95 protein-coding genes, 3 tRNA genes and 1 pseudogene are annotated in these 99,814 nt (G+C 67.9%); 47 read left to right on the top strand and 52 right to left on the bottom strand.

All coding sequences use genetic code 11. The features are described 5' to 3' along the window. Nucleotides 1-69: 69 nt before the first annotated feature. From M3B11_RS02910 to M3B11_RS02925, 4 genes are all read left to right on the top strand, one after another. Nucleotides 70-861 (top strand): amino acid ABC transporter permease, encoded by a 792-nt coding sequence (locus M3B11_RS02910; protein WP_259875295.1) that lies wholly within the window; start codon nucleotides 70-72, stop codon nucleotides 859-861. A gap of 120 nt (nucleotides 862-981) precedes the next feature. Beyond that, nucleotides 982-1,725, top strand: coding sequence for an amino acid ABC transporter ATP-binding protein (locus M3B11_RS02915; protein WP_191725528.1), 744 nt, complete (start codon nucleotides 982-984; stop codon nucleotides 1,723-1,725). A gap of 58 nt (nucleotides 1,726-1,783) precedes the next feature. Beyond that, on the top strand, nucleotides 1,784-2,608 hold the full coding sequence (locus M3B11_RS02920) for an ABC transporter substrate-binding protein (RefSeq protein WP_259875296.1): 825 nt from the start codon (nucleotides 1,784-1,786) through the stop codon (nucleotides 2,606-2,608). Nucleotides 2,609-2,821: 213 nt separating this feature from the next. Continuing rightward, nucleotides 2,822-3,553, top strand: a complete 732-nt coding sequence (locus M3B11_RS02925; RefSeq protein ID WP_259875297.1) for a class I SAM-dependent methyltransferase — start codon at nucleotides 2,822-2,824, stop codon at nucleotides 3,551-3,553. A 176-nt stretch (nucleotides 3,554-3,729) separates the two neighbouring features. Here M3B11_RS02925 and M3B11_RS02930 read toward each other — a convergent pair whose 3' ends face one another. Then, on the bottom strand, nucleotides 3,730-4,902 hold the full coding sequence (locus M3B11_RS02930; RefSeq protein ID WP_259875298.1) for a DUF819 domain-containing protein: 1,173 nt from the start codon (nucleotides 4,900-4,902) through the stop codon (nucleotides 3,730-3,732). 219 nt (nucleotides 4,903-5,121) lie between these two features. On the opposite strand from M3B11_RS02930, the gene M3B11_RS02935 reads away from it, so the two are divergent. The 3 genes from M3B11_RS02935 (at nucleotide 5,122) to M3B11_RS02940 (ending at nucleotide 7,452) form a co-directional block, all read left to right on the top strand. Next, a complete protein-coding gene (locus tag M3B11_RS02935) occupies nucleotides 5,122-5,592 on the top strand; it encodes a nucleotidyltransferase family protein (RefSeq protein WP_259875299.1) in 471 nt (156 codons plus the stop codon). 198 nt (nucleotides 5,593-5,790) lie between these two features. Then, nucleotides 5,791-5,907: a HepT-like ribonuclease domain-containing protein gene (locus M3B11_RS13370; protein ID WP_396121520.1), complete on the top strand. Its 117-nt coding sequence runs from the start codon at nucleotides 5,791-5,793 to the stop codon at nucleotides 5,905-5,907. Between the two features lie 210 nt (nucleotides 5,908-6,117). Further along, nucleotides 6,118-7,452: an MFS transporter gene (locus M3B11_RS02940; protein ID WP_259875300.1), complete on the top strand. Its 1,335-nt coding sequence runs from the start codon at nucleotides 6,118-6,120 to the stop codon at nucleotides 7,450-7,452. Between the two features lie 72 nt (nucleotides 7,453-7,524). Here the strand turns inward: M3B11_RS02940 and M3B11_RS02945 are convergent, their stop codons facing one another. Next, complete coding sequence (locus tag M3B11_RS02945; RefSeq protein WP_170274523.1) at nucleotides 7,525-8,775, bottom strand: ATP-binding protein; 1,251 nt, start codon at nucleotides 8,773-8,775, stop codon at nucleotides 7,525-7,527. 281 nt (nucleotides 8,776-9,056) lie between these two features. Between M3B11_RS02945 and M3B11_RS02950 the strand changes: the two genes are divergently transcribed. The 3 genes from M3B11_RS02950 to M3B11_RS02960 are packed head-to-tail and all read left to right on the top strand — an operon-like array spanning nucleotide 9,057 to nucleotide 13,167. Further along, nucleotides 9,057-10,793 carry a thiamine pyrophosphate-dependent enzyme gene (locus M3B11_RS02950; RefSeq protein ID WP_259875301.1) on the top strand — a complete coding sequence of 579 codons (1,737 nt, stop codon included), beginning with the start codon at nucleotides 9,057-9,059 and terminating at the stop codon, nucleotides 10,791-10,793. 31 nt (nucleotides 10,794-10,824) lie between these two features. Further along, a complete protein-coding gene (locus M3B11_RS02955) occupies nucleotides 10,825-12,492 on the top strand; it encodes an amidohydrolase (protein ID WP_259875302.1) in 1,668 nt (555 codons plus the stop codon). A gap of 60 nt (nucleotides 12,493-12,552) precedes the next feature. Next, nucleotides 12,553-13,167, top strand: coding sequence for a YigZ family protein (locus tag M3B11_RS02960; RefSeq protein WP_259875303.1), 615 nt, complete (start codon nucleotides 12,553-12,555; stop codon nucleotides 13,165-13,167). 122 nt (nucleotides 13,168-13,289) lie between these two features. Here M3B11_RS02960 and ybaK read toward each other — a convergent pair whose 3' ends face one another. Together ybaK and M3B11_RS02970 are read right to left on the bottom strand one after the other, a co-directional pair. Continuing rightward, complete coding sequence (ybaK, locus tag M3B11_RS02965; protein ID WP_102162084.1) at nucleotides 13,290-13,790, bottom strand: Cys-tRNA(Pro) deacylase; 501 nt, start codon at nucleotides 13,788-13,790, stop codon at nucleotides 13,290-13,292. Between the two features lie 186 nt (nucleotides 13,791-13,976). After that, nucleotides 13,977-14,396, bottom strand: a complete 420-nt coding sequence (locus tag M3B11_RS02970) for a metallopeptidase family protein (protein ID WP_102162085.1) — start codon at nucleotides 14,394-14,396, stop codon at nucleotides 13,977-13,979. 217 nt (nucleotides 14,397-14,613) lie between these two features. Here M3B11_RS02970 and M3B11_RS02975 point away from each other — a divergent pair. From M3B11_RS02975 to M3B11_RS02995, 4 genes are all read left to right on the top strand, one after another. Then, nucleotides 14,614-14,686, top strand: a tRNA-Glu gene (locus tag M3B11_RS02975). A 43-nt stretch (nucleotides 14,687-14,729) separates the two neighbouring features. Then, nucleotides 14,730-14,803 (top strand) — tRNA-Asp (locus tag M3B11_RS02980). Nucleotides 14,804-14,884: 81 nt separating this feature from the next. Then, a tRNA-Phe gene (locus M3B11_RS02985) sits at nucleotides 14,885-14,957 on the top strand. A 269-nt stretch (nucleotides 14,958-15,226) separates the two neighbouring features. Next, a complete protein-coding gene (locus M3B11_RS02995) occupies nucleotides 15,227-15,463 on the top strand; it encodes a hypothetical protein (RefSeq protein ID WP_259875304.1) in 237 nt (78 codons plus the stop codon). On the opposite strand, the gene M3B11_RS03000 is transcribed toward M3B11_RS02995, so the two are convergent. The 4 genes from M3B11_RS03000 to M3B11_RS03015 form a co-directional block, all read right to left on the bottom strand. Beyond that, on the bottom strand, nucleotides 15,452-16,726 hold the full coding sequence (locus M3B11_RS03000) for a M20 family metallo-hydrolase (protein WP_259875305.1): 1,275 nt from the start codon (nucleotides 16,724-16,726) through the stop codon (nucleotides 15,452-15,454). The genes M3B11_RS02995 and M3B11_RS03000 overlap by 12 nt on opposite strands. 280 nt (nucleotides 16,727-17,006) lie before the next feature. Continuing rightward, nucleotides 17,007-17,537, bottom strand: a complete 531-nt coding sequence (locus M3B11_RS03005) for a TetR/AcrR family transcriptional regulator (protein WP_259875306.1) — start codon at nucleotides 17,535-17,537, stop codon at nucleotides 17,007-17,009. Then, nucleotides 17,530-18,063 (bottom strand): SRPBCC domain-containing protein, encoded by a 534-nt coding sequence (locus M3B11_RS03010; protein ID WP_259875307.1) that lies wholly within the window; start codon nucleotides 18,061-18,063, stop codon nucleotides 17,530-17,532. Before M3B11_RS03010 ends, M3B11_RS03005 begins: the two co-directional genes overlap by 8 nt. Before the next feature lie 53 nt (nucleotides 18,064-18,116). Then, on the bottom strand, nucleotides 18,117-18,632 hold the full coding sequence (locus tag M3B11_RS03015; RefSeq protein ID WP_259875308.1) for a DUF2306 domain-containing protein: 516 nt from the start codon (nucleotides 18,630-18,632) through the stop codon (nucleotides 18,117-18,119). 86 nt (nucleotides 18,633-18,718) lie between these two features. Between M3B11_RS03015 and M3B11_RS03020 the strand changes: the two genes are divergently transcribed. The 11 genes from M3B11_RS03020 to M3B11_RS03070 all read left to right on the top strand — a co-directional run bounded on the left by M3B11_RS03020 (nucleotide 18,719) and on the right by M3B11_RS03070 (nucleotide 27,533). Continuing rightward, nucleotides 18,719-19,363, top strand: coding sequence for a MerR family transcriptional regulator (locus M3B11_RS03020; protein WP_259875309.1), 645 nt, complete (start codon nucleotides 18,719-18,721; stop codon nucleotides 19,361-19,363). A gap of 70 nt (nucleotides 19,364-19,433) precedes the next feature. Next, on the top strand, nucleotides 19,434-21,242 hold the full coding sequence (locus M3B11_RS03025; RefSeq protein WP_259875310.1) for an OmpA family protein: 1,809 nt from the start codon (nucleotides 19,434-19,436) through the stop codon (nucleotides 21,240-21,242). A gap of 12 nt (nucleotides 21,243-21,254) precedes the next feature. Further along, nucleotides 21,255-21,626 carry a DUF192 domain-containing protein gene (locus M3B11_RS03030; RefSeq protein WP_259875311.1) on the top strand — a complete coding sequence of 124 codons (372 nt, stop codon included), beginning with the start codon at nucleotides 21,255-21,257 and terminating at the stop codon, nucleotides 21,624-21,626. Next, complete coding sequence (locus M3B11_RS03035; RefSeq protein WP_259875312.1) at nucleotides 21,623-23,011, top strand: hypothetical protein; 1,389 nt, start codon at nucleotides 21,623-21,625, stop codon at nucleotides 23,009-23,011. The genes M3B11_RS03030 and M3B11_RS03035 overlap by 4 nt, the downstream gene beginning before the upstream one ends. Then, complete coding sequence (locus M3B11_RS03040) at nucleotides 23,008-23,481, top strand: hypothetical protein (protein WP_259875313.1); 474 nt, start codon at nucleotides 23,008-23,010, stop codon at nucleotides 23,479-23,481. The genes M3B11_RS03035 and M3B11_RS03040 overlap by 4 nt, the downstream gene beginning before the upstream one ends. 39 nt (nucleotides 23,482-23,520) lie before the next feature. Continuing rightward, nucleotides 23,521-24,951, top strand: a complete 1,431-nt coding sequence (locus M3B11_RS03045; RefSeq protein ID WP_259875314.1) for a hypothetical protein — start codon at nucleotides 23,521-23,523, stop codon at nucleotides 24,949-24,951. Nucleotides 24,952-25,006: 55 nt separating this feature from the next. Further along, nucleotides 25,007-25,540 carry a hypothetical protein gene (locus M3B11_RS03050; protein WP_259875315.1) on the top strand — a complete coding sequence of 178 codons (534 nt, stop codon included), beginning with the start codon at nucleotides 25,007-25,009 and terminating at the stop codon, nucleotides 25,538-25,540. A gap of 22 nt (nucleotides 25,541-25,562) precedes the next feature. Further along, on the top strand, nucleotides 25,563-26,012 hold the full coding sequence (locus M3B11_RS03055; protein WP_259875316.1) for a hypothetical protein: 450 nt from the start codon (nucleotides 25,563-25,565) through the stop codon (nucleotides 26,010-26,012). Continuing rightward, nucleotides 26,009-26,626 (top strand): A24 family peptidase, encoded by a 618-nt coding sequence (locus M3B11_RS03060; RefSeq protein WP_259875317.1) that lies wholly within the window; start codon nucleotides 26,009-26,011, stop codon nucleotides 26,624-26,626. Before M3B11_RS03055 ends, M3B11_RS03060 begins: the two co-directional genes overlap by 4 nt. Then, the gene (locus M3B11_RS03065) at nucleotides 26,623-27,078 is read left to right on the top strand and encodes a hypothetical protein (protein ID WP_259875318.1); all 456 of its coding nucleotides are present in this window, start codon (nucleotides 26,623-26,625) and stop codon (nucleotides 27,076-27,078) included. The genes M3B11_RS03060 and M3B11_RS03065 overlap by 4 nt, the downstream gene beginning before the upstream one ends. Continuing rightward, nucleotides 27,075-27,533, top strand: coding sequence for a hypothetical protein (locus tag M3B11_RS03070; protein ID WP_259875319.1), 459 nt, complete (start codon nucleotides 27,075-27,077; stop codon nucleotides 27,531-27,533). The genes M3B11_RS03065 and M3B11_RS03070 overlap by 4 nt, the downstream gene beginning before the upstream one ends. Before the next feature lie 7 nt (nucleotides 27,534-27,540). Here M3B11_RS03070 and M3B11_RS03075 read toward each other — a convergent pair whose 3' ends face one another. From M3B11_RS03075 to M3B11_RS03130, 12 genes are all read right to left on the bottom strand, one after another. Continuing rightward, entirely contained in the window at nucleotides 27,541-28,176 is a 636-nt protein-coding gene (locus tag M3B11_RS03075) for a pilus assembly protein TadG-related protein (RefSeq protein ID WP_259875320.1), read from the bottom strand. A gap of 22 nt (nucleotides 28,177-28,198) precedes the next feature. Beyond that, complete coding sequence (locus tag M3B11_RS03080) at nucleotides 28,199-28,444, bottom strand: hypothetical protein (protein WP_259875322.1); 246 nt, start codon at nucleotides 28,442-28,444, stop codon at nucleotides 28,199-28,201. 102 nt (nucleotides 28,445-28,546) lie between these two features. Further along, nucleotides 28,547-29,269 carry a response regulator transcription factor gene (locus tag M3B11_RS03085; RefSeq protein ID WP_259875323.1) on the bottom strand — a complete coding sequence of 241 codons (723 nt, stop codon included), beginning with the start codon at nucleotides 29,267-29,269 and terminating at the stop codon, nucleotides 28,547-28,549. Then, nucleotides 29,266-30,555, bottom strand: a complete 1,290-nt coding sequence (locus M3B11_RS03090) for a sensor histidine kinase (RefSeq protein WP_259875324.1) — start codon at nucleotides 30,553-30,555, stop codon at nucleotides 29,266-29,268. Before M3B11_RS03090 ends, M3B11_RS03085 begins: the two co-directional genes overlap by 4 nt. 6 nt (nucleotides 30,556-30,561) lie before the next feature. Continuing rightward, nucleotides 30,562-31,458 carry a type II secretion system F family protein gene (locus M3B11_RS03095; RefSeq protein WP_259875325.1) on the bottom strand — a complete coding sequence of 299 codons (897 nt, stop codon included), beginning with the start codon at nucleotides 31,456-31,458 and terminating at the stop codon, nucleotides 30,562-30,564. After that, nucleotides 31,458-32,384, bottom strand: coding sequence for a type II secretion system F family protein (locus tag M3B11_RS03100; RefSeq protein ID WP_259875374.1), 927 nt, complete (start codon nucleotides 32,382-32,384; stop codon nucleotides 31,458-31,460). The genes M3B11_RS03095 and M3B11_RS03100 overlap by 1 nt, the downstream gene beginning before the upstream one ends. 1 nt (nucleotide 32,385) lies before the next feature. Then, nucleotides 32,386-33,747 (bottom strand): CpaF family protein, encoded by a 1,362-nt coding sequence (locus M3B11_RS03105; RefSeq protein ID WP_259875326.1) that lies wholly within the window; start codon nucleotides 33,745-33,747, stop codon nucleotides 32,386-32,388. Nucleotides 33,748-33,749: 2 nt separating this feature from the next. Further along, the gene (locus tag M3B11_RS03110; RefSeq protein ID WP_259875327.1) at nucleotides 33,750-34,154 is read right to left on the bottom strand and encodes a hypothetical protein; all 405 of its coding nucleotides are present in this window, start codon (nucleotides 34,152-34,154) and stop codon (nucleotides 33,750-33,752) included. Continuing rightward, nucleotides 34,151-35,722: an AAA family ATPase gene (locus tag M3B11_RS03115; RefSeq protein WP_259875328.1), complete on the bottom strand. Its 1,572-nt coding sequence runs from the start codon at nucleotides 35,720-35,722 to the stop codon at nucleotides 34,151-34,153. The genes M3B11_RS03110 and M3B11_RS03115 overlap by 4 nt, the downstream gene beginning before the upstream one ends. Beyond that, a complete protein-coding gene (cpaB, locus tag M3B11_RS03120) occupies nucleotides 35,719-36,573 on the bottom strand; it encodes a Flp pilus assembly protein CpaB (protein ID WP_259875329.1) in 855 nt (284 codons plus the stop codon). Before cpaB ends, M3B11_RS03115 begins: the two co-directional genes overlap by 4 nt. Continuing rightward, nucleotides 36,570-37,349 carry a hypothetical protein gene (locus M3B11_RS03125; protein ID WP_259875330.1) on the bottom strand — a complete coding sequence of 260 codons (780 nt, stop codon included), beginning with the start codon at nucleotides 37,347-37,349 and terminating at the stop codon, nucleotides 36,570-36,572. Before M3B11_RS03125 ends, cpaB begins: the two co-directional genes overlap by 4 nt. A 189-nt stretch (nucleotides 37,350-37,538) precedes the next feature. After that, entirely contained in the window at nucleotides 37,539-38,357 is an 819-nt protein-coding gene (locus M3B11_RS03130) for a hypothetical protein (RefSeq protein ID WP_259875331.1), read from the bottom strand. Between the two features lie 233 nt (nucleotides 38,358-38,590). On the opposite strand from M3B11_RS03130, the gene M3B11_RS03135 reads away from it, so the two are divergent. Then, nucleotides 38,591-38,806, top strand: coding sequence for a DUF3073 domain-containing protein (locus M3B11_RS03135; RefSeq protein WP_165883742.1), 216 nt, complete (start codon nucleotides 38,591-38,593; stop codon nucleotides 38,804-38,806). A gap of 66 nt (nucleotides 38,807-38,872) precedes the next feature. Here the strand turns inward: M3B11_RS03135 and purM are convergent, their stop codons facing one another. The 5 genes from purM to M3B11_RS03160 all read right to left on the bottom strand — a co-directional run bounded on the left by purM (nucleotide 38,873) and on the right by M3B11_RS03160 (nucleotide 44,123). Further along, nucleotides 38,873-39,976: a phosphoribosylformylglycinamidine cyclo-ligase gene (gene purM / locus M3B11_RS03140; protein WP_259875332.1), complete on the bottom strand. Its 1,104-nt coding sequence runs from the start codon at nucleotides 39,974-39,976 to the stop codon at nucleotides 38,873-38,875. Beyond that, a complete protein-coding gene (gene purF / locus M3B11_RS03145) occupies nucleotides 39,976-41,460 on the bottom strand; it encodes an amidophosphoribosyltransferase (protein WP_259875333.1) in 1,485 nt (494 codons plus the stop codon). Before purF ends, purM begins: the two co-directional genes overlap by 1 nt. A gap of 4 nt (nucleotides 41,461-41,464) precedes the next feature. Continuing rightward, nucleotides 41,465-41,863, bottom strand: a complete 399-nt coding sequence (locus tag M3B11_RS03150; protein WP_259875334.1) for a hypothetical protein — start codon at nucleotides 41,861-41,863, stop codon at nucleotides 41,465-41,467. A 251-nt stretch (nucleotides 41,864-42,114) separates the two neighbouring features. Then, the gene (locus M3B11_RS03155) at nucleotides 42,115-43,575 is read right to left on the bottom strand and encodes an aldehyde dehydrogenase family protein (RefSeq protein ID WP_259875335.1); all 1,461 of its coding nucleotides are present in this window, start codon (nucleotides 43,573-43,575) and stop codon (nucleotides 42,115-42,117) included. Nucleotides 43,576-43,643: 68 nt separating this feature from the next. Continuing rightward, the gene (locus tag M3B11_RS03160) at nucleotides 43,644-44,123 is read right to left on the bottom strand and encodes an Lrp/AsnC family transcriptional regulator (RefSeq protein WP_217006175.1); all 480 of its coding nucleotides are present in this window, start codon (nucleotides 44,121-44,123) and stop codon (nucleotides 43,644-43,646) included. A gap of 146 nt (nucleotides 44,124-44,269) precedes the next feature. Here M3B11_RS03160 and M3B11_RS03165 point away from each other — a divergent pair, with 146 nt between their 5' ends. After that, a complete protein-coding gene (locus M3B11_RS03165) occupies nucleotides 44,270-45,466 on the top strand; it encodes a PLP-dependent aspartate aminotransferase family protein (RefSeq protein ID WP_259875336.1) in 1,197 nt (398 codons plus the stop codon). A gap of 151 nt (nucleotides 45,467-45,617) precedes the next feature. Here the strand turns inward: M3B11_RS03165 and M3B11_RS03170 are convergent, their stop codons facing one another. Genes M3B11_RS03170 through M3B11_RS03180 form a run of 3 tightly spaced genes read right to left on the bottom strand, consistent with a single transcriptional unit; the run spans nucleotide 45,618 to nucleotide 48,575 of the window. Continuing rightward, complete coding sequence (locus M3B11_RS03170; protein WP_259875337.1) at nucleotides 45,618-47,138, bottom strand: NAD(P)/FAD-dependent oxidoreductase; 1,521 nt, start codon at nucleotides 47,136-47,138, stop codon at nucleotides 45,618-45,620. A 4-nt stretch (nucleotides 47,139-47,142) separates the two neighbouring features. Next, the gene (locus M3B11_RS03175) at nucleotides 47,143-47,541 is read right to left on the bottom strand and encodes a sterol carrier family protein (RefSeq protein ID WP_102162098.1); all 399 of its coding nucleotides are present in this window, start codon (nucleotides 47,539-47,541) and stop codon (nucleotides 47,143-47,145) included. Further along, on the bottom strand, nucleotides 47,538-48,575 hold the full coding sequence (locus M3B11_RS03180; RefSeq protein WP_259875338.1) for an asparaginase: 1,038 nt from the start codon (nucleotides 48,573-48,575) through the stop codon (nucleotides 47,538-47,540). Before M3B11_RS03180 ends, M3B11_RS03175 begins: the two co-directional genes overlap by 4 nt. Before the next feature lie 65 nt (nucleotides 48,576-48,640). On the opposite strand from M3B11_RS03180, the gene purD reads away from it, so the two are divergent. Together purD and M3B11_RS03190 are read left to right on the top strand one after the other, a co-directional pair. Beyond that, nucleotides 48,641-49,930: a phosphoribosylamine--glycine ligase gene (purD, locus tag M3B11_RS03185; RefSeq protein ID WP_259875339.1), complete on the top strand. Its 1,290-nt coding sequence runs from the start codon at nucleotides 48,641-48,643 to the stop codon at nucleotides 49,928-49,930. Nucleotides 49,931-49,954: 24 nt separating this feature from the next. Continuing rightward, nucleotides 49,955-50,860 carry a phosphoribosylaminoimidazolesuccinocarboxamide synthase gene (locus tag M3B11_RS03190; protein WP_259875340.1) on the top strand — a complete coding sequence of 302 codons (906 nt, stop codon included), beginning with the start codon at nucleotides 49,955-49,957 and terminating at the stop codon, nucleotides 50,858-50,860. Nucleotides 50,861-50,921: 61 nt separating this feature from the next. On the opposite strand, the gene M3B11_RS03195 is transcribed toward M3B11_RS03190, so the two are convergent. After that, complete coding sequence (locus tag M3B11_RS03195) at nucleotides 50,922-51,977, bottom strand: hypothetical protein (RefSeq protein WP_259875341.1); 1,056 nt, start codon at nucleotides 51,975-51,977, stop codon at nucleotides 50,922-50,924. 182 nt (nucleotides 51,978-52,159) lie between these two features. Here M3B11_RS03195 and purS point away from each other — a divergent pair, with 182 nt between their 5' ends. From purS to M3B11_RS03225, 6 genes are all read left to right on the top strand, one after another. Then, nucleotides 52,160-52,435, top strand: coding sequence for a phosphoribosylformylglycinamidine synthase subunit PurS (gene purS / locus M3B11_RS03200; protein ID WP_259875375.1), 276 nt, complete (start codon nucleotides 52,160-52,162; stop codon nucleotides 52,433-52,435). A gap of 35 nt (nucleotides 52,436-52,470) precedes the next feature. Continuing rightward, complete coding sequence (gene purQ, locus M3B11_RS03205; RefSeq protein WP_259875376.1) at nucleotides 52,471-53,211, top strand: phosphoribosylformylglycinamidine synthase subunit PurQ; 741 nt, start codon at nucleotides 52,471-52,473, stop codon at nucleotides 53,209-53,211. Nucleotides 53,212-53,268: 57 nt separating this feature from the next. After that, the gene (locus tag M3B11_RS03210) at nucleotides 53,269-54,255 is read left to right on the top strand and encodes a DUF6882 domain-containing protein (RefSeq protein ID WP_259875342.1); all 987 of its coding nucleotides are present in this window, start codon (nucleotides 53,269-53,271) and stop codon (nucleotides 54,253-54,255) included. Nucleotides 54,256-54,373: 118 nt separating this feature from the next. Then, nucleotides 54,374-54,541 carry a hypothetical protein gene (locus tag M3B11_RS03215; RefSeq protein WP_259875343.1) on the top strand — a complete coding sequence of 56 codons (168 nt, stop codon included), beginning with the start codon at nucleotides 54,374-54,376 and terminating at the stop codon, nucleotides 54,539-54,541. Next, on the top strand, nucleotides 54,538-54,807 hold the full coding sequence (locus M3B11_RS03220; RefSeq protein ID WP_259875344.1) for a hypothetical protein: 270 nt from the start codon (nucleotides 54,538-54,540) through the stop codon (nucleotides 54,805-54,807). The genes M3B11_RS03215 and M3B11_RS03220 overlap by 4 nt, the downstream gene beginning before the upstream one ends. 40 nt (nucleotides 54,808-54,847) lie before the next feature. Next, nucleotides 54,848-55,750 (top strand): HNH/ENDO VII family nuclease, encoded by a 903-nt coding sequence (locus M3B11_RS03225; protein WP_259875345.1) that lies wholly within the window; start codon nucleotides 54,848-54,850, stop codon nucleotides 55,748-55,750. A 6-nt stretch (nucleotides 55,751-55,756) separates the two neighbouring features. Here M3B11_RS03225 and M3B11_RS03230 read toward each other — a convergent pair whose 3' ends face one another. Next, entirely contained in the window at nucleotides 55,757-56,272 is a 516-nt protein-coding gene (locus M3B11_RS03230) for a hypothetical protein (RefSeq protein ID WP_259875346.1), read from the bottom strand. A gap of 117 nt (nucleotides 56,273-56,389) precedes the next feature. Here M3B11_RS03230 and M3B11_RS03235 point away from each other — a divergent pair, with 117 nt between their 5' ends. Next, on the top strand, nucleotides 56,390-56,719 hold the full coding sequence (locus M3B11_RS03235) for a DUF2185 domain-containing protein (protein ID WP_259875347.1): 330 nt from the start codon (nucleotides 56,390-56,392) through the stop codon (nucleotides 56,717-56,719). Nucleotides 56,720-56,746: 27 nt separating this feature from the next. On the opposite strand, the gene M3B11_RS03240 is transcribed toward M3B11_RS03235, so the two are convergent. The 3 genes from M3B11_RS03240 to M3B11_RS03250 all read right to left on the bottom strand — a co-directional run bounded on the left by M3B11_RS03240 (nucleotide 56,747) and on the right by M3B11_RS03250 (nucleotide 59,437). Continuing rightward, on the bottom strand, nucleotides 56,747-57,211 hold the full coding sequence (locus tag M3B11_RS03240; protein WP_311197711.1) for a VIT1/CCC1 transporter family protein: 465 nt from the start codon (nucleotides 57,209-57,211) through the stop codon (nucleotides 56,747-56,749). A 75-nt stretch (nucleotides 57,212-57,286) separates the two neighbouring features. Then, entirely contained in the window at nucleotides 57,287-58,201 is a 915-nt protein-coding gene (locus tag M3B11_RS03245; protein WP_259875348.1) for a rhodanese-related sulfurtransferase, read from the bottom strand. Between the two features lie 21 nt (nucleotides 58,202-58,222). Then, complete coding sequence (locus M3B11_RS03250) at nucleotides 58,223-59,437, bottom strand: Fic family protein (RefSeq protein WP_259875349.1); 1,215 nt, start codon at nucleotides 59,435-59,437, stop codon at nucleotides 58,223-58,225. A gap of 291 nt (nucleotides 59,438-59,728) precedes the next feature. Here M3B11_RS03250 and purL point away from each other — a divergent pair, with 291 nt between their 5' ends. Beyond that, the gene (gene purL / locus M3B11_RS03255; RefSeq protein WP_259875350.1) at nucleotides 59,729-62,032 is read left to right on the top strand and encodes a phosphoribosylformylglycinamidine synthase subunit PurL; all 2,304 of its coding nucleotides are present in this window, start codon (nucleotides 59,729-59,731) and stop codon (nucleotides 62,030-62,032) included. 333 nt (nucleotides 62,033-62,365) lie between these two features. Here purL and M3B11_RS03260 read toward each other — a convergent pair whose 3' ends face one another. From M3B11_RS03260 to M3B11_RS03275, 4 genes are all read right to left on the bottom strand, one after another. After that, nucleotides 62,366-64,180, bottom strand: coding sequence for a BCCT family transporter (locus M3B11_RS03260; RefSeq protein ID WP_259875351.1), 1,815 nt, complete (start codon nucleotides 64,178-64,180; stop codon nucleotides 62,366-62,368). An 84-nt stretch (nucleotides 64,181-64,264) separates the two neighbouring features. Continuing rightward, nucleotides 64,265-66,400 carry a S9 family peptidase gene (locus M3B11_RS03265; protein ID WP_259875352.1) on the bottom strand — a complete coding sequence of 712 codons (2,136 nt, stop codon included), beginning with the start codon at nucleotides 66,398-66,400 and terminating at the stop codon, nucleotides 64,265-64,267. Further along, nucleotides 66,397-66,750, bottom strand: coding sequence for a hypothetical protein (locus M3B11_RS03270; protein ID WP_259875353.1), 354 nt, complete (start codon nucleotides 66,748-66,750; stop codon nucleotides 66,397-66,399). The genes M3B11_RS03265 and M3B11_RS03270 overlap by 4 nt, the downstream gene beginning before the upstream one ends. Before the next feature lie 44 nt (nucleotides 66,751-66,794). Beyond that, the gene (locus M3B11_RS03275; RefSeq protein ID WP_259875354.1) at nucleotides 66,795-67,478 is read right to left on the bottom strand and encodes a hypothetical protein; all 684 of its coding nucleotides are present in this window, start codon (nucleotides 67,476-67,478) and stop codon (nucleotides 66,795-66,797) included. Nucleotides 67,479-67,710: 232 nt separating this feature from the next. On the opposite strand from M3B11_RS03275, the gene M3B11_RS03280 reads away from it, so the two are divergent. Next, nucleotides 67,711-69,897: an MMPL family transporter gene (locus tag M3B11_RS03280; protein ID WP_259875355.1), complete on the top strand. Its 2,187-nt coding sequence runs from the start codon at nucleotides 67,711-67,713 to the stop codon at nucleotides 69,895-69,897. Continuing rightward, nucleotides 69,897-70,322, top strand: a complete 426-nt coding sequence (locus tag M3B11_RS03285) for a pyrimidine dimer DNA glycosylase/endonuclease V (protein WP_259875377.1) — start codon at nucleotides 69,897-69,899, stop codon at nucleotides 70,320-70,322. Before M3B11_RS03280 ends, M3B11_RS03285 begins: the two co-directional genes overlap by 1 nt. Nucleotide 70,323: 1 nt before the next feature. On the opposite strand, the gene M3B11_RS03290 is transcribed toward M3B11_RS03285, so the two are convergent. The 3 genes from M3B11_RS03290 to M3B11_RS03300 form a co-directional block, all read right to left on the bottom strand. Next, nucleotides 70,324-71,115 (bottom strand): ABC transporter ATP-binding protein, encoded by a 792-nt coding sequence (locus tag M3B11_RS03290; protein ID WP_102162115.1) that lies wholly within the window; start codon nucleotides 71,113-71,115, stop codon nucleotides 70,324-70,326. 2 nt (nucleotides 71,116-71,117) lie between these two features. Then, the gene (locus tag M3B11_RS03295; RefSeq protein WP_259875356.1) at nucleotides 71,118-72,071 is read right to left on the bottom strand and encodes an ABC transporter permease; all 954 of its coding nucleotides are present in this window, start codon (nucleotides 72,069-72,071) and stop codon (nucleotides 71,118-71,120) included. 120 nt (nucleotides 72,072-72,191) lie between these two features. Next, the gene (locus tag M3B11_RS03300) at nucleotides 72,192-73,193 is read right to left on the bottom strand and encodes an ABC transporter substrate-binding protein (protein WP_259875357.1); all 1,002 of its coding nucleotides are present in this window, start codon (nucleotides 73,191-73,193) and stop codon (nucleotides 72,192-72,194) included. Nucleotides 73,194-73,473: 280 nt separating this feature from the next. Between M3B11_RS03300 and M3B11_RS03305 the strand changes: the two genes are divergently transcribed. Further along, nucleotides 73,474-74,670, top strand: a complete 1,197-nt coding sequence (locus tag M3B11_RS03305; protein WP_259875358.1) for a cobalamin-independent methionine synthase II family protein — start codon at nucleotides 73,474-73,476, stop codon at nucleotides 74,668-74,670. On the opposite strand, the gene M3B11_RS03310 is transcribed toward M3B11_RS03305, so the two are convergent. The 11 genes and pseudogenes from M3B11_RS03310 to M3B11_RS03360 form a co-directional block, all read right to left on the bottom strand. After that, on the bottom strand, nucleotides 74,671-75,957 hold the full coding sequence (locus M3B11_RS03310) for an adenylosuccinate synthase (RefSeq protein WP_259875359.1): 1,287 nt from the start codon (nucleotides 75,955-75,957) through the stop codon (nucleotides 74,671-74,673). 82 nt (nucleotides 75,958-76,039) lie between these two features. After that, nucleotides 76,040-76,507 carry a DUF3151 domain-containing protein gene (locus M3B11_RS03315; RefSeq protein WP_102162120.1) on the bottom strand — a complete coding sequence of 156 codons (468 nt, stop codon included), beginning with the start codon at nucleotides 76,505-76,507 and terminating at the stop codon, nucleotides 76,040-76,042. A 22-nt stretch (nucleotides 76,508-76,529) separates the two neighbouring features. Beyond that, nucleotides 76,530-77,363, bottom strand: a complete 834-nt coding sequence (locus tag M3B11_RS03320) for a hypothetical protein (RefSeq protein WP_259875360.1) — start codon at nucleotides 77,361-77,363, stop codon at nucleotides 76,530-76,532. Beyond that, nucleotides 77,360-78,367, bottom strand: coding sequence for a glycosyltransferase family 2 protein (locus M3B11_RS03325; protein WP_396121522.1), 1,008 nt, complete (start codon nucleotides 78,365-78,367; stop codon nucleotides 77,360-77,362). The genes M3B11_RS03320 and M3B11_RS03325 overlap by 4 nt, the downstream gene beginning before the upstream one ends. A gap of 62 nt (nucleotides 78,368-78,429) precedes the next feature. After that, complete coding sequence (locus M3B11_RS03330; protein WP_259875362.1) at nucleotides 78,430-79,209, bottom strand: ABC transporter ATP-binding protein; 780 nt, start codon at nucleotides 79,207-79,209, stop codon at nucleotides 78,430-78,432. Continuing rightward, nucleotides 79,193-80,041, bottom strand: coding sequence for an ABC transporter permease (locus M3B11_RS03335; RefSeq protein ID WP_259875363.1), 849 nt, complete (start codon nucleotides 80,039-80,041; stop codon nucleotides 79,193-79,195). The genes M3B11_RS03330 and M3B11_RS03335 overlap by 17 nt, the downstream gene beginning before the upstream one ends. 93 nt (nucleotides 80,042-80,134) lie before the next feature. Beyond that, on the bottom strand, nucleotides 80,135-81,325 hold the full coding sequence (locus M3B11_RS03340; protein ID WP_259875364.1) for an FAD-dependent oxidoreductase: 1,191 nt from the start codon (nucleotides 81,323-81,325) through the stop codon (nucleotides 80,135-80,137). 5 nt (nucleotides 81,326-81,330) lie between these two features. Continuing rightward, nucleotides 81,331-82,752, bottom strand: coding sequence for a glutamate synthase subunit beta (locus M3B11_RS03345; protein WP_170273621.1), 1,422 nt, complete (start codon nucleotides 82,750-82,752; stop codon nucleotides 81,331-81,333). After that, complete coding sequence (gltB, locus tag M3B11_RS03350) at nucleotides 82,745-87,352, bottom strand: glutamate synthase large subunit (protein WP_259875365.1); 4,608 nt, start codon at nucleotides 87,350-87,352, stop codon at nucleotides 82,745-82,747. The genes M3B11_RS03345 and gltB overlap by 8 nt, the downstream gene beginning before the upstream one ends. Before the next feature lie 364 nt (nucleotides 87,353-87,716). After that, nucleotides 87,717-89,297, bottom strand: a complete 1,581-nt coding sequence (locus M3B11_RS03355; protein WP_259875366.1) for an HNH endonuclease signature motif containing protein — start codon at nucleotides 89,295-89,297, stop codon at nucleotides 87,717-87,719. A 544-nt stretch (nucleotides 89,298-89,841) separates the two neighbouring features. Continuing rightward, nucleotides 89,842-90,621: pseudogene (locus M3B11_RS03360) on the bottom strand (ABC transporter ATP-binding protein); the annotation flags it as partial. A 268-nt stretch (nucleotides 90,622-90,889) separates the two neighbouring features. Between M3B11_RS03360 and M3B11_RS03365 the strand changes: the two are divergent. From M3B11_RS03365 to M3B11_RS03395, 7 genes are all read left to right on the top strand, one after another. Continuing rightward, the gene (locus M3B11_RS03365; RefSeq protein WP_259875367.1) at nucleotides 90,890-92,452 is read left to right on the top strand and encodes a sodium:alanine symporter family protein; all 1,563 of its coding nucleotides are present in this window, start codon (nucleotides 90,890-90,892) and stop codon (nucleotides 92,450-92,452) included. Between the two features lie 228 nt (nucleotides 92,453-92,680). Next, a complete protein-coding gene (locus tag M3B11_RS03370; protein WP_259875368.1) occupies nucleotides 92,681-93,691 on the top strand; it encodes a nitrilase-related carbon-nitrogen hydrolase in 1,011 nt (336 codons plus the stop codon). Next, entirely contained in the window at nucleotides 93,688-95,268 is a 1,581-nt protein-coding gene (locus tag M3B11_RS03375; RefSeq protein WP_259875369.1) for an amidohydrolase family protein, read from the top strand. Before M3B11_RS03370 ends, M3B11_RS03375 begins: the two co-directional genes overlap by 4 nt. After that, entirely contained in the window at nucleotides 95,265-96,332 is a 1,068-nt protein-coding gene (locus tag M3B11_RS03380) for an alanine racemase (protein ID WP_259875370.1), read from the top strand. The genes M3B11_RS03375 and M3B11_RS03380 overlap by 4 nt, the downstream gene beginning before the upstream one ends. A gap of 17 nt (nucleotides 96,333-96,349) precedes the next feature. Next, a complete protein-coding gene (locus tag M3B11_RS03385; protein WP_259875371.1) occupies nucleotides 96,350-96,688 on the top strand; it encodes a YhdT family protein in 339 nt (112 codons plus the stop codon). After that, nucleotides 96,685-98,190 carry a sodium/pantothenate symporter gene (panF, locus tag M3B11_RS03390; RefSeq protein WP_259875372.1) on the top strand — a complete coding sequence of 502 codons (1,506 nt, stop codon included), beginning with the start codon at nucleotides 96,685-96,687 and terminating at the stop codon, nucleotides 98,188-98,190. The genes M3B11_RS03385 and panF overlap by 4 nt, the downstream gene beginning before the upstream one ends. Before the next feature lie 82 nt (nucleotides 98,191-98,272). Then, nucleotides 98,273-99,289: a LacI family DNA-binding transcriptional regulator gene (locus tag M3B11_RS03395; protein ID WP_217006109.1), complete on the top strand. Its 1,017-nt coding sequence runs from the start codon at nucleotides 98,273-98,275 to the stop codon at nucleotides 99,287-99,289. 9 nt (nucleotides 99,290-99,298) lie between these two features. Here the strand turns inward: M3B11_RS03395 and M3B11_RS03400 are convergent, their stop codons facing one another. After that, nucleotides 99,299-99,685 carry a hypothetical protein gene (locus M3B11_RS03400; RefSeq protein WP_259875373.1) on the bottom strand — a complete coding sequence of 129 codons (387 nt, stop codon included), beginning with the start codon at nucleotides 99,683-99,685 and terminating at the stop codon, nucleotides 99,299-99,301. Nucleotides 99,686-99,814 lie beyond the last annotated feature (129 nt).

Here is a 99,814-nt window from a genome sequence, read left to right on the forward strand (position 1 = left end):
CCAGCCGGCGGCGCGAACCGCAGCCGGGGGCGGCAGCACGACTCCACCCACCCCACAAGGAGCTAAACGGTGGCAATGACCATGCGCCAGCGGGCCCGCATGTCCCGCGGCATCCAGTACGCGATCCTCATCCTCGCGATGCTCATCGCGGCCTTCTTCGCCGACTGGGGCACGATCTTCGGGAAGTTCTTCAACCCGCAGGTCATGGCCGACCAGTTCCCCGGCATCATCACGATCGCGCTGAAGAACACCCTCATCTACACCGCTCTGGGCTTCGTGCTCGGGCTGGCGCTCGGCGTGCTGCTCGCGCTCATGAAGATCTCCTCGGTCGGGCCCTACCGGTGGATCTCGACTCTGTACATCGAGTTCTTCCGCGGGGTGCCGGCCCTGCTCGTGTTCATCGCGCTCGGCTACGGCATCCCGTACGCCTTCGGCATGCGGATGGACACCTACCTCACCGTCATGCTGGCGCTGGGCATCGTGTCGTCAGCCTACATCGCCGAGACCCTGCGCGCCGGCCTGCAGGCCGTGCCCAAGGGCCAGTACGAGGCGGCCCGCTCACTGGGCATGACGCACTCGCGGGCGATGATCACGATCGTCATCCCGCAGGCGTTCCGCATCATCCTGCCGCCGCTGACGAATGAGATCATCCTCATGACGAAGGACTCCTCGCTCATCTACCTGCTCGGCCTTGCCGCCAGCCAGTACGAGCTGACGAAGTTCGGACGCGAGGCGATCACCGCTCCCGATGCAGGCCTGACTCCGCTGGTGGTCGCCGGTGCCTGCTACCTCGTCATCACCGTGCCGCTGGGCATCCTGGCCCGGAGGTTCGAGTCCCGTACCGCCAAGATCAAGAAGTAGGTGCCACCTGTGTTCAACAACGAAGCGAATGCCGCGGCAGGCGGCACCGGATCCCACTCCGCCTCCAAGGCCCGGGCAGCCGCCGCTGCCGCCACCGCCGAGCAGGCCGCCCGCTCGGGCGTGACGATCAGCGACCTGCACAAGTCCTACGGCGATGTCGAGGTGCTCAAGGGCATCAGCCTCACCGTCGCCCCTGGAGAGGTCGTCTGCCTCGTGGGCCCGAGCGGTTCGGGCAAGTCGACGCTGCTGCGCTGCATCAACGTGCTGGAGACCGCGAACTCCGGGCTCATCGACGTCGGCGGGTTCATCGCCACCGACCCGGACATCGACCTCGACGTCATGCGCCGGCACGTGGGCATGGTTTTCCAGGCGTTCAACCTGTTCCCGCACATGACCGCCATCGAGAACTGCTCGATCGCTCAGCGCAAGGTCCTGGGACGCTCGCAGTCGGCAGCCGATGAGGTGTCACGGGCGAGCCTGGAGAAGGTCGGCCTCGGCCACCTGGCCGACCGCTATCCCGACCAGCTCTCCGGTGGTCAGCAGCAGCGCGTGGCGATCGCGCGTGCCCTGTCGATGGAGCCCTCGCTCATGCTCTTCGATGAACCGACCTCCGCGCTCGACCCCGAGACGGTCGGTGACGTCCTCGACGTCATGCGCAACCTCGCCGATGAGGGCATGACGATGATCGTCGTGACCCACGAGATGCACTTCGCCCGCGAGGTCGCCGACAAGGTCGTCTTCATGGACGGCGGGGTCGTCGTCGAGGAGGGACCCGCCGCCGAGGTGATCGGCAACCCCCAGCACGAGCGCACCAAGTCCTTCCTCGCCCGCGTCCTGCACCCCGGCGGACTCGACGAGCACTAGGCAACCACCGCCTCGGGAACGGGCCCGGGGCACAGAGTCCACCAGCACAGGAGACGACATGACACGCACACGGCACCTCACCTCCCTGACCGCACTGGCTGCCGCCGGTGCCCTGCTGCTCTCTGCCTGCGGCGGGGACGGGTCCGGCGAGGCCGACGGTGGCAACGAGTACCAGCTGGCCCAGGAGGGCAAGCTCATCATGTGCTCGACGCTGCCGTACGAGCCCTTCGAGTTCACCCGCGACGGGGAATCGGTCGGCTTCGACATCGACCTGGCGAAGAAGCTCGCCGAGCGGCTCGACCTGGAGTACGAGCTCGTCGACACCGGGTTCGAGGCGATCGAGTCGGCTTCGGTGCTCGATACGCAGCAGTGCGATATCTCGCTGGCGGGCATGACGATCACCGATGACCGGGCGACGAAGATGGATTTCACCGACGCCTACCTGCTCGACAACCTCGCGCTCATGGTGCGCAAGGACTCCGGCATCAAGTCGATCTCCGAGCTCAAGGGCAAGGAGGTCGGCGTCAAGCAGGCGACGACCGGTGAGAAGTACGCCCAGGAGCAGGGCGCTGAGACCGTGCAGTTCGAGGACAACACGATCATGATCCAGGCGATCAGCTCCGGGCAGGTCAACGCGATGGTCTCGAACGTGTCGATGATCTACTCCGCGGTGCAGACCGATGACAACCTGGAGCTCGTCGAAAGCTACGACACCAACGAGCAGCTTGGTGCTGCGGTCGTCAAGGGCAACGACAAACTGGCCGGGGAGTTCAACGCGATGCTCGGCGAGATGTATGAGGATGGGTGGTATGACGAGCTCGTCGACGAGTGGTTCGGCGAGGTCGCCGATGCCGCGCGCATCCCGGAGGACAAGCGGGGCTGAGGGCGCGTGGCTGCTGGGCCGTGGGTGCTGGGCCGAGGGTGGCTGGAGCTGCCGATGGCCCTGAAACTGGCCGCGGCTCAGTGCCGTGAGAAAAGTTAGTAAAGCCATTGATGGTTTCTGCGCGGAAAACCATCAATGGCTTTACTAACTTTCTCTGGTGATGGCCGGGGCGGCTTCTGACAGGACACGTTCGATGCAACTGTGGAGGAACCAATGACCGATAACGCTTACGCACATCCGCGATTGGCGAAGCTCTACGACGGCTTCGAAGGTGACCGCTCCGATCTCGACTGCTACGTCGAGGTGCTCAGCGAGGCGGGCGTGCGCTCGGTACTCGACGTTGGATGCGGCACCGGAGTGTTCGGACTGCGGCTCTCCGATCTGGGCTTGGAGGTCACCGGGGTCGATCCCGGCGCCGGCGTGATTGATGTCGCGCGTGCCAAGCCTGGCGCGGATGCGGTGAGGTGGATCGTCGGTGAAGCCGCAGACGCCCTGCCGATTCAAGTCGATGCGGTCACGATGACGGCCAATGTCGCGATGGTCTTCACCTCCGACGATCACTGGGAAGCGACGTTACAGGCCATTCATGCCGCGCTGCGGCCTGGCGGGCTCCTCGCGTTCGAGTCGCGCAACCCCGCCGATCGCGGTTGGGACCGGTGGGGCCACCCTTATATGGAGATGGACGTAGCAGACGAGAGGATCGTGACATCGCATGAGGTCACCTCCGTCAACCTGCCGCTCGTGACGTTCGTCGACACCAACCGGTTCCTCAGCGACGGAGAAGTGCTGACGTCCACGTCGACGCTGCGGTTCCGGGAGGAGGCGGAGATTCGCACGTCCCTGAAGGAGTGCGGATTCACCGAGATCGACGTTCGCGATCTGCCCTATGCCCCGGGCCGCGGCTGGCTCGTCGTCTGCCGGAAGCCTGCGGGAGAAAGTTTGTAGAGCTATTCATCTGATCCGGCCCTCAGAATATGAACAGCTCTACAAACTTTGCGCGGACAGGGTTCGTTCCGGGGATTCGCTGGTCAGACTTTGGCCCTGCTGAGTGCTTCAGAGGGTCAAAGTGTGACCAGTCTTCAGAGAGCCCCAAGCAGGCCTGAACCAGCCGAGTTCAGCGATCAGGCAAACGCGGCGAGCACCTGACCGACGGCCAGACCGAGGAAGGTGCCGGCAAAGGCGCCGATGAGAGCGAAGAGCACACCGACCGGGACGAGCTGCCGGTTGAAGGCGCTCGCGACGACCGGTGCTGAGGCCACTCCCCCGATGTTGGCCGTCGACGCCACGGCGATGCTGAACAGCTCGGTCTTCGTCGCCTTGGCGTACAGCACCATGAGCACGAGGTGGATGAGCACCACCATGACGCCGGCGAGCAGGTACAGCGGCGCCTCGACGAGCGAGGTGAAGTCGGAGTCGGCGGCGATGACGCCGATGATGATGTAGAGCATGATCTGGGCGACCTCCGAGGACCCGGGCATCTTGCCCCAGCGGGTCGAGCCGATGATGAGGCCGAGGACGGAGACGATGAGAATCGTCCACGTCGTCGAGGTCACGACGACGCCGATCTCCGGCAGCAGTCCGCCGACCCACGTCGCCGCAGCTGAGGCGAACAGGCCTAGAGCGAACACCCGGAACAGAGAGACGAGGTCGAGAGTCTCCCCCGCCTCGGCGCCGGTGGCGGCGGGCGCTGTGGCGGAGGAGTGGACGTCGAGGTAGGAGGTATCGGCCTTGGTCCAGGCGTTGAAACGAGCGGAGACGGTGACCGAGGAGAACATCGCGAGCAGCCACACGGAGTAGATGATCGTGTCGACGATGAGCACGTGACCGAAGACGTTCTCCGGGGCATCGAGGATCCCCTGAACGGCGACCATGTTGGCCGATCCGCCGGTCCACGAGGCGGCGAGCGCGGACAGGCCCTTCCACGCCTCGGGGTCGAGCAGGCCGCGGAAGACGAGGAACGTCAGCACGAAGCCGAGCAGGATCGACAGGGCCGAGGCCGCGTAGGTCAGAAGCAGCTTGGGGCCGAGCTTGATGATCTGGCGGATGTCGCACTGGAAGAGCAGCAGCATGATCATCGCCGGCAGGAGCGCGTCCTTGACCCCGCCGCCGACGTCGGTGATCGAGTCGGATTCGCCGAAGACGCCGAGGGTGTTGAGCAGCGCGGCGATGAGGTAGAGGAACACGAAGCCGGGCACGAATCTGAAGACGCGCACCCCGCGGCGCTTCTCCAGGTAGACGAGGACGGCCGAGATGGCGATGAGCAGGCTGAGGAAGAGGAATCCGTCGGTGATCATGAGGGGCTCCGGTGGGGATGTGAGGGGCGTGTGCTGGGCGGTGGTGGGGTGTCACCGGCGGCGATGCCGGCGATTGTGCCACGCTAACAGCTCGGCGCGGTTTGTGCAGTGGATCACGCTCTCGGTCCGTAGCTGAGCGGTAAGTCCCTCACGAACGCATCGAGGCATTCACGACTTCCGGACTCGACAGGATAGATATAGGTCAGCCTATAATTGAGCATGAGCACTGAACTGGCAGCTACAGCTGAACGCGTTGATAAGGAGATCGCGGATCGACGTCAGGAACTGGTTCGTGCCGTCAGGCTCGCATATTCACGCGGCCAGACACAGGCTGAGATCTCAGAGCAGATCGGTCGGAGCCAGCCAGAGGTCTCGCGGTTGATCCACTTTCACGGTACGTCCACCCTTGCTCGCCGGTTGCGACGGAATGCCCCTGCGATCAAGCGGGCCATCCGCCAGGCAGGGGGCAGCAACGTGCGCGTTTTCGGTTCGCTTGCCACGGGCAAAGACACGCTTACGTCAGATATCGACCTCCTCTTCACAATGGGGAGGCCACTCGGTCTCATGGAGCTCAGCCGACTCGAACGTGAAGTTGAGGAGATCGTCCAGGCACCGGTGGATCTGGTGCCCGAATCATCCCTGAGGCGGGACTTCCGCGACCGCGTTCTGGCCGAAGCGGTTCCGCTATGAGCCGCACGACGCCCGAGATCCTCGCGGATGCCCTCACCCACCTTCAGAAGACCACCGAGTATCTCCAGCACGGAGAGGATCAACTCGTCGTTGACGCAATCTGTATGCGTCTGTCAGCGGGAATCGAGGCGCTCTCAGGGTTGCCGAAAGAAGAAAGAGATCGACTCTTCAGCGGTATGTGGCCTGATATGCGGGGGGATGCGCAATCGCATCGCATACGGCTACCTGGATGTAGACCCGCAGGTCGTGCAGAGGACTGTCGCCAATGAAGTCCCAGCTCTCATTCGCGTCATCAACCGCGAGCTTGGTCGATAGCCAGCGTCGATTCGTGGCACACGTGGATCCGCACGACCGCTCCCACCCCGCCCCACCGCACACCCCCGGCGCAGATTTCTCGTGCCCCACCTCACATCTATGACCTTTTCCGGAGTACAGTGGCCGGGCACCACCAACCGCCAGCGCTGTGACACCGCCCGGCACACCGCGTGCCTGACCGTCGCCGCCTGAGACCATCCAGGAGTTCCCATGTCCGAGCCCGGCGCCTCGCCTGCCGCCCCATCGCCCGCACCGCACATCGAGGTCGATGAGACCACCGCGCGCAAGGCCGCGACCGCCGCGCTCGTCGGCACGGCGATGGAGTGGTACGACTTCTTCCTCTTCACCACTGCGGCGGCCATCGTCTTCAACGTCCAGTACTTCCACTCCGAGGACCCGGCGATGGCCACCATCCAGTCCTTCGCCACGATGGGTGTCGGCTTCGTCGCCCGCCCGATCGGCGCTTTCGTCTTCGGCCACCTCGGCGACCGGATCGGCCGCAAGGCCGTCCTCATGATCACGATCATCGGCATCGGCGTGGCCACCGGCCTCATCGGCCTGCTGCCGACGTACTTCCAGATCGGCATCTGGGCGCCGATCGCGCTCGTCGCCCTGCGCATCGTCCAAGGTCTGGCGGTCGGCGGCGAATGGGGTGGCGCGGTTACCGTCGCCGTCGAGAACGCCCCGCCGGCCAAGCGCGCCCGCTACGCCGTGTTCCCGCAGGTCGGCTCCCCGATCGGCACGCTCATGTCCTCCGGCGGCTTCTTCCTCATGGCCGTCATCGTCCCGGCTGACGCCTTCGACTCGTGGGGCTGGCGGATCCCGTTCCTCGCCGCGATCCCGCTGCTGCTCGTCGCCGTCTACATCCGCAAGCAGCTGGAGGAATCCCCGATCTTCCGCGAGCTCGAAGAGGCCGGTGAGAAGGAGTCCGCCCCGGTCCTCGAACTGTTCCGCAAGTCGTTCCCGCAGGTGCTCGTCGGGATGGGCGCGAACTTCCTCGGCGTCGGCGGGTTCTTCCTCGTCACCACCTTCGTCGTCTCCTACGGCACCGGCGTGCTCGGCATGACCAAGCCGCTCATGCTCGGCGCAACCCTGGCCGCCGCTGCCATCGAGATCGTCGTGCTCATCTACTTCGGTCGCCTGGCCGAGCGCCTCGGCGTCTCCCGCGTGGCGGTCATCGGCAGTGTCGCGACGATTGTCATCGCCTTCCCGATCTTCCTCATGATCGAATCGACCGTCCCCGTGCTCGTGATCCTCGGCGTCACCATCGGCGTGGCCTGCCTGTCGATCCCTTACGCCGTCAACGGTGCGCTGACCACCGCACTGTTCCCGCCCTCGCACCGCCTGTCCGGTGTGGCGATCTCAGCGAACCTCTCAGCGATGGTCTCAGGCTTCGTGCCGATGCTCGCGACGGTGTTCCTCGCCGCGACCGACAACGCCTGGTGGCCGGCCCCGGCGATGCTTGCCGTCATCGCCGCGATCACCGGCATCTGCTCGCTCATCGCCCCGCGGGTCTCCGAGGACATCCCCGGCTACCTGCGCTGAGTCGATTGGCTCCGGCGGCCCGGGGGCTGCCGTTCCCGAGGCGGTGGCCGACGGCCGACGCTGCGCCCGGCGTCACGGCCCCAGCAGCGCAAGCGGCACAACGGCGATCCCATCGGGACGGCGGTATGCCGTCGTCCCTGTGGTGACGACCACGAGGTCTGCAATCCGGTCTGGAATCTGGTCGCGCAGCCACAGTAGATGTCTGACGTCTGCAGGGGAGACACTGGGCGTGAGTTTGACCTCGCAGCCGACGACCTGCCCATCGACGCCTTCGACGATGAGATCGACTTCGCGATCTCCGCCATACATCCGCAGATGTCTCACGCGGGCTTCCGCGGCTTGAGCAGCGACTTTTACGCTCAATGTGACAAGCGATTCGAAGAGGGGACCCAGCATATGCGAACCCGTTCTCCCTACCAGGGAACCAGCAGACAGGCCCAGCAGTCGTGCCGCCAGCGCAGGGTCGGCGAGATGGTGCTTGGGTGCTTCCTGGAGTCTGCGCAGATCATTGTGTGCTGGCAGCCAACCAGGAACCGGGTCGAGCAGCCACAGCCGGGTGAGGTGCTCCCGATACGCCATTGTGGTCGTCTTCGCCGGCTGTGAACCGTCGCCTCCGGTGGTGGCATCGAGTATTTTCGAGTAGGCCGTCGTCGTGGACACAGCCGCCGCATAGGCGGCAAGCCACCGGCGCAGCACCTCTGGACGACGCACACGAAAACCCGAATCCGGAAGCTCACGGTCGATGATTCTGTCGATGTAGGAGTCGAGCATTGCTCGTCTGACTCGCGGCGCGGCCGTCATGACGCCCGGGAATCCACCAGCGGCGATGGACTCTGCATAGTCGGCGACGGTGAACTGGGACTCCCCTTCGATCGCGCGCTGCTCCCCGCTCAGCAACGCAGCCAACGACACGGTGGGTGTCACGGCGCCTCGCTCATGCAGCGCCATCGGCCGCATCCGGAGCGAGAGGATCCGTCCTGCTCCGCTATGCGTACCAGCGGCATCCGTTGGAGTCGCCGACCCTGTCAGGAGAAACCGGCCGGGTTCAGCTCCGGCATCGACCCGCCGGCGGACTGCATCCCATACCTGCGGGAGCTTCTGCCATTCATCGATGAGCAGCGTGCCTTGTGGCACTGCTGAAAAGGTGAAGTCGGCGGCGGCGATCTCTCGCTGCCCAGGGTCATCGAGCATCCACTCTGTGGAAGCCCGCCGAGAAGCGGTATCGGTCTTGCCGACGCCCTTGGGGCCGTCGATGGCGATAGCCGGCGCCATCGACATGAGATCGTCCAGCTCCGTATCAATCGTTCGACGCTGATAATCCATGCACTGCCCTTTCCGCACTCTGCGCGATCACCCGCACTCGTTGCCCGAGTGCCAACGGCAGCCCGTTGACACTACCATCTACGACACTCGAACACTCCCATACACGACACTTATACACTACCATCCACGATACCTGAACACTACCATTCACGATCGCACGTGAAGCGGTTCCGACCTGAACCCAGAACAACCCGGATTCTCCATCCAGACGACGGCGGGCGCGCTGCGCGCCGGACGGCACGGCCCTGCACGCGGGCTGGAATCTGTGATTGAGTGTGGGTATGACGCGCATCACCTCCACTGCTGACTCCTCCCCTGCCGCCTCCGCCCAGGACTCCGCCGCCGGCCCCGATGCCCCCGCCTCCCGTTCGGCTGGGCACCTCATCGTCGCCCAGCTCGAAGCCGAGGGCGTCGAGCGCATCTACTGCGTGCCCGGCGAGTCCTACCTCAATGTGCTCGACGGCCTGCACGATTCGACCATCCGCACCATCACCTGCCGGCAGGAGGCCGGCGCCGGGTTCATGGCACTGGCCGAGGGCCGGATGACCGGCCGGCCGGGCATTGCGATGGTCACCCGCGGGCCGGGTGCGGCCAATGTCATGATCGCCGTGCACACCGCCTACCAGGACGCCACGCCTCTCGTCATCTTCGCCGGCCTCATCCCCACCGACCACCGCGGCCGCGAGGCCTTCCAGGAGTTCGATCTGGCTGGCTGGTTCGGCACGACGGTGAAGAAGACCCTCATCCTCGACCACCCCGATGAGGCCGCAGCCCTCGTCGCCGATGCGATGCACACCGCCGCCTCCGGCCGGCCCGGCCCGGTCATCGTCGGTCTCCCCGAGGACCCGCAGCTCATCACCACCCAGGCGGACACCGTCACCCCGCGCCCCGTTCCCGAGGTGGTGCCCACCGCCGCACAGATCGCCTCAGTCGCCGAGGCGGTCGCCAGAGCCCGCCGCCCGGTGCTCATCGTCGGCGGCGAGCGCTGGGATGAGCAGTCCTCCCGCACGGTCGCTGACTGGGCGGCCGGGCTCGGGATGGGCATCATCGCCGACTTCCGCGCCTACGACGGCATCGACCATGATGAGCCGCACTACCTCGGTGCGCTCGGCTTCGGCTCGGCACCCCTGACCCGCAAGGCCTTCGACGAGGCCGACCTGCACGTCTACCTCGGCTGCCAGCGCACCGATGTCTCAACGAACTCGTACTCGATCGGCTGCAGCCCGGACCACACGATCGTCATCAGCCCTGATCCTGACCTGCATGCACACTTCGGGCCGGTCGATGAGCAGATCATCGCCACCACCCGTGGCTTCGCCCAAGCACTCACCAGCACTGACGCAACGACCGGCACCGAGGCGACCACCGCCTCGGGCTCGGGCGCGCACCTGCCCGACTGGGTCACCGAGACCCGCCAGCGGTTCCAGCAGTGGCGCGAGATCCCGGCACCGACCGGCGATGAGGACCCCGCGTATGTCGATATGGACACCGCCTTCGGCGAGGTGCGCCGGCTGCTGCCCGATGACGCGATCATCACGTATGGGGCCGGCAACTACTCCGGCTGGGCCTCGCGCTACCTGCCGGTGCACAGCTTCCCGTCGGTTCTCGGCCCGCGCAACGGGGCGATGGGCTTCGGCATGCCAGCGGCGGTCGCGGCCGCGCTCGTGTGCCCGGACCGCCCGGTGCTCGCCGTGGCCGGTGACGGCTGCTTCCTCATGAACGGCCAGGAGTTCGCCACCGCGGTCGCGAACGATCTCAACATCACCGTCATCATCAACGACAACAGCGTCTACGGCACGATCGTCGGCCACCAGGAGCGCGACTACCCCGGCCGGCCGGAGGGCACCGGGCTGAAGAACCCGGACTTCGCCGCCTACGCCACCGCCTTCGGCGGGGCCGGGTTCAGCGTCACCCGCACCGAGGACTTCGCTGCCGCCTTCGAGGCAGCGCTCAACCATCCCGGCCCGGCGCTCGTGCATGTGCGCACCGATCCGGCGATCCGTTTCACCCGCAGCTGAGCGGCCGGCAGCCAGACGAAGGGGGTCTGAGATGCGACTCGACACGATCATCCGCAATGCCCGCATCCACACGATGGAGGACAAGGATGCGCCCGCGCCCGAGGCGGTAGGAATCGCCGGCGGCCGGATCGTCGCCTTCGATGACGAGCTGGAGGGCTCGTACGCCTCGGCCGGTGAGGTCGTCGATGCCGCCGAGCTGACCGGTGGTGTTGGTGTGCCGACGGTGGTGCCCGGATTCATCGACGCGCACTGCCACACGACCTGGTTCGGGTTGACACTCGCCAGTGTCGATGTCGAGAACTGTCCCGGCGGGCTCGATGAGGTCTACGACCGGCTCAAGGCTGCTGCCGAGAAACTGCCTGATGGTGAGTGGGTGCAGGCCACCGGGTACTCCCATCACGACTACGAAGGCAGCTATCCGGACATTGCGGTCCTCGACCAGATCACCGGCGACCGGCCGCTGTTCATGCGGCAGGTGAGCGGTCATTCGGCGATCGTCAACACTGCAGCCCTGACAGCCGCCGGGATGCTCGAACCCGGTTATACCGACCCGCCCGGCGGCAAGGTCGTCCGCGACGCCGAAGGGCATCCGACCGGTTTGGTCGAGGAGACCGCGCAGACGCAGGTGCAGGATCTCATCCGCCCGTACTCGGTTGAGACGGTCGTCCACGCCCTCGACCTGGCCACCGCCTACTACGCCAAGGAGGGGATCACGAGTTTCGGTGAGGCCGGGATCGCCGCAGGCTGGATCGGGCATTCGCCGCTGGAGGTCTACGCCTACCAGCAGGCCCGCCAGGCCGGGCTGCTGCGGGCGCGTGCCCAGCTCATGCCCGTCATCGACGCCCTCCACCCAATCCACGGCCACGCCGCCGACACCCCGGAACTCGGGCTCGACCTCGGCATGGTCACCGGGTTCGGGGATGACGAGATCCGCATCGGCCCGGTCAAGATCTTCATGGACGGCGCGCTGTCGGGCCGAACCGCGGCACTGCACGAGCCCTATGTCGGCCAGTCCGATGCCGGGTACCTGCAGGACGACCCCGAAGTGCTGCGCGCCCAGACCCTGGCCGCCTACCGGTCCGGCTGGTCACTGGCCGTCCACGCGATCGGCGACCGGGCTGTCGATGAGGCGATTCACAACATCACCGCAGCCGTCGATGAGTGCGGGCCACGGGCGTTTCCCAACCGGATCGAACACGCCGGGATGATCCGCACCGATCAGCTGCCTGTCCTTGCCGAGTACGGCATCGCGGTGACCCCGCAGGCGGCGTTCTTCGACAACATCGGCGACGGCATGCTCGACGCGATCGGTGAGGAGCGCGCCCACCTGCTCTACCGCGGCCACTCCTTCCTCGAGGCCGGCGTGACGCTGGCCGGCAGCTCGGATCGGCCGTGCGCGGAGGGCAATGTGCTGCGCGGCATGCAGCTGTTCATGACCCGCCTGACCCGCTCCGGCCGCGTCTCAGGACCCAGCCACGAACGCCTGTCCGCGCACGAGGCGCTGGCAGCCTACACCTCGGGCGCGGCTGCCGCGATGGGCATGACCGGCAGACATGCCGGCCAGGCCGGACGGCTGGTCCGCGGGGCGCTGGCCGATATCGTCATCCTCACCGGCGACCCGCTCGCCACCGCGCCCGAGGCGGTCACCGAGCTGGACGTGCAGGCGACGATGCGCGGCGGGCAGTGGACGCACCGGTGAACCGGCCGGCACTCCAGCGTCTTCCCAGCGCGTGAGTCGCTGGCGACTACAGTGGCATCCATGGGCTATCAGACTCTGCGCCGTGAGGCGCATGCCGAGATCGAGATCAAGCGCTCGCGCTTCATCGCCCGCGTCGTTCCAGTCGAGACCGAGGAGGCCGCCCGTGCGGTCATCGAGGAGCAGCGGGCTGCGCATTCGAAGGCCCGCCACCACTGCACCGCCTTCATCCTCGATGCCGATGGGCGCACACAGCGCTTCAACGACGACGGCGAGCCGGCCGGTACGGCCGGTGCCCCGATCCTGGAGGTGCTCACCGGCCATGAGCTGACGTATGTGGTGGCGGTGGTGACCCGGTACTTCGGCGGCACGCTGCTGGGCGCCGGCGGGCTCGTGCGCGCCTACGGCGGGGCGGTCTCCGCGGCACTCGAGGACGCGCAGGTGGTGACCCGTACGCTGCTGACCCCGGTGACGGTTGAGTTGAACTATGCCACGGCGGCTGCCGCCCAGCGGCAGGCCCAGCAGGCCGGATGGGAGGTCATCGACAGCGACTACAGTGCCAGCGTGCGGCATGTCTTCGCGGTGCCAGCTGACGAGGTGGAAGCGTGTGCAGCGATGCTCGCTGACGTCTCGGCAGGACTCGCCGCTCCCGAGGTGGGGGATCCGGTCTATCGCTAGGCCGGCTGCAGTGCCGGATCGGTTGGTGTCACTGCGCCGGCTGGTCGGTGCTCGGCTGGGAGCAATGCCGGTGGGGATCAGTGCCCGTCTGGGACCGGTGTTCGGCTGGGATCGGTGCGTCGTCAGTCGAGGCTGGCGATGCGGGCGACCTGTGCATTGGTGAGCATGACGAGGTCATCGGGACGCAGTTCGATCTCCAAGCCGCGGCGGCCGGCTGAGACGTAGACGGTGGAGAAGTCCTGAGCGGAAAGATCCATGACCACCGGCGAGGAGTTGCGCTGGCCGAAGGGGCTGACGCCGCCGATCATGTAGCCGGTGCGGCGCTCGGTTTCGGCGATGCCGGTCAGCTGAGCTTTCTTGCCGCCGCACACGCCGGCGATCGCCTTGAGATCAAGCTGTCCGGAGACGGGCACAAGTGCGACGACTGGTTCCTGATCGACGTGGATCATGAGCGTTTTGAGGATTCTGCCGGATTCGACGCCGAGCTTCTCTGAGGCTTCGGTGCCGTAGCGGCGGCGGGCCGGATCGTGGTCGAACTCATGAACCGAGTAATCGATGCCGGCGAGGTTGAGCACGCGCAGGGCGGGGGTAGCCGCGGCGTGTGATCGAGCTGCAATCGACATGGGTGTTCGCTGCCTCCTGCCTGCCGGGTCAGTCGGGGACCTGACGGTTCGGCGGGCCGGTGTGTAGGTGCTGATCGGACGGGTGGACGACTGCTACTTTAAATGACCGATCAGTCCGATGACCAATTTTTTGTCCGTGCTCGACAATCCGGCAGGAGATGACGGGCGGATCCAGAAGCGTTTTTGTCAGCCCCAGCCGAGTTCGTGGAGGCGTTGGTCATCAATGCCGTGATGGTGGGCGATCTCGTGGACGATCGTGGTGAGGATCTCCTCCCGCAGCCGTTCGGCTGTGCGGGAGAACTCGATGAGGTTGATGCGGTAGAGGAAGATGACGTCAGGGGGCACAAAGGCCCACGGGTCGCCGCGCTCGGTCAGCGGGATGCCGTCGTAGACACCGAGGATGTCCGGCTCCTCCGGCGGGGGCTCGTCCTCGGCGAAGAGGACGACATTGTCCATGTAGTCGAGCACACCTTCCGGCAGCTCGACCATCACCTCGTCGACGAGGTCGTCGAAGATCGCGTACAGCGCCTCGAAGGTCGCATCGTCGATCGGCTCGAGCGGCTCGTGCTCGCCGGGACCCGCATGATCAGGGTGACCGCATGTCATGGCCTCAGTCTACTGAGGCGCCTCAGTAGACTGAGGTGAGCCGACCGGCAGGCGGAGTGAGCACGGGGGCGCGGACCGCCTCGGGTACGGTGAGCGACGTCACAGGAAAAGCCCGCCGACCCGTTTTGCAAATCCACCGAGCGGTGCGCTAAGCTATCGGAGGTTCATGCGCCGGGCTACCGGAGCTGACAGCCTCATCGGGAGACTGATGCGGGAGGCCCCCATCGTCTAGTGGCCTAGGACACCGCCCTTTCACGGCGGCGACACGGGTTCGAATCCCGTTGGGGGTACGTGTAGGATGGAGTTCGTCTCATCCGGCACACAAATGAATAAGGCCCTGTGGCGCAGTTGGTTAGCGCGCCGCCCTGTCACGGCGGAGGTCGCGGGTTCGAGTCCCGTCAGGGTCGCGGAGCAATCGGCTCTTCTGTTTCAGAAGAGCCTTTGTTCTATCAGCAGGCAGATGAGCTGCGCTCGCTGCCAGCGAACCTGGCTCTGTAGCTCAGTTGGTAGAGCGTTCGACTGAAAATCGAAAGGTCACCGGATCGACGCCGGTCGGAGCCACAGCTTGAAGGCCCTCGCATGTCATGCGGGGCCTTCGTGCATCCCCTACACAGCCCGTCCGACTGTGCGCCCAGAAATCACCGAGAACCCAGGTCCGCGGAAAGGTGAGGAGCAAAAGACGTGGAGGCCGGCTCAGCAGGAGCAACTGTGGTTCCACGGTGGAAACCTGCATCAGCCCCGGCACTACTCGCTGTACCTAGGGCTGCAGCTCAAGGCCCGTTACGACGGCACCGAGACGCCCGCCTATCGGCTGCAGGAGGTGCACCACCGTGGCTAGGCCATCAGCGAAGGATCGCCGCCTCACCGTCGATGGCGAGCAGTTCCGCATCCGGCAGACAGGTCGCACAGAGTACTACTACGACTGGCTCACCGGACCCAACCCGGACTACGGCTTCGCAGGCGGCACCTACCCGCCCAGCAAGCTGACCGACGACGACCACATCGAGGCGATCCGTGATTTCCTCGCTGACATCGACCCGGAGACCGGTTATCTCTCAGACGGTTGAGGTCCCGGCCACCACCGTAGGGTCAGTCACGATCCGGCGCAGCACCTCGGTGAGGTGGTCAACACCGGCGAGCAGATCCTCGTCCTTGGTGAACTCGTTGAGATTGTGCGAGATCCCCTCGACGCTCGGAACAAACAGCATCACTGTCGGCACGAGGTCCTTCATGTTCGTCGAGTCGTGACCGGCCACGGTAAGCACCTCGCCATGGGGCAGCCCCAGCGTCTCGGCGACAGAGCGTGCGAGTTCGGTGCCTTCCGGCTGGTACGGGTTCTGGTCCCAGGCGTGCTCGTGGACGATGTCGATCTCGACACCGACGCTCTCCTCCACCTCGACCATGGTCGCCTGCAGCTTCTTCGCCGCACTGTCGATGACCTCCATGCTCGGTGAGCGCAGGTCGAGGAGGATGCGGGCCTCGCTGGCGACAACGACCGGGGAGTTCGGGTAGACGGTGATCTCGCCGACGGCGGTGTGCAGCGCACCCTCGTCGTAGTCGTCGACGAGCTCGCGTGCGGCGACGATGAGCTTGGCCGCCCCGAGCAGCGCGTCACGCCGATCGGCCATGAGCGCCGAGCCGGAGTGCGCCTGCTCTCCGCGGATGCGCAGCTCGTACTTGTGGGCGGCCCAGGTGGCGGAGACAAGACCGATCGTCACGCCGTCCTCGTCCATGCTGCGGCCCTGCTCGACATGGATCTCTGCATAGGCGGCCAGGTCGAGTTCAACTGGTCCATCGCCGCGCTCGCCGATCGCATCGAGAGCCTCGCGGACAGTCACGCCCTGTTTGTCGCGGGTCTCGAGTGCCTCCTCGAGTCCGAGCTTGCCCGTGAACACGCCCGAACCCATCATCGAGGGCTTGAAGCGACTGCCCTCCTCGTTGAACCAGTTGACGACGGCGATGTTGCAGGCCGCCTCCCCGGGATTAGCGGCGAAGTGCTCGGCGAGCCGGAAGGCCGCGTGCGCGGAGGCCATGACGCCGTAGGCGCCGTCGAAGCGGCCGGCGGTCGGTTGCGAGTCCATGTGCGATCCGGTGAGCACATAGGGTGCACCCGGAACGAGTTCGAGCAGCCCGAACTGGTTGCCGATCTCATCGCGGGCGACCCTCATGCCGTGACGCTGCAGAAGCTCTGCGAACCAGCGGCGCTGCTCGCCATCGGGTTCGGTGGCCGCCTGCCGGTCGACTCCGTGGGTGCCGGGCACCGCACCGAAGGCGCAATGGACGTTCCAGTCGGCGAGGAAGGCGTCGTCGCGCGTGGTGTCCTGACTCATATGTGGTCTCCGTTCTGCTGTGCGGCGTACTCGTCGGTTCCCGAGGCGCGGTTCGCGTCCGGCATCTGGCCTGAGGGCCCGCACAGGGCCGGGCCGGCGATGCCGCAGCCAGAGCGAGAAGTCCAGGCGGGCCAGGCGGCTGCGGAATGGCCGCTGCGGATATGCCGCTCCTCGGGTTCCACGATAGTCGCGAAAGGCCCGCTGTCGTCACCGAGTCCGCAGCGTGGCCTGCCGAGTGCGCGGCTGAGGTACGCCTACGGCACGCACGCGTCCGATCCGCTCAGTCAAACGCCTCGGCGAGCTCCCCCCACGCGGCCTCGACATCACTGCCAGGCGGCAGCCGCCCGTCGAGTTCGAGGATCGTGAGCCCGTGGGCGGCCGCCCACAGCGCCTGCGCAATCACCGGATTGCCGACGACGGTGAAGAACGGCTGACCCGACCATTCCTCCAAACCGTCGGGCAGCGCGGCCCGGTCAAGCGGCCCGCTCGTCGCCAATCGGTAGAGCTCCGGCGACTCAGCAGCAGTGGCGCGGTAGGCCCGCAGCAGCGCGGGAACCGAGGCCTCCGCCTCGATCACCTGCCAGCACGCCTGCCCCATCTGGACGAAGGCATCGATGAGCAGCTGGGTGCGCACCGCATCCTTGTTCGGCAGGTGCTTGTACAGCGACGGGGCGCGGATCCCGAGGTCGGCTGCCAGCGCGCGCATGCTCAGCGCCTCCCAGCCCTCGGCTTCGACGCGGCGGCGTGCGGCGGCGAGGATCTCGGCCTGGCGCGAGCTGCGGGCCGGCAGCTCGATCGGGATGTCAGTCATGGGCACCAGTCTGCCGCAGATCGGCGGCCCGCTGCCCGATTGCGTCGTTGACCTCGGCGAAATCGGCTTCGAGGTCGGCGCGCATCGACGTCATGAACGGCACGACGACACCGGTGAAGGTCTCCTGCTGGGTCAGCCGGGTGGCGCCACCGGGCAGCGCTTCGAGCCGGAAGGAGTGCTCGCCGTCGGCCAGTCCCGGGACCCACATCCGCCCGATCCAGGTCAGTTCGCGGCCGGGTTCGGCGGTCAGGATCGTGGGTGTGAAGGTCATCGTGCCCTCGCCGAAGATGACGGTGTTGTGCAGCTTCTCACCGGCGGCGACGGTGCCGGAGCTGTCGATGATCGAGGGATTCCATTCACTGTAGCGCTCAGTGTCGGCCAGCACCGCCCACACCTCGTCGGGTGAGGCGTCGAGTTCGGTGACGGCGACGATCAAGACCGGGTTGAGGCGGCTGTAGGCGAAAAGGCCGACGGCCAGGATGACGGGGATGGACAGGCAGACGGCGATGATGCGGGCGGCGGTCATGGCGGGGACTCCGTTCGGTGCGGTGAAGCGTCAGCCACCACGGGCTAACACTGTTAGCCTATCGGGTGGCGCGATCCCTCCGCAATGCCCTTCCGCGTGCTTTTCCCTCCACCGCTGCCGAGGCGGGCCTTGAGAACGGCGAACCACGCACCTGCGATGAGCGCAAGCGCACCGGCGAAGGCGGCGAGCGCGACCGGGTTGGTCACCGCTGTCGTCCAGATGAGGCGGGTGGGCACGAAGGCCGCGAAGCCGAAGGCGATGAGGGTGCCGATGTAGGAGCCGACCATGTTGCCGATGTGCCCGCGCTTATTGCCGCGCGCGATCATCCAGACCCCGAGCGTGACGCTGACGGTGGTGAACACCGAGAGGCCGTGGAGGAAGGTGAAGCCATCATCGAGGCCGAAGAAGAAGCTGGAGGCACACGTGAGGTACATGAGCCCCACCCAGGTGCGCCCGAGTACCCGGTGCACGGCGTCGCGGCGGGGCCGGAAGATGTTGACAGGTCCGATGATGAGGACGAGGAACGCAGCGCTGGCGTGGATGACAACGGCGAGCGGGATGGTCTCCATACTCGGTAAGATAGTGACGCTGTCCAAGCAAGTGCAACGTGGATAGCCACGCCTCGATTCAGTATCCGACCGTTCAGGAGAGCTAAGTGAAGCTCAGCGCGCTGGCAGAGGCCACCGGCACCTCGACCGCCACGATCAAGTACTACCTGCGCGTAGGCCTCCTGCCGCCTGGGGTCAAGCGGAATCAGACGACCGCCGTCTACGACGACTCCCACGTCGAGCGCTTGGAGCTCATCGCCGCGCTCCGCCAGGTCGTCGGCCTGTCGATCGAGCAGATCGGCACGCTCACCGCCGTCATCGACGACCCACAGGCGAGCATGCTCGATGTCATGCAGACCGCCCAGATGCTCGGCGGCGGGCTCCCGCCGCTCACCGCCGAGCCTCCGGCTGCCCAGGATGCGCGTACGGCCGCCGCCGAGGCGCGGGTCGCCGGGGTGATGGAAGCCCAGGGCTGGCCGGACGCGCCGAGTGCCGCCCGGGCCGCAGCCACCTCGGTGGTGGCGGAGATGACCGAGCTGGGACTGGAGGTCAGCGACGAGTACCTGCAGCTCATCGGGGCGGCCGTCGACATGATCTCCGGCTCGGATCTCGACGTCTCCGGATCCCGGGACCGAATGGCGATGCATGTGGCCGTCGGCACGCACCGGTACTCACGCCTCGTGCTCGCGCTCCTGCAGCTGGGCCAGACCTCGCACAGCATCGCCCGGGCCGGTGAGCACACGGACCGGTGAAACAGAATTCATGAGCTCGTGAACGGACTGTCGCCGCAGATCAGTGTTGTTCACGCTACACTCCCATGCCATGATCCCCACCACCCACTCCCCCGAGCCCGCACCACGCTCCGCCCGCCCCACCGCAGGCCGCCGCCTGATCGCGGCTGTGTTCGTCACCGGTCTTGCGCTCACCGGCTGCTCATCCGGCAACGACGCCCCGGAGAAATCCCCGCAGTCCCAGGCCGCTGAGACCTCAGCTGCGGCGCCGGCGATCGTCGAAGACGACGGCTTCTACCGCGCCAACACCCTGCCCGAGCCGATCGCCGAGCAGGTCGTCGAGGTGCCGAGCGCTGAGGGCATGTCCCGGGCCCGCCTCGAAGTGCTGTCGCTGGACTCCGACGGCACCAACGCCCGCATGGTGCTTGCCTGGCTGCCGCCGACCGACGGCCCGGTTGCCCAGCCCGACCAGCTTGTCGCCGAAGCCCAGGCGAACAACGGCCGCCCGTGGGTGCGGCTGGCCGATATGGATAAGCGCACCCTGACCGAACCGCTCCAGGTTGACTCCCCCGGCGGCAGCTTCGAGGGAACCGAACCGGTCTCCGGCCAGCTGGCTGAGGCCGAAGCCGATCCCCAGCGCAAGGGCGCTGCCGTGTCCTCCTACGCCGGCGGAACGACACTGGAGGCCGGCCAGCCTGAGCACACCGACCTCATCTACGTCGACTTCCCCGCCCCCGACTCCCAGAAGGTCACCGTGCTCGCCGGCGATAGTCTCGCCCCGCTCGCCGATGTGCCGGTGAGCTCGAATGAGCGCTTCGACGCCGCCGGGGAGCTCGCGCAGTTCCGGTATGTCACCACCCGCGACGGCACGGAGGCCCCAGGAGACTACGGGGCCGGCGCCACCCGCACCCGCACGGTGCCATTGGAGCTGCGCACCGAATCGGTCACCGGCGCCTCGATCGAGGACAAGGGCGAGGCGACCTCGCTGACGGTCAAGGCCGATGTGCTCTTCGCCCTCGACGCCGACACCCTCGATGCGAAGGCCGATAACGTCATCTCATCGGCTGCCGATGAACTCAAGCGCTCCGCCCAGGGCCAGACGGTCACCGTCGAAGGCCACACCGATGATCAGGGCGAGGACGCCTACAACCAGTCGCTGTCCGAACGCCGCGCCGAGGCTGTCAAGCAGGCGCTCGAACCGAAGCTCGACGGCACCGGCATCACTCTCGCGACGAAGGGCTACGGCGAGACCCAGCCGAGCGTGCCCAACGCCGGCGCCGACGGGCAGCCGATCGAGAAGAATCGCGCCCTCAACCGCCGGGTGTCCTTCACCTACACCCCGGCCGCTGAGGTGAATCCGAACGTCGACACCGGCGAGAAGCTCCCGGACATCCCGGAGATGAAACCCGCCGACGGTGCTGTCGGCAGCACCGGCGACGCTTCCGGAGGGCAGGCGCCGATCGCCTCGGGCATCCTCGCCCCACCAGAGGGCAACCCGGGCCCCGAGCTGCGCATCGACGTCGACTCACTCACCGAAACCGGTGACTTCTACGCACTCGTCTACAGCTTCCGCACCGCTGACGGCTCAGCCGATGAGCAGGCCCTGGCCGGTGACCCCGTGAATCCCGAGGCGCTGCACTTCGGGCAGAACGCAGAGACGACCCTGCGCTCATATGCCACGAGTGCGAACCTCGCGCTGCACGATGAGCAGGCGAACCTGCTCGCCCGGCCGGTGACCGCCGGCGGCGCTGATTGCCTGTGCGCGCAGAACGGCGTCAACGCGGCGGCCTTCGCCGAGCCGATCCGGCAGTACGCGTACTTCCCCAAGCAGGGGCTCGAATCCGAGAGCCTGTCGCTGCGGATCGCCGACTCCGGCCGCCTCACCGTGCCTGTGAAGTGACCTGTCCCCGTCATGAGCACCGTCGCACTCACCTCCCTGCGGGGCCGTCATCACGCCGCTGAGCTGACCGTGCATCCCCAGGGCCTCACGATCCGCGCCCGCGTAGCAGCCTCGGCTGCGCGCCGGCTGCGCGGCATGCTCGGCCGCGACGATGAGGCGCTGCTCATCGTCCCGTGTGCCTCCGTGCACGGCATCGGCATGCGCCGCACACTGACCGTCGCCTACCTCGACCGCACCGGGAAAGTGCTGGCAGTCAAGCCGCTGCGCCCGGGTGGTGTGCACTGGCCGGTGCGCGGCGCCCACGCCGTGCTGGAGGTCTCTGCGGAGGCCGCACAACGCTGGGTGCTGGACTCCGCTGAGCACATCGAGGTGAGCCTGCCGTGAGCGTCGGCGAGAGGGTGCGTGCGCGGCTGGCCCGCCGTCGGGGTGCTGCCGGCGTCATCGACATCACCTCAGGCCGGGTGCGGGTGCTGTGGGCGCTCATGCTCATCGCAGCACTCCTCGCCCTGCCAGTCGGCCGGGCTGCCGGGTACCGCCTGGCCGATGCGCTGTGCACCGGCTACGGCTGCGCTCAGGCGACCGGGGCGGTGCCGCAGTGCTCGAGCTTCGGCCGTGATCGCGCGGTGGCCGCTGAGACGATGTCCTATGCCCGCAGCGCGATCGACAGGCCGGACCTGCACCTGCGCGGCAGCGGAGACGGGGCCGTGGAGATCACCGCTTCTCCCGAGGCGTCCACCGCAACCGTGCCCGGTGGCCGGAGCCTGCCGGAGGATGCCCGGCTGACCTACCGCTTCACCGACATCGACGAAGCCCGCCACTGGCTGCTCGACCACACCGAGAGCACCGGGCGCGCCGTCGACGCCTCGACCGGCCCGGCGAGCACCGGCGCCTATGCCGGTTATCTGCGGGCGTTGTCCGCCACCGGGCTGCTGAAGGCTCCCGGCCGTACCCCGCAGGCGGTCTCGACACCGGTGACGCTACCGGCCTTCGAGGCGCAGCCGGCGGTGCTGTCCGAGGAGCTCGGCTCCGGGCTGCGCACCCAGACGATCGTGCCGGACTTCCCGCTGCCCGACACTCCCAGTCTCACGCATGCCGCCCACCGGCTGGGGATCTCCGATGCCCTCGTCGTCGAGATCGTCAGCACCGCTGCCGGTGAGCCGCAGCGGCTACGGTTCTCAGGCTGGGGCACAGAGGGCTGGAGCCTCGATGCTCTGCGCGCACCGGATTCGGCAGACATCGACTTCTCCGACCAGGTCGACACCTCTTCGACTCAGCTCGTGTGGCGCTCCTACAGCCTCGACCTCAGGCGGGCGTCGAACCGCACAGTCTTCGACGACCTCACCGGGGATCACCGGGCCGCCGGCGGGCCGGTCGTCAAGCTGGAGACTGGGCAGTTCGGGGTGCGGCCGGGCACCGGGCAGCTCAACCGCAACCCGTATGCGGCACTCGTCGACCGGCTGCGCCAGGACGCCGTGTTCGTTGAAGCGCAGGTCAGCGTCCCTGGCCTCACCCGTGGGGAAGCCCTGACGCCCGATCAGCTGCGCCCGACGCACCTGCGTGATGTCCGCGGCCACGCTCTGACGGTCAACACCGTCGATGTCCGGTCTGCTGACCTGTCACTGGCCGGTGCGACGCTGGACGATGTGTTCAGCTGCGAGACCCCCGGAGAGCCGGCACCCGACGATGATGCACCGGATGAGGAGGCCCCGGCCGACGGTGAAGAGCGGAGCCCGGACGACGGGTCGGCGATCCCGCAGGTGGGCCCATGATCTACCGCCCCGCTTGGACGTCGATGCTGCTGGGCAGCATCGCTATCGGTGCCGCCGCCTTCGCCGCCGCGCTGATCCTCGGTCCTGCGCTCGTGCAGATCGCCGGGGAGACTGCCGCACGCATCGGCATCATCGTCGCACTGCTGCTGGCCCGCTTCGCCTGGGCGCGCGCCGTCAGTGCGTGGATGTGGCAGCGTCGGGCCGCCCACCGCCGGATCGCCGCCAACGTCGTCTCCGCCGCCGCACTCGGCTGGATCATCACAGCCGCCCCGCTGCTGGCGATCTCCTCAACAGGTGCCTCCAGCCTCTCTGCCGGTCTCGGCATCCCGCTGCTCGCAGCCGCTGTCGACTTACTGCTGTGCCTGTCCGCCAGCTGGGCCGGAATCCTCGCCAGCCGCCCGGCCACCGCCTCGGCTCTGGTCACTGAAGCGAAGCAGCCGGGCATTTTGGGCCCGAGGTTGGGTCCCTAAGCCCATCCGGAAACCGTCGGGCCCTCGTACTGTTGGCTCATGCACTCCCCCATCCCCCCGGGCGCAGATCCCCACTCCCTGCGCCGGCGCTTCGGCGTCCTGCGCGAACGCGGCGCCTCGGTCGTCGAGTACATCGGCCTCATCGTCGTCACGACGGTCGTCATCGCCGGTCTGGCAGCGACCCCGTGGATGCCGCGCACCACGCACGGCATCCACGAGGTCATCTGCTCGATCTTCTCGAAGGCGCCCGGCGGTGCGCCCGGCTCATGCGCCGGGGTCATCGACCCGCCGCCGACCGAGGAGGAGCTGCAGCCCGAATGCCTCATGACCGATGACACGATGACCCGCGGGTCTGAGGTCAAGATCGCCTTCGTGACCCTCGGCGGCAATATGCGCGCCCAGGTCAAGACCTTCTCCGACGGCCGCACCCAGGTGACCCTGCTCGATGAGCACTCCGCGGGTGCGCGCGGCGACCTGGGCAAGCTCAAGCTCGGCAAGAAGTTTCAGATCTCCGCCGGCATCAACGGCAAGCTCATCTACGGCAACGGCGACACCTGGGAGTTCTCCTCACCAGAGGAAGCCGAACGGTTCGTCCAGCAGGCTGAGAACTACGTCGACTCCAACTGGAACTATGTGCCGCTGCTCGGCCCACTCATGAACGAGAAGCCGGCCGACCCGCGGATCACCTACAACCAGTTCCGCACCGAAGGCGGCGTCGACGCCAACCTGGGCTTCCAGAAGCTGCTCGGCACCGATGCTGAGGGCAACGATCCGAAGTTCAACATCGACAAGGGGCCGAAGGCGAAGAAGGGCCTTGACGTCGGCGCTGAGATGAAGTTCGGCCGCGATGTCATCGTCATGAATGACCGCGGCGACAACCCCGACAGCTCCGAGGACGACACCACGACCTACGTCACCACTGCCGAGCTGGGAGCCGGCGCCCGCGGGGGCGGTGGCGGCAACGGGATTGGTGGGAATGCGGCGAGCAAGGGCGAGATGCGGGTGAAGGTGAACTCGAAGGGCGAGATCATCAACATCACCTTCGTCAACACCCGCAATGCCGATGTCGGGGCCGGTGACGACTACGACGACGCGAACCCCGAGGTGCTCACCACCAGCCTCGACGTCGAGACACCTGAGCAGCGTGACATCGTGCGCAACTGGCTCATGAACCCCACCAACCTCGACCCGCAGTGGCAGATGTTCGGGCCGCCGCAGCCGAACGAGGCCGGTGAGACCGACCCGTTCCAGCGGCTGCTGTACGAACAGGCGCAGATGTCGAAGCAGCGCTATGAAGGCGACTTCGTCAACAACGACTCCGGCCTCGGCATCACCCTGTTCGGACTCGGCCTCGGCTATGACCGGAAGAACCAGGATCGGTCGCTGCGGCTGCTCGACTCGACGTACTACGGCAAGCCGGATCCTGACGGCGTCAGGCGAGAGAAGCCGAATCCGAAATGCCCGGCGTGACCGGCATCGCACCTGCTAACCTGACCCCGACAGCGAATCGAGCATACACATCAACATGAGAACTCCCCGCATCCCCCTCCTGCGCTGCCTCGCCGGCATGCTGGCCCTGAGCTTGGCCGGCTGCACCGGCGGCTCCGGCGAGCGGGTGACATCCGGCAGCACGAGTGTCGAGGTGCCTGAGGGCTTCGTCGAGATCACGGACGGCCCGCTGACCTCCGGCGGCTGGGAGCACGTCTACGCCGACTCCGAAGACGACCCGACCACCCTGTTGCGAATGAGCCAGGACCTCGGACGCGCCCCGGCAGCCGATACGACGTTCTCCACCCTGCAGGGCGAGGCGCTGTTCCAGAACTCCTACGGACCGGACTTCTCCGTCATCAAGCGCACCGACATCGATGTCAAGAACGCCGACCGGGCACTCGAGGTCGAGTTCAGCTACGCGACAGATGCCGGCGATTCGATGACCGGCTGCTGGTGGCTGTTCTCCTCCACCTCCACCGGCGCGACCGCCGCGGTCGAGATCTCCGGTGAGGATCTGAGCGCTGAAGACACCGAGGCGGTCAAGAAGTCGATTCGGTACAAGCCGTGAGTGCCGGGAACGGAGAGGGCTGATGGATCTCATCCGGGCATGGCTGTTCGCAGCTGGTGCACTCGTCGTCGTCAACCTGGCACTCGGGTTCACGGTCGGCAGCGGCATACCGCTGCTGTACCTGCTGCCGACCTTCCTCGCCGGGCTCGTCGCCTCGGCGTATCACGCGCAGCTGGGCCGCGGTGGCTGGGGCCGGCACCTGGTGGCGGTGGCGGCGGCGCCAGTGGCCATCAGCGTCTACTGGCTTGTGCTGCGCTATGTGCAGCACGATTTCTTCCACCCGCTCACCACCCTCGGCGTGCTCGCGAGCTCCGCCGTCTCCGCTCTGGCTGGCATGGCCGTCGTCATGGGTGTGCGCTGGCTGCTCGCCGAGCGCTCAGATCGCCTAGACAGCGACAGCAGCAGCCCCCGCCGCCAAGGCCAGCACGCAGCCGGGCAGCACGCATCACGACTGCCGAAGACACGAGCGTGAACGAGCCCCGACCAGAGGCTGCCGATGACCATGCAGCAGCCCCGCATCGTTGGGTGGTGTTCGGAGCGACCCAGCCCTCGCGCCTGGCCTGGGCCGGGCTGCTGGCTGCCGGGCTCGCGCTGGCCGGTCTCGTGGTGCTGCTGCGGGCCGGCTCGCCGGCTCTCGGCGCCTTCTGCCTCTTCGCAGCCGTCACCCCGCTGCTCATCACCGTCGATCTGGCCGAGCACCGCCTGCCCGATGTCATCACCCTGCCGCTGGCCGGCATGTGCCTCATCGCCGTCACGGCCGGAGCTGTGTTCAGCGGTGACTGGTCGATGCTGGTGCGAGCGATCATGAGCTCTGCTGGCCTCACGGCGGTCTTCGGTCTCCTGTTCTTCTTGGGTGCCGGCAGCGGGTTCGGGTTCGGCGATGTCAAGCTCGCCCTCTCGATGGGCCTGTGCCTCGGGGCGATCGCTCCGCCGGCGGTGCTCATCGGGCCGTTCCTCGGGTTCCTGCTCGCTGCTGTCGTCGGGCTCGTGCTCATGCTCACCGGCCGGGCGACCCGGTCGTCTGCGATCGCGCTCGGCCCGTACCTGCTGGCCGGCACCCTCATCGTCATCACCACCACCGGATGAGCATGGGCCCCGAGATCCTCGTCTTCGCAGCGCTCATCGCCCTCACGGCCCTCGGGGCTGCGATCGTGCGCGCCCGCTCCCGCCGCGGCCGCAGTGCCGTGTCCACCGGCCGCATCACCGCTGCCGTCATCCGCCTGCAGGCTGGGGCGCGGCTGAGCGGAACCGGTGAGGCGCTGTCCGTCGGCCCGCTCATCACGACCGGTGACGGTGAGCAGTTGCAGGGACGGTTCGTGCGGGCACCCGAGGTGCCGCTGCCGGTGCGCCGGCAGCTGTTCGGCAACCCGCACATCATCAATGAGTACGCTCCCGCACTGGCACTCGGCAGTGCGGCAGCGCAGTCCGCTGCCTGCGAGCAGGCGCGGAAAGAGGGCTTCACGATGCACCTGGACGAGCCCGTCGCCGTGGACTACGCGCGACTTCCCGACGGCACGATCGAATGGAGGATGCCATGATCTTCGGCCGCCCCACCCGTTCCGGTTCCCGCAAGCCCGGCCGGTCGCTGCTGGGCGGGCCGCAGCGCCAGCAGCCGGTGTCTGATGTCCCGGAGCCCACACCCGCCACCGTGCTCCCGCCGAAGCCGGCCGCACCACCGCAGCCGGCCGCACCACCGCAGCCTGCAGCCGGACGAACAGACTCTCAGCCGCCGCGCCTGTCCGCGGCAGATCTCAGCCCAGGCCCGGCCTGGTATGCCACGGCAGCGCACGACGCTCAGCCGGCCACCGCCTCGGACACGGCAGACCTGACCGGGGCTGAGGGGGAAGCTGTGAAACCACCTGCCCGGCAGCGCCGGAAGCGACGCGCACTGCGGCAGCCGGGTATGCGAACGGCCAGCAGCCGCACCCTGGGGATGCTGCTGCTGGCCGGAACCCTGGCAGGTGCTGTCGCCGTAGTCCTCGGCACCGCCTGAGACCTGGTCAGTCGACCAGCCGGATGTCGAAGAGTCTGCGCCACGAGTCCCTGTCGAGTGCGACCGGCATCGTGAGCAGCGGTGCCACATAGTGCGCGTGAGCCGTGCGGCCCTTGCGGGTGCACTTCATGCTCCACTCGACGATGACGCCTTTGACGATGACAACATTGACGACGGTGCAGAACATGCCGCTCTTATCGAGCTCCGCAGTCGCCGTCGCCGGTGAGGACAGTGACGTGCGCACCTTCTTGCCCACCGGGGATTCGACCGGTGTCTCGTTCGAGGCCGTGTCGACGGTGATCCGGTAGCCGGCGGGCACATACGAGGTCACCGAACTGGCGTTGCGTGAGGCGTAGTCGCTGGCCCCGGCGCGGCCGCTCTGGTTGGCCACCAGGATGTGGGTCTCCCACGGCGTCAGGATCGGACGCGGCGGCGTGGGCACATGCCCGCGGGTGTACATCTCGATGAGGGTGTCGCGGGTGTCGCGCGCGGCAGCCAGGGCAGCCGCATCGGCGGATTTCTGTGCTCGCGACCGGGCGTCGGCGGCTTCACCGAAGACGAAGGCGCCGATTCCTGCCGCGAGGATGATGAGAGACAGCAAGATGACGGACAGGGAGACCTGTCCGTCATCTCGCTTCAGCATCCGGCAGAGCACGACGCGCCGGTTACTGCTTCTTGCTGAAGATCGAGTCGATGACGTCCGTGATGCCCTCGGAGATCGCGGTCTTTCCTTCGCCGTTGAAGAAGAAGACGAGGCCGGCGATGATGACCGAGATGACGACGATGATGCCGATGTATTCGATGGTGCCCTGACCCTTTTCGCGCTTGGCGGCGAGGGCTTCCTGGGCGGCCGAGGCGAAGGTACGGGCGTTGACGTCGACCTTGTGTGCCATGAGCTGGAGCTTGTGCATTGTTCTGACCTTTCGGTGGGGATCGGGACGCGGGGTAGGGGTGCGTCGCAGTGACATCTTCAGTATTCGTCACCGGCGACCGGGTGGGGAGGGCATAGCGGCCTAGTTCCGGGCCCAAACCTGCATTGGGACCGAAGGCCCAGTGCCGGCATCGGCTGCGTGCGCGCGCCTGAGCCAGATGCTCACAGCTTCGGCGCGGGTGGCGGCATCGAGCTTGGTGAAGATGCGGTTGACGTGGTTCTTCACGGTCTTCTCCGACAGGAAGAAGGTCTGTGCGATCGCCCGGTTGTTCAGGCCCTCGGCCATGAGGTCCATGACCTCGACCTCACGGCGGCTGAGCCCGAGCGTGTCACCGGATTCGCTGCGGCCCTGGTTGGCCAGTTCGACGGCTGGGGCAGCAGGGGCCGAGGCGGCGCGCGCCATGAGCGCGGTCGAGGCGGTGGCCGAGACGAGCATCCCGCCGCCGATGACGGACATAAGCGACTGGTGGAGATAGTCGACGTCGATCTCGTGGTAGATCATGTAGCCGTGCGCACCGGCGTCGATTGCGGCGGTGACGTTCTCGGAGTCTTCGCTGTGCGTGAGCATCACGACCTTGTGCTCGTCTGAGAGCCTGCGTGCGGCTTCGATGCCGTTCATCACCGGCATCCGGACGTCGAGCAGGCAGATGTCGGGCTGACAGGCCTGCGCCATTTCGACGGCCTCAGCGCCGTCGGCCGCTGCGCCGACGAGTTCGACGCCGGAGATCGAGTGGAGCAGCTGTTCAAGGCCGAGGCGCACGACGTGGTTGTCATCAGCGACGAGAACGCGGATCGGGTGTTTCATCTGGGATCTGCTTTCTGCGGGGGATCTGTCTGCTGCGGCGAGTCAGGGGTACCGGCCTGGCGCGGGATCGACAGGGTCACGGTGGTGCCGCCGGTGGGCGGGGATTCGATGCGCAGTGTGCAGCCGTGGTTGCCGGCGCGTTCGCGCATCCCGGCCAGCCCGTAGTGCCCGAGGCGACTGGCCTGCCGGTCAGCAGGGATGCCGATGCCGTCGTCGCTGATGCGCAGGTCGATCGATGCGCTGCCTTGTTCCAGGCGCACGACGATCTGCTCAGCACCGGAGTGCCGGGCGGCGTTGCTCATCGCCTCTTCGGCGATCTTGCGTGCGGTGTAGCGGATGGGCAGGGGCAGCTCGTCGTGGTCGCCGAGTTCGAGGCGGAAGCGCACCCCGTAGAGGGTCTCGTATTCTGCGGCGAGCGCTTCGAGCGATGATTCCAGCGGCGGCAGCGTCGTCAGCTGCAGGTTCGCCAGGATCCGCCGCGAATCGGTCACCGCCCCGGCTGCGGCATCGCTGATGAGGCGCGCATTCGAGTCGGCGGTCTCCGGTGAGCGGTGGATCGCCCGGGCGAGCATGTCGATGCCGACCAGCGACTTGACCGTTGAGTCGTGCAGCTCCTGGGCGATGCGCGAGCGCTCCTCACCGAGCGCGGCCTCACTCGCGTTGCGCCGAGTGAGATCGATGGCTGAGTCGACGCGGCTCTGCAGGCGCCTGAGCGTGCTGCCGAGGTAGACGAGCACGCCCAGCAGCGCGAACCCGCCGGCGACGGAGACAACAGCGGAGGCCACCTCGGCTGTCGTGGCGGCCGACATCATGAGCGCCCGGGTCAGGGCGGCGCCGCCGTAGGAGAGGAAGACGAGGATGGTGAGCAGAGTGCGGCTGGCTGAGATGTAGATGAGGCCGATGAGCACCGCGGTAGCGCACAGGTAGAGGAAGAACGGCGAGTCCGCCCCGGTGAAGGCGAGCACGGTGACAGCCAACAGGATGTCGATACTGAGGATGAGGGGGTGGCGCTGGATGAAGCCGGCGGTCCGGTTCCAGCGCAGCAGCACGATGAGCGATTCAGCGGCCAGCAGCACGGTGACGGCCAGTTCGACGACACCGGGGCCGGTCGTGACCCAGGAGATGACGACCGGGTAGATGAAGAACACCCGGACGATGACAACAGCTTTGACAAGGTCGGCGACGATGCCGCCGGTGGGATCCGGCCGCGCCGGCGAGGCCGCCTCGGGCGCTGCCGCCGGCGCGGTTTCGGTGCTGGTGGTGCTGGGAGCGATGCGCGGTGTCATGGTGCCCTATCCGAACAGCGAGCCTTCGTCGAGGCCGGCGACGAAGTAGATGACGACGAGCATGAGCGCCATCGTGCCCGGCACCATGATGAGAGTGACGACGCTGGCGATCTTGGGCGAGGCCTTCGCAGCCTTCTGCCGGGCGCGCTGGGCGGTGGTGCGCCGCATGTCGACGGCGATCTGCTGCAGCGCATCGGCCAGCGGCGCGCCGAGCTCCTCGGACTGCAGCAGGGCGTTGACGAAGGTATTGAGGGAGTCGGAATCGGTGCGGTCGCGCAGCGCGCTGAAGGCGGCGTACATCGGCTCGCCGACGTCCATCTGCCGCAGCGTCGTCTGCACCTCCTCGGCCAAAGGCCCCTCGGTCCGTTCGGTGACCTTGCGCAGCGCTGACCGAAAGGACAAGCCGGCTGACACCGTGACGGACAGGACGTCGAGAAAGTCGGGCAGATCGTCTTCGATGCGCTCCTGGCGGGAACGCCCGTTGAGGTGCAACAGCAGGTCCGGGACGAAGAAGCCGGCGACCAGCGCGATGACCGCGAAGGCCCCACTGGAGGTCATGAGGGCCAGCGCAAGACCGGCGCCGCCGGCGATGACGAGGATCGCCGCCTTCGAGGCCATGAAAGTGGTGTAGTCCGGGTACTTCTGCCGGTCGGCCAGCAGCAGTCGGCGTTCGATGAAGCTGCGGTAGGGGCTGCCGAGCAGCTCAGCCAGCGGCGGGCCCAAACGCAGGCCGAGCGAGCCGAAGAAACCGCGCGGCCGGGTGCGCCCGGCCCGCGGGTCGCGGATGAGCACCCGGTCGTCAGCCGACAGGGCCGCGAGCGGGTCGGAGCGCAGTCCGCGGTAGCCGATGACGGCGGTGGCGAAGACGGCGGTGCCGAGGACGGCGAACAGCAGTGCCCACATCAGATCTTCACCCGCACCATACGGTTGATGAGGTAGAGGCCGAACAGGTAGCTGCCGGCGGCGATGAACAGGCCGATCTGGCCGACGATGGTGCTCGTGAGCTTGTACAGCACGCCGGGGCTCATCGCGTTCATCAGCAGCACGAAGCCGATGCCGACGGCCACGACCATATACCCGGTGTAGCTGGCCTGGGTCACGAGCGTCTTGACCTCGCGTTTGGTCTCCTTGCGGTCTTCCAGGGTCTCGGACATGCCGCGCAGCGCTGAGATGAGCGAGCCGCCGGCGCGCTGTGAGATCGCCAGGGTGGAGACGAGGACATGGAGGTCGCGGCCCGGGATGCGCTCAGCCATCCGCTCGAGGCCGACTTCGAGCGGCGTGCCGATCGAGAGCTCGCGTTCGAGTGCGGTCAGCTCGCGGCCGGCCGGGTCGGGCATCTCATTGGCGGCCACCCGCAGCGCGGTCTGGATCGACAGGCCGGCGCCGGTGGAGTTCGCCATGATCCGGGCGAACTCCGGCAGCTGCTGCAGGAACCGCTCACGCTGCCGTTCCCTGAGGTAACCGAGCAGTGCCCACAGCAGCCAGCCGAGGCCGCCGGCGAGGACGACGGCGTAGAACGTCGCGATCGACCGGTTGAGGATGAGGAAGGCAACGAGCACGATGAGCACGGCAAGGGCGACGTACTCGACGGCGTAGAGGCGACGGACGTTGGCGTGGATGAGCGCGGTGGCGATGCGGGTGCCTGTCCGGGTGGCGAGGAAGGCATTGTTGATCGGGCGGATCACCCGGGACCGGAAGCCGGTGCTGTTCGCGCCACGCTCGGCGCGCACGATGTCATGCTGCTCGCCGGTGCCGAGTCCGTAGACGACGACGCCGCAGGCGCCGAGCAGGGCGACGCCCAAAGCCGCGAGCAGGATCCAGGTCGGCATCTCAGGCACGGCTCCTGCACGCAGCCCCGGGGGCGACCGGGATCGAATCGGGCAGCGGATGCCCGGCGATCCACAGCCGGTCGGCCAGTGCCGCCGGGATCGTCTGCATCACGTGGTGGCCGCGCACCATCCGGTCCGACGCCAGGGGCGCGGATTCGAAGCGCATGAGCGGGGTGAGCTCGAACTCCTGCCGGCTCTGAGACGTCACCGCGGCGATCTCGGTGACCCGGCGGGAGCCGTCGGCACCGCGGGTGAGCTGGACGATGAGGTCGACAGCGCTGTTGATCTGGTCGCGCAGCGCCTCAAAGGGCACCTTCACCTCGCTCATGCTCGCCAGCGTCTCCAGCCGGGAGACCGCGTCAAGGGTGTTGTTGGCGTGCACGGTGACAAGCGAACCGTCATGGCCGGTGTTCATGGCCTGCAGCATGTCCAGCGTCTCACCGCCGCGGACCTCACCGACGATGATGCGGTCCGGGCGCATGCGCAGACTGTTGCGCACGAGGTCACGGATCGTGACCTGCCCCTGCCCTTCGACGTTGGCCGGCCGGGACTCAAGGCGGATGACGTGCGGCTGCTGGAGCTGGAGCTCGGCGGAGTCCTCGATGGTGACGATGCGGTCTCCGTCGGGGATGAGACCGGACAAGGCGTTGAGCATCGTCGTCTTGCCGGTGCCGGTGCCGCCGGAGACGACGATGTTGAGCCTGGCCCGCACACAGGCGGTCAGCAGTGCCGCCGCCTGCGCGTCGAAGCTGCCTTTGCTCTGCAGGTCGGAAAGCGAGAAGGGGGTGGGGAATCGGCGGATCGTCAGTGTCGGCCCGTCGAGGGCCAGCGGCGGGACGATGACGTTGACGCGCTCGCCGGAGGGCAGGCGCGCGTCGACCATCGGGGATGATTCATCGACACGGCGGTTGACCCCGGCGACGATCCGGTCGATGACCTGCATAAGTTGGTCGGAGTCGGAGAACTCCATGTCGAGTCGCTCGAGACGGCCGGCACGCTCGACGAAGATGTCGTGCGGACCGTTGACCATGATCTCGGTGACGGACTCATCGGCCAACAGCGGTTCGAGGATGCCGAGTCCCAGCGCCTCGTCGACGACGCGCTGGATGACGCGGCGCCGGTCGCGGGCTGACATGACCGGGCCCTTCTGCGACAGCAGGTGGCTCATGACCCGTTCGAGGCGGACCCGGCGCTGGCCGAGTTCGAGCGTGGAGAGCTCTTCGAGGTCGATTTCCTCCAGCAGCATCCGGCGGTACTGGCGGACCTGTTCGTTGAAGGTGTTCTCAGCCCGGGTCTGCGCGCGACGGCTGTGCGGGCTGCCCTGCAGCTGGCGCTGCTCTTCGGCACGGCGGAGCAGGGACATGCTCACCTCACCTCCGTCATCGGCTGGACGGCCTGGCGGGTGACGACCAGCGGCGGCACCCACTGCGGCACCCAGTGCGGGCCAAGCATCGGCACGGTGATCGAGACCCGGCAGGTGACCGATCCGCGGCTGCCGCCGGTCGTTGAGCAGCTGCTCTGCACTCCGGAGCGCTTGAGCGGATCAGCCACGGCGCTGCGCCCGGCGGCCTGCCCGGATCCTGCGCTGATGACCTCGGAACGGGCGGCGTTGCGGGCGGCGGAGTTGGCCTGTGCGAGGGCGAACATCGCCAGCAGGATCTGCAGGGTCACGAGCACGATCACCAGCCACATGAACAGGGTGCCGACGAACTCCAGGCTCGCCTGTCCGGATTCTGCTTTGCAGCGGCGGCGGTCCAGCACAGCACTCATGGTTCCCTCACCACCCCGGCGCTGGCGGGGATGGTGAACCGGAAGTCGTCGCTGATGTTCACCAGCAGCGGGGTGTCAAGGGTGACGGTCACCTCTCCTCCGCCCTGGCGGACGCTCATCCCGTCCTGCCATGCCGCCGGGGTGTGCGAGCGCGCGGCCCGCTCGGCCGACTGGCTCACCGCCGCTGCGCGGGCTCCCTCGTTGGCGGCGTTGGCGGCAAAGGTCCACGTCATTCCGACGAGGACGAGCTGGAAGCCGATGGCGGCGATGAGCCCGATGAGTGTGATGATGCCGAGGAACTCCAGGCTGCCCTGACCGGCTTCGCTGCGGGCCAGCTCCTGCTGGGCGTCAGCGGTGCGGCGGCGCTTGCGCCTGCCGCGGCGGGTCTCGACGACGTCGAGGCCGGCAGCCGGCACGACACCGAGCGCAACACCGAGTTCGGAGATCTTCTGTGCCCAGGCCGGTCCGGCCAGTCCCGGGTCACGGCGGTTGACGGCCAGTTCGAGCATCCGCCGGGTCTCCGGCACATGCGGTGAGATGACCGGCAGGCCGACGATCTTCTTCGCCGCCTCCGGCTGGATGTCGGAGCGCTTGTCGGTGCGGTTGAGGATGACCTTTGCCGCATCGGCTGGGACGAGCCCGAGGCGGGTCCACAGCTGGTTGATGCGCCGAGCCCCGCGCAGGCTGAGAACGTCGCAGGTGGAGACGATGCACACTTCGTCGGCCATCTCGACAGCCGAGGCATTCGCCTCGCCCAGCACCGAGCCGATGTCGACGATGACGATGTCGAAATGGGAGCGCAGGGTGCCGAGGATCGTGCGCACCGCCTGGGCGCTCAGCAGCTCGGACTCCTCGCCGTGCACGGGCCCGAAGAGCACCGCATAGCCCTCGTCCGAGGTGTAGAGAACGTCGTCGAGCTGGCGCGAGGTCAGCTCGTCGACCACAGGGAGCAGGTCGGTGATCGTGCGGTGCTGCGGGACGTTGAGCAGGATTGAGAAATCCGGTTTCTGGTGGTCGAGGTCGACGACGACGACCCGGCGGTTCGGTGCAGCTGCCTGGGCGGCGCGGGCGAGGTGGACGGTCAGGGTCGAGGAGCCGGCCCCGCCCTTGGCCGAGCACAGAGTGAGCATCCGGCCGCCGGTGCCCTCCGCCTCGGCGTCGGAGAGCTGGCGGGTGACCGCGCTGCGCACGGTCTGCGCCCAGCCGAGCGCCGAGGTGACCTTCTGGGAGACGTCGTCGTAGCCGAGCGGGTAGCGCAGGATGCCGCGCACGCCTGCGTCCATCGCGCGGACGTAGTCGTCATGGACCGGGTTGTCGACGACGGTGAGCACTGCGACCGATGGCATGACGCCAGCGACGTGGCGGGCGATGTCCCACACCGGCATCGGCTCGACGACGCTGTCGATGACGACGAGGTCGATCTCATCGACCGGTAGGCTCGCCAGTGCGCTCAGCAGCGTCGAGCTGGAGGAGTACTGGCGTTCGATCGCGACATCCACGTCGGCCAGCGAGGTGCGGATCTCCCACGCTCGGGAGTCATCGGAGCTGCACAGTATCGCCTTGGTCATGGCTGTTCCCCATTCTCTCGACCGGACCGGCTCGCACCGGGTTCCGTCGTCTCCTCGCTGTCGTCTTGCTGCCCGTCGCTGCGGCTCGAGCCGAGGACGCCTTCGAGATCGGGGTCGTCGAAGTACAGGTCCTCATCGTCGATCTGGGAGCCGGTCTCGTTGTTGCCCGAGCGCATGAGCCGCATCGACACTGCGAACGCCTCGCCGTAGGCGAGCCGGCTGGCCTCGTCGACGGACACGGCGAAGGTCACCGGCACCTGGGAGACCTCAGCACCGGTCTGGTCGGCGGCGCCGACCTCGGCGTTCGGGTCGGTCGGCTGGCCGACGGAGACGACGCGGGCGTTGCGCACGAGCACCCCGGCGACGTTGTAGGGGATGTCGGCGCGCTTGTAGTTCTCTGGGCCCTGGTCGTTGTCCAGCCGCTTAGCGAAGGCGGCGATGACATCGACGGTGTCGCCAGGGGCGACGCGGCCGTTGATGCCGAGAGCGGCGTCGAAGTTCACCGAGATCTCCCGCTGCCCGTCTTCGAGCGAGGAGGCAGCTTCGAGCATGTCGGTCTGCAGGGTCGAACCCTGCTGGATCGCCGTCGAGGCCTTCTGGCCGGCCAGCTGCTCCTTCGTCGTCACCATCTGCGGGGTGATGAACTTGTCGGGAACCTCCTGGGTCTCGACGTGATCGAGGGAGATCGGCTGGAAGCGGGCGATGTCTTCTTTGGCGACGTAGACCGTCGACTTCGGGCCGACGTCGGCGCTGACCGACTGCACATAGGTCACCACGCCCAGGAAGACGGCGATAGCGCCGAGCCCGGCGACGATCATGAGGATGAGCCCTCGGCGCTGCTTGGGATTCATACATCTGCTCCTGAACGGGTACGCGGCTGGCACATCTGGCAGCCGCCGGGAGTGCACGGCACCTGGCACCAGCGGCATTCGACGGCCAGCTCGGTGACGCGCTGCAGGTAGGGGGTGAGATCGGCCGGTGCGATGCACAGGTCGACGATCTCCTTCTTGCCCCACCAGTCGCCGGGGCCAACATCGAGGCTGACGATCGGCGGCTGCCCGAGGCGGTCGGCCAGTTCGGCCACGGCTCCGTCTGCCTCGGCACCGACGCCTCGGCCGCGGGCGATGACGACGGCTTCGGACGGCATCCGCAGCACGCCGCTGTCGCGCAGCTGGCCGGGACGCAGCCGCTCGACTCCGGCGTCGAGCTGGATGAGGAAGCGAGACGACGGCAGCCAGCTGACGATGTGCTGCCACAGCGAGGGGGTCGGTTGGCGCAGCCGGGTCACCGAGCGGGCGACCGCCAGGCAGCGGATCGAGAGCTCCAGTTCGGCGATGACGGCCAGCAGCTGGCCAGCAGCAAGCCGGGAGGCCAGCGAGCGGGCCATGTCGGTGAGCACCGCTCGTCCGAGCGGGCTCAGGCCGGTGCGAGCCAAGAGCACGACATTGTGCAGGCTGGCGGCCCGCGCCCGGGAGATCACCGCTTGGCAGGCATCGAACTCACCGTCGGGGACGATGAAGATGCAGGGGGTCCCGGTGGTAGCGCCCTCCAGGACGGCGACGGCTTCGTCGAGGCTGAGAGGCGCGAGATGGATGGAGGCACGGGAGACGGGTCTTGCTGGGGGCATGGCGCTCACGAGGGGGTCGGTGGAGTGGTGCGGGGCAGGAGAGATTACTGAGGATGTGCGAAATGAATGCTGAGAGTCAGCTGACTTCTCAACGAATGCCACACTAGCACCGCGATCGGCGGTTTCAAGTGAATGGACCGCAAACGACAGGAGACCTGCGGCTGAGAGACCAGCCCCGCAGGCTGCGCCTCAGCTGCTGCGGGCGTAGAGGCCGATCATCTCCCACTGGCGGGTGTAGCGGTTGAAAGCGCGGATGGCGCCCTCGGTGTCGTCGGTGTCGAGGCAGTCGATCCAGTCGGTGACGTGTGCAGCGCCGGTGTCCGGCCACAGCACCTCGCTCATACCGCCGAGGTCGAGTTCGAGCATCGCGTTCATATCGAAGTCGTCGAGCCAGTCGCCGAATGCCTCAGTCGATTCGACGACGGCGCGCAGCCGGGACTTCTCGTCCATCACGTCGTGGGCCCATTCGACGCGGGCGGCGGCGGTGACGATCGGGGTGCGGATGCGGATCCGGAAGCTGCCGTCGTCGGTGTCGGTGCTGATGACGCGGTCGTTACCCGGATCGATCGCCAGCCACCACACCGGCGAGACGTCCCACGCCGAGGTGCGCGTGAACACGCGGGTGTCCGGGTCGTCCTGCATCCATTCGACCCGGTGGCTGGCTGCCCGGCGGCGGGCGGCCTTGGGCACGAACATGTCGAGCTCGGTGCGCGGATGGGCTTCCATGAGCGCATCGAGGGCGTGCCAGGAGCGGATGTCGTCCTGGACGGGGCAGACGCGGTCGAAGCTGTCGCCGGTCTCCGCGCCGGTGAGGAACAGCGGGGTGCCGCGGTAGGAGTCGGCGACGGGGTCCGGGGGCAGGCTGATGAGCCGATCGTCGGCGTCCTCGGCGACGAGTCGCTCGATGGTCTCCCGGTTCGCGCTGACGGGGTAGTCGGCGAATTCCTCGTGCACGACCAGCGGCTCGAATACCCGCAGGGAGATGACATAGCTGCGCTCGTAACCCATGTGCTCACTCTATCGTTCACTCCCGGTTCGCCTCCGCCTCGGGCGCGGGCTTTTCTGGACTCATTCGCCTTTTGCCCGGGACTGTCTCATACTGGTGTCCAGTATTCCCGCGCTCGCCTGAGGCGACATGACACCTCTGTGGCGGCGGGGTAGGATTCGAAGCACAGACAACCGGAGAATCCCGGGGCCGACAGCCAGCAGCCCTGGGTCTGACCAGGAGGGGGTCGACGCCTGTGGGTCGCGGCCGCGCAAAGGCGAAGCAGATCAAGGTTGCCCGTAAGCTGAAGTACTACAGCCCGGAGACGGACCTGAGTGCGCTCCAGCGAGAGCTCGGGGGTGCGTCGACGTCTGATGACTCCGATGACTACGCGGACTACGATGATCCGGATTACTCCGATTATGCCGATAAGTACGCTGACGATGAGGACAGCGACGACCGCTCCCGCTGAGCGCTGATTGCGTCAGGGCCCTGCCGACAGGCGGGGCCCTTCGCCGTTCCCGAGGCGGTGGCCTCCTCAGTCGAGCAGGATCGCCGCACCCCCGTCGACACCCTTGGCACCCTGCACGTAGTACGGGTCAGAGGCATGGGTGCCGTCGTCGTCGCTGACGTCGCCGAGCAGCCAGGAGCCGGGCAGCGCGGCGAGCACCGCCTCGGCGGCGGCCGGGTCGACGGCGAGCACCATTCCGACACCGAGGTTCCAGGTGCGTTCGCGGTCGGCCTGCGGGACCTGGCCGAGGTCGCCGAGGACGTCGAAGACGGCCGGAATCTCCCAGCTGGACCGGTGCATGCGCGCCAGCGTGCCGGGTGGGATGACGCGGGCGACGTTGGCGGACAGACCGCCGCCGGTGATGTGCGACATCGCGTGGACGGTGCCGGGCCGGGCGTCGAGGATCGCTGCGAGGTCACCGGAGTACACGCGGGTGGGCGTGAGGATCTCCTCGCCGAGGGTGCGGGAGAACTCGGGCACCTCACGGTCGAGGGCCCAGCCGGCGTCGGCGATGATGCGGCGCACGAGCGAGTAGCCGTTGGAGTGCAGGCCGGAGGCCGGCAGCCCGATGAGCACATCGCCGGTGTTGACGCGCTCGGGCCCCAGCAGGTCATCGGCTTCCACAGCGCCGGTGGCAGCACCGGCGACATCGTATTCGTCGACGCCGAGCAGGCCGGGGTGCTCGGCGGTCTCGCCGCCGACGAGCGCGACGCCGGCTGCCGAGCAGGCCTCGGCGATGCCGCGGACGATGTCGGCGATGCGTTCGGGCACGACCCTGCCGCAGGCGATGTAGTCGGTCATGAACAGCGGGCGGGCACCGCAGACGATGATGTCGTCGACGACCATGCCGACGAGGTCGTAGCCGATGGTGTCGTGGATGTCGAGGGCCTGGGCGATCGCGACCTTGGTGCCGACGCCGTCGGTGGAGGTGGCGAGGTAGGGCCGGCGGTAGTCCTTGAGCCAGGTGACGTCGAACAGGCCGGCGAAGCCGCCGAAGCCGCCGACGACCCGGTCGTTGTGGGTGGCGGCGACTGCGGACTTCATCAGCTCAACGGCCCGATCACCGGCCTCGACGTCGACGCCGGCGGAGGCGTAGGTGGTGGCTTCGGGGCTCTGGTGGTCCTGAGTCATCAGCATCCTCTTTCAGCTGCCGCAGTGACGGGCACGGTAATGGGGTAGTCGCCGGAGAAGCAGGCGGTGCACAGTTCGGCTTCGCGCTGCTGAGTGGCGGCGATCATGCCGTCGAGGGAGATGTAGCCCAGCGAGTCGGCGCCGAGGGACTGGCAGATCTCGTCGGTGTTGAGGCCGTTGGCGATGAGCTCGGCGCGGGTGGCGAAGTCGATGCCGTAGAAGCACGGCCATTTGACCGGCGGGGAGGAGATCCGGATGTGGATCTCCTTCGCCCCTGCCTCGCGCAGCATCCGCACAAGGGCCCGCTGAGTGTTGCCGCGCACGATCGAGTCGTCGACGACGACGAGCCGGCGGCCGGCGATGTTCTCCTTGAGCGGGTTGAGCTTGAGCCGGATGCCGAGCTGGCGCAGCGTCTGGGATGGTTGGATGAAGGTACGGCCGACGTAGGCGTTCTTCATCAGCCCCTGCCCGAAGGGGATGCCGGATTCCTCGGCGTAGCCGACGGCGGCCGGGGTGCCCGATTCGGGTGTGGCGATGACGAGGTCTGCGTCGACGGGGTATTCGCGGGCGAGCCGGCGGCCCATCTCGGTGCGGGCGGCGTGCACGGTCTTGCCGTTGAGCACGCTGTCGGGCCGGGCGAGATAGACGTATTCGAAGACGCAGCGGGCCTGTTCGGGTTCGGCCCACCGGTAGGAGCGCAGGCCGTCCTCGTCGATGGCGATGAGCTCGCCGGGTTCGATCTCGCGGACGAAGGAGGCGCCGACGATGTCGAGGGCTGCGGTCTCGCTGGCGACGACCCAGCCGCGCTCGAGGCGGCCGAGAGCCAGCGGGCGCACGCCGTGGCGGTCGCGGGCGGCATACAGGGTGTGCTCGTCCATGAAGACGAGGGAGAAGGCGCCGTCGAGTCTGGGCATGAGCTCCCGGGCGGCGGCGGTGAGGTTCTCGGCCGCCGACGAGGCGAGCAGCTCGGTGACAAGCGACGTGTCGTTCGAGGAGTCGCGCCCGGACCGGGTGCGGGCCGGTTTCTGGGTGGCGGCCTTGACCGTCTCGTCACGGGCGGCGGCCTTCTCATCGGCCATTTCCTGCAGGTCGGCGAAGTTCGTCAGGTTGCCGTTGTGAGCCAGTGCGACGGTGCCGAACGGGGTGGGCCCGAGAGTGGGCTGGGCGTTCTCCCAGGACGAGACCCCGGTGGTGGAGTAGCGGGTGTGGCCGACGGCGATGTGGCCGGGCAGGGTGTCGAGGTCGCTTTCGTCGAAGACCTGGGAGACCAGTCCCATATCGCGGTAGATGAGGATCTGCTTGCCGTTGCTGGCGGCGATGCCGGCCGATTCCTGGCCGCGGTGTTGGAGGGCGTAGAGGCCGAAGTAGGTGAGCTTGGCGACCTCCTCGCCGGGGGCCCAGACGCCGAAGACACCGCATTCGTCCTGCGGGCCCTGGTCGGCGAGGTCGAAATCGTCGCTGGAGGCTGCGTTCACGCGTGTCACGCCGCTATTCTCTCACATCCGTCTCCCCCGCCCGGCCGGGTTCGGAGGGCTGTTCGGCAGCGGTCTCGACCTCGGGCGCCTCGACCTCGACCGCCTCGGTGTCGGCTGCCTCGGGTGCGGGGTCATGTGCGCCGGGCACAGTGTAGGTGCGGGCACGGCGCAGGCTGATGCGGTCGAGGATGAGGGCGGCGACGGCGCCGAGGAAGCCGCCGATGGTGCCGACGAAGACCATGAGCATCCACGTCGCCGAGGCCTGGGTCACCTCGATCTCGACGCCGGCCGTGTCGACGGGCAGGAAGGACAGGATGCCGCCTGCGATCATGCCGAGGATGACGCCGAGGATGATGAACGCCGAGTACTTGGGGCTGCGGCGGACCGAGACGTCGATCGTGTCGTCGTTCATGGGCTCCCTTGGTTGCCGTGGTGGCAGGCGGCGGCCTGCTGGTGTGCGCCCAACAGTCTAGTTCACCGGTCCCGCGTGCCGCGATTGCCGGTCGTGCCCGCGCGATGAGCCCGATGCCGATGCCGCGTTCGTCGAAGAGCCGGCGGGCCAGCGGGCTGAGCACGAGGATATAGACCAGCGGGCTGAGCACGGCGACGACGACGCGCTTGTCGCTGACGGCCACCGCCGGCAGATCGGCCGGTCGGTGAAGGTCAGATCTTCATGACGACGGTCTTCGTCTGCGTGTACTCATCGAAGGCCTCGATCGACTTCTCGCGCCCGTACCCGGACTTCTTGAAACCGCCGAAAGGCAGTTCGACGCCGCCGCCGGCGCCGTAGGTGTTGACGAACACCTGGCCGGCTTCGATCTCCGCGGCCATCCGGTGAGCGCGTGAGAGGTTCTGCGTCCACACGGCTGAGACGAGGCCGTAGTCGGTGCCGTTGGCCTCGGCGATCGCCTGCTCGTCGGAGTCGAAGCTGCGGGAGACGACGACGGGCCCGAACACCTCCTCCTGCCAGATCTCGGAGTCGGCCTCGACATCGGCGACGATCGTCGGGGCGAAGAAGGCGCCCTCCGTGCCGGAAGAGCCTTCCGTACCCGAGGTGCTGATCGCCTCGGCTGCGGCGCCGCCGGTGAAGATCTCACCGGAGTCGAGACGCTCGAGGAACCCGGTCACCCGCTCGAACTGCTTGCGGGAGACGAGCGGGCCGAGCATCGGGTCGTCGAGTCCGGGCCCGATCGTCACCTCGCGCATCGCAGCGCTCATCTTCTCCAGCACCTCGTCGCGCACGTCGGTGTGGACGAGCAGCCGGGAACCGGCCGAGCAGGTCTGGCCGGCGTTCTGGATGATCGAGCGGACCAGGGAGGGCACGGCTGCGTCGATGTCGGCATCGGCGAAGACGATGTTGGCCGACTTCCCGCCGAGCTCGAGGACGGTCGGGATGACCCGGTCGGCTGCCGCCCGGGCGATGATCGAGCCGGTGCCGGTCGAGCCGACGAAGCCGAGGTGGGCGACCTCGGGGTGCTGGGCGAGTGCCGCACCGGCCTCCCGGCCGAGTCCGGTGACGACGTTGAAGGCGCCGGTGGGGAAGCCAGCCTGGTCGAGGATCTCGGCTAAGCGCACGGTGGTGCGCGGGGTTTCGTCTGCCGGTTTGGCCACCGCGCAGTTGCCGGTGGCCAGCGAGGTGGCTGCCGCCCGGCCGACGAGCTGGAGGGGGTAGTTCCAGGCGACGATGTGGCCGGTGACGCCGTAGGGTTCGCGGCGGGTGTAGACGTGCATGTCCTCGCCGAGCGGGATGGTGTGGCCGTAGTAGGCCTCGATGGTGTGGCCGTAGAACTCGAAGTAGCGGGCGCACACATCGACGTCAGCATAGGCCTGGGACAGCGGTTTGCCGGTGTCTTCGCTTTCGAGCCGGGCGAGGTTCTCACGGTCTGCGCGGATGAGTTCGGCTGCTGCCACGAGCAGGCGGGCGCGCTCCTGGGGTGCGGTGCGACCCCAGGACTGCTGGGCTCTGCCGGCGGCGATGACGGCCTGGTCGACTTCGTCGAAGCCGCCCCGGGCGATCTGCCCGATCGTCTGGTTCGTCGCCGGGTCAATGTTGTCGTAGGTTGTCAGCGAGGGCACGTGACGGCCGCCGATGAAGGACGTGATCTGCGCAGGAGTTGAGGCCATGTCCTGAGCCTAAGCCCCCGCACCCGAGGTGTCAGCCCGCCGGCCGCATCCCGGACGCCCGGCCTTCCTCAGTCGACATCGAAGGCGGTGGCCCAGCCGGTGCCCGGCAGGTTTTCGAACACGAGGTTCGTCTGGGTGCGCGTGATGGCCGGGTGGCTGGCGAGGTTGTCGACGACGAAGTCGCGCAGGGCATCGGCATCAGTGGCGACGACGTGGATGATGAAGTCGTCGCTGCCGGCCATGTGGAAGACCGAGAGCACCCCCGGCCAGGTGGGGGCATCGCGGCGCAGCGCGGCGATCGCAGAGCGGTCGAGGTGGCCGATCTGGCAGGAGACCATCGCCTCCAGCGGCAGGCCGATGCGATCCTTGTCGACGGTGATGCCGAATTTCGCGATCACCCCGGCGGACACGAGCCGGCGGATGCGCAGCGCCACTGTCGATTCGGCCACGCGCAGACGACGGGCCAGCGCTCGCCCGGAGGCGCGCGCGTCGGCATCGAGCAGGCGCAGCAGCTGCCGGTCGATGGCATCGAGTTCGATATCGGCCATGTCCACCCCTTCCCACATCGCAGTGTCTGCGGCAGACTGCGATACAGTGCCCATTGTGCCGCAGTTCCTGCAGAATCGTCCGCCCATCCTGCAATTATCTGCGGCGGATGGGCAGCTTGATGCCGAAGAGGAGTTGAATGCAGGCTATGAGTGACACCACGCCCGGCGACTCCGCCGCCCACGACGCCCACCCTGACACCCTGGCCGTGCACAGTATGGCCGCCCGTGCCATCAGCGAGGGCACGCACGTTCCGACGATCGACTTGTCGACGACCTACCCGCTGCCCGAGGTGGAATCCGGCGGGGATTCCTATGAGCTGCTCACCGGCGGCGGCCGAGCCAAGGATGGGGCGACCTCGCTGGTCTATCAGCGGCTGTGGTCGCCGAACGCCTCGGACTTCGAAGAGGGCCTGGCCGCCCTCGAAGGCGCGGACTCCGCTGTCGGTTTCGCCACCGGGATGGCTGCGATCTGCGCGGTGCTTCAGCAGCGGGTGGCTGCCGGCAAGCCGCACATCGTGGCGATCCGCCCGCTCTACGGCGGCACCGACCATGTGCTGGCCACCGGGTTCCTCGGCACCCGCGTCACCTGGGCGACCCCCGACACTGTGACGGAGTCGATCGAGTCCGACACCGGTCTCGTCGTCATGGAGACCCCGGCGAACCCGACGCTCGAACTCGTCGACATCGCAGCGGTTGTCGCGGCCGCCGGTGACGTGCCGGTCATGGTCGACAACACGTTCGCCACCCCGGTCCTCCAGCAGCCGCTGACACACGGGGCTGCGTATTCGGTGCATTCGGCTACGAAGTACCTCGGCGGCCACGGGGATGCGATGGGCGGCATCGTCGCCAGCTCTGAGGAGCGCGCCCGCGAGCTGCGCGCCGTCCGCTCGCTCACCGGCGGGCTGCTGCACCCGATGGGTGCCTATATGCTCGCCCGCGGTCTGCGCACCCTGCCGATCCGCATCCGCCAGCAGCAGGACAACGCCCAGACTGTCGCTGAGGCGCTCGACGGCCATGAGGCGGTCGCCCGGGTGTTCTTCCCCGGCCTCGACGGTCAGGATCCGGCCGGACTCATCGGCTCGCAGATGTCGGGCCCCGGTGCGATGCTCGCCCTCGACATGGCTGGCGGCTACCAGGCCGCGGCGGCATTCGCCGAGCGCACCCGCCTGGCTGTGCACGCCGTCTCACTCGGCGGTGTCGACACGCTCATCCAGCACCCGGCCTCGCTGACCCACCGCCCGGTCGCCCCCGACGCCCGCCCGGCCGCCGGTGTCGTGCGCGTCTCGATCGGCCTGGAGGACCCGCGCGACATCATCGCCGACTTCACCCAGGCTCTCAGCTGAGGGACAGCTCCCGGCAGCACCTCAGCGGCCGCGCCTTTTCGGTGCGGCCGCTGCGCATATCCGCGACAGAGTCGCCAGTCATGGCGACCGGCTCTCACCTCGGTCCCCCGGTGTCCCGCGCCCGAGGTGGAGGTCGCCTCAGTCTGAGAGCTCACCGGCCGGGTGCGAGACTCGGTGCCGGCAGCCCGAACACCTGCTTCAGCGCCCGCTGGGCGGCGAACCAGCCGTTCATGCCGTGCACGCCGGGCCCCGGCGGGGTGGCTGCCGAGCACAGGTAGACGCCGGGGATGCCGAGGGAGTACGGGTCCCAGGTCAGCCTGGGCCGGGCGACCATCCGGTACAGGGACATTGCGCCTGCAGAGATGTCACCACCGGCGTAGTTCTCGTTGTGGGCGTGCATCTGGGCTGCCGGCACGCAGGCGGAGTCGACGATGACATCGCGGAAGCCGGGGGCAAAGCGCTCGATCTGGGCGGTGATGTGCTCGGTGACGTCGGCCGGGCAGCCGGCCGGCACATGCGCGTACGTCCACAGCGGCCGCAGCCCGGCGACCTCCCGGGACGGATCAGCGACCGTCGGGTCGGAGACGAGCACGACGGGACGCCGGGGCAGTCGGCCGGCGGCGACCTCCGCCTCGGCGGCGGCCATCTGCTCCCGGGTCCCGCCCAGGTGCAGGGTGCCTGCCTGGGCGAGCTCCCGGTCGCGCCACGGGACCGGCCCGGAGAGCACGAAGTCGATTTTCGCAGCGGCATCCCCATGCCCGAATCGCGTGAGTCCGCCTCTGACGCGGGCCGGCAGGCTGGCGTCCCAGATGCGGGCGGCAGTCCCGGCGGAAGTGTCGAGCAGGCAGGCGCGGGCAGGCGGCAGGTCGGCGGCGGTCTCGATGTGCACGCCCGTGCGGATCTGCCCACCGTGGGCTTTCAGGTCGGCGGCGAGCGCGGCGGTGATCGCCTGAGAGCCACCGACCGGGATCGGCCAGCCGGCCCCATGCGCCAGTGTCGCCAGCAGCATCGCCGCCGCTGCGGTCGCCGGGGAGGGCAGGGAGCCGATCGCATGGGAGGCAACACCTGCGAACAGGGCGCGGGCGGCGTCAGTGCGCAGCGGCAGATTCCAGGCAGGACTCCCCTGCTGGAACAGCCGGGCCACGAACCCGGCTGAGCGGGCGAGCGCGGCTGGGCTGCGAAGGGCGGCCGGCAGGGAGCGCTTGTCACCAAGCGAGAGCCACACGATCTCCTCACGGTGCTCAGCGAACGGGGTGAAGAACCGCTTCCAGACCGGCCCGTCGGCACCGAGGCCTGCAGCGGTCCGGTCGAGGTCGCGCCAGGCGAGTGCTGCCGGCTGGTCGTCGAGCGGCTGGGCGTAGGAGATCTCCGGCACGGCGAGCTCAACCCCGCGGGCGGCGAGGTCGAAGTCGAGCAGGAACGGGCTGGCAAGCGCCATCGGGTGCACGGCGGAGCACACGTCATGCCGCAGCGCCGAGGCCCCGGCCCGGTCGGCGGCGAGCCCGAGGTTGTGGGTGCGTGCTCCCCCGCCGATGCTCGGCTGAGCCTCAAGAACTTCGACGGTCAGGCCGGCGCGGGCGAGCGTGACGGCAGCGGCCAGGCCGTTGGGTCCGGAGCCGACGATGACGGCATCGAGTACCGGGCTGCGGCGGATGGCCGGCGGCTGGTGCATCCGCTCAGCTGCCGGCGAGTTCAGCAGCGGTGAACAGCGGCAGCTGCTGACTCAGATCGGCTCGCGTGCCCGAGGCGATCGCCGGGTCGGCGGCGCGCGCCTCTGCGAAGCTCAGTTCGCCGATCGCCAGCCGCAGCCACGTGTCCGGGTCGGTTTCGATGACATTGGGTGGGGTGCCGCGGGTGTGCTTGGGACCTGCGATGCACTGGGTGACGCCGAAAGGCGGGATGCGCACTTCGACCGTGCCGCCTGCGTGGCGGGCGGCGAGCTCTTCGAGCGTGTAGCGCACGGCCATCGCCAGGGTGGCCCGTTCGACTTCCTCTGCGCTTGTGCGGCGGGCCTGTTCCCAGCGCGCGAGTGCGGCCTTGCCTTCGGTCTGGTCGATTCTGCGGCGAATGCTCATGTCTGGTCTCCTCCGTGCATCGCATCGTACAGCCCGGCCCCGGCACGCACCTGACCGACGGCGGCTGGGGCACCGTATTCGTCGATGCCGCCGGTGATCTGCGGGGCGAGATCGCTGATGACCGGCAGCGCGGCCTCCGCGTCGACCGCCCCAGCGTGGGCGAGGAGCTCGAGTGCGACCATCGAGGTGATCCGGTTCGACCCGTCGAGGCACTTGACCGCAACCGCCCAGCCGTCGCGGGTGCCCATCACCATGACGCCTTCGGCACCGAACTTCGCGAGCACGTGGAGCCGTTCGATCGCCACCGCGTTGGGCCGGCCGTGCCCGTCGATCGCCCACGGATGCTCGACGACCGCCTCGGTCAGCAGCCGGGCCGGTTCGCTCACACCGGAAGCGATCTGCCCGATGCCCCGGGCCAGGCGGGTGAGCGGCATCGCGTGCACCGGTGCCCCGCAGCCGTCGACGCCGACGTGATCCGACGGCGCCCCGCAGTAGCGTTCGACGGCGGCGGCGACCGCCTGCTGGACGGGGCTGTCGGGAGCGAGGTAGGTCTCGGTGTCCCAGCCGTTGTGGGCGCAGGCGGCCAGGAAGGCTGCGTGCTTGCCGGAGCAGTTGTAGAACAGCCGGGAGGTCTGCTGGCCGGCCGCCCGGGTGAGGTAGCGGTAGTCCGGGTCTGCCGGGGCGACCGCCGGGCACTTGAGCGCGGTCTCATCGAGACCGGCATCGGCGAGCATCGCCTCGACGATCCTCACATGTCCCTCTTCGGACCGGTGGGAGGCGGTGGCGAGCACAGCGGCCTCTCCGGCCAGCGCGACCCCGGACTCCATGACGGCGACGGCCTGCAGCGGTTTGAGGCACGAGCGGGTGAGCACCGGCGCTTCGGGCGCACCGGCCTGCACATACACTCGGCCGTCGGGATCGACGACGACAGCGGAGCCGATGTGGCGGGATTCGATGAATCCGCTGCGCTCGATGACGGCGAGCTCAGCGGACTGGGCGGCGGTGCCGGTGGCAGGGTCAGCGGAAGCACTCATGTCCCCACTCTAAAGCCTGTCCGTCTGCGACCCGGCATGCTGACGGGCATACTAAGCTGAGGGGCATGAAGGTTCTCGTGCTGGGCTCAGGCGCCCGCGAACATGCCATCGTCGCCGGTCTGATCCGCGATCCGCAGGTCGATGCCGTCATCGCCGCCCCCGGCAATCCGGGCATCGCACTCATGTGCGACACCCGCCCGGTCGAGGCCACCGACCCGGCCGCCGTCACCGCGCTCGCCCGCGACCTCGACGCCGATCTCGTCGTCATCGGTCCCGAGGCTCCGCTCGTGGCCGGGGTCGCTGATGCGCTGCGCGAAGCCTCGCTGCCCGTCTTCGGCCCCAGCGGCGCAGCCGCCGTGCTGGAGGGTTCGAAGGCATTCGCCAAGGAGATCATGGCCGCAGCCGGTGTGCCCACCGCCGAGGCGGTCGCCGCCGCCGATGAGACCGAGGCCGCCGAGGCCCTCGACCGATTCGGTGCCCCCTACGTCGTCAAGGCCGACGGGCTGGCCGCCGGCAAGGGCGTCGTCGTCACCGAGGACCGCGACGCCGCACTCGCCCACGTCCGCTCGTGCCTGTCGGTCGCTGACCGGGTCGTCATCGAGGACTACCTCGACGGGCCCGAGGTGTCCCTGTTCGTGCTCTGCGACGGCGTCACCGCAGTGCCGCTGGAACCGGCGCAGGACTTCAAGCGGATCGGCGACGGCGACACCGGCCCGAACACCGGCGGGATGGGTGCCTACTCCCCCTTGCCCTGGGCGCCGCCTGGACTGGTCGAGGAGATCGTCACCACCGTCGCCCAGCCGGTCGTCGACGAGATGGCCCGCCGCGGCACCCCGTTCGCAGGACTCCTGTACTGCGGGCTCGCCCTGACTGCCCGCGGGCTGCGCGTCGTCGAGTTCAATGTGCGCTTCGGCGACCCGGAGACCCAGTCCGTCCTCGCCCGCCTGGAGACCCCCCTCAGCACCGCACTCATGGCCGCAGCCACCGGCACACTCGCCGAGCTGCCGTCCCTGCAGTGGTCGTCTGACGCCTCGGTCACCGTCGTCATGGCCGCTGTCGGCTACCCCGAGGCACCGGTCACCGGCGCCCCGATCACCGGCCTGACCGAGGCGGCCGCCCAGGATGGGGTGATGGTCCTGCACGCGGGCACCACCGCCTCGGGCACGGCAGGTCAGCTGGCCACCAATGGCGGGCGGGTGCTCTCCGTCGTCGCCAACGCACCCACGCTGGCCGAGGCCCGCGAGCGTGCCTACGCCGCCGCCGCGCTCATCAGCTTCGACGGCCAGCAGCAGCGCAGCGACATCGCCGCCGCCGCGGCCGCCGGCCAGATCACGATCCCATCCACCACCGACTAGCACCACCGACTGAGGAGGTTTGCCATGAGCACCGACGCACCGCAGAGCCTGCCGGGCTGGCAGCTCGTGTACTCCGGCAAGGTCCGCGACATCTATGTGCCCGCCGACGGCCCGGCCGAGCTGGCCGAAGCCGAACGGGTGCTGCTCGTGGCCAGCGACCGGATCTCCGCATACGACTTCGTGCTCGACACCCCGATCCCGGGCAAGGGCGCGGTGCTGACCGGCCTGAGCCTGTGGTGGTTCGACCAACTCTCCGAGGTGATCGGCAACCACGTCACCTCCACCGACGTGCCCGAGGCGGTGGCCGGGCGGGCGATGGTGTGCCGGCCGCTGGAGATGTTCCCCGTCGAATGCGTCGCCCGCGGATACCTGACCGGTTCGGGCCGGGCGGATTACGAGCGCACCGGCTCGGTGTGCGGGGTCGCGCTGCCCGCTGGGCTGCGCGAGGCCGACAAGCTGACACCGGCGATCTTCACCCCCGCCACCAAGGCCGAGCTGGGCGAGCATGATGAGAACATCAGCTTCGACAAGACCGTCGAACTGCTCGGTGAGGACGACGCCGAGCTGCTGCGCGACGTCACCTTGCGCATCTACACCCGCGCTGAGGAGATCGCCCGCGAACGCGGGATCATCCTGGCCGATACGAAGTTCGAGTTCGGCCGCGATGCCGACGGCCGGGTGCTGCTGGCCGACGAGGTGCTGACCCCGGACTCATCCCGGTTCTGGGACGCCGAGGCGTACGTGCCCGGGCGGGCGCAGGCGAGCTTCGACAAGCAGTTCGTGCGCGACTGGCTGACCGGTCCGGAGTCCGGCTGGGACAAGGACTCCGGCCAGCAGCCGCCGGCTCTGCCCGCCGAGATCGTCGCCAGAACCCGGCAGCGCTACATCGAGGCCTTCGAGCGCATCACAGGCCAGGAGTTCCCCGGCTGACCTTCCGCAGCCTCGCCCGGACCTCCGCAGCCTCGCCCGGGCCTCTGCAGCCGGGCGCGGCTCATTCCGGGGTGCGCATCCATTCGCGCTGGCCGTGGGTGAGCATCCGCAGATCCGTATCGGAGTCGAATGTCGCGCCCAGCGCGCCGGCGAACAGCCCGAGTGCCGCTGACAGCCAGGCGAGTTCGACGTAGTCGTCCCAGGTGGCCTGTGAGCCGAGCACATCGGACATGAACTGTATGTCGATGACGACGAGCGAGGACAGCAGGATGAGGATGAAGAGGATCGCGTAGAGCAGCGCAACCCCGACGAGCAGGGTGACGACGGTCGAGAGGTTGTACAGCACGGTGACTGCGGCGAGGGTCTCGCGTTTGGGCTTGTCCCACAGCCGGTGCCCGAAGATCAGCCAGCCGACCACGAGGACGATCGACAGCAGCCCGATGAACAGCAGCCGGGTCGTCGACAGGTAGTCGGCCATCTGCCAGATCGACTGGTAGAAGATGCCGAAGGCGCCGGTGGCCGCAGCGGCGGCGAGCGCGCCGGAGAGCTTCGGCACGGCGTTCCATGGCTCATTGGACATGATCATGCCCAGCGCCATCCGCGGGCCGCCGGTGATGGTGTGGGCGTGGAGCAGGTAGACCTGCTCCTCAGCCTCGTAGCGCCAGGAGTTCCACCGGTAGTCCGGCCCCGTGTCACGCGCCGGGTCCCCGCCGAGCATATGGACGACCGTGCTTGTGAGCGTCGTGATGAGCCGCCGGCGGCGCGCCCACGCACCGAAGGCCGGCAGGGACACGACGCCGATCGAGGGGCCGGTGAACACCTCGGCGACGAGCGGGTGCCCGCGGGTGTGGCGGGGGATCTCGGTGAGGAAGATCGTCGCATGCGCCGGTTCGGTGCGTTCGGCGAGCTCTTCGGCGACGTCCATGTCGAGTTCGTACTCCGGTGTCAGCCGCAGCGCTGCCGCACGCACATCGACACGCACCTCCCCGCCGAGCACTTCGCTGAGCCGGGCTGCGAGATCCTCCCGGATCGCCTCGGCGCGCCGGGCCGGACCGCCCGGATCGGCGAGCAGCAGGACACGGTCGAAGCTCGTCGGCAGCGCTGGTGCATCGGCCATCGGCGCATTCCACCCTTCGGGTCGGCAGGAGGCGGGCGTGGAGCATGCGGTTCGGCGGCGCATCGGCTGCCGGGTGGCCAGGCTACCAGAGCACGCCGGGGGCTGGTCGCGCTGTTAGGATGAGACTGCTGAACAGACGGCTGCCGGTCAGCCGCGCACATCGCATAAGGGAGAACGTGGACATGGCACGTGTCGTCGTCGAGGTCATGCCGAAGCCGGAGATCCTCGATCCGCAGGGCAAGGCGATCAGCTCGGGCCTGACCCGGCTGGGGTTCGACGGGTTCACCGATGTCCGGCAGGGCAAGCGCTTCGAGCTCACCGTCGAGGGCGAGGTCACCGATGCGGTGCTGACCGAGGTGCGCGATGCGGCTGAGAAGCTGCTGTCGAATCCCGTCATCGAGAACGTCGTCTCCGTGCGTGCCGAGGAGGACTCCGGCACCGAGGCAGGTGCCCGGTGACCGACCGCAGCGCCTACACTGCCGGCGGCCCGCTCATCGGCGCCCCTGCCTCGTCTGCGGCGACCCCCGGCGCTGTCGGCGCTCGGGTCGGCGTCGTCACCTTCCCCGGCACCCTCGACGACCGGGATGCTGCACGCGCCGTCACCCTGGCCGGGGCCGAGGCGGTGCGTCTGTGGCATGCCGATGAGTCCCTGTCCGGCGTCGATGCGGTGATCCTGCCCGGCGGATTCTCCTACGGCGACTACCTGCGCTGCGGGGCGATCGCCCGGTTCGCCCCGATCATGGATGCCGTCATCGCAGCAGCCAAGGGCGGGATGCCGGTGCTCGGCATCTGCAACGGCTTCCAGGTGCTGTGTGAGGCCCATCTGCTGCCCGGCGCGCTCGTGCGCAACGACTCCCAGCAGTTTGTGTGCCGGGACCAGAAGCTGCGCATCGAGAACGCTGAGACGGCCTGGACCTCGGATTTCACCGCCGGTCAGGAGATCGTCATCCCGCTCAAGAACGGCGAAGGCGGCTATATGGCTGATGACGCCGCTCTCGACATGCTCGAAGCTGAGGGCCGGGTTGTGGCCCGCTACCTGGAGGTCAACCCGAACGGCTCACGCAACGACATCGCCGGCATCACCGATGCGAGCGGCCGGATCGTCGGACTCATGCCCCACCCCGAACACGCCGTCGAGGCCGGCTATGGCCCGGACACCGCCACCGGGATGCGCACCGGACTCGACGGCCAGGGCTTCTTCACCTCGGTCATCTCCGCACTCGTCAACGCCTGAGGCCGCACTGCGGCGGTCTGCCTGCCGAGCCGGCACCGGAGCGCTAGAGTTGTGAGCATGACTGAAACGCTGCAGGATCTCGTCAACCGTGCCGTGTTCCTCTCCGCGGAGATGCAGGCCGCCTTCGGCCGCCGGATCGCCGAGGCCGACTGGGAAGTCGACTTCGCCGCCGACCCGCCGACGCTGCGCTTCACCGGCGAGCAGCCGCTGGACGTGCGCGCCCACATGCTCGGCAGCGAATCGCAGCAGACCGCCACCTGGCATTGGGGCTGGGACAACATCAACGACTTCCCCGCCCCGGTCGTCGACCTCTCCCATGCGGTGCGCAAGTACGGTGCCGCCCATGAGCTGACCGAGTTCACCACCGAGGAGATCGATCTGAGTGAGGAGCTCGCCCTGCGCCTGACGCTGGCGGCCAAGACGATCACCGGCCGGTGGGCGCATTACCCGGTCGATGCCGGCGGCGGCTCGGTCGTGTGGCTGCTCGTCGAGCATCCGGAGCTCACGCTCGGTCAGCCTGCGATCCGCGACCTCGTCCGCTCACTGGCCCAGGGCCTGACCGAGACCGAGGTGACCGACCACCGGGCTGCGCTCATCGCCTACGCCGAGCAGCGCGGTTTCCCGCTGGCGGAGCTGGAGGGCACCGACCTGCGCATTCTCGCCGCCGACGGCAGCGCCGATGTCACCTTCGATGAGCAGAACCGCATCACCAACTGCGCCCTGCACCAGCCACTCGAGGGCGAGGCCGCCGAGCAGTTCGCCGGCCATGGGTCGACACCAGCCAGCACGCCTGCCCCAGCAGCCGAGGAGCCGATCCCCGCCCCGGCTCCGGAGCCCGCGCCCGAGCCGGTCAAGCCCGAGTCTGCCCCGGCACCTGCCGAACCGGTCGCCGAACCGACCCCGGAACCAGAACCGGCACCGGAGCCTGCCGCGCCGGCCCCGGCAACCGAGGAGCCCGTCCCCGAACCGGCCCCTGCTTCCACGCCGGAGAAGAAGGAGAGGCCGAAGAAGAAGGGCTTCTTCAAGAAGCTCTTCGGCGGCTGACGACCGCTCCTGGGTGAAGGTCGCACGACGTTGCGGTGGACTCCGTCAGCTGCCGTTGAGTCCGGCCAGTCGATGGGGGGTCTGTGAGAGTCAGCCCAGCCGTTGAGCGGTGACACCTATGGGACATCTGGCGTACCTGGCCGCCGTCCTCCTGGCACTCCTCGGTCTGATCGTGCTGTTCACCGACGGCTCCGCTCCGGCCGCTCTGGGGCTCATCGTCGTCTTCGTGACGATCGCCCTCTGGCAGCGCTCACGCAATCAGCGCATCGAAGGCCGCCGACCATGAGCTCACCGCGCACCTTCAGCCACAACGGTCTGCTGAGCGCAGGCCTGCTCGTCATGACCGGGCTGCTGCTCGTGCGCGAGTTCGTGCCCGAGGGCCCGATCGCCTGGATCTCGCTGGTTGCCGGGGTCATCGCCCTGGCCTTCATCATCTCGGCTTGTGTGCGCGCCGCTCGGCCCTCGGCCCGAACGCTGACGACACTCCTGTCTTTGGGCCCAGGGACGGGCCCTGAGGCCCACGCGCTCCTCACCCCTGCCGCTTTAAGCTGAAGGCACCCCTCACCCCCCTCCGGCAGGCAGGAGCCTCCCCGTGAATCCCCGCGCCACGCACGTGCGCGCCGATGTTCGAGAACGCGGCGCGGCCACCATCGAATACGCCGGCATTGCCGTCGTCATCGCCATCATCATCGCCGGGCTCGTCGCGGTGCCCTGGCAGTCGACGCTGGCCTCCGGCTTCTCATCCACGCTGTGCAAGGTGTTCTCGAAGACCGCCTCGGCACCTGCGCCGCTGCACAGCACTACCACCGTTGCGGGCACAGCCACCGCTGCGGGCACAGCCACGACTGCCGTTGCCGCAGGACACGCGGCCGTCACCGCGGGATGCTCTTCTGCCCCTGAGGATCCCGATGACGCCCTCGCCCTCGGCGACGACGCCCCCGACGCTGAGCCCCGGCCCGACACCGCACCCGGCCCTGAGACGCAGCGACCTAAGGGTCTACCGCGTGATGCGAAGCCCACCGACCAGTCCGTCAAGGGCCACGACGGGCCGTTCTACATCGATGACGACAAGCAGATGTACGACGGGGACGGCAATGCGATCCCCAACACCAATCCGAAGGACCGCCCATCCTACGACACGGGCCAGGTCGAGCAGGTGTGGGAGAACTCCCGCAACCAGCAGATCGAGGACTACGACGACGGCATCCTCGAAGACATCCACAACAACCCACCGCCGCACGCCCCGAAGAAGGACTCGATGTGGGTGCTCGACAAACACGGCGAATGGCGTGAGATCACGTGGAAGCCCGGTGACAGCCGCCGCGGTGTCTGGGACATGGGGCATCTGCCGGGGCATGAGTACCGCAAGCTGCACCAGCGCTACGTCAACGGCGAGATCACCCGCGAGGAGTTCCTCGCCGAGTACCGCGACCCTGACAACTACCGGGTCGAGGATCCCGGCCGCAACCGCTCCGGCCAGGACGAGGACCCCTGATGAGCCTCAGCCCGCGTCGGCGAGGAACTCGGCGAGCACCTGCCGCTTGTCCGGCACCCGCTCGCAGGTGCCGTGCAGCCACTGCCCGATCGTCTTGTCCCGGCTCTCATTCACCGGCAGCGAAAGGTCGAGCCGCGGGGAGGAGAAGAACGCCTGATACAGGCTGCGCCGGTCTTCGTCATCATCGGCGCGGGTCTTCGCCGCCAGGTGCATCACGAGTTCGCCGCGCCGCTCCCGGAAGTTGACGTCGGCACCGGCGTCGATGAGGCGCTGGGCCAGTTCCCCGTCTCCGGCGCCGAGGCGCTGGTGGGCTCCCAGCAGCACCGACAGTGTCGATTGGCCCTCCTGCACGGCGGCGGCATCGGCACCGTCGGCGATGAGCTGGCCCGCGATCGCGGCACGCGCGTCCTCATCGCGGTTGGTCAGGGCAGCGAACAGCAGGTCGGCGTCGGCGGATCCGGTGTAGGCGGCGGCGAAGGACTGCGCGTCGCCGGTGGCCGCCAGCTGTCTCAGTGATGTCATGCGAGGTCTCACAGTTCTCGGGGAGGGGAGGGAACACCACTCACTGTACCGAAGGCCCGGCCATCGGGCCCCGCTGTTAGCCTGAAGTTCACGCTCACCGATTCCTGAGGAGGCAAGATGACCGAGTTCATCCGCCACGCCGGGGCCTGTCTCGTCACAACGAACGCCTACACCGGTCGCGGGCAGATCCGCTGGGCGCACCGGGAGACGTCGAAGGACCCGGCCGACAACGGCTGGCGGATCCTCAGCGCGATAGACGAATCGGACTACCTGTCGGATCCGGCGAACTGGAAGATCGCCGACTTCAACGAACTGTGTGAGATCGAACCGGCGCTCATCGAGATCTGGAACCTGCCGGTCGGCAGCGAGCTGCGCCTCGACGTGTCCGCCGATCGCGGCCGGCAGTGGATCGACGCCGAGACCGACACCCCGATCAGCCGGAGCTGACACCGAATATCTGGCCGATGCCGTAGGTCACTGCCATCGCCAGCGCACCGCCGATGAGCATCCGCACGACAGCCCGCCACACTTGCCGAGCTTCGCTGAGAGCCAGCCGGTCAGGCCGAGGGCGGCAAGCACCGCGATGAAAGCGGTGATGATCCGCCATTCCGGCGGCGGCAGCAGCACGGCAAGCACCGGCAGCAGGGCGCCGATCGTGAATGAGATCGACGAGGCGATGGCCGCAGCCCAAGGGTTCGTCAGCTCATCGGGGTCGATGCCGAGCTCAGCATCGAGGTGCGCTCCGAGCGCATCATGGGCGTGCAGCTCGGTGACGACCTGACGGGCGGTCGCCTCGCTCAGACCCCGCTGCCGGCAGATGCTGGCGAGTTCGTCGAACTCCTCATCCGGCTCATGTTCGAGCTCCCACTTCTCCAAACGGATGAGTGCCTGTTCGGAGTCGCGCTGACTGGCCACCGAAACATACTCGCCGACCGCCATCGAGGCAGCACCGGCGACCAGGCCAGCGGCACCGGCGAGGAAGATCGCGCCGGTGTTGGCCGGGTCTGCTGGAACCTACTGTGCGGCCGGGACCGCAGCCTTTGCCTCGGGCGCGGCGCACTCACCGCAGTACGGGTGCCGGCCGGCATCGGTGCAGTCCTGGCAGCGCAGGAACTGCTTCCGGCAGGACTCATCGGCGCAGTTGACGAACAGCGGGGTCGGCTCATCGCACTCCCGGCAGCGGCCCAGCGACTCGGCCCCGGAGCCGAACTCCATGTGCATGCGCTTGTCGAAGACGTACAGCGAACCGTCCCACAGCCCGGAGTTGCCGAAGGTCTCGCCGTAGCGGACGATGCCGCCGTCGAGCTGGTAGACCTCTTCGAAGCCGCGGTTCTTCATGAGCACGGTGAGCACCTCGCAGCGGATCCCGCCGGTGCAGTAGGTGACGATCGGCTTGTCCTTGAGGTCGTCGTACTTGCCGGATTCGATCTCGGCGATGAAGTCACGGGTGGTGTCCGTGTTCGGGATGACCGCGTCTTTGAACCGGCCGATCTCCGCCTCCATCGCGTTGCGGCCGTCGAAGAAGACGACGTCGTCGCCGCGTTCGTCGACGAGCTTGTGCAGCTGCCCGGGCTTCAGATGCGCTCCCCCGCCCTGCACGCCGTCCTCGGTGACCGTGACCTCGTCGGGGTTGCCGAAGGTGACGAGTTCCGGGCGGACCTTGACGCTCAGGCGCGGGAAGTCATCGCCGGTGCCGGTCGACCACTTGATATCGGCCTTGCGGAAGGGCGCGTAGCTCTTCGTCGTGCGCACGTACTGCTTGACGTCGTGGATCTCCCCGCCGACGGTGGCGTTGATGCCGTCAGCGGAGATGATGATGCGGCCCTTGAGGTTGTGGCGCTCGCACAGCGCGTGCTGCCACAGGCGCACCGCCTCGGGGTCGGCCAGCGGGGTGAAGACGTAGAACAGGACGATCTTGGATACGGACATAGCCACATTCTAATTCGCAGCTCAGTACGGCGGCGGCGAGGCCGGAGCCGGGCGGGCCGGCACGGAGACCTGCGTATCGAAGCGCGTGCTCGCCATTCTGCGCTCAGCGTGCGCGACGATGTCAAGCAGGTCCCGGGCGATATGCCCACGGATGCCTCTGCCGACAGCCAGACTGTCAGTGATCCCAGCCTCGCTGAGCTGCTGCAGGGCTCTGCGCACCGATGGCACCGAGGCACCCGTCAGCTGCTCGGCGATGCGCTGGGTGAGAATCGGAGTGCGGGGCAGCAGCTCGAGGAGCTTCCACACGACAGCATCGCTGCGTGGGCGCCGGTCCAGCTGTGAATCGAGCGCCTCATGGTAGTCGTCGAGCACACTCTGCACCTCCTGCATGAACCGCTCCGCTTGGCTGACGGCTGCATCTGCTGCGGTGATGAAGAAGTCCAGCCACGTGTTCACTCCTGCGCTGATGTCGAGCTCGGCGGGAGGCTCGGCGCCGGTCATCGAAGCACCCGGCGGAGTCGCCCGGTAAGCCGTCAGACCATCGATATATCGCTGCTGCCATGTCATGAGCACCTGGCTGATGGGCAGCACAGCTCCAGAGGTCAGTCCCCGCCGCGTGAGCACCGTGTGGATGAGGGCGCGTCCGATCCGTCCATTGCCGTCTGCGAAGGGGTGCAGCGTTTCGAACTGTGCGTGAGCCAGTCCCGCCTGGATGAGACCGCCCGTGGCTGCCCCGTTGATGAACGCCATCAGATCCTCAAGCGCTTGTGGCAGGACTTCCGGCCTCGGCGGAATGAATTCGGCCTCACCCGGGTGAATGGCTGATCCGCCCAGCCAGTTCTGGCGCTGACGCAGTCCCAGCTGACTGAAGCCGGGCAGCAGCTGTCGCTGCAGCTCTTCGAGATCGCTCCACGTCACTGCTTCAGCACTGCCGAGAGTGTCGACAGCCGCCACGACTGCAGCGACATTGCCTGCCACTTCGGCCGCCTGACGACCGAAGCCGCTTAGAGCGTCCTGCGAGCTGAGTTCGGCGAGCACCACGTTCTTCACCGAGGGCCTGACTCCCTCGATGCGTGAGCTGGCGACGGCTTCGCTGCGGATGAGGAAGCGGGCGATTCCCTCGAACGCCCCGGCTGCCTCCGAGTCGCCGATGGCACGAATCCGTCGTTCGACGTGCGCTGCCTGGACTGCGAGTTCCGCGTCGATCCGCCAGTCTGCACCGGATGTCAGGGACATCGGCACGAAGGTCCAGTAGCTGCCCGCCCATCTCTCGCGACGAGACCGCGCCGCTGCCGACGGGGTCCATGTGTCTGCGTCCCAGCGCATCATCGCGTCAGCCTTTCATTCCTCGCCCTCGGATAGAAACCTTAGACTCCATCCTTTCACTCACCATAGGTCTATTGAAAGCTTTCTACCTATCCTTTCACCCACCCACCAGCCCCTCTCATGCCAGCCTGGCCACTGCCTCGGGCACGGTTTGAAGATAGGATGTCGAGTGGGATTTCACGAAAGGACCACACGAGGCGTATGTCGGACAAGCACGTCAAGGAGACCGTCGAATTCGCAGCTGCGAACCCCGACGTCGAGCAGCCCTTTGCCGAGCTGGGGCTCAAGGCGAATGAGTACGCGGACATCCGCGAGATCCTCGGGCGCCGGCCGACCTCCGCGGAGCTGGCGATGTACTCGGTGATGTGGTCCGAGCACTGCTCGTACAAGTCCTCGAAGGTCCACCTGCGCAAGTTCGGCGAGCACGTCACCGATGAGATGCGTGAGCATCTGCTCGTCGGCATGGGTGAGAACGCCGGCGTCGTCGATATCGGCGAGGGCTGGGCGGTGACCTTCAAGGTTGAGTCCCACAACTCGCCCTCCTATGTCGAGCCCTACCAGGGCGCGGCCACCGGAGTCGGCGGCATCGTGCGCGACATCATCTCGATGGGCGCCCGCCCAGTCGCCGTGCTCGACCAGCTGCGCTTCGGTGAGATCTCCCACCCCGATACCGCCCGCGTCGTCCACGGCGTCGTCGCCGGCATCGGCGGCTACGGCAACTGCCTCGGCCTGCCCAACATCGGTGGTGAGACCTGGTTCGACCCCTCCTATCAGGGCAACCCGCTCGTCAACGCCCTGGCTGTGGGCGTCATGAAGCATGAGGACATCCGCCTGGCCAACGCCTCGGGCGTGGGCAACAAGGTCGTGCTCTTCGGCGCCCGCACCGGAGGCGACGGCATCGGAGGTGCCTCGATCCTCGCCTCGGAGTCGTTCGACGACACCAAGCCCTCGAAGCGCCCGGCCGTGCAGGTCGGCGACCCGTTCGCCGAGAAGGTCCTCATCGAATGCTGCCTCGAGCTGTTCGCCGCCGGTGTGGTCGAGGGCATCCAGGACCTGGGTGCCGCCGGCATCTCATGTGCAACCTCTGAGCTGGCCTCCAACGGTGAGGGCGGCATGCACGTCAAGCTCGACGATGTGCTGCTGCGGGATCCGTCGCTGACACCGGAGGAGATCCTCATGTCGGAGTCGCAGGAGCGGATGATGGCTGTGGTGACCCCGGAGAAGCTCGAGGAGTTCCTCGCGATCACCGGCAAGTGGGAGGTCGAGTCGTCTGTGCTCGGTGAGGTCACCGACACCGGCCGGCTCGTCATCGAATGGCACGGCGATGTCATCGTCGATGTGCCCCCGCGCTCGGTCGCCCACGACGGGCCGGTCTATGACCGCCCCTACACCGAACCGTCCTGGCAGGCCGAGACCCGCGCCAACACCGTCGAGGCCGCCGGCCTGGCGAAGCCGCAGTCCGATGAGGAGCTGCGCTCGACGCTGCTTGAGCTGCTCGGCTCGCCGAACCTGTGTTCGAAGGACTGGATCACCGGCCAGTTCGACCGCTACGTGCAGGGCAACACGGCGCTTGCCTACCCTGATGACGCCGGTGTCATCCGCATCGACGAGGAATCCGGCCTGGGTGTGGCGATCGCCACCGACGCCAACGGCCGCTACTGCTACCTTGAGCCGTCCGAGGGCGCGAAGCTCGCCCTGGCCGAGGCGTACCGCAACGTCGCCGCCTCCGGCGCCCGGCCGATGGCGGTCAGCGACTGCCTTAACTTCGGCTCGCCGGAGGACCCGGAGATCATGTGGCAGTTCGCCGAGGCCATCGACGGCCTCGCCCACGCCTGCGAGGACCTCGCTGTGCCGGTCACCGGCGGCAACGTCTCTCTGTACAACCAGACCGGACAGACCGCGATCTACCCGACCCCGGTCGTCGGTGTGCTCGGCGTCTTCGACGATGTCGACCGCCGCAGCCCCGCCGGCTGGCGGGATGCCGGCCAGACGATCTACCTGCTCGGTGAGACCGCAGCTGAGCTCGACGGCTCCGCGTGGGCCGACGTCGTCCACCACCACCTCGGCGGTGTGCCGCCGAAGTACCGGCCGGAAGCCGAGCGCGAACTGGCCGACATCCTCATCAACGCCTCCCGCGACGGCATGATCGACGCCGCCCACGACCTGTCCGAAGGGGGGCTGGCTCAGGCGCTGGCCGAGGCGGTGCTGCGGTTCGGCACCGGCGCGCGGGTGTGGCTTGATGAGGTGTGCGACCGCGACGGCATCGACCTGTTCACGGCTCTGTTCTCCGAGTCGACAGCGCGGGCGATCGTCGCGGTGCCGCGGTCCGAAGAGGTGCGGTTCACCGATATGTGCACCGCCCGGAAGTTCCCGTTCGCCCGCATCGGCGTGACCGACACCGGTGAGGACGGCAACGCCGCCCTCGAACTCGTCGACCACTTCACGATCCCCGTGACCGAGCTGCGCATGACCCACGAGGCGACTCTGCCGAAGCACTTCGGGTGAGCGTGACGCCAGACTAGGATCATGCGCCGCTGGCAGAGGAGATCGGACTCGCCGTCGACTGGGATCTCTCAGCAGGCGCCGACGGATTCACAGCAGTCGTCACCGACAGCGCCACCGGAGACGTCATTGCCGACCTGCCGGGTCTAGGGTCTGGACGCTGAGGACCTGTTGAGGAACAGCTCGCGTCGCCACGGGACTCAGCCACCCTTCTGGCAGCGGCTGCCCACCCGATTCCGCAATGAACGCCGCGGTGACACTCGACGGAAAGCCCCAGAGTCCGTGTCCGTACGCATATCTGCTGTGCGGGAACCGTGAAGCATCCCGGACCGGCCGTCACCCCTGGCGGGAGCCGGACCTGTCGGAATACCGTCCGCTCTCGCGCGGCGGCAGGCGCTTCGACCCCGTCCGCGAGGACAGGGTGCCATCGGAGCGGCGGAACCACCGGCGCTGCGGTTCGTACGGGTCGATGACGTCGGGGGCGTCGCCCTCCGCCTCGGGCAGCACGACAGCGTCTTTCGAGTCGTACTCATCATCGCGCAGCCGACGGACGTACTCCTCCGGCGGTAGGACCTTCTTCCACTGCTTCGTGCGCATCGGCGGCAGCACACCGGCGTCTTCGCGCAGGGCCCGCAGCAGCAGGTACATCTCGAAGTAGCCGAAGATGAAGAACGGCAGACCGACCAGGATGATCGTCGACTGCAGCGCCTCGAGCCCCCCGGAACCGGAGAACACGAGGAGGGTCGCGGTCACCAGCCCGATCGCCAGCGCCCAGAAGATCCGCTGGCCGAGCGGGTTGTAGTCCTCATGTCCGTTCGTCATCGTGTCGGTCACGAGTGCGGCGGAGTCCATCGAGGTGACGAAGAAGACGACGACCACGAGGATCGCGACGACGGAGACGGCGAAGGCCAGCGGGTAGTGCTCGAGGAAGGCGAACAGCGCACCTGGGATGTCGCCGTCGTCGACGACCCGTTTGACGAGTCCGCCGTCACCGGACTGCTGGCCGATGCCCTCGATGGCAAACGAGCCCCAGCCGAAGATCCCGAACCAGATGACCGAGAAGGTCGCCGGCACCGCGAGCACGCCGGTGACGAACTGTCGGATGGTGCGGCCGCGGGAGATGCGGGCGATGAAGATGCCGACGAACGGCGACCAGGTGATCGTCCAGGCCCAGTAGAACACCGTCCACGTCGACTGCCAGCCGGATTCGGCAATGGTGTCGTTCCAGAAGGCGAGTTCGGGCAGGGTGACGATGTAGGAGCCGAAGGACTCGATGGTGCCCTTGATCATATACAGCGTCGGGCCGGTGACGAGGACGAAGAGCAGCAGGCCTACGGCGATGACGATGTTGGCGTTCGACAGCACCTTGATGCCCTTCTCCAGTCCCAGCGACACCGAGGTCAGGGCGATGAGGGTGACGACGCCGATGATGATGAGCTGCCAGCCGGCGTTCTCCGGCACTCCGAAGAGCTGGGAGAGTCCGCCGTTGATCTGCAGGGTGCCCAGACCGATCGAGACGGCCACACCGAAGACGGTGCCGACGATCGCGACGATGTCGATGGTCTTGCCGATCGGGCCGTGGATCTTCTCGCCGAGCATCGGCTGGAAGATCGAGGACACCCGAGCGGGCAGGTTGCGCTTGTGGATGAAGTAGGCGAAGCACAGGCTCGGCAGCGCGAAGATCGTCCACGTGTGGAACGTGAAGTGATACAGCGTGAAGTTCATCGCATCCCGGGCCGCCTCCGCAGTTCCGGCCTCGATGCCGAGGCCGGCGCGCGGCGGGCTGCCGAGGTGGCTGATCGGCTCGGCGACACCCCAGAACATGAGAATCGTGCCGATGCCGGCGGCGAACAGCATTGCGAACCATGCCCGGCCCGAATGCTCGGGCTCTTCATCGTCGCGGCCGAGCTTGACCCGCCCATAACGGGAGAAGGCGATGTAGATGAGGAAGATGAGGAACAGCGTCACGCCGAGGATGTAGAACCAGCCGAGCGTGTCGAGCAGCCACGTCGAGGCTGCGGACACCGCGGCATCGAGCTGCTCGGTGAAGACGATGGTGCCGAGCACGAACAGCAGGATGACGCCGGCCGAGGCGAAGAAGATCACCGGCGAAGTGCGCAGGTGCAGCATGTCGTGGAGTTTTCGCAGCATCGTTCGCAGTCTCCTTTCGGCACGAACCACGCAGCGATGACTTCTGGTTCCACGCGATCCGCAGCGGGATCAGTTTCTTCGACTCTAGCGGCTCACATCGCCGCTGCCCAGCACATCGAGCATCCATGCGTAGTCGAATGCGTCTTCCTTCCACGCGTCGTAGCGCCCGGACGCCCCGCCGTGACCGGCCGACATCTCCGTCTTCAGCAGCGCATCCGCACCGACCTCACGCAGCCGGGCAACCCATTTGGCCGGTTCGACGTAGAGCACCCGGGTGTCGTTGAGCGAGGTGATCGCGAGGATCTTCGGGTAGTCCTGTTCGGTGACGTTCTCGTACGGGGTGTAGGAGCGCATGTACTCATACACCTGCTGGTCGTGCAGCGGATCGCCCCATTCCTCCCATTCGATGACGGTCAGCGGCAGCTCGGGCATGAGGATCGAGGTGAGCGCGTCGACGAACGGCACGTGCGCACTGATCCCGGCGAACCGGTCCGGGGCCATGTTCGCCACCGCGCCCATGAGCAGCCCACCGGCCGACCCGCCGGTGGCCACCAGCCTCTCCGGGCTCGTCACCCCAATGCCGATGAGGTGGTCGGCTGCGGCGATGAAGTCGGTGAAGGTGTTGCGCTTGGCGGTCGTCTTGCCCTCGTCGTACCAGTGCCGGCCCATCTCTCCGCCGCCGCGTACATGCGCGATCGCGAAGACGACGCCGCGGTCGAGCAGCGAGAGCCGTTTGACGCTGAAACCGGGGTCCATGCTCAGCTCATAGGATCCGTAGCCGTAGAGCACCATCGGGGCCGGGCCGGCATCGCGGGCGCCGGTCTTCCACACGAGCGAGACCGGCACCTCGGTCCCGTCGGCGGCACGCGCCCACATGAGCTCCTGCTCGTAGGCGTCCAGGTCGACGCCGCCGAGCACCGGCTGGCGTTTGAGCACGGTCCGCTGCCCGGTGTCCATGTCGTAGGCGAACACGGTCCCCGGCGTCACCATCGACGTGTAGGTCAGCCGCAGCCGCGGCTGCTCGAACTCCGGGTTCGCGCCGGTACCGAGTGTGCCGACGGGTTCGTCGACGGCGATCTCCGCAAGCGGCCCGTAGGGCTCCGCTTCCGAGGCGGTGATCGCCACGGTGCCCACACGGGCGAATCCGCCGCGCCGGTAGGAGATGACGAGGTGGCCTGCGAACGCGTCGACGTCTTCGATCCGACAGCCGGTCATGTCACCGTCGAGCACCGGCCGGCCGGCACCTGCCGGGTCTGCGGCGGGCACGTCGACGATGTCGAAGTCGGCGCGGTCGCGATTGTGGGTGATGATGAACCGGTCCTCACCGGCGACGATCGCGTGCTCGACGCTGTACTCGACGCCCTGCTGACGCTCCCACACCGCCGCCGGTTCAGCGGTCGGCTCATCGGCTGGCAGCACCCACCAGCCCTCGGTCGTCTTCGACCCGGTGACGATGCACACGTACTTCTGCGAACGGGTGAGCCCGACACCCACGAAGAACCGCTCGTCGGGTTCGTGGAACACCTGTGCGTCGGCCTCTGCCCCGGTCCCGAGGCGGTGCCGCCACACCGTGTCGGGTCGCCAGGCGTCGTCGCAGGTGGTGTAGAAGACGTATTCGCCGGTGCCGTCGAAGGTCGCCCCGGCGAAGGTGTTCTCGATGGGCTCGGGCAGATCCTGGCCCGTGGCCAGGTCGCGGATGCGCAGCGTATAGCGCTCATCGCCGGTCAGGTCGGCCGCCCACGCGAGCTTCGTGCCGTCAGGGGAGATGCTGAAGGAACCGAGGGAGAAGAACTCACTGCCGGCAGCCTCAGCGTTGGAGTCGAAGATGACCTCCTCTCCTGCCAGCTGCTGGCCGCCGGCCACCTCGGGCGGGGTCCAGTCATCCGGGCCGCTGATCGGGGCGCGGCAGGAGATGCCGTAGTCCTTGCCCTCCTCGGTGCGGGTGAAGTACCACCAGCTGCCGCGCCGGACCGGCACGGACATATCGGTTTCCTTCGTCCGCGTGCGGATCTCGGTGAAGATCGTCTCGCGCAAACCCTCCAGGTGTGCTGTGCGTGCGGCGGTGTAGGCGTTCTCGGCCTCCAGGTGGGCGGTCACCTGCGGGGAGTCCTTGTCCCGCATCCATTCGTAGTCGTCGGTGAAGGTATGGCCGTGGTGGGTGCGTTCGGTGGGGATGCGCTGGGCGATCGGCGCCTGTGCGTCACGTGGTGCAGTCGTCATACCCTCAAGCCTACGGCCTGCCGCGCAATCAGCGTCCTCACCTGGAGCATCGAGACACTCCAGAGGCCGACCCCGGCCAGCACGACCGCCAGATCCCATCGCAGGAAGGCGGCCACAGCCGTCGCGGCAGCCAGGCCGATGCTCACGATGATCGACACCGTCGACGGAGCACCTGCGCTGCCGTCGTCCCATGCCGCGCGTTCTGCGAACGTTGCGGCGAACACGATGAGCGGCAGCAGCGCCAGCCCGGCTGCGACGAACCACAGCTGTGAGCCGAAGCTGGGCGGCACTACGATGAGCGCTGGGCTGATGACACCGATGAGCGCCCACCAGCGGATCCTCGACCTCACGTTACATTCCCCCTGTCTCCCGTCGCTGCGGGATGTGCGCTCTCTCAGGCGGCGGCCGTGATGCGAACGTCGCGCAGTGCGCTCTCGACCGAGGCGCCATCATGCTGCCGTGCTCCTGCCGCAGCGGTCTGCGCCGTGTCCCCGGTCAGCGCTGCCGCCAGACCGCCCAAACCGATGGCCCTGAGCCCTTTGGCGATGACTGCCTTGTTCTTCAGGATGGCATTCTTGATGACGCTCGCGCCTCCGCCGGACACACAGCCCGCCACCGCGCTGGCGATGCCGGCAGCGACGACATCGGGTGAGGAGTCGGTCGAGATCGCCCGCAGCGAGGTGTACGCAGGTGCCAGACAGGCAACGGCGCGGGCGGCGAGGATGACGAGGGGAACCGCCTGGGTCGACGCATCGTCGCTGCCAGCGCGGGGACTCACACGCTCCGTCAGATACCGGTGCAGGTCCTCGGGATCAGCGGACTGCACCACCTCATCCGGCGCAGACTCCAGAGCGTCGATGAGCGCCTGTTCGTCTGCGGCGCTGAGCTCGGCGAGCGCGTCGAAGTCCTCGATGCTGGCGAAGTCTGCGGCTGGTTCGGCCTCCGCAGAGCTCTGCTGCTGTCCTGCTGGGCGGGTCTGTCCTGCTGGGTGGGTCTGGGCGGCGGCCGGAACTCCCATTCCGACGATGAGTGAGCCGGCTGCGACAATTCCCGGAACAATCTGGAGCGGCTTCATCACGACAATCATCCTTTCCGTTATCGAAATGTGCCCCTCACGCTAGTGAGGCCGCTCTGAGGCCGTCTACTGCCCTTTCGTTGTACCGGTCTCCCAGCAGTACCGCGTTCGTGATAGCCGCTGACCACCTCACCGGCGGCGCCTCATTCAACACCGGCTGAGACCGCCCAGGAATCACAGGTGCCGTTATCGCCGTGCACCCGGTCTCGCTGTGCCCCACTGCTACTCTGAACACATGAATAGCCAGCCGCGCCTGCTGACGGCCTCCCGCCCCCAGGAGCAGAAGACGCGCGGCCGCAGCTGGGTATGGCTGCTCGTGCTCGCCCTCATCGGCGGCTGGCTGGCGCTCTCAGGTCTCGGCGGGCCGTTCTTCGGCAAGATCTCCGATGTCGCCACCAACGACCAGTCGACGTTCCTGCCCGCCTCGGCGGAGTCGACTCAGGTGACCGACCGGCTCGGCGAGTTCCGGACCGGGGAGGGCGCTCCGGCGATCATCATCGCCACCCGCGACGGCGGGCTCGAAGCCGATGACCAGTCCTGGGCTGAGGACTTCGCCGCCGATGCCGAATCGGCTGCCGTCGATGACATCTCCCCGCCGATTCCCTCCGATGACGGCGAAGCCCTCCAGCTCATCGTCCCGGTCTCCGAGGACGACACCGAGGCGGGAGTCGAGGAGCTGCGTCAGCTCGCCTCCGCCACCGCCCCCGATGGCCTCGAGGTCTTCGTCACCGGCCCGGCCGGGTTCTCTGCGGATCTGTCCGAGGCGTTCTCCGGCATCGACGGGATGCTGCTCATCGTCACCTTCGCTGCGGTGTTCGTCATCCTCATCATCGTCTACCGCTCCCCCATCATCCCCGTCTTCGTGCTGCTGACGGCGATGGCGGCGCTGGCTTCGTCGATCGTCGTCGTCTACCTGCTCGCCGACGCCGGGGTCATCACCGTCAACGGGCAGGTGCAGGGCATCCTCTTCATCCTCGTCGTCGGTGCGACAACGGACTACTGTCTGCTCTTCGTCGCCCGCTTCCGCGATGAGCTCACGGCCGCCGCCGAGGCGCCGGGCGCGGAGCGCAGGCGCACCGTGTGGCGTGCGTGGAAGGGCACGGTCGAGCCGATCCTCGCATCCGGCGGAACGGTCATCGCCGGCCTGCTGTGCCTGCTCGTCTCCGACCTCGCCTCCACGCAGGCGCTCGGCCCGGTCGCGGCGATCGGCATCGCGATGGGCCTGGCTGCTGCGCTGACGTTCCTGCCGGCGCTGCTGTTCGCCGTCGGTCCGGTGGTGTTCTGGCCGTTCATCCCCGGCCGCGGGAAGCGCCGCCGCACCAAGGAGAACCACGGCCTGTGGTCGCGCATCGCCGCCGTGGTCACCGCACGCCCGCGCATCACGTGGGTCACCGTCACCCTGCTGCTGGCTGTGCCGCTGCTGGGCATCACCCAGCTCAAGGCCGATGGCGTGCCGCAGAGCGAGTTCGTGCTCGGCGCCTCGGAGGCCCGCGACGGCCAGGATGCCCTCGGTCAGCACTTCCCGTCCGGTTCCGGCAGCCCCGCCTATGTGCTGCTGGACGAAGACGATGTCGATGATGCCGTCGACGCCCTCGACCCGATCTCCGGGATCGACGCCCTCGACCTGTCCGCTGACTCGCCCACCGGGCTCATTCCACTCAGCGACGCCGCTGGCGACGCCGGCCCGCAGGGCGGTCCGCCCGGTGAGCCGATCGTCTCCGATGGCGATGTGCTCATCAACGCGACGCTGGCCGATCCGCCGGACTCCCAGCAGGCTGAGGACACCGTCGTCGCGATGCGCCAGGCGCTGGCCGATGCCCGTCTGCTCACGGCTGTCGGCGGTGAGCCGGCGGTCGCCCTCGACTCGAATGAGGCGGCCAAGCACGACCGGGCGCTGGCGATGCCGCTCATCCTCATCGTCGTCACGATCGTGCTCGTGCTGCTGCTGCGCTCACTGCTGGCCCCGCTGCTGCTGATGTTCACCACGGTGCTGAGTTTCGGCACCGCGATGGGCGTCTCCGCGCTCGTGTTCAACCATGTCCTCGACTTCCCGGGCGCGGATCCGACGGTGCCGCTGTTCGCGTTCGTGTTCCTCGTCGCCCTTGGCATCGACTACAACATCTTCCTCATGTCGCGGGTCCGTGAGGAGTCGATGGCTGCCCGTGACACGCGCACCGGGGTGGTGCGCGGACTCGTCACCACCGGCGGGGTCATCACCTCAGCGGGCATCGTGCTCGCGGCGACGTTCGCAGCCCTTGCGGTGCTGCCGATCATGTTCCTTGTCCAGCTGGCGTTCATCGTCGCCTTCGGTGTGCTGCTCGATGCGATCGTCGTGCGCTCACTGCTCGTCCCCGGCCTGTTCTACGATCTGGGCCGGGCGACGTGGTGGCCGTGGATGCGCACGTTCACCCGGCGGTCCTGATGCGGCTGTGGTCGCTGCATCCGGCGCACCTCGACCGGCAGGGCCTGATCGCCTGCTGGCGTGAGGCGCTGTTGGCCCAGAAGGTGCTCGCAGGCCTCACCACGGGCTACCGCAGCCACCCGCAGCTGATCCGCTTCCGCGCAGCCGACGGCCCGCTGGCTGCGATCGGCGCGTACCTGTCCGGCTTAGCCGAGGAAGCCGATGCCCGCGGCTACCGGTTCGACCGCACGAAGATCCACGACACCTCCGGCCACGCCCAGCTGCCGGTCACGACCGGACAGCTCGACTTCGAGGCGCAGCATCTCGCTGCCAAACTCGCGCTCCGGTCGCCTGCCGACGCCGACCGGCTTGCCGACGCGCGCCCGCGCACCCATCCGCTGTTCCGCCTCGGGCCCGGCCCGATCGAAGACTGGGAACGACCCTGACTCAGGTCAGCAGCGCGCGGTCGTCGAGCTGGGCGCCCTTGACCTTGGCGAATTCGCCGAGCAGGTCCTTGACCGTCAGCTTCTCCTTGGTGGCGGCGTCGGCTTCGTAGATGATGTCGCCTTCGTGCATCATGATGATCCGGTTGCCCAGGGCGAGCGCCTGCTCCATGTTGTGGGTGACCATGAGGGTGGTGAGGTTGCCCTGGGCGACGATCCGCTCGGTCAGCTTCGTCACCAGCTCCGCCCGCGAGGGGTCGAGAGCGGCGGTGTGCTCATCGAGCAGCAGGATGCGCGGTTCGGTGAAGCCGGCCATGAGCAGCGACAGCGCCTGCCGCTGGCCGCCTGAGAGCAGCCCGACTTTCGCCTTCAGCCGCTTCTCGAGCCCGAGGTCGAGACTGGTGAGCTCTTCGGCGAAGGCCTCCCGGCGGGCTTTCGTCAGACCCCGCCCCAGCCCCCGGCGGCGTCCCCGGTTGAGGGCCAGTGAAAGGTTCTGCTCGATGGTGAGGTCGGGTGCGGTGCCGGCCATCGGATCCTGGAACACCCGCCCGACATAGCGGGCGCGGGAGTACTCCTTCATCCGGTTGACCTTGACGTTGTCGATGGTGATGGTCCCGGCATCGACCGGCAGCCGCCCGGAGATCGTGTTGAGCAGCGTCGACTTGCCTGCCCCGTTGGAGCCGATGACGGTGACGAAGTCACCTTCGTCCAAGTGCAGGGACAGGCCCTGCAGGGCCCGGCGCTCGTTGACCGTGCCGGGGAAGAAGGTCTTGGAGATGTTCTCGATGCTCAGCATGCTCAGCTCCGCTCTGCTGCGGTGACGGGTGTCTTGACCGGCGCCGGCTGTGTCTCGGGCGCCAGTTGGCCGGGTGCGCGGTTGCCGCGCCCGCGCAGGGAGGGGATCTTCTTGAGCAGCCCCCAGCGCGGCAGCAGCAGGGCTGCGACGACGAGGATCGCGGTGACGGCCTTCATGTCGTTGGGGTTGAGGCCGTAGCGCATCGCGTAGAAGATGATGAGCCGGTAGATGACCGAGCCGAGGATCGCCGCGAAGCTGGCGATGACGATCGTGCGTGAGCCCAGCAGCGCCTGGCCGACGATGACCGAGGCGAGTCCGACGAGGATGAGGCCCACACCCATCGCGATGTCGGCGAAGCCCTGGTACTGGGCGATGATCGCACCGCAGGCGGCGACGAGCCCGTTGGACAGGGCAAGGGTGAGGATCGTCGTGTTGTCGGTGTTGACGCCGAGGGAGCGGATCATCTCCTTGTTGTTGCCGGTCGCCTGGATCGCCAGGCCGAGGTTCGTGGTGAGGAACCAGTCGACGACGAATTTGAGCACCAGCACGGCGAGCAGGAAGGCCGCCACCGACAACCAGGTGCCCATGATCCGCTCCTCTTTGAGCGGCGTCATGATCGTCGTCTCTCTCAGCAGCGGCAGGTTCGCCTTGCCCATGATCCTGAGGTTGGCCGACCACAGGGCGATCATCGTGAGGATGCCGGCGAGCAGCCCGTCGATTCCGCCCTTGGTGTGCAGCAGCCCGGTGATGATGCCGGCGAGCACGCCGGCCCCGCCGGCGGCGGCGGTGGCGACGATCGGGTTGACCCCGGCGATGATGAGGGCCGCTGCGGTGGCCGCCCCGGTGGTGAAGCTGCCGTCGACGGTGAGGTCAGGGAAGTTGAGGACTTTGAACGTCAGGTACACCCCGAGCGCCATGACGCCGTAGATGATGCCGAGTTCGAGTGCGCCGATCATATGTGTTGAGATTCTCCGAGTCGTGAGGCGGACTGCAGCGAACGGGAGTGTCCGAAGGGGAAGCACCGTTCGCCGCAGCCCGCACTGTCAGCCTACGCGCCTGTCAGCGCATGGGCACGGTCATTCGACGACGGTGTCAGCCGAGTCGATGAATTCCTGGTCCATCTCAACGCCCATCCGCTTGGCGGCTTCGGGGTTGATGACCAGCTGGTATTCCGACTGCTGCTCGACAGCCATCTCCGCCGGATCCTCGCCGTCCTTGAGGATCTTGAGCGCCATGTCAGCGGTCTGCTTGCCGAGGGCCTCGTAGTCGATGCCGTAGGTCGCTGCCGCGCCCTCTTCGACCTGGCCGGCCTCGGAGCCGATGAGCAGTGCTTCGTTCTTCTCTGCGGCCTGGACCATCGTCGAGATCGCTGAGACGACGGTGTTGTCGGTCGGGACGTAGTAGGCGTCGACGTCGCCGAGCGAGTCGGCGGCCTGCGCAACCTCACCGGAGTTCGAGACGGTGGCTTCCTTGATCTCGATGCCCTGCTCCTCGGCGGCTTCCTTGGCCATCTGGACCTGGACCTCGGAGTTGACCTCGCCGGAGCTGTAGACGACGCCGACGGACTCAGCGTCAGGGTTGATCTTCTTGACCAGCTCGAGCTGTTCGGCGACCGGGTTGAGGTCGGTGGTGCCGGTGACGTTGCCGCCGGGCTTCTCCAGGCTGTCGACGAGCTGCGCCTCGACTGGGTCGGTGACCGCGGTGAAGACGATGGGCTTATCCGAGATCGCCTGGGCCGCGGCCTGCGCGGTCGGGGTTGCGATCGCCAGCACGAGGTCGAGGTCCTGGGAGGCGAAGTTCTGGGCGATCGAGGTCGCGTTGGACTGGTCGCCCTGGGCGTTCTGCTCGTCGTACTCGACGTCGACGCCGGCATCCTCCATGCCCTTCTTGAAGCCCTCTGCCGCGGCGTCAAGCGCTGGATGCTGGACGATCTGGGTGATGCCGACTGAGTAGGACTCCTGACCGCCGCCGTCACCGCCCTCTCCTCCTTCGCCGCCGCTGTTGCCGCCTCCGCAGGCTGCCAGTGCCAGTGCCGCCGATGCTGCCGTGAAGCCCACGGCCATGCGCGTCATCCGCATGTTCTCCTCCTCTGCGAGAGGGCCGCACACCCCTCTGTGCGCGGCCGCTCAACGAGCTCAACCTATCCCAAGCTGAGCATGACCTGTTAACTATCTCACAGAGGCCTGACGCCTTTGCAGACAGACGGCCTTGAAGGCTGATTCGTTACGGACATTTGACTCAGAACGCCCGTTCGGGCCGGACAGCGCGGCACATGCGTCGCCATATGACGTTCGGCGCATACGACACGCTGCGCGTGTGTTCGACTCTGAGAGACCACACTGTCTGAAAGGAGCTTCAATGACTACCATCCGCACGAGCCACGCCGGCTCTCTGCCCCGCACCGAGGCGCTCATCGCCGCCAATCGAGCCCGCCGCGCTGAGAACACCAACGCCGAGGCGTTCGACGAGCTGCTGACGGAGAGTGTCGTCGACATCGTGGCCCGGCAGCGCGACCTGGGCATCACCGAACCCAACGACGGCGAGTACGGTCATGCGATGGCCGCCGACTTCGACTACGGGGCGTGGTGGCATTATTCGTTCGCCCGCACCGGGGGCCTGTCACTGTCCGAGCACGGGCTGTGGGAGCAGCCAGCGGTGCGCTCCGAGCCGGGTCAGGTGCGGCTGACGAGCTTCGGGGACCGGCGTGACCGGCAGCTGTTCCCCGGTGTCTACTCGGATCCCGCCGGTGGCGCCGATACCGGTGAACAGCCCGACTTCCCGAAGGTCACCGGCCCGATCAGCTACACCGGCCACGAGCAGGTCGCCCGCGATATCCGCAATGTCACCGCCGGCCTCGAACAGGCCGGCTACGAGGTCTCGCGCGGGTTCCTCAACTCGATCTCTCCCGGTTCGGCCTCCCGGATCGCCAATGAGCACTATGAGACGGAGGAGGAGCTCATCTGGGCGTTCGCCGATGTGCTGCGCGAGGAGTACCTCGCGATCACCGAGGCCGGCCTCATCGTGCAGATCGATGACCCGTCGATCGCGGAGAACTTCGACCAGATCAACCCGGAGCCCAGCTATGAGGACTATCGGGCATTCACGCAGATCCGCGTCGAGGCGCTCAACTATGCGCTGCGCGGCATCGACCCGCAGCAGGTCCGCTTCCACACATGTTGGGGTTCATGGCATGGTCCGCATGTCACCGATCTGCCGTTCGCTGAGATCGTCGACCTGGTGCTTTCGATCGATGCTGCTGGGATCACCTTCGAAGCCGCCAATGTCCGCCATGAGCATGAGTGGCGGATCTGGGAGGACACGAAGCTGCCGGACGGCAAGTACATCATTCCCGGCATCGTCTCCCATGCCACGAACGTCGTCGAGCACCCCGAGCTGGTCGCCGACCGGATCGAGCGCTTCGCCCGGCTCGTCGGCCCGGAGAACGTCGTCGCCTCAACGGACTGCGGGCTCGGCGGCCGGGTGCACCCGGAGATCGCAGTCGCCAAGCTCGAGGCACTGGCGCGGGGAGCCGAGATCGCCGGCTCCCGCCTGTGATCAGTCGAGCAGTTCGTGGCGGACGATCGACTGCTCACGGTCGGGTCCGACGCCGATGACGGAGATCCGGCAGCCGGAGAGCCGCTCGAGGGCGAGCACGTAGTTCTGCGCGTTCTCGGGCAGCTCTTCGAAGCTGCGGGCCACCGAGATGTCCTCGTCCCAGCCGGGGAAGGTCTCGAAGATCGGCGTGGCGTGGTGGAAGTCGGACTGGCTTGCCGGCATCTCGTCGTGGCGCACCCCGTCGATCTCGTAGGCCACGCACACCGGGATCTCCTCGATGCCGGTGAGCACGTCGAGTTTGGTGAGCACGTAGTCGGTGAAGCCGTTGACGCGGGCAGCGTAGCGGGCGATGACCGCGTCGTACCAGCCGCAGCGGCGCGGCCGGCCGGTGTTGACGCCGTATTCTCCGCCGGTCTTCTGCAGGCGCACGCCCATCTCGTCGAACAGCTCGGTCGGGAACGGCCCGGCTCCCACACGGGTGGTGTAGGCCTTGACGATGCCGATGACGCGGGTGATGCGGGTCGGGCCGATGCCCGCACCGATGACCGCGCCGCCGGCGCTCGGGTTCGATGAGGTGACGAACGGATAGGTGCCGTGGTCGACGTCGAGCATCGTCGCCTGGCCGCCCTCCATCACGACGACCTCGCCGGCGTCTAGCGCCTCGTTGAGCAGCAGCGAGGTGTCGCACACCATCGGCCGCAACCGTTCGGCGTACTGCAGGAAGTACTCGACGGTCTCCTCGACCTCGACGGCACGGCGGTTGTAGACCTTGAGCAGCAGTTCGTTCTTCTGCCGCAGCGCGCCCTCGACCTTCTGCCGGAGGATCGATTCGTCGAACAGGTCCTGGATGCGGATGCCGATGCGCGAGACCTTGTCGGCATAGGCCGGGCCGATGCCGCGGCCGGTGGTGCCGATCGCGCGCTTGCCGAGGAACCGCTCGGTGACCTTGTCTATCGTCTGGTGGTAGGGGGCGACGACGTGGGCGTTGGCGGAGATCCGCAGCGCCGAGGTGCCGGCTCCGCGGGATTCGAGCATCTCGATCTCCTCGAAGAGGGCTTCGAGGTTGACGACGACGCCGTTGCCGATCACCGGGGTGACGTTGGGTGAGAGGATGCCGGCCGGCAGCAGCTTGAGTTCGTACTTCTCCCCGCCGACGACGACGGTGTGGCCGGCGTTGTTGCCGCCGTTGGGCTTGACGACATAGTCGACGCGGGTGCCGAGGATGTCGGTGGTCTTGCCTTTACCTTCGTCGCCCCACTGGGCGCCGACGACAACGAGTGCTGGCATCGAGGAGTTCTCCTTGCTTGACTGCCGTTACTCAGCCAGTCTACGCGAGCCCCTTCTCACACCGGGTGGGCAGGACCCGACGTCACAGGCTGTCGGAGGAGGCGATGAGGTCGGCTGCTGCGGGGTCGGATTCGCGCAGGAAGCGCTCGATGCGCTGTGCTTCCTCACCTTCGCCGATGGTCGCTGCTGCCCGGCCGAGTGCGTAGAGGGCGCGGAGGAAGCCGCGGTTCATCTCGTGGGAGTACGGGATCGGCCCGGCGCCTCGCCAGCCGGCCTGGCGCAGGGCGTCGAGGCCGCGGTGGTAGCCGACGCGGGCGTAGGCGTAGGAGTCGACGGTGCGGCCCTCGTCGTAGGCCTCATCGGCGAGGACCGCCCAGGCGAGGCAGCTGGCGGGCAGGTCGCTGACGACGTCGGCGGCCTCCTCACCGGCTCTCATCCGCTCCCGCGCCTCGGCGTCGGGGTGGTCGGCGGGCAGGAAGGTCGGCTGCGGGCCGATCTGGTCAGCGGACAGATTGCCGATGTGCGAGGGGTTTCCGAGCGGCTGGTTCATCACGTCTCCTGGTGTGGTCGCTTCAGTCGGTCTTGACGGCTGAGGGCTGGATGGTGAATGGGTTGTCGGCAAGCGCGCCGTAGGCTCCGGCAGAGGCGAGTTCGCCGAGCTGCTTCTCAGTGGCGACACCGGTCACCCACGTCTTCACGTCGCTGCTGAACCACTCGTCGAGGTTCTCGGCATCAGCCGGAACGGCGGCCATCGGCGCGTCGACGGCGTCCGGGCCCGGAGCCTCACCGTCGAACAGCGCGGTCAGCCCGGCATCACCGGCCTGCTTGAGAACAGCAGGGTCGTCGCTGCGGACGATGATCCCGTCGGTGCGGCCGGTCTCCTCGGCGGTGGCGATGACGTCGCTGATGGTGTCGGCGTCGACGGCGGGCATGAGGACGGTCGCGCTGCCGAAATCCTCCAGCGCCTTCGCCCACGTCAGCGTCGTGCCGGTGCGCTCGGAGTCCGGTGCGGGGGCGATCGCCGCCTCGGCGAACGTCGCGTCGTCGGTCTGCTCGACCGGCCTGTCGAGTCCGAGGGCCTGGGGCTCAGCGTCGGGGTCGGCGAGCACGAGGGTGCCGTCGGCGGTGCGGGCGAGGTCGACGGCCGGCAGGTAGCCGAACTTCACGTCCTCGGCCAGCGCCTCCTTCGAGTTGGCCGGGTAGAGCGCCGAACCGCCCTGGAGCGCGGCGACGACGGGGCTGTTGAGGCTTGCGACGGTCAGAGACTTTGCAGGGCTGAGCATGTTGAAGGTCACGAGGCCGAGCACGGCGATGGCGGCGATGCCGAGGGCGATGAACACCATCGGCGAGTTCTTGCGCTCAGGCGGTTCGGGGACCGGTGTCCATCCTTCGGGGGTCTTCGTCATGCGCGACTCCGATCGACGGTCTGCTTGGCTCCGGTGATGGTGCCGCGCAGGAATCCGGCGCCCCAGCTCAAGTGCATGGTCGGCACGATCGCGGCGAACCATGCCCGCTCACCGGGCGCGCAGTCCCGGGCAGCGGCGGCCACCGCGAGGATCCCTGCCGCATAGGCCGCCACGGGTGCGAAGCTCGCCCGCCCGAGCACGCGGACAGGTGCGGGAGCCTGTCGCAGGGCGCCCGACGCCTCGGCGACGGCGCTGGCGGCGGCGGCTGCGGTGCCGAGGACGAGCAGCGGGGGCGCGAAGTAGCGCGGGGAGTTCTTCGCGCCGTGGCGGCGGACGATCTCGGCGCGCCACGTGCCGGTGGCGTAGAACTGCTGAACGACTTTGCGGTATTCGGCGCGCGGCCAGTAGGTCACCTGCAGGCGCGGGTCGAAGCGGACCCGGCCGCCGGCTTCGCGGATGCGCAGGTTGAGCTCCCAGTCCTGGCCGCGGCGCAGGGTGGTGTCGAAGCCGCCGAGGCGGTCGAAGACTTCACGGCGGTAGATGCCGAGGTAGGCGGATTCGGCGTCCTGGGCCTCGTCGCCGGCGTGGTAGGCCGGCCCGCCGAGGCCGATGCGCGACATGTAGGCGCGGGCGACGGCCTTCTGCAGGGCGGTGCGGCCGCGGGCGACCATGAGCCCGCCGCAGTTGGCGGCGCCGGTTTCGCGCAGCGCGGCGATGCCGGTGGCGGTGTAGTCGGCGGTGAGCTCGGAGTGGGCGTCGACGCGGATGATGACCGGGTGGCGGGTGGCGGCGACGGCGAGGTTGAGGCCCGTCGGGGTGTCGCCGGCGAGGTTGTGCACGAGGCGGATCCGCTGGTCGGCGGCGGCGAGGCGTTCGGCGATGACCGTCGTGTCATCGGCTGAGGGGCCGAGGGCGAGCACGACCTCCTTGGGGCCGGGGTAGTCCTGGGCGAGGATCGTGTCGACGGCTGCGGCCAGGTGCTCGGCTTCGTTGAGCACCGGCATGATGAAGGACACGCCCGGCTCGGCCGGCAGGGCTGGCAGTGTCGCGGGGGCGAGGTCTGCTCTCACTTGTGCTGCTCGTACTCCTTCACGACGGCGTCGGTGTCCCCGTCGGCGAGCAGCTCGCCCTTCTCGATCCAGATGGTGCGGTTGCAGGTGTCGCGGATCGAGCGCATCGAGTGGGACACGAGGAAGACCGTGCCGGCCTTTTCGCGGATCCCGCGGATCCGGGCCTCGGAGCGCTTCTGGAAGTCGCGGTCGCCGACGGACAGGGCTTCGTCGACGATGAGGATCTCATGCTCTTTGGCGGTGGCGATGCCGAACTTCAGGCGCGCGGACATACCGGAGGAGTAGGTGCGCATCGGCATGTCGATGAAGTCGCCGAGACCGGTGAATTCGACGATCTCGTCGTACTTCGACTCGATCTCTGCACGTGTCATGCCCATCGCGAGCCCGCCGAGGATGATGTTGCGCGAACCGGACAGGTCGCTCATGAGTGCGGCACCGACGCCGAGGAGGTTCGGCCGTGACTTCGCGTAGACGGCTCCCTTGGTGGGCGGGGTGAGTCCGGTGATGGTGCGCATGAGCGTCGACTTGCCCGAACCGTTGGTGCCGATGATGCCGATCGACTCGTTGGCGTAGGCGGTGAAGGATACGCCCTTGAGGGCGTGGACGGTGCGCAGCTCACGGCCGCGCTGCAGCAGGCCCTTGGCTGCGCCGGGGGTCAGGCGCTTGCCGGTGGCCAGGGTCTTGAAGTCGACGTAGAGGTCGTCGACGATGACGACGGGCTGGCCGTCCTCGGGGCGGCTGCCGTCGGAGGCGCGGTGCTCAATCGTCTCGGCCATATCGCTCCTCAGCTTTCCAGAAGAAGACGATGCCGATGCACAGAACGACAACGGCCCAGATGGCGTGCTTCCACCAGAAGTCGACGGGGATCTCGTACTCCGGCAGCAGGATGCCGCGGGCGATGGCGAGCACCTCGTAGAGCGGATGCCAGTCATAGACCGCAGCGGCAGTCGGGTAGTTGTCGAGGACCGTCGCCGGGTCGAAGAAGACACCGGAGGTGTAGAAGATCATGCGGGAGATGTAGGGCACGAGCTGGCTGAGGTCGCGCAGGTGGACGGTCAGGCGGGCGAAGATGAGGGCCACGCCCTGGTTGAAGACCCAGAAGATGAGCACGAGGGGGATGAGCAGGAACCAGCTGAACTCCGGCCTGGCACCCCACAGCATTGTCAGGATGATCATGAGTGCCAGGGTCGGCACGAAGTTGAGCAGGTTCTGCAGCACGGTCGAGACCGGCAGGACGAGGCGCGGGAACGGCAGGGACTGCACGAGAGCTGAGTTGGAGATGATCGACTTGGCGCCGCCGTTCATCGAAGAGTTGAAGAACTCCAGCAGGAAGACGCCGATGATGAGGTAGGGGACGAATCCCTCTGGCCGCATGGACCCGAGCACGAGGCCGAAGACGAGGCCGTAGATGAGCGCGGAGAAGATCGGCCGCAGCAGCACCCACAGCATTCCCAGGCGGTTGCGCTCGTTCTCGCTTTGGATGCGGAACTTCGCGAGGCTGAAGATGAAGTCGCGCCGCCGCCACACCTCTTTCAGGTAGTGGGTCAGCGGCGGGCGGGCACCAACTCTGTCGAGTGAGTACTTCGCCGCCATCTCAGGCATGCTCATGGTGCGCAGAACGCCCTTCGTCGGTTACAGGATCAGTGCGGAACAGACACATTGTAATCAGCCCCGCTCATAGCAGTGTACGAGGGCAGGCGACTAGCTGCGCAGTCGGCGCACCCAGGCGCGCAGATCAAGGACTCCGCCGGCCGCGTCCGAGGTCGTGGGCCGGCTGGCGGGCGGCAGGGCCAGAATCTTCCGGGCCGCGTTGTGGGCTGGCGGCTGATTGAGTGTTTCGGCCCCGCACAGCACCCCGTCGATGAAGTGCAGCACCTGGAAGCGCCCGGACTGCTCGTCTCCGCTGACGATCGGGGTGTCGGTGCCGGTGACGCGGCCGGCGGTGAAGACCCGTTCAGGGCCCTGAAAGCTCCAGTGCCACGGCACATCGATCCAGGCGGTTTCTGCTGCGGTTTCTGCGGTGGCGAGCTGCGCGCCGAGCCATGCGCCTTGGGAGGCGGCTGCGGCTTCGGATTCCTGGGCACCCCAGGCTGCCATCGGACCGGTGGCGGGGTGGGCAAGATCACCGATCGCCCAGACGTTCGGGACGGTGGTGCCGCCGGCGCACACGTGCAGGCCGGCGTCGACGCGGAGCCGGCCGGCGCCGTCGCGGTCCCAGTCGGCGGGCAGCTCGGGCAGCACGGGGGCGGCGCCGATGGCGGCGATCCACAGTGCGTGGGCGGCGTAGTCGCTCGGGTCGGCATCGAGGACGAACCGCACGCCGGCGGCGGCGTGGCGGTCCATGAGCGCTCGGCTGATCGCCGGATGGTGGGCTGCGGCCAGCGGCTGGTCCCCGCGCAGGTAGACGGTGACCTGGTGTCCGGCGTCGGCGGCGCTGCGGGCGGCTTCGAGGGCGAGGTAGCCGGAGCCGAGGATGCCGATGTCGGTGTTCGTCTTGGCTGCTCGCCGGATCGCTGCGGCGTCGGCGGCGGTGCGGATGGTGTGGACGGGTCCGCCGGGCAGTGGGGTCTGGGGCCGGCGTGCGCGCAGGCCGGTGGCGATGACGATGCGGCTGGCGTCGATCCGGCGGTGCTGCTGCTCGCTGCCGCCGGCGAGGGTGATGTGCCCGGGCGCGATGTGCGTCGCACCAGTGCTCATGAGGGTGGCTTCGGGGGTGGGCAGCGGGGTGTGGCTGAGCTCGCGGGCGAAGAGGGTCTTCGACAGCGGCGGCAGTTCGCAGCGCTCGGGCCGCGGGTCGATGAGGATGAGGTCGGCGGTGCCGCCGGAGTCCCGGTAGCTGCGGGTGCATTCGGTGCCGGCGAGGCCGGCGCCGATGATGGCGATGGTGTCCATAGGGCTCATGGTCTCACGTGGAAGCCGCGGTCGGCCGGCCGCACGGGTGCGGGCAGGTCGGTGCTGCCGAGCAGGTGGCGGTCGACGGCGGCGGCGCAGGCGCGGCCTTCGGCGATCGCCCACACGATGAGGGACTGTCCGCGTCCGGCGTCGCCGCAGATGAACACGCCTGCGGTGTCGGTGCTGGCGTAGTCCTCGCCGCGCGGGAACGGCTGTTCGGGTCCGCTGAAGCCCAGTGCCAGGAGCACGAGGTCGGCGTCGAGGGTCTCCTCGGTGCCGGGTTCGGGCACCCGGCTGCCGTCGGACTGGATGCGGGTGCGGGCGAGGCGGACGGCGCCGATGTGGCCGTCGCCGCGGTCGAGGAAGGAGATCGTCGAGGCGAGGAAGCGGCGGGTGCCGCCCTCTTCGTGGCTGGTGGAGATCTCCAGGGTCCGCGGGGTCATCGGCCACGGCTGGTCGGCTGGCCGTTCGGCAGGCGGTTCGGCGCCGATGGCGAGGGTGGTGACGGAGGCGGCCTGCTGGCGCAGGGCGGTGCCGATGCAGTCTGAGCCGGTGTCGCCGCCGCCGATGATGACGACGTGTCTGCCGGCGGCGTCGATGATCTCGGTGTCGTCTCCGGCCTGCTGCCGGTTGACGGGCACGAGGTAGTCCATTGCGTGGTGGATGCCGGCCAGCTCACGGCCGGGGATGGGCAGATCGCGGGGCACGGGGGCGCCGGTGGCGATGATGACGGCGTCGAAGCGCTCGCGCAGCTGCTCGTAGCTGATGTCGACCCCGATCTCGATGCCGGTGCGGAAGCGGGTGCCCTCGGCGCGCAGCTGCGCGAGCCTGCGGTCGATGGTGTGCTTTTCGAGTTTGAAGTCGGGGATGCCGTAGCGCAGCAGTCCGCCGATCCGGTCCTCGCGTTCGTAGACGACGACGGTGTGCCCGGCGCGGGTGAGCTGCTGGGCGGCGGCGAGTCCGGCGGGCCCGGAGCCGACGATGCCGACGGTCTTTCCGGTCATCCGGTCGGGGATGTGCGGTGTCACCAGGCCCATCTCGAAGCCGCGGTCGATGGTGGAGACTTCGATCTGCTTGATCGTCACGGCCGGCTGGCTGATGGCGAGCACGCAGGAGTCTTCGCAGGGGGCGGGGCAGGCGCGGCCGGTGAATTCGGGGAAGTTGTTCGTCGCGTGGAGCAGTTCGAGGGCGCGGGCGGGTTCGTCGCGCCAGGTGGCGTCGTTCCATTCGGGGATGAGGTTGCCCAGCGGGCAGCCGTGGTGGCAGAACGGCACGGCGCAGTCCATGCACCGGCCGGCCTGGCGGTGCAGCTGGGCGGGGTCGTGGGCTTCGGCGATCTCCCGGTAGTCCATCAGCCGGATGGGCACCGGCCGGCGGGCGGGCAGTTCGCGGGTGCGGGTGGTGAGGAAACCGTGCGGGTCAGCCATGCTGTGCCTCCAGGATCTGCTGCCAGGCGGTGTCGCCGTCGGGGTCGAGGCCGTGGCTGCGGCAGTTGTGCCGGATGGTCTCGACCGTGCGGTACTGCCGTGGGGTGACGGTGGTGAAACGGGCGAGGGTGTCGTGGCCGCGGGCCATGCGGGCGAGCAGTTCGGCGGCCAGCGGTGAGCCGGTCAGGTGGACGTGGTCTCTGAGCAATGCGGTGACGGTGGCGGCGTCGTCGCGGCTGAGCCGGCCGATGCTGAGGGAGTCGGCGCTGCGTTCGGCGGTGTTGAGCTTGTCTGCGGTGAAGTCGAGCAGGTAGGCGGTGCCGCCGCACATGCCGGCGGCGAAGTTCCGGCCGACGGGCCCGAGGATGAGGGCGGTCCCGCCGGTCATGTACTCCAGGCCGTGGTCGCCGATGCCTTCGACGACGGCGGTGGCCCCGGAGTTGCGGACGAGGAACCGTTCGCCGACCTGGCCGCTGATGTGGAGCCGGCCGCTGGTGGCACCGTAGCCGATGACGTTTCCGGCGATGACGTTGTCCTCCGGCCGGCCGGCAGTGCTGGCTGCCGGCTGCAGGGAGATGATGCCGCCGGAGAGTCCTTTGCCGACGTAGTCGTTGGCCTCACCGTGCATCCGCAGGGTGATGCCTGCGGGCAGGAAAGCGCCGAGGGACTGTCCGGCGGTGCCGGTGAGGCTGACATCGATGGTGTGGTCGGGCAGTGTGTCGGTGAGGAAGGTGCGGGTGACGGTGTGGCCGAGGAGTGTTCCGACGGAGCGGTCGACGTTGGTGATGCGGGCATGCAGGGTGACCGGCTGCCGGGAGGTCAGGGCCGCCTCGGCGCCGGTGATGAGCTGGGTGTCGATGCGGGCTGTGGGCACCTGCGGGCCGGTGCGGGTGCAGTGCCGTTCGCTGCCGGGAACGGCGGCGGTGAGGATGTCGCTGACGTTGAGGCCGGCGGCCTTCCACTGCTGTTCGGCGGTGCGGGTGTCGAGCCGGTCGACGCGTCCGATGGCCTCGTCGAGGCTGCGGAAGCCGAGGGCGGCGAGGTGCTCGCGGACTTCTGCGGCGAGGAACTGGAAGAACCGCACGACGTGTTCGACCTGGCCGGTGTAGCGGGAGCGCAGCTCCGGGTTCTGGGTGGCGATGCCGACCGGGCAGGTGTCCTTGTGGCAGACGCGCATCATGATGCAGCCGGTGACGACGAGCGGGGCGGTGGCGAAGCCGAACTCCTCGGCTCCGAGCAGGGCGGCGATGATGACGTCGCGGCCGGTTTTGAGCTGCCCGTCGACTTGGACGGCGACGCGGCCGCGCAGCCCGTTGAGGGCGAGGGTCTGCTGGGTTTCGGCCAGGCCGAGCTCCCATGGGGTGCCGGCATGTTTGAGGGAGTTGAGCGGGCTGGCGCCGGTGCCGCCGTCGTGGCCAGAGATGAGGATGACGTCAGCGCCTGCTTTGGCGACTCCGGCGGCGACGGTGCCGACACCGCTGGAGGAGACGAGTTTGACGTGGATGCGTGCCTGCGGGTTGGCGAGTTTGAGGTCGTGGATGAGCTGGGCGAGGTCTTCGATGGAGTAGATGTCGTGGTGCGGCGGCGGGGAGATGAGGCCGACGCCCGGGGTGGAGTGGCGGGTGGCGGCGATCCACGGATAGACCTTGCCCGGGGGCAGCTGGCCGCCTTCGCCGGGTTTGGCGCCTTGGGCCATTTTGATCTGGATGTCGTCAGCGCAGGTGAGGTAGAGGCTGGTGACGCCGAAGCGGCCGCTGGCGACCTGTTTGACGGCGGAACGGCGCAGCGGGTCGAGGAGGCGGTCGGTGTCCTCGCCGCCTTCGCCGGTGTTGGATCTGCCGCCGAGGCGGTTCATCGCGATGGCGAGGGTTTCGTGGGCTTCCTGAGAGATGGAGCCGTAGCTCATCGCGCCGGTGGCGAAGCGGCGGATGATCGCGCTGGCCGGTTCGACGTCGCAAAGGGGGATGGGCCCGTCGGGGCCGGGTTTCAGGTCGAAGAGTCCGCGCAGGGTCTGCAGGCCGGTGGCCTGTTCGTCGACGCGGTGCGTGTAGCGGCGGAAGTGGGTTTCGTCGCCGGTGCGGGTGGCGTGCTGGAGGGTGAAGATCGTCTCCGGGTCGAACAGGTGGGGTGGGCCTTCGCGCCGGAACTGGTATTCGCCGCCGGTCGGCAGCGGCCGGTGTGCCTGGGGTGGGTGGTCAGCGGGGTAGGCGGCCTGGTGGCGGGCTTCGACTTCGGCAGCGATGCCGTCGATGCCGATGCCTTCGAGCCGGGCGGTGGTGCCGGAGAAGTACTTGTCGACGAAGGATCGTCTGAGTCCGGCGGCTTCGAAGGTCTGGGCGCCGCAGTAGGACTGGATGGTGGAGATGCCCATCTTCGACATGATCTTCAGCAGGCCCCGGCCGAGGGCGCGGAGGATGTTGCGCACCGCGGTCGGTTCGTCGACGCCGGTGATGCGGCCGGAGCGGACCATCGCCTCGGCGGTCTCCATCGCCAGGTACGGGTTGACGGCGGAGGCGCCGAATCCCATGAGCACGGCGACGTGGTGGACTTCGCGGACGTCGCCGGCTTCGGCGATGAGGCTCACGGAGGTGCGCTGTCGTTCGCGGATGAGGTGGTGGTGGACGGCCGAGATCATGAGCAGGGATGGGATCGGGGCGAGTTCGGCGGTGGAGTCGCGGTCGGAGAGGATGAGGAACCGGGCACCGGCGGCGACGGCTGCGCTGGCTTCGGTGCACAGCTGCTCGAGCCGCTTGGCGAGGTGGGTGCCGCGGCCGCCGGGGGTGTAGAGGCCGCTGAGCACGACGGTGGCGGGGTGGCCGTCGCCGCCGCGGGTGTCGGGCAGGCGCAGGAGCTTGGCGAGTTCGTCGTTGTTGATGACGGGGTGGGGCAGCAGCACCTGGTGGGCGTTGGCGGGGCCGTCGTCGAGGAGGTTGCCTTCTCCCCCGGCTCCCATCGACAGGCTCGTGACGAGGTGTTCGCGGATGGCGTCGAGGGGCGGGTTCGTCACCTGCGCGAAGTTCTGGCTGAAGTAGTCGAACAGCAGCCGCGGGCGTTCGGCGTAGGCGGCGATCGGGGTGTCGGTGCCCATCGCGCCGATCGGTTCGCTGGCGGTTTCGGCCATCGGGCCGATGAGGACGCGCAGCTCCTCTTCGGTGTAGCCGAAGGTGCGCTGCCGGCGGGCGACGGAGGCCTGCGGGTGGATGATGTGCTCGCGGTCGGGGAGGTCTTCGAGCCGGACGGTGTGGGCGGCGAGCCAGTCGGCGTAGGGGTGGCCGGCGGCGAGTTCGGCTTTGATCTCGGTGTCGGAGACGATGCGTTCGGCGACGGTGTCGACGAGGAACATGCGCCCGGGGGCGAGCCGGCCGCGTTCGATGACGGTGGAGGGGTCGATGTCGATGACGCCGGTTTCGCTGGCGAGGACAACGAGGTCGTCGGTGACGGTGTAGCGGGCAGGGCGCAGGCCGTTGCGGTCGAGCACGGCTCCGGCGCAGCGGCCGTCGGTGAAGGCGACGCAGGCCGGGCCGTCCCACGGCTCCATGATGTGGGAGTGGTACTCGTAGAAGGCACGCCGCTGCGGGCTCATGTGGGGGTCGTTCTGCCAGGCTTCGGGGATCATCATCATGACCGCGTGGGGCAGGGACCGGCCGGCCATGACGAGGAGTTCGAGGACTTCGTCGAAGGAGGCGGAGTCGCTGGAGGCGTCGGTGACGATCGGGCAGAGGCGGGAGACGTCGCGGGTGGAGCCGTCGGACCACGGTGAGGCGAGCCGGTCGGAGGCCAGCCGGGATTCGCGGGCGCGCATCCAGTTGCGGTTGCCACGCACGGTGTTGATCTCGCCGTTGTGGGCGATCATGCGGAACGGCTGAGCCAGGGACCATGACGGGAAGGTGTTCGTCGAGAACCGCGAGTGCACGAGTGCGATGCGGGAGGTGAAGCGCTCGTCCTGCAGGTCGGGGTAGAACGGCGCGAGCTGGGCGGTGGTGAGCATGCCCTTGTAGGTGAGGGTGCGTGATGAGAGCGATGGGAAGTAGATGCCGGCGTGTTCGCAGCGCTTGCGCACGGCGAAGGCGCGGCGTTCGATCTCGGTCTCGTCGAAGCTGCCGGTGGACTCGAGCGCAGTCGGCAGTTCGGGGCTTAGGGCGAGGATCACCTGTTCGAAACGCGGCATGACCTCGCGGGCGGACGCGCCTGCGGCCTCGGCGTCGACCGGGAGCACGCGCCAACCGAGCACGGTCATGCCCTCCTCAGCTGCCACCTCGGCGACGGTGCGGCGGCCGGCTTCCGGGTCCTGCGGGTCGAGGAATGCGGTGCCGGTCACGTAGCTGCCGGCCGGCGGCAGCGGTATGTCGATGACGCAGCGGAGGAAGGCGTCGGGGATCTGCACAGTGATGCCGGCGCCGTCACCGGAGCCGGAGTCGCCGCCGACGGCTCCGCGGTGTTCCATGTTCCGGAGCGCGTCGAGCGCCTGTTCGACGATGGTGTGATCGGCTGCGCCGCGGTAGCGCACGAGCATCGCCAGACCGCAGGCGTCGTGTTCCGCGGCGGGATCGTAGAGGCCTTGGGCAGGCGGGACCGCACTGTATTGCGTGTGTGCAGTCATAGGGCGTGGCGTCTGTGAGCCGTGCTGCATGCGAGCCTCCTGTCCTCGGGCGTTGCTGTCGTGAACACCAGGAGGGCGTGCTGACGCGACTGCCTCGACATGGGACGCCACCAGCAGCTCGGAGGATGCACGGTGTGACTCTCTGTGCGAGACGTCTGCGCTGGCGCCTCCTAAGCGGGGGTTCAGACTAGCGGCAGGTCGGATCTGTCCCGTGATCCGTTTCACATTCTGGTCATCGGTGCGGGCGACCAGGGGGACGGCAGATGGCGCTTATGCGGCGGGCCGTACGCTATTCAGTTATCAAAGAGCGATCTGACACTGCCGTGCGGCAGGCAGAGGTTCGGGGGCATTGATCGGATCGGAGTCACGGAGCGGGCTGTGCGGTAGAGACGGCGAGCAGCTGCTGGGCGTGGCGCTGCCCGATCGGCGCTGATGGCGGATGTGACGGCAGGGTGGTGCCTCCGGGCAGGGTCCAGGTCAGCATTCCGGTGTCAGGATTGCGTGAGACGCGGAGTCTGCCTTCGGTTTTCATCTGATGGTGTTCCCGGCAAAGCGGGTGGAGGTTCGTCATCGCTGTCGGCCCTCCCCCGCCGGGGTCTTCGTGCTTGAACGGCTCGATGTGGTCGAGTTCGGCTTTGACCGCAGAGCGGTCACAGCCGGGAAGTGTGCAGAACTGCCATTTCTCGACGAGCGCGATGCGCATGCGTTCGGGAATCGTGTAGCTTTCGGCCGCGTGGTCGAGGACGGTGCCGCTTGCCGGGTCTGTCAGCAGTCGGTAGACGGTGGAGTGACCGGAGCCGACGAGGTGTCGGGCGAGATCGGGAGCGATCGGGCTGCCGTCGACCGTGCCGGGAACGCTGGTGCCCTCACGCTCATCGAGGAGGGTGAGTGCGGGCACCGTGATGGTGACCCGGGCCTGGCGTTTGAGCCATTCGCCGTCGACGGGGCATTCGATACCCACGTTGTCGAAGAGTTCACTGATGCGCTCGACCGTAGCCTCCATGTCGACGCGTGCAGGGTTTGCCGCTTCCACGGTGGCGGCATCGAGGTCTTCGGCACTGACGGTGCCGATGGTGCCGGCGGGACGCGACCCGACAAGGAAGTCGAACATCAGCTCATTCAGGGTGCGGTCGTCGCTGATGGCCCGGCCTTCTGGTATGCCGAAGGCCGAGGTCAGACTCCGGATGGCACTGCGGGCCATGCCGGCCAGTCGGGCGCCGAGGAGCGCGATGTCGTGGGCGGGGCCGCGGGCGATGAGCGTACCCTGCCCGTGTGCCTCGAAGTAGGTTTCGACGGTGCGCCGGTCCCGGATCTCACGAGTGCGCTGCTCCCGGGTGGTGATGGCGGCGATGAGCTGGCTGACCGCGCGCTTGAATGCGGTCATGTCGGAGACGCGGATGCGGATGAGCCCGGCATCGAATTCTGCCAGCTGCTGCGATTCGAGGGACCGGGACCGTTCCGCGGCGTAGAGGTAACGGTCGAAGCCGACAAGCCCAACGCGCGCTTGGGCGGTGAAGGCCGGCAGTCCGATCAGACCGCACGCTGCCGTATGGATGCGCAGGCGGGCCTGCCGGACGGTGGTGTCGAGAGCGTCAGCCAGGTGCATAAGCGAGGTGGCCGAGAGTCGTTCGAGAAGCCAAACACAGGCCTGGTGCCGCCGTTCAGCCTCGTTGCGGAGGTCTGTGACGTCACGGTCGGCGAGCCCGAGCGCGCGCGGATCGGCGGCAAGCCAGCGAATTGCGGCGATCTGCTCGGCGAAGTCTTCGCGCGCATCAGCCGAGGTGCGGGCGAGGAAGGCGTCGAAGAGATGTCCGAGCTCCGTCATACGCTGGGAGTCGACGGCGCGCGCAACGGAGGTGAGGCGGTAGAGGCAGTCACTGAAGTCCGCGACACCGAGCAGGGCATCGTCACCCTCTCGGGCCATCGGCTGCTGCGTTACGGACATCTTCGTCACCTCATCTCGCACATCAACTGCGCGCTCTGTACGTTCAATTATACATCAGTACGAATCCATTTCACATCAGATTCGATTACTCTCAGGCAACTCACATATTCGAACGCACAGTCGAATATCGGCGGAGGGGCGCTGTTCGAGGGAGCGGAACCACCGCTCCCGGACACGGCAGACTCCCCTCCGCCGTGGCAGCCGCTGCCTCCCGAGGCAGAGATCCCGGCAACGGAAACCACGACTTGAGGAATGGAGACTACGACCTCGGCAGCGGGGACCACGACCTCGGCAGCGGCAACCACGACCTCGGCGACGGGGACCCGGGCCACGCGATGGGCGACTGCAACGGGGCCATACGCGGAAGCGAAGGAGGCGCACGGAAGCGCGCACAACCAGCGGGAGGGTGCGGTTATCCGCGCCCTCCCTGAGCTATCCACGGCGGGCCTTACGACGGCCGGCCAGCCCTGCCCCAGCCAGCCTCAACGCCAGCCAGCCTCGCCCCAGCCGGCCGCACGCACCCGCGCTCGACGCGCACCCTCCCCTACACGCGGGCGCGGATCTCGCGGGCGAGTTCGCGGCGCTTGGCCTGCTCGACGGGGTCGGGCACGGGCAGCGAGGCGATGAGCTTGCGGGTGTAGTCGTGCTGCGGGCTGCCGAGCACCTGCGCGCCGGTGCCCTCTTCGAGCAGGCGGCCGTGGAAGAGCACGCCGATGCGGTCGGAGAGCATGTCGACGACGGCGAGGTCGTGACTGATGAACAGCGCGGCGTAGTGGAACCGCTCCTGCAGCTCGGCGAAGAGCTCGAGCACGCGCGCCTGGACGGACACGTCGAGGGCGCTGGTGGGCTCGTCGGCGATGAGCAGCTCGGGGTTGAGCGCGATGCCGCGGGCGAGCGAGGCGCGCTGGCGCTGACCGCCGGAGAGCTCGTGCGGGTAGCGCTGGGCGTAGGCCTCGGGCAGCTGGACGGCTTCGAGCAGCTCGCGGGTGCGCTGACGGCGGTCGTGAGCGGACATGTCCGGCTGGTGCACGGCGATCGGCTCGGCGACGCACTCGCCGATGCTCAGGTGCGGGTTGAAGGACGCCGCCGGGTCCTGGAAGACGAATCCGATGCGCTTGCGCAGCGGCTTGAACTTCCGCTCCTTGAACCCGACCATCTCGTGGCCGAACACGGTGAGCGAGCCGCCGGTGGCCTTCGTCAGTCCGGCGATCGCGCGCCCGATGGTCGTCTTGCCGGAGCCGGACTCGCCGACCATGCCGAACACCTCACCGGGCCGGATCTCGAAGCTGACCCCGTCGACGGCGGTGAAGTCGGGCTTGCCGAAGTGTGACCGTGGGCACGGGGCTCCCCCGCACCTGCGGACATTCGTCTGCGCACCGGATGCATACCAGGACGTTTGTCATGCCGCTAGGGGTCGCCGGCGATTCACAGTGAATTGACACACACCGCGGAGTGTGGCTGAATCAGTCCGTGTGATGCCGCGCACAGAGATCGTGCACGTGCTGCTCCCCCTCCCTCTCACATCCGGGATCGGAGGATCCCGCTGCCTTACCCGAGGCGGTGGCTGGGCTGATTTCCTAAGGAGTCCTTTCATGTCAGACATCATCAGTCTGCTCAACGACCTCGTCTGGTCACCGGTGCTCGTGTACCTGTGCCTGGGCGTCGGCGTGTTCTTCACGATCCGCACAAAGGCGATCCAGATCCGCCGGATCGGCGACATCTTCGTCTACATGTTCACCGGAAAGGGCTCCGCCTCAGGAGTCTCGTCCTTCCAGTCCCTGGCGGTCTCGCTGTCCGGCCGTGTGGGCACCGGCAACATCGCCGGCGTCGCCACCGCGATCGCGCTCGGCGGGCCGGGTGCGGTGTTCTGGATGTGGGTGGTCGCCCTGCTCGGCGCGTCCACCTCGTTCGTCGAATCGACGCTCGGCCAGATCTACAAGGAGCGCGACCGCGACACCGGCGAGTACCGCGGCGGCCCGGCCTACTACCTGGCGAAGGCGTACGCGCACACGAAGGCCAAAGGCCTGTTCGAGCTCTACGGCGCAGTCTTCGCCTGTGTTGCGATCTTTGCGATGAGCTCGCTGCTGCCGGGTGTGCAGGCCAACGGCATCTCCTCGGCAATGGCCAATGCGTGGGGCCTGGAGCCGTGGATCCCGGCTGTGGGCATCGTCATCGTGCTCGGGTTCATCATCATCGGCGGCATCAAGCGCATCGCGAACTTCGCTTCGATCGTCGTGCCGTTCATGGCTGTCATCTACATCATCGGTGCGCTCGTCGTCGTCATCATCAATGCCGGGGCCATCCCTGAGGTCATCTCGCTCATCTTCTCCTCGGCCTTCGGCGTCAACGCCGCCTTCGGTGCCGTCATCGGCGAGGCTGTGGCCTGGGGCGTCAAGCGCGGCATCTACTCCAATGAGGCCGGCCAGGGCACCGGCCCGCACGCCGCAGCCGCCTCGGAGGTCTCCCACCCGGCCAAGCAGGGCCTGGTGCAGGCTGGTGCGGTCTACATCGACACGCTGCTGGTGTGCTCGGCGACTGCGTTCATGATCCTCTCGACCGGCATGTACCGCGTCTACGAGGGTGAGGACGGCGGCCCGCTCGTCGGCGAGGGCGGACGCCTGCCCGAGGGCGTCGAGGCCGGCCCGGGCTACGTGCAGAACAGCTTCGACACGATCGTGCCGGGCCTGGGCGCGAGCTTCATCGCGATCTCGCTGGCGTTCTTCGCCTTCACCACGATCGTGGCCTACTACTACATGGCTGAGACGAACCTCTCCTACCTGCTGCGCAACTCGCGCAACGACAAGCTGCGCAACGTGCTCATGCGCCTGCTGCAGCTGGCGATCCTCGTGGCCGTCGTCATCGGCGCTGTCGGCGGTGCCGGTGATGCCTGGACGCTCGGCGACATCGGTGTGGGCCTCATGGCATGGCTCAACATCATCGGCATCCTGCTCGTCCAGGGTCCGGCGTTCAAGATCCTCAAGGACTTCGAGGCCCAGCGCAAGGCCGGCAAGGACCCGGTCTACATTCCGGAGACGTGCCCGATCCCGGGTGCCGAGCACTGGGAGTCGGGCCTGCACATCGAGGCCCACGAGGAGGCCACCGGCCAGAAGATCGACCGGCGCACCGGCGATCTCCTCGACCTCCCGCGCCCCTGAGCGGCCGATGACCTGACTCGCAGGCCGTCTGAGCAGCCGAAGCTCACCTGACCGGCGTCCCACCCCTTCACGCGGCCCCGGCGGAGGCATCTCCCATCCGCCGGGGCCGTTGCATGCGTGATGTCGGCTCACCGCCGGCAGCGATTGCCTGACCATGCGTTCTCACAATCTGAATCAGACCCTTGACACAGACGGCCGCCCTCGCGAAAATTATGCAAACGTTTGCACATGTGTATCGAGGCACTGCGGGAGGGCGGAATTGTGAGCAAGGTTGTCGTCGGAGTCGCTCAGGTGGGCGGAATCCAGCCGGAGGAATCGCGTGAGCAGGTGGTCGCGCGCCTCATTGCGCTGGTGGAGACTGCCGCTGCGCGCGGCTGCACACTCGTGGTGTTCCCGGAGCTGACTCTCACGACGTTCTTCCCGCGCTACTGGGTCGATGACCTCAGCGCCGTCGACACCCATTTTGAGCGGTCGATGCCCAATCCGCAGGTGCAGCCGCTGTTCGACCGGGCCGCTGAGCTCGGGATCGCCTTTGTGCTCGGCTATGCGGAGCTGACTCCGGAAGGGCAGCACTTCAACACGGCGATCGCCGTCGACACCGATGGCACGATCGCCGGCACCTACCGCAAGGTCCACCTGCCCGGGCATGCCGATGACCGCGGCATCGCCCAGCAGCACCTGGAGAAGCGCTATTTCGAGATCGGCGATCAGGGCTTCCCGGTGTTCACCATCGCCGGTGTTCGGGTGGGCCTGGCGATCTGCAATGACCGGCGTTGGGCGGAGACCTACCGAATCCTCGCGCTCAACGGCGCCGACCTCGTCGCAATCGGCTACAACACCCCGTTCACCTCGGTCCCGGGTATGGATCCCGAGGCGCACCGGGCGATGGACGAGCATCTGCTGTCGGTGCGCGCCGGCGCCTACCAGAACGCCGTCTGGGTGCTGGCGGCCGGCAAGTCCGGTGTTGAGGACGGCCACCGGCTCATCGGCGGGTCCTGTGTCGTCTCCCCCACCGGCGATGTCGTCGCCCTGGCGGTCGGTGAGGGCGATGAGCTCGTCGTCGCCGAATACGACTCTGCAACCGCTGAGCCCTACCGCCGAGAGCTGTTCAACTTCGGCAAGCACCGCAAGCCCGAGCACTACCGGCTCATCGCCGAACAGACCGACCGCGCTGGCGCTGCCGGCGAACAGACCGACCGCGCCGGCGCTGCCGACCAGCAGTCTGAGGTGATCGCGTGACCAGCAGGATCACCGCACTGACCGGCGGCACCATCATCGACGGCACCGGCGCCCCGGCCCGACCGGGCACCGTCCTCATCGCTGACGGTGTCATCACCGATGTCGTCGAGCCGGCGGCGTCTCTGGCTGCCGATATCGAGACTGTCGACTGCTCCGGGCTCGTCATCGCCCCGGGCTTCATCGACACCCATTCGCACGCGGACAACGCCCCGCTCCTTGCCGAGGACGATGTCTCCAAGATCGAGCAGGGCGTGACGACGGAGGTAACCGGCAACTGCGGCTTCAGCCTCGCCCCGGTCGACCCGTTCAACGAGGAGGCCGTGCACACGCTGCTGGCCCGGATCTTCCCGCCGATGGACGTCTCCTGGAGCCGCGTCGATGAGCTCTTCGCAGCACTCGAGGACCGCCGGCTCATCACCCACCACGCCCCGCTCGTGGGGCACAACGTGCTGCGGATCGCGGCGATGGGAGCCGACGGCCGCACCGCGGAGCCGGATGAGGTCGCTGCGATGGTGCGGGAGCTGGAGAAAGCCCTGGAAGCCGGGGCCTTCGGGCTCTCCAGTGGTCTCATCTACCCGCCAGGGCTGTTCTCCGATCCGTCAGAGCTCCGCGCCCTGACCGCGCTGCTGGGCGCCGAGCGCGTCTACGCCACGCATATGCGCAATGAGTCGAGCCGGGTCTTCGAGAGCATCGCGGAATCATTGGCCGCCGTGGGCGAGCGCTGCCGCCTGCACGTCTCCCACGTCAAGATCGCCGATCCGCAGCAGTGGGGTCGGATGGATGATTACATGGCTGCGCTCGACCAGGCGCGGGAGAACGGGCAGGACGTCTACCAGGACGCATACCCGTACAGCGCTGGCAGCACGATGCTGACGGCGACGCTGCCGCCGTGGTTCCACGACGGCGGGGAGCCGGCGGTGCTCAGCCGCCTGGAGTCAGCCGAGGCGCTCGAACGGGCTCTGCACGACATGGAGAACGACCGCTCCTACGAGAACATGGTGATCGGCGGCTGGGACAAGATCGTCATCTCCAGCACGCGTTCGCACCGCTATGAGGGCGCCTCGCTCACTGAGCTGGCTCACAGGCTGGGCGTCAAGCCGTTCGAAGCGCTCGTGCGGGTGCTGCGCGAGGAGCAGCTCAAGGCCACGATGGTCGTGCACTTCATGCATGAGGACGATGTCCGCACCGCGCTGCGGCATCCGCTCACGGCGATCGGCTCCGACGGTCTGCCACCGGGCACCGGCGGCAGGCCGCATCCGCGGACCTTCGGGACCTTCCCACGGGTGCTCGGCCACTATGCCCGTGATGAAGGGATCATGCCCCTGGAGGATGCGGTGCGGCGGATGACGCAGCTGCCGGCGCAGATCTTCGGACTCACCGACCGCGGCGTCATCCGGCGCGGGGCGGCAGCCGATCTCGTCACCTTCGACCCGGCGGCGATCATCGACACGGCCACCTACGCGGAGCCGACCAACCGGCCGCGCGGCATCGACCGTGTGTTCCAGGAAGGCCGCCTCGTCGTCGAGGGCGGCCTGTGGCAGGGTCAGCGGCACGGCCGCCGGCTGACGGCGGCATGAGCGGCCGGCCCGTGCCCGGGGTCGCCACGCCGGCGCTCGTCGTCGACACCGCTGTCCTCGACCGGAACATCGCGGCCACCCACCGTTTCCTCACCCAATCCGGGGTGCGCATCCGCCCGCACGTCAAGACGCACAAATCGCTGGAGATCGCCGGCCGGCAGCTGGCCGCCGGCGCCAGCGGGCTGACGGTTGCCACGATCGGCGAGGCCGAGGTGTTCGCGCAGGTCTGCGATGACCTGTTCATCGCCTATCCGCTGTGGCCGGATGCTGAGCAGTTCGCAGTCCTCAACGCCCTGGCCTCCCGTGTCCGGTTGGCTGTCGGCGCGGATTCGGCTGAGGGGATCGCGCATCTGGCCGCAGCACTCGACCCAGCAGTCGAGCTCATGATCGAGATCGACTCCGGCCATCACCGCACCGGCTGCGCCCCAGAGGATGCCGGGGCACTCGCCGCTGCCGCCGGCCGGCTCGGCCTGCGGGTCCGCGGAGTGTTCACGTTCCCCGGCCACAGCTACGGCCCGGGCACCACAGCGAGCGCAGCCGCGGACGAGTCCGCTGCACTCACTGCCGCTGCGGCCTCGATCCGCACCGCCACCGGTCAGGACGAGCTCGAACTCAGCGGCGGGTCGACGCCCTCGCACCGCTCGACGGCAGCCGGCGTCATCACCGAGGCGCGCCCGGGCGTCTACGTCTTCAACGACGCCCAGCAGTGGGAGCTCGGCACCGCCGATCCCAATGCCATCTCGCTGACCGCCTATGCCCGGGTGGTGAGCACCCGGCCCGGGCATTTCGTCCTTGATGCCGGCAGCAAGGTGCTCGGCGCGGATCGGGCGCCCTATGCCAGCGGTTATGGGCGGCTGCTCGACCTGCCGGAGGCGCGGATCATCCAGCTGAGCGAACACCATGCGGTGGTCGCCTCCGATGCCCCGGTCGAGGTCGGCAGCACCGTCCGGGTGGTGCCCAATCATGTGTGCACTGCCGTCAATCTCGTAAGCGAGCTCGTTCCCGTCCTCGGGACGCACGCCCATTCCCCGTGGCCAGTCGATGCCCGGGGCCGGAACAGGTGACAGAAAGGAAAACGACGATGTCCAGTCAAACTGAACACGCGTCTGCACGGACGACGGAGTTCGAGGAGGATCCCCGGTACCGGATCGCAGGGCGCGAAGCGCTGCTCTGCTTCGGGTACTGGGCGGTCTTCACAGTCGGAGCCGTCATCATCGCATGGCTGCTCGGCCACCGGGATCCTTCTCAGATCGGCTTCATCATGGGTTTCCCCGACTGGTTCTTCTGGTCAGCGCTCGCATTCGTCGCCGTCATGGCGATCCCGGTGCCGTATCTGATCGTCAAGCTCGGCTTCACGGATATGGATCTTGAGCCAGAGCCGCAGCCAGGCTCTCCGGGTGCTAGGGAGGTGAAGCGATGAGGTGGGATGTCGCTCTTCCGATCATGCTGATGTTCGCCACCATGATCCCGCTGGCCTATGTGGCGATCCGGCGCAGCCGCAAGCATGACAACAAGACCTCCAGCTACTATCTGGGCGGCCGTACGCTCGGCCCGTGGGTCCTCATCTTCACCGTGCTGGCATCTGCTGCCAGCGCCGGTACCTTCATCGGCACCGCCGGCCTGGCCTATGCGCAGGGCTACGGCTGGGTCTGGGGTGCGATGATGCAGGTCCCCTCAGCGGTCCTGGCGCTGGGTCTGGTCGGCAAGAAGTATGCGATCGTGGCCCGCAAGCTCAATCTCATCACCTTCACTGACTTCTTCAAGGAGCGCTACGAGAGCCGCGGCGTCACGTTCCTCACCTCGATCTGCATGGTGATCTTCCTCGTCGCCTATATGGTCGCCCAGTTCGTCGGCGGCGCCCGGGTGCTCGAATCGATCACCGGGATCAACTACTTCGTGCTCGTCATCATCTTCGCCGGAGTCGTAGCGCTGTACACGGCGTTCGGCGGATTCCTCGCTGCCGCCTTCACCGATGCCGCACAGGGCGTCATCATGCTGTTCGGCGGTGTGGCGCTGTGGATCGTCGTCCTCACCGCCGTCGGCGGCGTATCCGAAGTCGAAGCAGGCACCAAGGCCCTCGACGGCCAGCTCTACGTGCTGCCCGGTGACAGCGGCTTCGATCTGCCGATGATGATCTCCTATGCGGTGATGTTCGGCCTGCTGCTGGCGGCGCTGCCGCACGTGTCCGTGCGGGCGATGTCGTACCGCAACTCCGCGGCGCTGCACAAGGCACTGTGGGTGGGGCCGGCGATCATGGCGGTGTTCACGCTCGGATTCGGTGCGATGGGTCTCATCGGCCGGGTGCTGTACCCGGAGGCAGAGCTGGCCGATATGGTCCTGCCGACGCTCATCATCGACCACCTGCCAGGCCCGCTGGCCGGTGCGGTCCTCGCTGCTCCGCTGGCTGCGGTCATGTCGACGGTCGACTCGATGATCCTGGTGGTCTCCGCGGCCCTCGTTCGCGACCTCTACCGCGGCTTCATCAAGCCGGACATGTCGGATGCCGCCCAGTCGAAGGCCGGCACCTGGACCAGTCTGGCGATCGGCGTCGTCGTTCTCGTCCTGGCGCTGAATCCGCCGGACTTCCTGCAGCACATCATCAACTTCGCCATCGGGGGTCTCGAGGCGGGCCTGTTCGTGCCGCTCATCCTCGGCCTGTACTGGAAGCGCGGCAACGCCCTGGGAGCGATCCTCTCGCTGCTCGGCGGCATGCTGTACTACCTGCTGGCAGCTAACTTCATCCCGGCGCTGAGCCTGGGGATGATGCCAGTGCTCATGGCGACGGTGTTCTCACTGGTGCTCTATGTGCTCGCAGCGTTCATCGGCCCACGGCCCTCGCATCGGGTCATTGTCAAGTTCTGGGGCACCCAGAAGGCGATCGAAGCGATGCGCGCGGAGACCCAGCCGGCTGTCCGCGGCTGAGCGCGGCAGGCGGCACGGTGGACGCGTGCGCGGCGCAGAGCAGCGCATGTGCGGCGCCGGCCCTCGGTGAGATCATGGCAGCATGACCAGCTCCTCCCGCCCCACCCTGGTGACGATCGCCGAGCACCTGGGTGTGCACTACTCCACCGTGTCGCGTGCTCTCAGCCCTGACCCCGCGGTGCGCAGGACGGTGTCCGATGCGACGGTCGAGCGTGTCGAGCGAGCAGCCAGCGAGCTCGGCTACGTGTCGAATCGGATCGGCGCTTCTCTGCGCACCGGCAGGTCGCATGCCCTCGGAGTGCTCGTCCCCCGCACCTCGGAGTGGGTCGTCGGCACAGTGTACGAGGGCATCGATGCGACGGCTTCGGAGCTCGGCTATGCCACCTTCGTCGCCAACACCTTCGACGATGAGGGCACCCGGCAGGCCCGTATCCGGCGGCTCTCGCAGTGGGGGGTGGATGCGATCCTGTATTCCGATTCGCGGCTGGATGCCGAGGACCTCGACCCGGTCGGCGGTGTTCCGTGCTGGCCGATCATCCGGCGCGGGCGCGAGGATCACAGCTTCCGCGTTGACGATGCCGCCGGTGGCCGGCTCGTCGCCGGCCACCTCATCGACAGCGGGTACCGGGATGCGGCGGTCATCTGCGGGCCCAAGGACATGAGCACCTTCCGGGACCGTGCGACCGGGTTCGTCGACGAGTACGTCCGTCTCGGCGGGCGGGTCGGCGCCGACCGCATCATCGACTCGGATCTGACGATCGAGAGCGGCCGGCGCGAAGCCGGGCGTCTCTTCGACACCGACCGCCCGTCAGCGATCTTCGCCCTGCACGACCCGCTGGCACTCGGCGTCTACGTCGCAGCCGCCGAACGGGGCCTGCGGATCGGCACAGATGTGGGCGTGGTCGGCTACAATGATGTCGAGATGTCCGCGCAGCTGCCGGTCCCCATGACGTCGGTCAACTGGAAGTGCCGCGACCTGGGCGTCACCATCGCCCGCAATGCCATCGCCCGGCTGGAAGGCCGCCCTGAGACGGCGAAGCCTCCCTCGCCCGTTCTGGTCCCGCGCGCCTCCACCATGCCCGAGGCGCCGGCCACCTGACCACGTCCCTCACCCGTGCACGAACTCGATCGTCGTCGCGGTGCTCGGAGCGATGTCGATGACCAGGCGTCCGTCCTCGGCGGTCTTCACACCGCTGCCGGAGTCTGCGAACTCGGCCAGCTCCCGGTACCCGGTCTCGCTCTGCGCGGCGTTCGAAGACGCATGGATCTGCGCGGCGCGCTCGGCGGTGAACCCCTCGGGGACGGTCACGGTCACCTCGCGGCTGCCGTACTGGGCGGCGTCGGCGTTGTTGACGATGGTGACGATGTAGGAGCCCTCGGTGCGCACGGCGTAGGCGTAGGCGTCGCTGCCGGAGACAGCGACATCGTGGAAGGTCCCGCCTACACCGATTTCGGTCAGCCGCAGCCCCTGGAAGTTCATATACGGGCCAATCACACGGACTTCATAAACATGACCAGCGCCGACTGCAGAGCACCATCGTCTACGACACCCGCGGAACTTGGCGCGCACTGCTCTGATCGATTCCTCCTCGTGACCGGTGGGCCCTCCGTGGGTCCCCCGGTC

The organism is Brevibacterium sp. p3-SID960, assembly GCF_025144725.1.
In the GTDB taxonomy this organism is placed as follows: Bacteria; Actinomycetota; Actinomycetes; order Actinomycetales; family Brevibacteriaceae; genus Brevibacterium.

Coding starts and splice junctions, on each gene's coding strand:
- M3B11_RS02920 (WP_259875296.1), top strand. CDS start 1,784: ATGACACGCACACGGCACCTCACCTCCCTGACCGCACTGGCTGCCGCC.
- M3B11_RS02925 (WP_259875297.1), top strand. CDS start 2,822: ATGACCGATAACGCTTACGCACATCCGCGATTGGCGAAGCTCTACGAC.
- M3B11_RS02930 (WP_259875298.1), bottom strand. CDS start 4,902: ATGATCACCGACGGATTCCTCTTCCTCAGCCTGCTCATCGCCATCTCG.
- M3B11_RS02935 (WP_259875299.1), top strand. CDS start 5,122: ATGAGCACTGAACTGGCAGCTACAGCTGAACGCGTTGATAAGGAGATC.
- M3B11_RS13370 (WP_396121520.1), top strand. CDS start 5,791: ATGCGCAATCGCATCGCATACGGCTACCTGGATGTAGACCCGCAGGTC.
- M3B11_RS02940 (WP_259875300.1), top strand. CDS start 6,118: ATGTCCGAGCCCGGCGCCTCGCCTGCCGCCCCATCGCCCGCACCGCAC.
- M3B11_RS02945 (WP_170274523.1), bottom strand. CDS start 8,775: ATGGATTATCAGCGTCGAACGATTGATACGGAGCTGGACGATCTCATG.
- M3B11_RS02950 (WP_259875301.1), top strand. CDS start 9,057: ATGACGCGCATCACCTCCACTGCTGACTCCTCCCCTGCCGCCTCCGCC.
- M3B11_RS02955 (WP_259875302.1), top strand. CDS start 10,825: ATGCGACTCGACACGATCATCCGCAATGCCCGCATCCACACGATGGAG.
- M3B11_RS02960 (WP_259875303.1), top strand. CDS start 12,553: ATGGGCTATCAGACTCTGCGCCGTGAGGCGCATGCCGAGATCGAGATC.
- ybaK (WP_102162084.1), bottom strand. CDS start 13,790: ATGTCGATTGCAGCTCGATCACACGCCGCGGCTACCCCCGCCCTGCGC.
- M3B11_RS02970 (WP_102162085.1), bottom strand. CDS start 14,396: ATGACATGCGGTCACCCTGATCATGCGGGTCCCGGCGAGCACGAGCCG.
- M3B11_RS03000 (WP_259875305.1), bottom strand. CDS start 16,726: ATGAGTCAGGACACCACGCGCGACGACGCCTTCCTCGCCGACTGGAAC.
- M3B11_RS03005 (WP_259875306.1), bottom strand. CDS start 17,537: ATGACTGACATCCCGATCGAGCTGCCGGCCCGCAGCTCGCGCCAGGCC.
- M3B11_RS03010 (WP_259875307.1), bottom strand. CDS start 18,063: ATGACCGCCGCCCGCATCATCGCCGTCTGCCTGTCCATCCCCGTCATC.
- M3B11_RS03015 (WP_259875308.1), bottom strand. CDS start 18,632: ATGGAGACCATCCCGCTCGCCGTTGTCATCCACGCCAGCGCTGCGTTC.
- M3B11_RS03025 (WP_259875310.1), top strand. CDS start 19,434: ATGATCCCCACCACCCACTCCCCCGAGCCCGCACCACGCTCCGCCCGC.
- M3B11_RS03030 (WP_259875311.1), top strand. CDS start 21,255: ATGAGCACCGTCGCACTCACCTCCCTGCGGGGCCGTCATCACGCCGCT.
- M3B11_RS03040 (WP_259875313.1), top strand. CDS start 23,008: ATGATCTACCGCCCCGCTTGGACGTCGATGCTGCTGGGCAGCATCGCT.
- M3B11_RS03045 (WP_259875314.1), top strand. CDS start 23,521: ATGCACTCCCCCATCCCCCCGGGCGCAGATCCCCACTCCCTGCGCCGG.
- M3B11_RS03050 (WP_259875315.1), top strand. CDS start 25,007: ATGAGAACTCCCCGCATCCCCCTCCTGCGCTGCCTCGCCGGCATGCTG.
- M3B11_RS03055 (WP_259875316.1), top strand. CDS start 25,563: ATGGATCTCATCCGGGCATGGCTGTTCGCAGCTGGTGCACTCGTCGTC.
- M3B11_RS03065 (WP_259875318.1), top strand. CDS start 26,623: ATGAGCATGGGCCCCGAGATCCTCGTCTTCGCAGCGCTCATCGCCCTC.
- M3B11_RS03070 (WP_259875319.1), top strand. CDS start 27,075: ATGATCTTCGGCCGCCCCACCCGTTCCGGTTCCCGCAAGCCCGGCCGG.
- M3B11_RS03075 (WP_259875320.1), bottom strand. CDS start 28,176: ATGCTGAAGCGAGATGACGGACAGGTCTCCCTGTCCGTCATCTTGCTG.
- M3B11_RS03080 (WP_259875322.1), bottom strand. CDS start 28,444: ATGCACAAGCTCCAGCTCATGGCACACAAGGTCGACGTCAACGCCCGT.
- M3B11_RS03085 (WP_259875323.1), bottom strand. CDS start 29,269: ATGAAACACCCGATCCGCGTTCTCGTCGCTGATGACAACCACGTCGTG.
- M3B11_RS03090 (WP_259875324.1), bottom strand. CDS start 30,555: ATGACACCGCGCATCGCTCCCAGCACCACCAGCACCGAAACCGCGCCG.
- M3B11_RS03095 (WP_259875325.1), bottom strand. CDS start 31,458: ATGTGGGCACTGCTGTTCGCCGTCCTCGGCACCGCCGTCTTCGCCACC.
- M3B11_RS03100 (WP_259875374.1), bottom strand. CDS start 32,384: ATGCCGACCTGGATCCTGCTCGCGGCTTTGGGCGTCGCCCTGCTCGGC.
- M3B11_RS03105 (WP_259875326.1), bottom strand. CDS start 33,747: ATGTCCCTGCTCCGCCGTGCCGAAGAGCAGCGCCAGCTGCAGGGCAGC.
- M3B11_RS03110 (WP_259875327.1), bottom strand. CDS start 34,154: ATGAGTGCTGTGCTGGACCGCCGCCGCTGCAAAGCAGAATCCGGACAG.
- M3B11_RS03115 (WP_259875328.1), bottom strand. CDS start 35,722: ATGACCAAGGCGATACTGTGCAGCTCCGATGACTCCCGAGCGTGGGAG.
- cpaB (WP_259875329.1), bottom strand. CDS start 36,573: ATGAATCCCAAGCAGCGCCGAGGGCTCATCCTCATGATCGTCGCCGGG.
- M3B11_RS03125 (WP_259875330.1), bottom strand. CDS start 37,349: ATGCCCCCAGCAAGACCCGTCTCCCGTGCCTCCATCCATCTCGCGCCT.
- M3B11_RS03130 (WP_259875331.1), bottom strand. CDS start 38,357: ATGGGTTACGAGCGCAGCTATGTCATCTCCCTGCGGGTATTCGAGCCG.
- purM (WP_259875332.1), bottom strand. CDS start 39,976: ATGACTCAGGACCACCAGAGCCCCGAAGCCACCACCTACGCCTCCGCC.
- M3B11_RS03150 (WP_259875334.1), bottom strand. CDS start 41,863: ATGAACGACGACACGATCGACGTCTCGGTCCGCCGCAGCCCCAAGTAC.
- M3B11_RS03155 (WP_259875335.1), bottom strand. CDS start 43,575: ATGGCCTCAACTCCTGCGCAGATCACGTCCTTCATCGGCGGCCGTCAC.
- M3B11_RS03160 (WP_217006175.1), bottom strand. CDS start 44,123: ATGGCCGATATCGAACTCGATGCCATCGACCGGCAGCTGCTGCGCCTG.
- M3B11_RS03165 (WP_259875336.1), top strand. CDS start 44,270: ATGAGTGACACCACGCCCGGCGACTCCGCCGCCCACGACGCCCACCCT.
- M3B11_RS03170 (WP_259875337.1), bottom strand. CDS start 47,138: ATGCACCAGCCGCCGGCCATCCGCCGCAGCCCGGTACTCGATGCCGTC.
- M3B11_RS03175 (WP_102162098.1), bottom strand. CDS start 47,541: ATGAGCATTCGCCGCAGAATCGACCAGACCGAAGGCAAGGCCGCACTC.
- M3B11_RS03180 (WP_259875338.1), bottom strand. CDS start 48,575: ATGAGTGCTTCCGCTGACCCTGCCACCGGCACCGCCGCCCAGTCCGCT.
- purD (WP_259875339.1), top strand. CDS start 48,641: ATGAAGGTTCTCGTGCTGGGCTCAGGCGCCCGCGAACATGCCATCGTC.
- M3B11_RS03190 (WP_259875340.1), top strand. CDS start 49,955: ATGAGCACCGACGCACCGCAGAGCCTGCCGGGCTGGCAGCTCGTGTAC.
- M3B11_RS03195 (WP_259875341.1), bottom strand. CDS start 51,977: ATGGCCGATGCACCAGCGCTGCCGACGAGCTTCGACCGTGTCCTGCTG.
- purS (WP_259875375.1), top strand. CDS start 52,160: ATGGCACGTGTCGTCGTCGAGGTCATGCCGAAGCCGGAGATCCTCGAT.
- M3B11_RS03210 (WP_259875342.1), top strand. CDS start 53,269: ATGACTGAAACGCTGCAGGATCTCGTCAACCGTGCCGTGTTCCTCTCC.
- M3B11_RS03215 (WP_259875343.1), top strand. CDS start 54,374: ATGGGACATCTGGCGTACCTGGCCGCCGTCCTCCTGGCACTCCTCGGT.
- M3B11_RS03220 (WP_259875344.1), top strand. CDS start 54,538: ATGAGCTCACCGCGCACCTTCAGCCACAACGGTCTGCTGAGCGCAGGC.
- M3B11_RS03230 (WP_259875346.1), bottom strand. CDS start 56,272: ATGACATCACTGAGACAGCTGGCGGCCACCGGCGACGCGCAGTCCTTC.
- M3B11_RS03235 (WP_259875347.1), top strand. CDS start 56,390: ATGACCGAGTTCATCCGCCACGCCGGGGCCTGTCTCGTCACAACGAAC.
- M3B11_RS03240 (WP_311197711.1), bottom strand. CDS start 57,211: ATGGCGGTCGGCGAGTATGTTTCGGTGGCCAGTCAGCGCGACTCCGAA.
- M3B11_RS03245 (WP_259875348.1), bottom strand. CDS start 58,201: ATGTCCGTATCCAAGATCGTCCTGTTCTACGTCTTCACCCCGCTGGCC.
- M3B11_RS03250 (WP_259875349.1), bottom strand. CDS start 59,437: ATGTCCCTGACATCCGGTGCAGACTGGCGGATCGACGCGGAACTCGCA.
- purL (WP_259875350.1), top strand. CDS start 59,729: ATGTCGGACAAGCACGTCAAGGAGACCGTCGAATTCGCAGCTGCGAAC.
- M3B11_RS03260 (WP_259875351.1), bottom strand. CDS start 64,180: ATGCTGCGAAAACTCCACGACATGCTGCACCTGCGCACTTCGCCGGTG.
- M3B11_RS03265 (WP_259875352.1), bottom strand. CDS start 66,400: ATGACGACTGCACCACGTGACGCACAGGCGCCGATCGCCCAGCGCATC.
- M3B11_RS03280 (WP_259875355.1), top strand. CDS start 67,711: ATGAATAGCCAGCCGCGCCTGCTGACGGCCTCCCGCCCCCAGGAGCAG.
- M3B11_RS03285 (WP_259875377.1), top strand. CDS start 69,897: ATGCGGCTGTGGTCGCTGCATCCGGCGCACCTCGACCGGCAGGGCCTG.
- M3B11_RS03290 (WP_102162115.1), bottom strand. CDS start 71,115: ATGCTGAGCATCGAGAACATCTCCAAGACCTTCTTCCCCGGCACGGTC.
- M3B11_RS03295 (WP_259875356.1), bottom strand. CDS start 72,071: ATGATCGGCGCACTCGAACTCGGCATCATCTACGGCGTCATGGCGCTC.
- M3B11_RS03300 (WP_259875357.1), bottom strand. CDS start 73,193: ATGCGGATGACGCGCATGGCCGTGGGCTTCACGGCAGCATCGGCGGCA.
- M3B11_RS03305 (WP_259875358.1), top strand. CDS start 73,474: ATGACTACCATCCGCACGAGCCACGCCGGCTCTCTGCCCCGCACCGAG.
- M3B11_RS03310 (WP_259875359.1), bottom strand. CDS start 75,957: ATGCCAGCACTCGTTGTCGTCGGCGCCCAGTGGGGCGACGAAGGTAAA.
- M3B11_RS03315 (WP_102162120.1), bottom strand. CDS start 76,507: ATGAACCAGCCGCTCGGAAACCCCTCGCACATCGGCAATCTGTCCGCT.
- M3B11_RS03320 (WP_259875360.1), bottom strand. CDS start 77,363: ATGACGAAGACCCCCGAAGGATGGACACCGGTCCCCGAACCGCCTGAG.
- M3B11_RS03325 (WP_396121522.1), bottom strand. CDS start 78,367: ATGCCGGTGCTCAACGAAGCCGAGCACCTGGCCGCAGCCGTCGACACG.
- M3B11_RS03330 (WP_259875362.1), bottom strand. CDS start 79,209: ATGGCCGAGACGATTGAGCACCGCGCCTCCGACGGCAGCCGCCCCGAG.
- M3B11_RS03335 (WP_259875363.1), bottom strand. CDS start 80,041: ATGAGCATGCCTGAGATGGCGGCGAAGTACTCACTCGACAGAGTTGGT.
- M3B11_RS03340 (WP_259875364.1), bottom strand. CDS start 81,325: ATGGACACCATCGCCATCATCGGCGCCGGCCTCGCCGGCACCGAATGC.
- M3B11_RS03345 (WP_170273621.1), bottom strand. CDS start 82,752: ATGGCTGACCCGCACGGTTTCCTCACCACCCGCACCCGCGAACTGCCC.
- gltB (WP_259875365.1), bottom strand. CDS start 87,352: ATGACTGCACACACGCAATACAGTGCGGTCCCGCCTGCCCAAGGCCTC.
- M3B11_RS03355 (WP_259875366.1), bottom strand. CDS start 89,297: ATGTCCGTAACGCAGCAGCCGATGGCCCGAGAGGGTGACGATGCCCTG.
- M3B11_RS03365 (WP_259875367.1), top strand. CDS start 90,890: ATGTCAGACATCATCAGTCTGCTCAACGACCTCGTCTGGTCACCGGTG.
- M3B11_RS03370 (WP_259875368.1), top strand. CDS start 92,681: ATGTGTATCGAGGCACTGCGGGAGGGCGGAATTGTGAGCAAGGTTGTC.
- M3B11_RS03380 (WP_259875370.1), top strand. CDS start 95,265: ATGAGCGGCCGGCCCGTGCCCGGGGTCGCCACGCCGGCGCTCGTCGTC.
- M3B11_RS03385 (WP_259875371.1), top strand. CDS start 96,350: ATGTCCAGTCAAACTGAACACGCGTCTGCACGGACGACGGAGTTCGAG.
- panF (WP_259875372.1), top strand. CDS start 96,685: ATGAGGTGGGATGTCGCTCTTCCGATCATGCTGATGTTCGCCACCATG.
- M3B11_RS03395 (WP_217006109.1), top strand. CDS start 98,273: ATGACCAGCTCCTCCCGCCCCACCCTGGTGACGATCGCCGAGCACCTG.